Source organism: Caulobacter segnis, from assembly GCF_023935105.1.
GTDB lineage: Bacteria > Pseudomonadota > Alphaproteobacteria > Caulobacterales > Caulobacteraceae > Caulobacter > Caulobacter segnis_B.
On record NZ_CP096040.1, the window covers coordinates 779480 to 890059 of the forward strand.

The window sequence follows — 110580 nt, forward strand, 5'->3', positions numbered from 1 at the left end:
GAATGTCCACTGCTGGCGCCTATCCGAAGATGACGCGGCTGCCCACAACGGTGCGGAACACCTGATCCGGCATCTGGGCGATAGCCGGAGCGATGAAAGCCTCGCCCGTGCAGTGCCCGGGCAGGATATAGTCGGGCTTGAGGGCCTGCATCAGCGTCAGGGTCTGCAGCGCTTGCTCCCGCGTCTGGGGCGGCACCAAGTGGAAGCCGCCCATGATGGCGTGGATCTTGTCGACGCCAGAGACGGCCTGAGCGGCGCGCACGGTATTGATGATACCCCGGTGGCTGCACGAGCCAATCACGACGAGGCCCTTGCCCTTCAGGTGGAAGGCCGTGCCGAGCTCGTGGACGGCGTCATCGACGAAGAAATCGACGTCTCGCCGGTCGGCGTCCAGGTCGGCGCGGCGGCAGCCCTGGCCTGGCAGCATCGAGGTCGGCACCCTGGGCTTTTCGGGCGAGACGAACGGAATCCGGCCCGTTGTGAAGCCGATGCCGGCGACCTCGCGCGGCGCGGCGGCCACGCGCAGGTCAATCCCCGCCGCGACGAGGTCGGCCTTCTCCAGTTGTCCGAAGCTAGGGCCGTCGGGCGAGACGCCGCGCAGGCGAGCGCAGAACGCTTCTTCGCCGCCGATATAGAGCGGTGTCCCGCGCTTGACCCGGCCGACGACGGCGGCCAGGCCACCGAAGTGATCATAGTGGCCGTGGCTGAGCACCATGGCGTCGACGCTAGCCGGATCAACGCCTAGCAGCGCCATGTTCGAGGCTAGGGTTTCGGGCGTATAGCCGAAGTCGATCAGCACTCGATGGCGTGCGCCGGCGCCGGCGGCGTCCGCTAGCACCGAATAGCCCCACTCGCCGCGCAAGGTGAGGCGGTAGGACGACGCCGCGCGCTCTGGCGGCAGAATCTTCAGGCCGGGCCGCTCGACGGGCGTTGCGAAGCTGGAGACCGTGCTGTCGGCCAGCAAGGTTAGGGCCAGGCTATCGATCTCCGGCACGACGATCGTCGGCGCGGCCCAGCTTGAGAGTGGGGCGGCGACTAGGCCAGCGGCCAGGAGCATTCGACGTGTCAGCATGTTCAGCCTCCGCCGCCGAGCCTAGCCGTCCAGGCCAAACATGTCGCCATCGTTGAGCATCACTATTGGAGGCGCACGCGAAGGTCCTCAATGTCCGGCTTCTGAGGCCTCGCTAGTGTCGGTTATTGGCGCGTCTCGCTTCTTTAAGGCTGAAAGGACCCTAGGCGGCCAGCGCATCGCGGATCAGCGACTGGTGGACGCCGACACCTGCCAGGACCCCGTCGGCCGAGGCCAGCGTAGCGTTTTGCATGGGGCGTGCGGCGTCTCCGGCCGCGTAGACGTCGGGCACGGTCGTGGCTTTCCAGGCGTCGGTTCGGATGATCGGTCCCAGCGGCCCTTCGTCGAATTCACAACCGAGCATTTGGGCCAAAGGGCTGGCCATGCGCTGGGCGGGCGCGACAAAGAGGCCGTTCAGCGCGACCGTGCGTCCATCGGCCAAGGCCACGGCGTTGAGGTCGGGCGCGCTACCCAGCAGCGCGACGACGGGGGTCCGCTCGATTCTCACTCCACGTGCGTCCAGCAGCGCGCGCTGTTCATGGTCCGGTTCGAACATGCCCTGGGTGAACAGCGTCGTCGGACCCCAGTCGGGTATCATCGCGGCCTGATGCGCCGACATCGGATGTCCCGCCATTACGCCCAAAGGTCGATCGCGGTGCTCATAGCCATGGCAATAGGGACAATGCAGCACGCTGGCGCCCCAGCGTTCCTTCATTCCCTCAACTTCCGGCAAGACATCGACGATCCCGGTGGCCAGAACCAGCCGCCGAGCCTCGACAACGCGACCACCGGCCAACGCCAGTTTGAAGCCAACGTGCAGCGGCTCGACGTTCAGCGCCTCTCCGTGGACAAAATCCACCGTCGGGTAGGCGGTGACCTGACAGGTCGCCTCTCGCACGATCTGCCTGGGCGCTTTGCCGTCCTGGCCTAGGAAGCCGTGCGAGGCGTCGGCGAAGCGGTTGCGCGGCAGACCCGCGTCGACAAGGAGGATTCGGCGACGCGCGCGGGCCAGTTGCATAGCGGCGGAGAGCCCAGCAAAGCTGCCACCCACGACGATAGCGTCAAACATGGTGATGGTCCTTGGGGAGGGGGATCTTGGTGGTGTCGACGCGGCCGTACAGGTCGGCCAGCGACACCGTCGCCAACCGCTTGGTCAACAGGGCGCGCGCTTCCACGACCGCTTCGTCGAGCGCCGCGTTGACGGCCTGTTCAATCAGGCATCCTGGCGCCTCCTCGGCCTTGCCCAGAGCGATGATCGGCTCGTCCAGCGCGTCCTGAACTTCCGCAAGGCTAATCTGCGACAGCGGCCGACCCAGGCCCCAGCCGCCACCATGCCCTTTTGTCGAGGTGACGATCCCGGCCTCGCGCAGGCCCGCGAAGGTGCGCCGGATGACGACCGGATTGGTCCCAGAGAAGGCCGCCATCTCCGCAGAGGTCATCAAGGTCGGGCGCTGAGCCATGTGCAGCAACATGTGCAAGGCGACGGACAGGCGGTTATCACGTTTCATGTAATACTAATTGTTACATGAGTGACCGTGCCGCAAGGGACGCCGACGAATTTATCGGCCGGTCCGCTGGACGAGGGCGTGGCCGCCCTAGGGAATGGCCAGGCAATGGCCGATTGAGGCCGGCCGTGGAACGCGGCGAGGGAGGTGCTAAACGTCGCGTTCCTGGAGGCGCGCCAATGGCAGCGATTGGCGCGCCTCTGAAGCTGAGTACATGGGCGTCCTCGCAAGGCTGCGGCAAACCACATCGGGCTCCTTCAGCCCACGCTGTCGCCGTCGCTGGGCGCGCCAACATACGCTGCTGGCGCCTAGAGCCCGTCTTTGTTTCCCGTAGTACGACCTCGCCCCGCTAGGCCTTGCAGTAAGCAATCGAATTCTGGTTCATCGAATGCCTTCAGATCCCAATCTGTGCAGTTTAAATGATGACCGATCTCGACCGCATCGTCCGCCTCAAGACCGTGCTAGCACGCACTGGCCTTAGCCGATCGACCCTCTATCGGAAGATCAGCGAAGGCACCTTTCCTCGCCAAATCCCGATTAGCGTTCATGGCGCGGGATGGCGGGAGTCGGCGATAAATCGTTGGATCTCTGATCCCGCCAAGTTTCGCGCTGAATAGCTATATCACTTCAGCCGCGCCTTATGCCCCCGGCGTCGAGCTCCGCCGTGCGCGGCCGGCGGCGACGGCCCAGTCCTCCATAAGGCGCTTGCGTTTTTCAAATAGATCGCCGCGCCGATACGCGGCCTCGACCTTGTTTCCGATCGTGTGGGCGAGCGCCATCTCGACAATCTCGCTTCGATACTCGGTGGTCTCGGCCGCCCAATCGCGGAAGGTGCTGCGAAAGCCATGGGCAGTGAGATCCTCGCACTTCATTCGCTTCAGCACCGCCAACATCGCCATGTTGCTTAGCTTCTTTCCGAACAATGTGCCCCAGAAGAGGGGGCCTACGGGCGCTAGATCATCTGGAATGGGCTGCCTTTTGGACTCAAGAACACGCCGGACTACGGCGCAGTAGTCGGCCTTCCGCCCTTCAAGGATCTCTACCAAGGGCGCCGTGAGTGGAACGCGGTGTTCCCTTCGCCCCTTCATTCTCGCGGCAGGAACGGTCCAAACTTGGTTGGCCAGATCAATCTCGTTCCATTCGGCGCCGATGACCTCTCCGGTCCGGGCGGCGGTGAGGATTGTGAACTCCAGAGCGCGAGCTGCTGCGCCTGGTTGCTCCTTCAGGGTGGCCATGAACGCGCCTAAGTCGGCGTAGGGCAGGGCGGCGTGATGCCGTACCTTATGGACGCGAGACTTTGCCGGCAGCAGTTTCTCAAGGTGACCCTTCCAGCGTGCTGGGTTCTCACCTTCGCGCAGTCCCCTGGCGGTCGCCCAGTCGAGCACCGCCTCAACGCGCCCTCGCACCCGGCTGGCGGTCTCGGGCTTGGTGGACCAGATCGGTTCCAGGACGGCTAGGACTAGCCCGGTGTCGATGTCCGAAACGCCGCAATTCTCGAAGATCGGATCAGCGTATGTCGTCAGCGTGCTTTCCCATTGCTTGGAATGCTTTTCATTGCGCCAGCCGGCCTTGTTGGCGCGGATATAGGCTGAGGCCGCCTGTTTGAACGTGAAACCCTTGGCGGCTTCCAACGTGGTGCGTGCTCGGGCGCGTTGACGTTGCTCGATCGGGTCGATGCCGTCGAACTTCAGGCGGCGTGCATCGCGCGCCATCGCTCGTGCTTCTGAGAGGCTGATCGTGTGGGCTGGGCCTAGCCCCATCTCGCGGGCGCGCCCTTGGAGCATGTAGCGATAGACCCAGGACTTACCGCCGCCCTTCTGGACCATCAAATAGAGGCCACCGCCGTCCGGGTGCATTCCTGGTCGCGTAGTCCTCTTGACCTGTAGGGCCGTGAGCCGTTCCCAAAGTCGGGCCATTTTATCCCACACTTTGTCCCACAAATGAGACTCGGATCTTGTGGGATCGCGTCGGACGTGTCGAAACACGTCTTCGCGATTATCCCTTATAATCCGGGGATTTACCGGACGCTCTGGAGCATCTTGGGACTGAATGGGATGGGATGGTGGCGGAGAGGGTGGGATTCGAACCCACGGTGCCCTTCCAGGCACGCCGCATTTCGAGTGCGGTACATTCGACCACTCTGCCACCTCTCCAGGCCGCCGTTCCAGGAGGCTTTTGAGCCTCCCGAGGTCGAGGGCGCGATACCTAGCGGCGTCGCCGCCGGGACGCAACCCCCCCAGGGACGCTTTCTTCGCGCTTTTTTCAGCTCAGACTTTTGGTCGCAGAATCATCTGGGTGCAGCGGAAAAGCGCGATGGTCTTTCCGGTCGCCTCGTCGGTCACAACGGCGTCCCAGACCTGGGTGGTGCGGCCGCCGTGCGCCAGTTTGGCCTCGACCGCCACGCCGCCCTCGCGGACCGTGCCCAAGAAGTTCGACTTCAGTTCGATGGTGGTGAACCCGGTCCCGCCCTCGGGCAGGGAGATGACGCAGCCGTAGCCGGCGGCGGAGTCGGCCAGGGCGATGACGCTGGCCGCGTGCAGGTAGCCGTTGGGGGCCATGTGCCGCTTGTCGACGTCGAAACGTCCCCTCACCAGGCCCGGCTTGGCTTCCAGCCATTGCAGGCCGAGGAGGTCGGGCAGGGAGCCGGCTTGGCCGGCGGTCAGGGCGGCGCTGAAATCCTCGGCCACGGGTCATCTCTCCATACGTTTCGCATGCGAAATGTATGCGGCGAGCCCGTGGGGGCGCAAGTCCGTTTCCGAAAAGAACGGACTTTAGAGTTTGGTGAGGTCCACCGGCGGGAAGCGGGGGCCGCTCTCGGGCTCCGAGGGCAGCTTGCCGGCGCGGATGGCCACCCGCAGGGCGGCTCCGGCCAGCACCGGATCGGGCAGGAAGGCGTCGGCGGCGGTGCGCAGGGCGATGAAGTCCAGCCGGTCGATCTTGTCGTTCAGCTGAATATTGGCGGCCTTCTCCTCGGCGATCGTCGACTCGAAGGTCTCGGTCGCGCTGACGCCGGGCAGGACTCGGGTCCGCGGCGGCAGCTTGAGGAACTTGCGGGCGTCGTCCCAGGCCTTGCCGGCGTCGGCGCCGGGGACGTCGCAGCGGCCGGCGCCTTCGGCCGGAGCCAGCATCAGGTCGCCGGTGAACAGGGCGTCGCCCAGCTTGTAGGCCACGGCGCCGGGCAGGCGGCCGGTCAGGGCGATGGCGGTGATCTCCAGCCCGCCCATGGGCAGGGCCTCGCCGTCCTGGGCCAGCTTGTCGAAGTCCCAGCCGTCCAGGTCGACCATGGTCTCGCCCAGCTTGGGGGCCAGGCGCTTGAGGCTCTCGACGACGCCGGCGCCGATGCAGACCGACGCGCCGGTCTCGTATTTCACATGGCCGGCGGCCGACAGGTGACCGGTATGAAGGCCGGTCTCCAGGATCCAGGTCGGACCCAGGTCGCGGGCGCGGATCTCGGCGATGATCCGGTTGATGAAGCTGGTGTCCACGGTCTCGGTGGCGGGATCGAAGTCCAGGACGGGATCGACGATGGCGCAGAGATAGGTGGCGGGGTCGACGATCAGATAGGTCACCGTCCCCGTCGTGGGATGGCGGTATGCGATGATTTCCGGCTGCATCAATCTGCCTCAGACGCCCGAGGCAGGCACCATGAAGGTCAAGCCGTTAAACATCCGCGAACAGCGGCGAGACTTTCGACGAATTCGCGACGATCAGTGTCCGGCAGCGGCCGAACAGGGATGAGCGCCGTCGCGAAGCCCCTCGACCCACAGCGGCTCGACATAGCGGCCGCCGTCGCGGAAGCCCGGCGCGCAACCCTCGGGCGTGGAGTCGCCCCGGCCGCCGGCGCCGGCCATCACCGACAGGGCGACCGACTGCTGCGAGCCGCCGCGCGTCCGGCCATAACCCGGGCCGTAGCCATAGCCGTAACCGCCGTAATAGCCGCCCCCATAGTAGGGGTCGGCGTAGTAGCCGCCGCGCTTGCCGAAATCGGTCTGCGAGACGGCGACGCCCACGGTGGTGTTTTCCCCGACCGGGATCAGGGCGCTGGCATAGGCGCTGCGATAGCCGCCGGTGCCGACCGACACGCCCATCGAGCCGTGGATCTTGCGCTTGCCGTCCGCGTCCCGATCATCCAGCCGGTCGGCGGGCAGCAGGCCGCGATGGTCCTGGTCCATCGGCGGCGAAGAATAGATGAAGGAGTCGATCTGCTGCTGGGTGGTCAACGGCGGCGTGGCGGCCGTCGCCGCCGGGGCCGGCGGCGCCTGGGCGGCTAGGGCCTCGGCGCTGGGTTTGGCCTGGGCGGTGGCGATGACCTCGTCGTCGGGCGTGGCCGCGAACGCGGGGCCAGCGAGCAGGGCGGCGCCGAAAGCGATGATCGCGAGATGGGGCCGCATGGTACGCTCCACGATGACAGGCCCGGAACTCTAGAGCGCCAAGCCAGCGCAATTAGGGCGCTTTTGTTGCCGCCTGGCAAGCTTGGCCCGTTTCGAAGATATGGGCCGTGTTCAGAGGGTTTCCAGGTCCCTCTGGAGAGACGCCATGTCCGGGGGCAGGGGGGTCTCGAAACGCAGGCTTTCGCCCGTCACCGGATGGACGAAGCCCAGCACGGCCGCGTGCAGGGCCTGGCGCTGGAGGCCCGCCGCCGCGATCGCCTCGCGCACCGCCGTCGCCGGCTGGCCGGCGCCGTAGACGGGATCGCCCAGGCAAGGCGCGCCCTTGCTGGTCAGGTGGACGCGGATCTGGTGGGTGCGACCGGTCTCCAGTCGACAGGCGACCCGCGCGGCCAGCGGCTTGTCGGCAGGACCAAAGGCGGCCTCGACCCGGTAGTGGGTGATCGCCGTCCGGCCGCCCGAGCGCAGCACCGCCATCTTCTTGCGATCGCCGGGCGAGCGGCCGATCTGGGTCTCGATCGTGCCGGCGGGCGGCGAGGGCGCGCCGCGCGTCAGGGCGACGTACAGCCGGTCGATGTCGTGGGTCGAGAACAACTTGGAGAGACCCTTGTGGGCGGAGTCGCTCTTGGCCGCGACCATGACGCCCGAGGTGTCCTTGTCCAGGCGATGGACGATGCCCGGCCGGGCCACGCCGCCCACGCCCGACAGGCTGGCGCCGCAATGGTGCAGCAGGGCGTTGACCAGGGTGCCGTTCGGCGTGCCGGGGGCCGGGTGAACGGCCATGCCGGCGGCCTTGTCGACCACGATCAGGTGTTCGTCCTCGTAGAGGATGGCCAGCGGGATCGCCTGGGGCTCGGGATCGGCGGGGGCCGGCGGCGGGATCAGCAGGCTGTAGGTCCCGGCCCTGGCCTTGCGGGACGCGTCGGCGACCGGCTGGCCGTCCAGCGTCAGGCGGCCTTCGCCGATCAGGGCCTGCAGGCGGGCGCGGGACAGGTCGGGGAACAGCGGGGCCAGCACCTTGTCCAGCCGCTGGCCGGACAGGGCTTCGGGCAGGTCGGCGGTCAGGATTTCGCCTTCGCCGTCGCCCGGTTCGGCGGCGCCGGCGTCGAGGATGTCGTCATCCAGAGTTTCGTCCACGCCATCCACCGGGGTTTCATAACTCCGTCATACGCTCGTCGCGTCGCCGACATCGGCCTTGCCTAGGGCCGGGGTCGAGTTTCGTATTCGGGGGATAGTCGATGCGCGCCTTTCGCACCACCACGCTGTTGACCGCCAGCCTTCTGGCCCTGGCCGCCGCCGCGCCGGCGTTCGCGGCGGACGCGACGCCAGCGGACAACAACGAGCAGAACACCAGCCTGGGCGAGGTGGTCATCACCGCCCAGAAGCGCGCCCAGGATCCGGTCGAGGTGCCGATCGCCGTCACCGCCTATTCCGGCAAGTTCCTGGAGGCCATCGGCGTCAAGGCGTTCGACGAGCTGTCGGCCTTCACCCCCGGCTTCCTGGTGCAGAACCAGTCGAACAACAACTCCGGCTTCGTGATGCGCGGCATCACCTCCGACAGCGGCTCGGCCACCGACGAGACGCGAGTGTCGATCTATCAGGACGGCGTGCCGATCTCGCGCTCGCGCGGCTCGTATGTCGAGCTGTTCGACATGGAGCGGGTCGAGGTGGCCAAGGGGCCGCAGTCGACCCTGTTCGGGCGCGGCGCCCTGATCGGGGCGGTGAACCTGGTGCAGAACAAGGCCAACCCCGCAAGCTTCGACTGGGCGGCCAAGGCCGAGGGCGGCACGGGCGGCTATCTGGTCGGCGAGGCGATGGTCAATTTCGCGTTCGAGAACGGCAGCGCCCTGCGCATCGCCGCCCGCACGCGCCAGAACGACGGCTACGTCAAGGACGCGGCCGGCGGCGACGCCTACAACTCGACCGACACCCAGGCCGTGCGGCTGGCCTACCACCTGGAGCCGGGCAAGCTGAAGCTGGACGTGATAGGCAACTACCAGGTCGACGACACCAGCGGCACCTCGTTCAAGAGCCACACCTTCAACCCGACCAACCCGCTGACCGGCGCGGTGCTGGGCAATACCGACGTCGCCTCGGCCGCCACCCTGTCGGCGGGCGCCGGCTTCGAGGGCGGCAAGCCCCTGGGCCTGGACCGCAAGGTCTACGGTCTGACGGCCCTGGCCGAGTACGAGATCAGCGACAGCCTGACCCTGTCGTCGATCACCGCCACCCGCGCCTTCCACTCCAACGAAGTCTTCGATCCGGACGGCACGAGCCTGCCGATCCTGACCTTCGCCGAGGACGCCCAGGGCCGCCAGCAGAGCCAGGAACTGCGCCTGCGCTATGACGCCGGCGGCCGCTTCTCGGGCTTCGTCGGGGCCAACTATTTCCACGAGACCGGCTCGTGGCGCATTCCCGGCCAGTTCGACGAGCGCCTGGTCCTGGCCCTGCTGGCGGGCAACACGCCGCTGGGCATCAGCCGTCCGAACCCCCAGCCGCTGGCCGTGCTGACCAACCCGACCTACCTGGCCACGGTGCTGCAGCTGGGCTTCGGCATTCCGGCCTCGATCGCGCCGGGCATCGTCTCGAACCTGAAGCCCGTCCATCGCGAGGAATTCGCCAACTACGGCGAGAACACCGCCTACGACGTCTATGCCGACGGCACGTTCAAGCTGACGGACAAGTTCGAGGTCACGGCGGGCATCCGCTACACCAGCGAGGACCGCTGGGCCGCTTATCGCTCGACCGTGCAGAACGGGCGCTCGATCCTGGGCATCCTGCTGGCCGCCCCGACCCCGACCAACCTGTTCCTGGCCGCCCAGCCGAACGCGGTGAACAACGCGGCGCTGCCGATCGTGGGCCTGATCGCCCAGCCGACGACCAACAACGGCGACACCTTCAGCAAGTCGATCGACGACAGCGGCCTGACCTGGCGCCTGGTCGGCCGCTACGCCGCGTCGGAGAACCTGAGCCTCTACGCCTCGTACGCTCGCGGTCGCCGTCCGGACGTGATCTCGGCCAGCGCGCCGGCCACGGCCCTGGGCGAGGCCCGCTTCAACGTCGTGGCCTCCGAGACGGTCGACAGCTACGAGGCCGGCGCCAAGGGCAAGCTGCTGGACGGTCGCCTGTACCTGTCGGGCTCGGTGTTCCGCTACGACTACGACAACTTCGCCACCAGCTTCCGCCAGGGCGCGCAGGTGGTGACCCTGAACGCCGGCAAGGCCAAGGCCTACGGCTTCGAAGGCGAGGCCCGCCTGCAGGCCGGCGAGTTCTGGACCCTGTTCGGCACCTACGCCTACAACCACGCCCGGCTGGAGAGCGGCCTGCGCGCGGGCAACCACTTCCGCCTGTCGCCCGACCAGACCTTCTCGGTCGGCGCCGCGTTCAGCCGCGAGGCCCTGGGCGGCAAGCTGACCTTCACCCCGACCTATACCTGGCGCTCGAAGATGTTCTTCGACGACGACAACGATCGCTCGGACCTGCAGTCGGCGGGCCTGTTCCCCGACACCCAGGTCGACGAGTTCCAGAACGCTTATGGTCTCTTGAACGTCCGCCTGGGCTTCGGCGCGGTCGACGATCGCTGGAAGGTCGAGGCCTTCGTCGAGAACCTGGCCGACGAGAAGTACCTGAAGGACGCCGGCAACACCGGCGACAGCTTCGGCATCCCGACCTTCATCGCCGGGAAGCCGCGCTTCATGGGCGTGGGCGTCACGTTCCGCCGCTAGTCCGCGTGCGCGCCGTCATGCCGCAAGGGACGGATGACGGCGCGAACGTCCTGTTGTTTCGTGCAGCGTAACCGTATCGGGAGGGCCGTCCGTGAAGATCGATCGTCGTAAGGTTCTGGGCCTTCTGGGCCTGTCGGGCGCCGCCGCCGGCGAGGCGGTCGCCGCGCCGGTGAACGACTACAAGGGGCCGGTGGCCTTCGAGCACGGCGTGGCCAGTGGCGATCCCGCGCCGACCGCCGTCGTCTTCTGGACCCGGGTGACGCCCAAGGACGCGACGACGGGCGACGTCGTCCTGGAGCTCGAGGTCGCCGCCGATCCCGACTTCAAGACCCTCGTCACCAAGGCTAGCGGCCTGCGCGCCCGCGCCAGCCGCGACTGGACGGTCAAGCACGACCTGGACGGCGGCGCGCTGAAGCCGGGAACCGAGTACTGGTACCGCTTCAAGGCCCCCAAGCAAGAAGGCGGCGTCGTGACGTCGCCGGTCGGTCGCACGCGCACTCTGCCGACGGGCCAGATCAAGGACGTCGTGTTGGCGGTGGCGTCGTGCAGCCTCTATCCGAACGGCTACTTCAACGCCTACGACGCCATCGCCAAGCTGGATCGCGTCGACGCGGTGCTGCACCTGGGCGACTACATCTACGAGTACGGCGGCGCGCCCAAGGACTACGGCATGAACTCGCCGGTCGCGAAGTCGCGCATGCCCCAGCCGGTCCACGAGATCGTCACCCTGGCCGACTATCGCGCCCGCCACGCCCAGTACAAGACCGACCCCGCCCTGCAGGCCGCCCACGCCCGGGCGCCGTGGATCGTGGTCTGGGACGATCACGAGACCGCCAACGACAGCTGGATCGGTGGGGCCGAGAACCACGATCCCAAGACCGAAGGCGACTGGGCGACGCGCAAGGCCGCGGCGCTGAAGGCCTATTACGAGTGGATGCCGATCCGCGACGCGGCGCCCGGGACCCTGCCGGAGGCCGCCTGGCGCGGCTTCCAGTTCGGCGATGTCGCCAGCCTGCTGATGGTCGAAACCCGGCTGTCGGCCCGCACGCACCAGCTGGACTACGACGTCGACATGCCGGTGGTCGATGGCAAGCCCGACGTCGCCGCCTTCATCGCCAAGTGGAAGGACGCCACCCATCGGATGATGGGCGAGAAGCAGGAGCAGTGGCTGGCCAGCCAGGTCGGCGCCTCGACCAAGGCCGGAACGGCCTGGCAGGTGCTGGGCAACCAAGTGGTCATGGCCCGCGTCGCCCCGCCGGACCTGAAGAAGACCATGGGCGCGGACGCCTACGCGGCGATGCTGGCCAAGCTGCCGGACTACGCCCGCAAGCGCGTGGACCAGACGGTGGCCATGGCCGCTTATGACATCCCCTCGAACCTGGACGCCTGGGACGGCTATCCGGCCGACCGCCAGCGGGTCTACGACATCCTGACCGCCGCCAAGGCCCGGCCGATCGTGCTGGCCGGCGACAGCCACATGTTCTGGGCCAACGAGCTGTGGGACGACGCGGGCAAGACCCGCGTGGCGGCCGAGTTCGGCGCGACCTCGGTGACCTCGCCGGGCTATGGCGACGTTCTGCCGGGCGTGCCCCTGGGCGAGGCCTTCGCTCAGCGGAACCGGGAAGTGAAATATGCTCATCCCAGCGCCAAGGGCTACCTGCTGTTGACCCTGGAGCATGGCAAGGCGACTGGCGAGCTGATCGCCGTGTCGACGATCTTCGAGCCCCAGTACGAGACCAGCGTGCTGAAGCGCTTCGTGGTCACGCCGGCCAGCGGCGGCGGCGTCGAGGCGCTGAAGGAGGCGTAGCATCTTCTCTCTCCTCCCCCCTCGGGGGAGGTGGCCCGGAGGGCCGGAGGGGGCAGCACGGCCGATGCCGAGTAGGCCCCCTCAGTCGCTCCGCGACAGCTCCCCAGAGGGGGAGCAGAGTTTCGAACTACCGCCGCTCCAGCGCCAGGCGCAGGCCGAACGCCACGAACACGCAGCCGGTCACCCGGTCCAGCCATTGGACCACGATCGGCACGCGCAGCAGGCCGGCGATCGGCACCGTGGCGGCGATTAGGGCGGCGAACCACAGCAGGCCCAGCACTACGTGGATGCCCGCCAGCAGCAGGCCGAACCGCGCCGGATCCACCCCGGCCGGGATGAACTGGGGCAGGAACGAGACGTAGAAGATCCCGACCTTGGGATTGAGCAGATTGGTCAAGAGGCCCCGGCGCAGGGCCGCGACCGGGCCGGCGTCGACAGGTTTCATCTCGCCCGGCTCGAACTGGTCGCGGGGCTTGAGGATCATCTTGATCCCGGTCCAGGTCAGGAATAGAGCGCCCATCCATTTCAGGACGGTGAAGGCCATTTCCGAGGCGGTCAGCAGCGCGCCGACCCCGAACGCCGCCGCCGCGCCCCAGATGAAGCAGCCCAGGCCGATGCCGATCGCCGCCCCGGTGGCCCGTCGGGGTCCCTCGGCGGCGGCGGTGCGGATCACCAGCGCCGTGTCCAGGCCCGGCGTCAGGGTCAGCAGACCGGCGGCCAGGGTGAAGGCGATCAGGGCTTCAGGCGTGGTCATGGCCATCCTTCTCCCTTGGGGGGGGCTCCCGTTCGATCAGCTTCCCGTCTTCCCAGACGCGATAGAAGCATGAGCGGAACCCGACGTGGCAGGCGCCGCCGTCGCCGCGCGGGCGCACCTTGATCAGCACCGCGTCCTGGTCGCAGTCGACCCGCAGCTCGACCACGTCCTGCAGCTGGCCGCTGGTCTCGCCCTTCTTCCACAGTTCGCCCCGCGAGCGGCTGAAGTAGTGGGCGATACCGGTCTCGACCGTCAGCTTCAGGGCCTGGTCGTTCATCCAGGCCAGCATCAGGATCTCGCCGGTGTCGGCGTGCTGGGCCACCGCCACGACCAGGCCGTCGGCGTTGAAGCGGGGCGCGAGGGCCGAGCCGCGCTCCAGGTCGTGCTTGCTGTGGGCTTCGGGGAACAGGTCGGTGCTCATGGCGCCACATATGGCGCAGGCCTGGAGCCTGCGCTAGCTTCCGCCTCGCTTGCGAGGGGCGAGATGAATCTCAAGGACCGTATCAAGGCCGCCGTCGCGGCGCTGGACGACAGGGCCAGGCCTTGGGCGCGGCGCTCGCGCTGGAACGGCTATGCCTACGAGTTCCTGCTGTTCGGGCTGAAGCAGGCCTGGGCCTGCCTGTTCGGCGGCCTGATGCTGGCCCTGTTGGTCGGCACGCATCTGTTCTGGCCGTCGAACGCGCCGCTGGCGCGGTACGACTTCCTGGTCATCGCCTCGGTCGCCATCCAGGCCATGTTGCTGGCCCTGAAGCTGGAGCGCTGGGACGAGGCGCTGGTCATCTTCATGTTCCATGTCGTCGGCACGATCATGGAGCTGTTCAAGACCGCCCACGGCTCGTGGATCTATCCCGAACCCAGCATCTTACGGATCGGCGGCGTGCCGCTGTTCACCGGCTTCATGTACGCCTGCGTCGGCAGCTACATCGCCCGCATCTGGCGGCTGTTCGACATCACCTTCGAGCGCTATCCGCCGTTCTGGAGCACCCACATCCTGGCGGTGCTGATCTACGCCAACTTCTTCACCCACCACTATATGATCGACCTGCGGGTGGGGCTGTTCGCCCTGTCGGTGGTCCTGTTCGGCCGGACCTGGTTCGTGTTCACGCCCGGCCAGAGCCCGCGCCGCATGCCGATGCTGATGGGCGCGGTCCTGGTGTCGCTGTTCATCTGGTTCGCCGAGAACCTTGGCACCTTCGCCGGGGCCTGGATCTATCCCAGCCAGGCCAAGGGGTGGCACATGGTGCCGTTCGAGAAGATGGGCGCCTGGTACCTGCTCATGCTGATCAGCTTCGTGCTGGTGACGCTGGTCCACCGCCCGGTCGACGCGTGCGTGGCCAAGATCCGCGAAGCGATCAAGGCGGCGGCTTAGGCTTTAGAAACTGCCCCATTGGGGGAGCTGTCGCGGAGCGACTGAGGGGGCATCGCCGGCTGATGCCGCGCTGCCCCCTCCGGCCCTCTGGGCCACCTCCCCCGAAGGGGAGGAGAAATCCTGATCTACTTCTTCACCAGGTCCATGAACCGCTGCTGCAGGACCTTGTCGGTCTTGAACACGCCGCGGAACTGGGTGGTGATCGTCGAGACGTCGTGGTGGCGCACACCGCGGGTCGACATGCACTGGTGTTCGGCGTCGATCAGCACGGCGACGCCGGCGGCGCTGAGATGGTCCTCGATGGCGTCGGCGATCTGCATGGTCATGGTCTCCTGGGTCTGGAGACGCTTGGCGAAGATCTCGACCAGGCGGGCCAGCTTGGAGAGCCCGACGACCTTGCCGGTCGGCATGTAGGCCACCCAGGCCTTGCCCAGGAACGGGGCCATGTGGTGTTCGCAGTGGCTCTGCACGTCGATGCCGCGCAGCATGACCATGTCGTCATAGCCCTGCACGTCCTCGAAGGTGCGCGACAGCTCCTTGGCCGGATCGCCGTGATAGCCGGCGAACCATTCGCCATAGGCCTCGACGACGCGCTCGGGCGTGTCCAGCAGGCCTTCGCGGTCCGGATTGTCGCCGGCCCAGGCCAGCAGGGTGCGGACGGCGGCCATGGCCTCGTCCTTGGTGGGGCGCTGGGCGGGTTCAAGATCAAGACCGTTGTCATCGACACCGATCAGGGTTCGCTCGCGGGTCAGTGCGTCCATGTCTTGAGGGGGTCTTTCCACGGGCTGAGTTGCGCCAGGACGCCGGTCGTCCTGGAATGACGCGTGCCACCCGTTTCACCGAATACGGTCGAAGCGTCGCGACGGACGTATCGTTGGGCGTGGCCCTCACCGTATCTGAAGGATATATGGGGCCGGCTCCGTTCCGGGGCAACACCTCCTTTACGTCAGGCTGCCGCGACTCAATGACCCTGAAGATCCACGACACCATGGCGCGCGAGAAGCGCGACTTCGTTCCCGCCGATCCCAAGCGGGTGACGATGTATGTCTGCGGTCCGACGGTCTACAATTACGCCCACATCGGCAATTTCCGGCCCGTGGTGGCCTTCGACGTGCTGTATCGCGTGCTGCGCCACCTCTATGGCGAAGAGGCGGTGGTCTATGCGCGCAACGTCACGGACGTCGACGACAAGATCAACAAGAAGGCCGCCGACGAAGGCGTCGAGATCAAGGTCATCACCGACCGCTACCTGGCCGCCTACCACCAGGACGCCGACGCCCTGGGCGCGTTGCGACCGAACCTGGAGCCCAAGGCCACCGACCATATCGGCGCCATCGTCGAGATGATCGGCAAGCTGGTCGACAATGGCTCGGCCTACGCCGCCGAGGGCCACGTGCTGTTCGACACCCAGAGCTTCGCCGACTACGGCCAGCTCTCTGGACGTCCTTTGGACGAGATGATCGCCGGTGCCCGCGTCGAGGTCGCGCCCTACAAGCGCCACCCGGCCGACTTCGTGCTGTGGAAGCCGTCCAAGGCGAACGAGCCCGAGTGGGACAGCCCCTGGGGCGCGGGCCGTCCGGGCTGGCACATCGAGTGCTCGGCCATGATCGACAAGTCGCTGGGCACGACGATCGACATCCACGCCGGCGGCATCGACCTGACCTTCCCGCACCACGAGAACGAGGTGGCCCAGAGCCGCTGCGCGCATGATCACGCGCCGCTCGCCAACTACTGGATGCACAACGGCTTCCTCGACATGAGCGGGGAGAAGATGTCCAAGAGCCTGGGCAATGTGATCATCCCGCACGAGCTGCTGAAGACGACGCCGGGCGAGGTGATCCGCTGGGCGCTGCTGTCGGCTCACTACCGCCAGCCGCTGGACTGGACGCCTGAGCTGATCGAACAGTCGAAGAAGTCACTGGACCGCCTGTACGGCGCCCTGCGTCGGGCCAAGGACGTCGCCCCCGACCAGGCCATGGAGACCCCGGCCGACACCCTCGCTGCTCTGCTGGACGACCTCAACACCCCGCTGGCCGCCTCGACCCTGTTCGAGGTGTCGAGCCTGATCGAGAAGGCGGTGACGGCCGGCGACACCGTCGCCATCGCCGCCAACAAGGCCCGCCTGTTGGAGGCCGGCGCCCTGCTGGGCTTCCTGCAGGCCGATCCGGACAGCTGGTTCGAGGGCGACGCCTCCGACGAGCTGAAGGCCCAGGTCGAGGACCTGCTGGCCCGACGTGTCGCCGCGCGCGCCGCCAAAGACTGGACCGCCGCCGACGCCATCCGCGCCGAGCTCGACGCTCTGGGCGTGGTGGTCATGGACGGTCCCGCCGGCGCGACCTGGCGGATGAAGGACTGAGGTCGCGAACGATGAAGCGTGCTGTCGAACACCGCATCGGGGTCCAGGCCCCCGCCGAGATCGTCTGGGAGGTCGTTTCCGAGTTCGAGACCTGGCATCACTGGAACCCGCTGTACCGCAAGGCCGAGGGCCAGATGAAGATCGGCACGGCCCTGACGCTGGAGCAGCACCTGCCCGGCCAGCCAGCCACGGTCATCGCCCCGATCGTCCAGGACTGGGTGCCGTACGAACAGTTGCACTGGCGCTCCACGCGCCTGGGCGGGTTCGTCACCGCCATCCGCTATCTCGAGATCGAGGACATGGGGCCCAGCAACTCGACGTTCTCGAACGGCGAGCTGTTCATGGGCCTCTTGCTGCGCTTCGTCAGTCGTGACGAGCGCCGCGCGCTGAAGGCCGCCTTCACCCAGATGGGCGAGGCCGTCCGCGATCGCGCCGAGGCCATCTGGTCCGAGCGGTCCGGGAACACCATCTAAGGCGCGCCCTATCTTAAGGCTTGGGATGATCGACGACCTCTACAGCGCCAAGATCCTGACGCTCGTGGCCAACATGCCGCGCAGCGGTCGGCTGGCCGCGCCGCACGCCAGCGCCGAGAAGACGGCCAAGCTGTGTGGCAGCCGGATCGTCGTCGACGTGACGCTACAGGACGGCAAGGTGGCCGACTTCGCCCAGGAGGTTTCGGCCTGCGCCCTGGGCCAGGCGGCCGCCGCGATCCTGGGCGCCAACGTGGTCGGCGCGGAACTTTCCGACATCGAGTTGGCGCGGGACTCTCTGCGCGCTATGCTGAAAGCGAACGGTTCGCCTCCCGCGGGCCGGTTTGCGGAGCTCGCCGTGCTGGAGCCGGTCAAGGACTATCCCGCCCGTCACGCCTCGACGCTGCTGGCGTTCGAGGCGACGGTCGAGGCTGTCCGGAAGGCCACAGGCGTCGGTGAAACGCGAACTAGCACCGCCGGCGCGGCTTGATCCCCTCGAATTGGGGGTTAGTACTTTACTGGACTAACAGTCGCGCGCCGGCATGACCCTCTACGAACGCACCGTCGACCTGGGCCTGCGAGCCTACAAGTTGACGCTATCGCCTCTCATCGGGCGGCAGTGCCGTTTCGCGCCGAGTTGTTCGGAGTACGCGGCGGCCGCCCTCAAGGATCATGGCCCGCTCAAGGGTTCCTGGTTGGCGTTGCGACGGATCTGCCGCTGCAATCCGTTGGGTGGTTCGGGGTATGATCCCCCGCCGCCGGGACGTCAGCCACGCAAGTGGATATGTGAAGAATGATCGATCTGGTTTTCCCCGACGGCTCCTCCCGTCAGTACCCCGATGGTTCGACGGGGCGTGACGTCGCCGCAGCCATCTCCAAGTCGCTGGAAAAGAAGGCGCTGCTGATCAAGCTGGACGGCCAGGTGCTGGACCTGGATCGCCCGCTGACGCCCGACCTGCTGGGCGGCGAGCGCAAGTTCGAGATCCTGACGCGCGAGGCGCCCGAGGCCCTCGACACCATCCGCCACGACACGGCCCACGTGCTGGCCGAAGCGGTGCAGGAGCTGTTCCCCGGCACCCAGGTGACGATCGGCCCGAACGTCGAGGACGGCTTCTACTACGACTTCGCCCGCGAAGAACCGTTCAGCCTGGACGATCTGGAAACGATCGAGAAGCGCATGAAGGAGATCGTCGATCGCGACGAGAAGATTACGCGCGAGGTCTGGGACCGCGACGAGGCGATCAAGCACTTCGACGGCATCGGCGAGCAGTACAAGGCCCAGATCATCCGTGACCTGCCGGGCACGGACACGATCACGGTCTATCGCCAGGGGAACTGGGAGGACCTGTGCCGGGGTCCCCACCTGCCGTCGACGAAGCACGTCGGCAAGGCGTTCAAGCTGACCAAGCTGGCCGGTGCCTACTGGCGCGGCGACCAGAACAACGCCCAGCTGCAGCGCATCTACGGCACGGCCTGGGCCTCGGAAGCCGACCTGGACGCGTACCTGAAACGCATCGAGGAAGCCGAGAAGCGCGATCACCGCAAGCTGGGCAAGACGATGGACCTCTTCCACATCCAGGAAGAGGGCAAGGGCATGGTGTTCTGGCACGCCAAGGGCTGGGCCCTGTACCGCGTGCTCGAGGACTACATGCGTCGTCGCCTGGATGCGGCCGGCTACAAGGAAGTGAAGACGCCCCAGATCCTCGACAAGAGCCTGTGGGAGAAGTCGGGCCACGCCGAGAAGTTCGGCCACGCCATGTTCATGTGCGAGAGCGCCGAGGGCGAAGTCCTGGCGGTCAAGCCGATGAACTGCCCCGGCCACATCCAGATCTTCAACGTCGGCCAGAAGAGCTATCGCGAGCTGCCGCTGCGGATGGCCGAGTTTGGCGCCTGCCACCGCTACGAGCCGTCGGGCGCCATGCATGGCATCATGCGGGTGCGCGCCTTCACGCAGGACGATGCGCACATCTTCTGCCGCGAAGAGCAGGTCACGGAGGAAAGCGCCCGGTTCATCGAACTGTTGCGCTCGGTCTATAGCGATCTGGGCATGACGCTGGCCGATACCAAGTTCTCGACGCGTCCTGAACTGCGCGCCGGCACGGATGAGGTCTGGGACAAGGCCGAGGCCGCCTTGTCAGAGGCCGCCGAAGCCGCGGGCGAGACCTTGGTGCTTCAGCCAGGTGAAGGCGCCTTCTACGGCCCGAAGCTAGAGTTCTCGCTGAAAGACGCCATTGGTCGAGTTTGGCAGTGTGGCACGCTGCAACTTGATTTCGTTTTGCCGGAACGATTGGACGCTGAGTACGTTTCGGAGGATGGTTCGAAGAAGCGTCCGGTGATGCTTCACCGAGCGATCTTGGGGTCTTTCGAGCGTTTCATCGGCATCCTTCTGGAAAACTTCGCTGGTGCCCTGCCCGTGTGGCTGGCGCCGACGCAGGTGGTCGTGGCCACGATCACATCCGACGCCGACGCATACGCCCTTGAGGTCGTCGAGAAATTGACGAAGCTGGGGATGCGCGCGGAAGTGGATCTGCGTAATGAGAAGATCAACTACAAGATTCGCGAGCACAGCCTCGCCAAGGTGCCCGTGATCGCCGTGGTCGGACGCAAGGAAGCCGAGACGGGGCAGCTGGCCCTGCGTCGCCTCGGCGGCGAAGGCCAGAGCATACTGTCGCTGGATGAAGCGCTCCGCGTGCTGAAGTCCGACGCCACCCCGCCCGACATCAAGCGCGCCCAGGGCGTCGCCCAGCCCATCGTCGGAGAGGCCGCGACCGCCTGATGAACAGTATCCTTCCGTCCGCTTCGACCCTGGCCGTGGGCGCCCGTCCGGCTCGTCCGAACGTGTCCGTGGTGATGGTCGTCTATCGGACGGGGGAGGCGCTGGCCGAGAGTATCCGTCACGTGCTGGCCGAGCCGCTTGTCGACGAGTTCGTCATTATCGACAACGGCTCGTCCTCGCGCGACGAGGACATGCTGCGCTCGCTGGCCCTGACCGAGCCGCGCGTCGTGCTCAAGCAGGGCCACGGCAACATCGGCTTCGCGCGCGGCGCCAACCTGGGCGCCAGCACGGCGGGCGGCGAATACATCGTCTTCCTCAATCCCGACGCCAATCTGCGGCCTGGCTGCGTGGCGGCGCTGGTCACGGCCTTCAAGGGCCAGCCGACGCCGACCGTGGTGGGCGCGCGGGTGCTGAACATCGACGGCACCGAACAGCGCGGCGGCCGCCGGGGCGAGGTCACGCCGATGAGCACGGTGCTGACCTTCGGCCAGTTCACCCGCCGCCATCCGCAACTGGCCGGTTTCGAGATCCATCGCGAGAACGAGCCGCTGCCGCGCGGTCCGGCGCCGATGCCGACCATCTCCGGCGCCTGCTTCGCCATGCGCCGCCGCGACTTCGAGGCCCTGAGCGGCTTCGACGAGGGCTATTTCCTGCACGTCGAGGACATCGACCTGTGCTGGCGGGCCCGCCGGGCCGGCGGCCAGGTGCTGTTCCAGCCCGAGGCCGAGGTCGTCCACCTGGGCCACACCAGCCAGGAGCATCCGCTGAAGGTCGAGTTCCACAAGGGCGTGGGCCTGAGCCGCTACTTCATCAAGCGCGCCGACAGCCTGCAACTGTTCGCGGCTGCCGTGGCGCTGGCCCCGGCCATCATGCTGATGTCGATCTTCCGCCCGCTGCTGTGGAAGATGACGGGGCGACCGATCTAGGAGGGCAGGGGCGGTACGTTGTTTTGCAACGCCGCCTTCGGTATAGGGGACCATGGTTCGCCTACCGCCGTTCTTCGCGCTCCGCGCCCTGGAGGCGGCCGCCCGACACCGCAGCTACACCCGCGCCGGCGAAGAACTTTCCGTCACGCACGGGGCGATCAGCCAGCAGATCCGCCGGCTTGAAGGCGAACTCGGCGCGCGCCTGTTCGAGCGTCGCGGAGGGCAGATGGCCCCCACGCCCGAGGCGCTGCGCCTGGCCCAGGCGATCGGCCGTCACGTCGACGGTCTGACCGCGGCGATCACCGCGTTCGCCGCCGCCGCCGAGCGTGACCCGCTCGTCGTCAGTATCGACAGCCAGTTCGCCAGTCGTTGGCTGCCCCTGCGTTTGCCCGCGCTGCTGGCGGACCCTGCGGGCGCCAATCTGGCTCTGCGCGTCGACGACCAGGTGGCCGATTTCGTGACCGACGGCGTCGACGTCGGCATTCGCTATGGCAAGGGCGACTGGCCGGGCGTCGAGCAACGCCTGTTGTTCATGGAGACGTTGGCCCCGGTCTGCAGTCCGGCCTTTCTGTCGCGCCATCGCATCGACGTCGCCGCCGACCTGCTGGCCGCGCCTCTGATCCATCACCCCCATCGGCCGTGGTCTCTGTGGTTTTCCCGCTTCGACCTGCCGACCCCGCCGCCGTCCGGCATGGTGTTCGACGATTCGCTGATGCTGCTCGACGCGGCGGCGTCGGGTCTGGGCGTCGCACTGGCCCGCGACACGGTCGTGGCTCCGGACCTGGCGTCGGGGCGGCTGGTTCGTCCGTTGGACGATGTGGCGCCCTCAGAGTGCGGCTTCTGGGTCGTCTGGCGTCGCGAAACACGCAAGTCGCGTCGGATCGAGGCTCTGGCCGACTGGCTGGCGCTTCAGGCCGCTCAGGGCGCGCGCCCCTTCGACGGACCTCGGACGACCCGGCGGGACGTCGCGCCGTCCACGGTGTCGGCGTCCGCTGGACACGGCTGACCGGGATCTCCTGCCTGGCGCCGCCCGCTCTCCATTGTTAGGGCGGCTCACAGTCGGTGAGAAAATCTATCGTTCGAACTCAACCGTAAGATCGCCTATCCAGATCGCTGTCGTTCATGGAAATTGTGCAGCGTTTACAGATGCTTGAAGACCAGCTTGCGCCCCGTACGCCGGGGTTTCGGGGCCATCCCGCGCGATCCGGTCCAGGCTTGGCCGAATAGCCAGCCCACGGGGAGAGCGTCGTGGTCCCGCGAGGGCGCGCCTTCCTTCCCGCCTTTTTCCATTCAATCCAGCCGTCGCTTTGACGGCGATGCAAAGCCAATCTGGAGGGCTTCAGGTGCGTCGATATGTGGTCAAATCCGAGAAACCGAATCTTTCCGTGTCGTGGAGAGGCATCGGCGCGATCATCGCCCTTGCGACGATCGCCGGTTTTTTTCTCTGGGTGCTCTTGGATGGAGCAAGCTCCCGAGCGTTGGCGGCGACGTCGACAAAGCCATCAGGCAACTCCCTCGCTGTGGCGGTTCGCGAAACCAACGCTCGATTTAAGGATGTCTCGGTCGCCGTCGCGGAAGGCTATTCGCCCATTCCCTGCACCAGTGGCGTCGATGGCGGCGCGATGGGGGTCCACTACGTCAACGCCAAGTATCTCGAGGACGAAGCCCCCGATATCGGTCGCCCTCAAGCGGTGATGTACGAACCGACTGCGAGCGGGAAGATGGAGCTGGTGGCGGTCGAGTACATCAGCTTCAAGGGACCCGCGTCGCTGAAGGGCCAGCTGTTCAGCTTCACCGGGGCGCCGAACCGCTACGGCCTGAAGCCGTTCTACGAGCTACATGTCTGGGCGTGGCGGCCCAACCCGAAGGGGGTCTTCGCCGACATGAACCCCAATGTGACGTGCGAACACGCGCACATGCACTAGCGAGTCTTGGCCCGGGGTGTTCGCTGCGCGGCGAGCACCTTTGGGTCGAATGCCTGCGCTTCACATCGGCCCGATGGTCTCGAACCGCATCCCGCCCGGTCCCTCGATCGAGGTCGGGGCCTTCAAGCTCTTCGCCGGCAGCATCGCCCGATAGCGCTCATAGACCGCCATGCCCTTGCTTGGCCTCGCGGTCAGGCACAGGTCGTATTCGCCTTCCTTGCCCCACGGCTTGCGTTCGGCGTTCGCCACATCGCGGTCGGCCTTCACGGTGGTCGCCACCTTGTCCGACAGCGCCCGGTCGATCCCTGCGCCGTAGCTCGCGAACTTGAGGGTCACGTCGCAGTGAGCCTCGCCGCCTGAAGTGTCCGCCAGCGGGGCCGTCGCGCAGGCGGCCAGGGCTATCGGCAGGAGCAGGGCGGCCCAATTAGGCGCGCGCGAGCGGATCATGCGGGGAAGTCTCCGGCGCGGGCCAGGGACGAGGCGGGGGCCTTGCCCAGGCGGTCGCTGATCTCGCGGCCGATCGCGATCAGCACGCCCAGGTCGTAACCCGTCTCGAAGCCGGCCCGTTCCAGCATGTAGACCAAGTCCTCGGTGCCGATATTGCCCGTGGCGTTCGGCGCGAACGGGCAGCCGCCCAGGCCGCCGACCGAGGCGTCCAGCACGTCGACGCCCGCCTGGACGCTGGCATAGGCGTTGGCCAGGCCGGTGTTGCGGGTGTCGTGGAAGTGCATGCGCAGGCGCGTGTCGGGCGCGGCGGCGCGCACGGCCTCGATGCGCCGGGTCACGACCCAGGGATCGGCGACGCCGATGGTGTCGGCGATGGCGATCTCGGGGATCCCGAGGGCGGCGGCCTCGCGGGCGATGGCCACGACCTGGTCCTCCGACACCTCGCCGTCGAACGGACAGCCGAAGGCGACCGAGATGGTGGCGGTGATCGGCGGCCCGCCGTCGATGCTCTGGCGCTCGGCGATGGCGGCCAGCGTATCGAGCTGCTGGCTGACCGTCGCGCCCTGGTTGGCGACGCCGAAGCCGTCCGAGGCGCAGACCACGACATTGGCCTCGTCGCAGCCGGTCGAGACGCAGCGCTCCCAGCCGCGCATGTTGAGGACGAGGCCGATGCGCGAATGGACGCGGTCCGGGGACAGGGCGTCCATGATCTCCTCCGCGCCCGCCATCTGCGGCACGCGGTTGGGATTGACGAACGAGACCACCTCGGTCCGCCTGGCGCCGGCGGCTTCCAGCTTGCGGATCAGATCGAGCTTCTCGTCGACCGACAGGATGGCCTTCTCGTTCTGCAGACCGTCGCGCGGCCCGACCTCGACGATCTGGATGAAGCGGCTCATCGCACGGCCTCCTCGCCCGCGGCGTCCTCGGGCGGCTCGACCTGAGGCTCCCCTCGATAGATGGTCAGCTTCTCCTGATCGCCGTCGGAATAGTTCAGGCCCTGGATCGTGGCGACTGGGCGAGGCGTCAGGCCCAGCTCGGCCATGGCGTCGCGGAAGGGCTTTTCCTCGCGGCCCTCGACCACGGCCGGGCGGCCTTCGGACACGGCGTCGGCCGCGCCGACGCCGGTGGTCAGCTCCGTGGCCGTGCCCAGCTGGAAGATCAGGCTGGGCTCGGAATAGCCGGTCAGGGCCACCGGTCCGGCCGCGCCCGAGCGCGGCGACAGCCTGGCGGTGTCGAGGGCGTCGGCGACGTCCTTGGAGAGGAACAGCGGCTCCAGGCGCGGGATCAGGCCGGCGGTCAGGGCAATGTGGGCCGCGACGCCCAGCGCGCCGGCCGTGACCAGGGCCCGCGCGGAATGGTGGCGCAGCAACAGGATCGCGCCGGCGATCCCGGCGGCCAGGGCCAGCAGGGCGGCCAGCGCGGCCCACGCCAGATCGTTGCGGGTCCCGAATTCCTTCTGGCCGTAGACGGCGACGGCGGCCAGCAGCGCGCCCATCAGCACCGACAGGGCGGCCCCGATCCAGCGCGGCCACCGGCCCAGCGGCTCGCGCACGGCCGCGGCCATCAGCATGGCCAGGGCGCCGTAGGCCGGCAGTTCGTAGTGCACCAGCTTGGTCGGCAGGATCTCGAACATCAGCCAGGTCGGGATCAGCCAGCACAGGGCGAAGCGCACGCCCGGTTCCTTGCGCCGGGTCCAGCCCAAGACGAGGCCCGCGGGCAGCAGCAGGGTGGCCGGGAACGACAGCAGCGGGGCCAGCAGGGTGTGGTAGCCGAACGGTCCCGAATGGCCCTCCTGACCGCCCGCCATCTTGGGGGCCAGGTCGCCGCCGATCGCGGTGCCCCAGAACGCGCCGTCGGTGGCCACGGTGATCATCATCGCCCACGGCAGGGTGATGGCCGCGAACAGGATCAGCCCCCAGGTCCAGCCCAGGTCCTTCATCCAACCGGCCTTGCGGTCCCAGATCGCCAGGGCGGCCAGGGCCAGGAACGCGACCAGCAGGCCGACCGGCCCCTTGATCAGCGCCGCGACAGACAAGCCCGCCCAGAAGGCCAGTTTGGCCCACTTGCCGGCTTTCTCGCCGTTCAGGTGGGCGGCGTAGATCCGTGCGAGAGCGGCCATGGCCAGGGTGGTCGAGCCGCACAGGGCCGCGTCGGTCTTGGCGATGAAGGCTTCCGACGACAGCAGGAAGGTCGCGCCCAGGATCGAGCCGGCCAGCAGGCCCGTGCGCGGATCGAACAGCGCCGCCGCGCCCCAGGCGCAGGCCGCCGCCGCCAGCATCGCCCCCAGCAGCGAGGGGATGCGATAGGCCCAGATCCGCCGGTCCTCGGCGTCCGAGAGCGCCTTGACGCTCATCGCCTGCAGCCAGTGGATGCCGACGGGCTTCTTGAAGCGCGGCTGGTCCTGGAACTTGATGACGACGTAGTCGCCGGTCTCCAGCATCTGCGACGTGGCCTGGGCGAAGCGCGACTCGTCGCGGTCCAGCGGCGGCATGGCGAACAGGCCGGGCAGGCCCGCGATCAGGGCCACCAAAGCGGCGAACAGGGGGCCGCGCCAACCGCGGCTCCAGTCATCCAGGCGAGATTCAAGCGTCATGGGCTCTGCTTTAGCACGATCCTTTCGTGTGGAAATTTTTCCGCTATTAGAGGGCGATGAGCTCTACGCCCGAATTCTCTGTTGTCGTTCCCGTCTTCGACGAGGGCGAGGCCGCGCCGAAGCTGGCCCGCGAGATCGCGACCGCCTTCGCAGGCGAAAACTACGAGATGCTCTTCGTCGACGACGCCAGCCGCGACGACACCAAGGCCCGCCTGATCGCCCTGAAGGCCGAGATCCCGCAACTGCGCGTGCTGGGGCACCACAAGAACTCGGGCCAGAGCCGCGCGGTGCGCAGCGGCATCCTGGCCGCGCGCGGGCCGATCATCGTCACCCTGGACGGCGACGGCCAGAACGACCCGGCCGACGCGCCGCGCCTGGCCAAGGCCCTGCGGGCCGGTCCCGCGACCCTGGCGCTGGTCGGCGGCGAGCGCGTCAAGCGCCAGGATTCCAGCGCCAAGCGCTTCGCGTCCAAGTTCGGCAACGGCGTCCGCAAGCGGCTCCTGAAGGACACGGCCAACGACACCGGCTGCGGTCTCAAGGCCTTTCGCCGCGAGGCCTTCCTGCGCCTGCCATACTTCGATCACATCCACCGCTACATCCCGGCGCTGATGCTGCGCGAGGGCTTTGACGTGGCCTTCCAGCCGGTGAACCACCGTCACCGCGAGACGGGCGTGTCGAAGTACACGAACCTCGGCCGCCTCAAGGCCTCGATCTCGGACCTGCTGGGCGTGATGTGGCTGCAGTCGCGGGCCCGCGACCCACAGGGTGTCGACGAGGCCTGACGCCTTGGGCCTAAAGTTTCGAGCCTGTTGATCCTGATCGGATGTTATCTGAAATGGACAGGTTCAAAGGGGGAAGCTCGATGTTCGCCGCGGTTCCGCTGCTGGCCTTGCCGGTGCTCATCTACAACCTGATCGCCCTGACCCTGGTGGGTGGCTTCAAGGCCGCCGACGCCAGCGTCCGCATGACCGACACCCTGTTCACGATCCAGATGGCCTCGCGCGCCGGATGGGCGGTCAGCCTGGGCGACCTGCTGCTGGCGGCCTCCCTGGTCGTGCTGTTCGTCGAGCTTCTGAAGTCGACCACCAGCCGCCGGATCGCCATCATCAACCACTCGCTATCGATGGTGCTGTTCATCCTGTGCCTGGTCGAGTTCCTGCTCTTCCCGGCCTTCGCGACCTCGACCTTCTTCCTGGTCGCCCTGATGGTGCTGCTGGACGTGCTGGCCGGCTTCATCGTCACGATCGTCGCCGCCCGCCGGGATGTCGACTTCGGGGAGTAGGGGGCGGCTCCAGGCGTTCGCCTCAGGCGATCCTCAGGCCCATCACCGACAGCCCGCGCTCGATCGGCGAGCCCAGGACATTGGGCGAGCCGTGGTCGCCGTGCCACCAGGTCTCGTAGCCCAGCGACTTCAACAGCTCCAGCGACGCCTGGCCGCGCTCGTCGTTCTGGCATTCCATGTAGATCAGCGGGCGGTGGGTCTTGATGGTCTCGGTCGCGCCGCGCAGGACGTCGATCTCCATGCCCTCGACGTCGATCTTGATCAGATGGCAGGCGGGCAGTTTCAGGCTGTCGAGGGTGATCATCTCGACCTCCTCGCCGTCGTCGTCGTCCAGGTAGGTCAGGGTCTGGGCGCGCTCGCGGTCGGGCGCCAGGGTCATCATGCCGAAGTTGCTGGGTGTCTCGTAGCTGACGCCCGGCAGCCGCAGGCTGCCCCTCTCGGCCCCGACCAGCTTCTGGTGGCAGTAGGCGTTGGTCCAGCTGTTCATCGCCACGGTGGCCACCATGGCCTGGAACATGATCCGCTGTGGCTCGAAGGCGTGGACCCGGCCTGTCGGGCCGACGAAATTGCAGAAGGCCAGGGTGTGCGAGCCCATGTTGGCGCCGACGTCCAGCACCGTTTGGCCGGTCCCGACCAGCCGTCCCAGCAGGTCGGTCTCCTCGGGCGACCAGGCGCCGTTCTCGCGGATCCCGGCCGAGACGTAGAGGTCGTTGCTGTTCAGCAGCATCGGGCCGAAGCGCGAGGCCAGAGTCTCGTTGAACATCACCCGAGGCGGCGGGGCCTCCGGCGGCGGGGGCTCGGCCTCGAGGGGCGCGAGGGCCAGGTCGGCCGCCTCCAGCATGCGGACGTTCGGGCTCGCCACTCGGGCTCGCCACAGGGCGACGCCGGCGGCCATCGGGGCCTGACGCCACAGCGAGGGCAGGGCCGCCAGCCGGATGTCGCCCAGGAAGGCGTCGGCCGCCTCGCCGGGCCGCGCACCGATCAGGTCCTGGCCGATCTGGTTCCACAGCAGGCCATCGCGGACCACGAGGGACACGCCTTGCTCGGCGTCGGGCAGCAGAGTCGCGGGATCGGCCGAGAACACGGTGCGCGGATGCGCCAGCACCACGTCCCCGCCCACCGCGCCGGCGAACGCGGCCAGCGTCCGCAGCCGGATCACGCCGAAGCGTTCGTCCAGGCTGGCGATCGGATCGGTCAGCAGGGTTTCGGTCGAGACGCCGGTCCGCTGGGGGCGGGCGTCCGCCCACGCCGCCACGACCTCGGCGGTGGCGGGCGAGGCGTTGCACAGGTGCAGATGGACGTTCCAATCGGGCGCGACGGCGTCCAGCGACGCCGCCAGCCGCAGGGCCGCCTGGGCCTCGCGATCGCCGAGGGCGACGCTGAGCACGGTCCGGTCGGCCTTGCGGGCGACGATGTCGAACGCCTCCGGCGCGGCGAGTCGGGGGTCCGGGGCCAGGTCGGGCCATTCGACGGGACGGCCCAACCGTTCGAGCGCGGCGGCCAGGCACAGCTCGGCCTCGCCCGCCGGCGAGGCTTCGCGCGCGATCGCCTCGCGGCAGGCCTCCACGCAGCCTTCGTAGTTGCCTCGCTCCAGCCGGACGATGGCGACGGCCAGCCACGAGGCGCCGTGCCAGGCGTCCCGGATCAGGCCGCCCAGGAAGCAGTTTTCGGCGGCCTCAAGGTCGCGGCTGAACCGCAGGACCATGACGCCGCAGTTGTAGTGATGCTCGGCGATGTCGGGCCACCCGTCGCGAGCAGCCTTCAAGGCCTCGAAGGCCGCCGGCACATCGCCTAGCATGGCCGAGGACAGACCGATGTTGGACAGGGTCAGTCCATGATCCTTGTCGGTTCCGAAGACCCGGCGCGTGGCGGCGGCGATGTCGCCCATGCGTCGAAAGCGCTGGAAGCGGAAGTCGCGCGAGGCCTGCATCAGGCACTCGGTATGGACCGGATCCAGTGACGCTCCGATCTGGAACGGCGCCAGCTGGACCCAGTCCAGCCTCGACCGAAGGTAGGCCACATCCACGCCGATACGCTCAGAATCGATCATGAGTTGATATTCTAAGGGAGATCGGTCGTCGCGCCAGGGTTCCGGCCAACTCAAATCCGGTCCGGGAAACCGTCCGTCTGCCGCAGGGCCTCGCCCAGGGCCATGGCCGCCGTTGTCGCCAGGTTCATCGAGCGGGCGTCCGGCATGATCGGGATGACGATCCTGCCTTGAGCCACCGCGTGGACCTCGTCGGGCGCCCCTCGGCTCTCGTTGCCGAACAGCAGCGTATCTCCGGGCTCGAACGAAAAACGATGCAAGGCGGTCGCGCCTTTCGTCGTGAACAGCAGCAGGCGCCCCTCGGCGCGTTCCGGCGCCTTAAGGAAAGCCTCCCAACCGTCGTGGCGCTTCAGCCGCGCCAGGGGACCGTAGTCTAGGGCGGCGCGCTTCAAGCTTTTGTCGTCCAAGGGAAAACTGCACGGCTCGATGACGTCCAGCCCGACGTCGAAACAGGCCGAAAGCCGGATGGCGGCCCCGACGTTCTGGGGAATACCCGGTTGAAAAAGTGCGATGCGCATAATAAGCGAACCAACCACAAGGCTAGCAGGGGCTTTGCCGCGAATCGAAAGGACTTGCGGACTTCGTCCGCGCGTCCGATAGGACGATCCGACCGCTGCCTTGTGGCGGAGATCCGTTTGCGGGTCGAGCAAGATATGGCGTCGAAAGGCGCTTCTCCAAGCCCGCCGCTCCCGCGGCAGGCGGAATAAAGGGGTGACTAGGTGGCCGACACCGCCGTGGGCGCAACGACCGAGCCGGAACACGGGAGCGATCCTTCCCGGCGCGACTTCATTCACATCGCCGCGATCGCGGCCGCCGCCGGCGGCGCCGCGACCCTGGTGTGGCCGTTCATCGACCAGATGAACCCGTCCGCCGATACGCGGGCCCTGGCCTCGACCGAGTTCGACCTGACCAAGGTCGCCGAGGGCCAGCAAGTCACGATCAAGTGGCGCGGCAAGCCCCTGTTCGTGCGCAACCGCACCAAGGCCGAGATCGCCAAGGCCGTGGCCGATGACGGCGCGCAGATGAAGGATCCGGCGACGGACGCCTCGCGCGTGAAGCCCGGCAAGGCCAACTGGCTGATCGTCGGTGGCAACTGCACCCACCTGGGCTGCGTGCCGACCTTCGGCGGCGGTGAGTACGGCGGCTGGTTCTGCCCGTGCCACGGCTCGGTCTACGACACCTCGGGACGTATCCGTAAGGGCCCCGCGCCCCTGAACCTGGTGGTTCCGGACTACGCCTTCCTCACCGACACCAAGGTCAAGATCGGCTAAGCGAGATGAGCGGACATTCGACCTATCAACCGAAGACCGGTATCGAGCGCTGGCTCGACGCCCGTCTGCCGATCGTGCGCCTGGGCTATGACTCGTTCGTCGACTATCCCACGCCGCGTAACCTGAACTACTGGTGGACCTTCGGCGGCATCCTGTCGCTGTGTCTGGCCTCGCAGTTGATCACCGGCATCATCCTGGTGATGCACTACAATCCGAGCGCGCAGGGCGCCTTCGCCAGCGTCGAGCACATCATGCGCGACGTGAACTATGGCTGGCTGATCCGCTACATGCACGCCAACGGCGCGTCGATGTTCTTCATCGCCGTCTACATCCACATGCTGCGCGGCCTGTACTACGGCTCGTACAAGGCGCCCCGTGAGGTGCTGTGGCTGCTGGGCTGCGTGATCTACCTGCTGATGATGGCCACCGCCTTCATGGGCTACGTCCTGCCCTGGGGCCAGATGTCGTTCCACGGCGCCGTCGTCATCACCAACCTGTTCGGCGCGCTGCCGCTGGTCGGCGAGAGCATCACCACCTGGCTGTGGGGCGGCTTCGCGGTCGACAACCCGACCCTGAACCGCTTCTTCTCGCTGCACTACCTGCTGCCCTTCATGATCGCGGGCGTCGTGATCCTGCACATCTGGGCCCTGCACGTGGTCGGCCAGAACAACCCGACCGGCGTCGACCCCAAGTCGAAGGCCGACACCGTTCCCTTCACCCCGTACGCGACGGTGAAGGACGGCTTCGCGATGAGCGTCTTCCTGATCCTCTTCGCGTTCTTCGTCTTCTACATGCCGAACGCCCTGGGCCATGCCGACAACTACATCGAGGCCAACCCGCTGGTGACGCCGTCGCACATCGTTCCGGAATGGTACTTCCTGCCGTTCTACGCGATCCTGCGCGCCGTGCCGGACAAGCTGATGGGCGTGCTGGCCATGTTCGGCGCCATCGCCTGCTTGTTCGCCCTGCCGTGGCTGGACACCTCGAAGGTGCGCTCGATGCGCTACCGCCCGACCGCGAAGATCTACTTCGTGTTCTTCCTGGTGGCCTCCATCATCCTGGGCTTCTGCGGCGCCAAGCTGCCTGACGATCCGGTGATCCCGCACCTGACCACGTTCCAGCTGATGGGCTCGGACCTGAACAGCTTCGTGTGGCTGTCGCGCGTCGCCTCGCTCTACTACTTCGCTTTCTTCCTGGTCGTGCTGCCGGTCCTGGGTCTGGTCGAAAAGACCCTGCCCGTGCCGGACTCGATCGCCTCGCCGGCCCTGTCGGCCGACGCCAAGAAGGGTTGATCCCGATGCTCCGCAAACTCTCGGTTATCGCGGCGGCGGCGGGTCTCCTGGTCGTCGGCGCCGCCGGCCCGGCTCTCGCCAATGGCGGGGCCCTGCCGGCCAAGGAAGTGCACTGGTCGTTCGACGGCCCGTTCGGCAAGTTCGATCAGGCCCAGCTGCAACGCGGCTTCAAGGTCTATCGCGAGGTCTGCTCGGCGTGCCACTCGCTGAAGCTGGTGTCGTTCCGCAACCTCGGCGACAAGGGCGGCCCGTTCTACAGCGAGAAGTACAAGAACTCGAACGACAACCCGTGGGTCAAGGCGATCGCCAAGGACTACGAGGTCGCCGACATCGACAGCGAGACCGGTGACGCCATCAAGCGTCCGGCCACCAGCGCCGACCACTTCCCGTCGCCCTTCGCCAACGAAGCCGCGGCCCGCGCCAGCAACGGCGGCGCCCTGCCGCCGGACATGTCGCTGCTGGCCAAGGCCCGCGAAGAAGGTCCGAACCACATCTACTCGGTGGTGACCGGCTACGTCGAGCCGCCGAAGGGCCTGACGGTCCCGACCGGCGGTCACTACAACCCGTACTTCCCGGGCGACCTGACCTCGGCCTGGCATGGCGACCACAAGCACGTCCCGGCGGGCGGCTTCATCGCCATGGCCCCGCCGCTGAAGGCCGATCTGGTGACCTTCGACGACGGCACCAAGTCGACCCTCGACCAGCAGGCCAAGGACGTCTCGGCCTTCCTGATGTGGGCCGCCGAGCCCAAGCTGGAAGAGCGCAAGCAGACCGGCTTCGCCGTGCTGATCTACCTGCTGCTGCTCTCGGGTCTGCTGTACGCCAGCTACAAGACCGTGTGGCGCAACGAGTCGCACTAAGCGCCGCTGACGCAAGACTGAATGTCGAAGGGCCCGGTGGGAACACCGGGCCCTTCTTCTTTGCGCCTACAGGTCCAGTCGCCACAGGATCAGCGGGCCGTCCTCGCTGTCGACACGTTCGCCCACGGCCTGGAAGCCGTTGCGGGCCAGCACCGTCTGGGAGGCGGGGTTGTCGACCGAGGTCTCGGCGGTCAAGGCCCGCACCCGCTCGTCCGCCACAGCCCAGGCGGCCAGGTCGCGAACGGCGCGGGTCGCCGCGCCCCGGCCCTGGCGCGTGGGCGCGACGCCATAGCCGATCCGCAGGGAGCGGTCGGCGGCGTCCAGAAGCTGGGTCGGCGAGATCAGGCCGACGATCTCGTCGTCCTCGATGATCATCCAGGCGGCGGGGCTGAAGATCGGCCGGATGCGGTCGGCCAGTTCGGACAGCATGGCCAGCACCTCCGGCGGAGCCAGGGGGCTGTCGCACAGGCGATAGGGCGCGGGGGCCTCGCCGCGCAGCAGGGCGGCGAAGTCCAGGGTCTTGGCTTCGATAAGCATGTCTAGTCTCGGCTTTGGGAAGCGCGCTGGGATCAGCGCGAAGGGCCGAGCGGCGGCGTCAGGCGCGTAGGCTCGCGTCGCCGCGACGGCGGCTGGTGGCGATGGCGACGACGATCAAAGGCGCTCTCCTGCGTCCGAGCGTCCAGCCTTAGAGGGGCGGGCGCTCGAGGGCAAGCTCAGGGCGCGATCGCCAGGGTGCGGGCGTCGGCGGCCAGGCGGAGGCGATGGCGGGCCCACAGGCCCGTGCCCAGCGCGCCCGTGACGCCCTCAGGCAGGTCGTCGGTCAGGTTGGCGGGGACGTTCTCGGCCAGGACGCCGCCGAGCGACAGCGCCCGCAGCTTCGCCGGGGCCTTGTGGCGGGCGGTCATGTCCAGCTTCCCTGTCGCCGCCGCGCCGCGCGTCGACAGTCGCATCATCGCCAGTGAGGCCGTGTCGATCGCGAAGGCCCCGCGCAGGGCCGTGGGGCCGTCGCTGACGCCCGCGGTAATGGTCGGAAGGCCCTCGACCACCGCGACCGGGAAAACCACCTGCTGGCGGGCGCGCCAGGGCTGGTCGATGCGCAGGCGGCAGGCGGCGAAGTCGATCTCGACGCTGTGGCCGGCCAGGACGTCCATGCCGATGACGCCGGCGATCGGGGTGACGAAGCCCGCGCCCCGCGCGTCCAGGTCGGCGACCTTCACCGACACGGCCTGCGCCTTCAGGCCCGCGACCTCCACCCGCAACGGCAGCTCCGGCTCCAGAATGCCTTCCATCTGGGCCTTGGTCTCGTGCAGCAGGGTGCGCGGCGCCGACAGGTCGATGACGTAGTCGCCGGCCATGTCGCCGATCACCGCCGGGGCCACGACGGCCCCGTTCTCGAACCAGCACGCCGTCTCGCCCGCCCGCGCGGCGCCGGCGAGCGACAGGGACAGGATCAGGGCGGCGACGCGACGACGCATGCCCGACAGCCTAGCTCAGCCATCGCCCCTGCGCGATGGGCTCGATGGCTCAGCCTGGCTGCTTGCGATCCGCAAGCTTGCACGGCGCGCCGGCCTGGGCCGCCTCGGCGCAGCTCATGGCGCTGAGCGTCGCGGCCGAGCCGGGCGAGGGGTTGTCGACGATGAAGCCCTTGCCGTTCTTGCAGCGCAGTTCGTAGCGCACGATCGGCGGCGTGCCGCCCGCGCCCAGATAGGCGCCGTCGGCCACCTCGCAGTCTGGCGCGATCTTGTGCGCGATCGGCGTCAGGCCGAGAGCCGGCTGGAAGTTGCCATTCATCAGGCAGTAGAGGCCGCGTGGCCAAGCCTTGCCAGCGGCGGCGGCCGAGTCCTGCACGGCCAGGCAGTCCAGGGTCTGGGTCTCGCCGCCGGGCTTGCGATTGATGATCCAGCCCATCGCATCGCGGCAGACCAACTCATAGCTGGGCACCCGGGACGGCTGGTCGGACAACTCCGCGGCGTCGACGACATCGCAGGGGATCTTCAGCTCGGCGGCCAGCTCGCGGGCCAGCTTCACCTGCATCGGATTGCCCGACTCGCGCGGCTTGATGCGGGGCCCCGACTTCTGGACCTTGAAGAGGTCGACGTCCTTCATGAACTGCCGCGTCGGCGGCGGCGGCGGAATGTAGCCCGACTGGGCGAAGGCCGGGGCGTCGCCCAGCGCCAGCATGGCGACGAGGCCGAAAATGATCCTGCGCATGAGCCTGCTCCCCCTCGATGCTTAAGGTTGAGCAGATTGATCCTGTCGCCGCGTCGGGTCAACCACAGCGCGTCGTCAGGCTTCCGCCTTGCTCCCGCCCGAGCGCTGGAACAGCTGCAGGGTGCGCAGCAGGGCCAGACGGGCGCTGTCCGGATGATGGCCGCTGGGCGCGACGAACGCGTGGCCGGCGTCGTACGGATAGATCGGCAGGTCCGGATGGGCGTCGCGGATCGCCTCGACATCGGTCATCGGGATCAGGCTGTCGGTCTTACCGAAGTGCAGGATGGTCGGGACCTTGGGCGTTTCGTCGCGATAGGCGACGATGTCGCCGCCGTAGAAGGCCGACACGGCCGCCAGCCCCTCGCATCGGCACGCGGCCAGCCAGGCCGTGGTCCCGCCGTAGCAGAAGCCCATGGCGAACACCGGCCCGTCCAGGGCGTCGATCGCCGCCTGGACGCGGGGCAGGGTCGAGACGCCCCAGCCGGTCGCTTGGCCCATGGCCATGCGAGCGTCGAGGATGGCCGGCGTGGTGTCCTCGATCGGGAAGTCGGCGTCGGCCGCGTCCATCAGGCTGGGGGCGATGACCTCGTAGCCCTGCTCGGCCAGGCTGTCGCTGAGCTGGCGGATATGCGGGGTGACGCCCCAGATGGCGTGCAGCATGACGATGCCGCCGCGCCGGGCTTCCTGGGGTGGAGCCTGGTAGGCCGCGAACGGCGCGCCGTCGCGCGTGGCCAGGGCGATGCGTTGGCCCATCAGTGGGCGACCCCTTCCCCAGTAGCATGCTCGGCGAAGAACGCCACGGTGCGCTGGCGGGCCAGTTCGGCGTCGGCCAGGTCGCTGTCCGGGCGGCCGTCGTTGTTGAAGCCGTGGCCGCTGGCTTCGTAGACGTGGATCGGAACCTCGGGGTGCGCGGCCCAGATGGCGGCCTTGACCTCCTCGGCCGGGATGTGCGGATCCTTGGCGCCTAGATGGACGATCACCGGCGCCTTGAGGTCGAACTTCGCCATGCCGGCGACCTGGCCGCCATAGTAGCTGGAGGCGGCCGCCAGCCCCTCCAGCCGCGCGGCCGCCAGCCAGGCCATGGTGCCGCCGTAGCAGTAGCCGACGATGAACACCGGCCCGCGATCCTTCAGGAAATCGATGCAGGCCTGGATGTCGCCCATGGCGTTGTCGGGGCCGTTGGCTACCGCCAGCTCGCGACCGCGCGCGAAGCCAGCCTCGTCGTGCAAGGCCGTGAAGCCTTTCTCGCCGCGATCGAACATCGACGGGGCCACGACCTCGAAACCGCGCGCCGCCCAGCGGGCGACATCCTCTTGAACGTACCTGTCGAGGCCGAAGATCTCCTGGATGACGATCACGCCCCCCTTCCGCGCGCCTTCCGGCTGGGCGTGCAGGGCGGTGAACGCGAAACCGTCGTGGGTGGCGGTCAGGGTGATCATCTCGGACATGGCGTACTCCCCAAAGCGAAGCGGCCGGGGCGTTTCCGCTCCGGCCGCTGATGTTCTGAACGCTTAGACGTTGAAGCGGAAGTGCATCACGTCGCCGTCCTTGACGACGTATTCCTTGCCCTCGGCCCGCATCTTGCCGGCTTCCTTGGCGCCGGCCTCGCCGCCCAGCTTGACGAAGTCGTCGAAGGCGATCGTCTCGGCGCGGATGTAGCCCTTCTCGAAGTCGGTGTGGATGACGCCGGCCGCTTGCGGGCCGGTGTCGCCGACATGGATGGTCCAGGCGCGGGCTTCCTTGGGGCCGACCGTGAAGTAGGTCTGCAGGCCCAGCAGGTTGTAGGCCTCGCGGATCAGGCGGTTCAAGCCGGGCTCGGCCAGACCCAGGGTCTCGAGGAACTCGGTGCGCTCCTCGGCGTCCAGCAGGGCGATCTCGCTCTCGATCTGGGCCGAGATGACCACGGCCTTGGCGTTGTCGCGGGCGGCGCGCTCGGCGACCAGATCGCTGTACTTGTTGCCCTTGTCGGCGCTGCCTTCCTCGACGTTGCAGACATAGAGGGCCGGCAGCGAGGTCAGCAGCTGCAGCATGTGCCAGGCTTTCTCGTCGTCCTTGTCCACGGTCGCGGCGCGGGCCGGGCGGCCCTCGCGCAGCTGGGCCAGGGCCAGGTTGATCAGGCGCAGGGTGTTGGCCGCGTCCTTGTCGCCGCCCGACTTGGCCTTCTTCTCGATGGCCGGCAGGCGCTTTTCCAGGCTCTCCAGGTCGGCCAGCATCAGCTCCATCTCGATGATCTCGAGATCGCTGAGCGGGTCGATACGGCCCTCGACGTGGGTGATGTCGTCGTCCTCGAAGCAGCGCGCCACGAAGGCGATGGCGTCGCAGTCGCGGATGTTGGCCAGGAACTGGTTGCCCAGGCCTTCGCCCTTGGAGGCGCCGCGCACCAGGCCGGCGATATCGACGAAGGTGATCCGGGCCGGGATGATTTCCTTGGAGCCGGCGATCTTGGCCAAGGCGTCCAGGCGCGGCTCGGGCACGGCCACGTCGCCGGTGTTGGGCTCGATGGTGCAGAACGGATAGTTGGCCGCCTGGGCCGCCGCCGTCTGGGTCAGGGCGTTGAACAGGGTGGACTTGCCGACGTTGGGCAGGCCGACGATGGCGACTTTTAGGGCCATGGAACTCTCGTGAATTTCGTTGGCGCGCGCTTAGCACGTATGGTCGCGAAAGGCGACCGCGCCCCGTCGTTCGAGGAGGGCTAGCCCAGAGACGCGCGGACCACGCGGGTAACCGACTCGCCGTGCAAGGCGCATGAGAGCTTGGCGTCGATGCAGTGGATCATCGCTCGAAACGCCTTGTGGCTGGGCGTGCGGGCGGGCAGCGTCAGTGTGGCCTCCGCGGTGCCCTTGATCGCGCCGGCCGTGATGCGAAGCTGGCCGTGCGTGGCGTTGGCCTCGGCGACGCCATGCGCGGTCACCGCGTCGACCGGTCCGCTCATCACGATGCGGGCAGGAATGCGTGTCTCGCTGGCGCTGCAGGCCGTCGCGAGAAGGGCGACGCCGATCAGAGCCACTTTCCGAAAGCCGATCATGTCATCCCTACCCCTATAGCCGTCCCTAAGGTGTTGCGCCCATAGCGACCTGTAAAGCCTATTTTCAATCGGAAGTAGATCTATTCCGCAGAGCCCTTGCGCGAACTGCAACCTGATCAGATATCAATGCGCGAAAGGAGCTTCCCCATGAGCGTTCGACCCGTCCTGAAGATCGTGAAGGGCCTGCCCGCCTCGGACGGCGATGGCGTGCGTCTGACCCGGATGCTGGGCACGCCGGAAGCCCAGATGTTCGACCCGTTCCTGATGCTGGACTGCTTCGACAACGACCAGGCGTCGGACTACATGGGCGGCTTCCCCGACCATCCGCATCGCGGCTTCGAGACCGTGACCTACATGCTGGAAGGCCGGATGCGTCACAAGGACAATACCGGCCGTGAAGGCGTGATCGGGCCGGGCGGCATCCAGTGGATGCGGGCCGGCAAGGGCATCGTCCACTCCGAGATGCCCGAGCAGTCGGAAGGCCGCATGCGCGGCTTCCAGCTGTGGGTGAACCTGCCGGCCAAGCTGAAGATGAGCGCGCCCGGCTATTCGGAGTTCGAGAGCGACGCGATCCCGGTCGAGGCCCGCGACAGCGGCGTGTCGGTCAAGGTGATCTCGGGCGTCACGGACGGCGGGACCGCCGGTCCGATCGGCGGAGGCGCGGTCGACGCGCTCTATTTCGATGTGGTGCTGCCGGCCGGGACCGTGTTCGAGGAGCCGGTCGGCGACGACCGCAACGCCATGCTGGCCGTCTACGAGGGCCAAGTCCGGGTGGCCCACGACACCGTGGACGCGCTGTCGGGCGTGTTCCTGGGAAGCGGCGACACCGTCCGGGTCGAGGCCGTCACCGACGCTCGCGCCCTGCTGCTGGCCGGCCGTCCGATCGGCGAGCCGGTGTTCTGGCACGGCCCGTTCGTGATGACTTCGCGCGAGGAGATCGTCCAGGCGTTCGAGGACTTCCGGTCGGGGCGGTTCTGAAGCTCAATCGATGATTATGTTCACGGGCGATTAAACCTGGAATGGTTCTAAGGGCGAAGGTACCGGAGTTACCGCCCTTGACCCCTATCACCTTCACGAACGCGATCGAACGAACGGCCCAGCGCCGCCGCCATCTTCTGCTTGGCAACGGCTTCAGCATCTCCGCATGGTCGGATTTCCGATACGATGCCTTGCAAGGCAAGATCGTCGGCGAATCCGATCGCATCGATGCGCTCTTCGACTCATTCCAGACAGCGGATTTCGAGCGCGTGGCGCGAGCCCTGCGCGAGGCGCAGCGGGTGCTCGAGGTTCATGAGGGCGCCGAGGCTCTCATCAAGATCATCGAGAACGACCACCACGATCTGAGGCGTCTGCTGGTGTCGGCGATCGCGGGGACCCATCCGGCCGCGCCGAGCGAGCTGGGCGATCTATTCGACTGTTGCGCCAGCTTTCTGGGCCACTTCGTCGGCAAGGCGCGGGGCAAGGCCCTGTTGGGCAACGTGTTCAGCACCAACTACGACCTTCTGCTCTATTGGGCGCTGATGCGTGGAAAAGACGTCCTTGAGGCCAATGACGGCTTCCTTGGAGGCCGTCCCCTGACCTGGGCGCCCGGGCGGGAGCAACGGATCTTCTATCTGCACGGTGCGCTGCATCTCTTCGAGGCCGAAGGCGTCACCCAGAAGCTGGCTGTTCCCGACCGTCTGATCGACGCGATCGGCGGCCGGATCGAGAAGCAGGACGTGCCGCTGTTCATCTCGGAGGGCTCGTCCCATGAGAAGCGGGTGCGCATCGAGGAGAGCCGCTACCTGAAGGCCGCGTCCGACTGCCTGGGTGAGGCATGCGACGATCCCGAGGCGAGTCTCTTCATCTTCGGGCACTCGCTGCGGGCGGAGGACGCGCACATTTTCGAGAGGATACCCGACGGACGTGTGTCCGAGGTCTTCATCTCGGTGCGCGACGTTGACCGATCGGAAGCCAAGGCCGAGATCCGAAAGGCCGCCGAGCTGTGGGTCGCCAAGCGCGCGGAGCGCGGCGGTCCACCGCTGGAGGTCTTCAGCTACAATCCCGCCGAAGCCGCGCCCTGGGGGTGACCGTCCACGAACGCCGCCACGCGGTCGGCGAAGGCCTTCGGCTTCTCCAGGTACATGAAGTGTCCAAGCGCCGGGACGGTCTCCAACTGGGCGCCGGGGACGGCGTCCGCCACGGCCTTGGCCTGGGTCTTCACGTCGCCGATGTCGAGCGCGCCGACCAGAACCAGGGTGGGCGCGCGGATCTCGCCGAGATGATCCTTGGCGTCGGGCCCGGCGCGCTCCAGCTTGCGCCCGGCGCCGCTCAGGTTCTGCGGGTTGGCCTTCAGCAGCGCCACCACCCGAGCGCGCTCGGCGTCGGCCGTGGGGCTCAGGATGTAGGGGTCCTTCACCGCGCCCTCGAGATCGCCCAGCTTGATCAGGGCGACCAGCTTCAGCGATCGCGCGATGAAGCCGGCCGAGGGCGAGAAGCCGCTGACCCACGGCCCGGCCAGCACCAGGCCGTCGACGGCTTCGGGATGGGCCAGGGCGAAGTCGACGGCGATCCCGCTCCCCGCCGAAGAGCCGACCAGGGTGGCGCGGGTGACCCCCGCCGCCTTCATCACCGCCGCCAGGTCGTCGACCGAGGCGAAGGGCGCGGTGGCCGCCGGCGTCGCGCCGTAGCCGCGCCGATCGTAGCGCACGACCTTGAAGCGCTGGCACAGCAGCGGCCAGACGTCGTCATACGCCGCCGCGTGCAGGATGCCGTCGTGCAGCAGCACGATCGTCCTGTCGCCGGCGCCGCAGGTCTCGTAAGCGATCTTGCCGCCCTCGGCTTCGGCGAAGGTGGTCCGGGCGTGGGCCAGGCCGGCCCAGAACAGCAGGCAGCCGGTCGCGATCGCCCGGACGGGCGTTGAAAGTCTCATGGCTTGGTCTCCGGAAAAGGCGCCGTCAGCCGGCGCGTTTGACGTCTTGATCGGCCGCGTCGGGCGGTTGCTCGGGCTGGTATTCCAGGATGTCGCCCGGCTGGCAGTCCAGGAAGTCGCAGATGGCTTCCAGGGTCTCGAACTTCACGCCCTTCACCTTGCCGGACTTCAGCAGGGACAGATTGGCGTCGGTGATGCCGATGGCGCGGGCCAGCACGTTGGAGCGCACCTTGCGCCGGGCCAGCATCACGTCCAGGCGCAGGACGATCGGCATCAGACGAAGGCCTCCCGGTCCTCTTCGATCTCGCGGCCGACCTGCATGACCTGGCCGATCACGAAGACCAGCAGCCCCAGCACGAAGGCCTGAAGGCTGGCCATGTGGGCCCAGTTCCTGTCGATCTCGTAGCCGGTGGCCGACAGCGCCAGGTGGCACAGCAGCGGCGAGAGCGCATAGGCGCACAGCCAGCCGCCGACCCGCCCGAAGCGGCGGGCGGCCTCGGCCGAGAACACCTCACCCCGGGCATAGCCTCGAAACAGGGACCGCAGGCTCCAGAACATTATCAGGATAGGCGTGGCCCGTACGATGCCGACCAACACATAGACCAGGCGATGGACCAGGGGCAGCGCGCCGAACGCCACCGTATTGGCCGGAGCCTCGCCGATGTAGCAGTTGTCCGGTCCGATCCTGACCAGCTCGCCCTTGTAGAACAGCATGACCCCGATCGCCGTGACCAGCAGCGCGGCGGCCAAGGCGAACAGGCCGGTGAACAGCCAGACGGCAGCCCGGCTGCCCAGGCGCACGCGGCGCTGGGCCAGGCTTTCGGCGGGCGGCGTGGCCGGCGCGCGAAACAGCGGCTTCAGATGCAGGACAGTAGCCATGACGTCCCTCCTGACGTCACGGTCTTACAGAAAAAAGTTTCTGTCAAACGATATGATCAGGTGAGAGCGGCCGCCGCGAAGTCACGCCAGGCCTTGGCCTCCTTGCGGAAGTGGGCGTGGGTCTTGTCCAGCCGCTTGTCGATCTCGACAAGTTTGGCGCGGGCCTCGTCCTTGCGGCCGGTGCGGGCCAGGAAGACCGTGTAGCGGGCGATGCCCTCGAAGCCCGGATAGTTGTCGGCGGCCCAGGACAGGGCGGTGTCGGCCTGGGTCTCGCGGCCCAGGGCGTGGTAGACGCGGCCCAGGGCCAGCATGGTGTGCGGGGTGCGGCCGGCGTTGGGCTGCTCGCCCAGCTTTTCCAGCAGCGGCAGGGCCTCGGCCGGGCGGTTCAGCTCGATCAGGGCGTTGGCGCGGCCCAGCAGCAACTGGGCGTCGTCGGCGTACATGCCCGTCAGGCTGTCGGCGTAGAGCTTCTCGGCCTCGGCGTGCTTGCCCAGCTCGGTGGCGGCCACGGCCAGGCGGACGCGGTTGGCGACGGTCGGAGCGTCGTCGACGGCCTTGGCGGCCTCGCGATATTCGCGCTGCGGGTCGATGGCCTTGCGCGCGGCCTGGCCCATCTTCTGGGCGGTGCGGCCGCCCATCAGCTCTGGCAGGAGCACGGCGACCAGGTAGACGATTCCGCCCAGCGGCTGGAACACCAGGATGATCCACAGCCAGTACATCTCACGGTGCGTCCGCACCACGTGGACGCACAGCGCGATCGAGAACAGCAGCGAAAGGCCCAGCAGGGGCAGGGGAAGCGAGAACAGGGCTGACATGCCTGGACCTCTACCGAATTTAGATCCGTCGCTCTAGGCCGGCTTGCGCGGATCGGCCTTGGGCGCGGGGGCCAGGCGCATGACCTCGGCCTGGAAGCGCTCGTCGTCGCCGGCGGCGGCAAAGGGCAGGGCGTCGGCGATGGCGTCCAGCATCGGGTCCAGCCACTGGTGCTCGACCTTGTGGAAGTCGCCCAGCACGTAGTGCATGACCGCGTCCTTGTGGCCCGGATGGCCCACGCCGATGCGGCCCCGGCGGAAGGCGTCGCCGACCTGGCTGGTCACCGAGCGGATACCGTTGTTGCCGGCGGCGCCGCCGCCGATCTTCATGCGGAAGCGGCCGGGGGCCATGTCGATCTCGTCGTGGAAGACGATGACGTCGGCGGGGGTCAGCTTGAAGAACTTCATGGCCTCGCCCACGGCGCGGCCGCTTTCGTTGTAGTAGGTCTTGGGCTTGAACAGCAGCAGCTTGACCGGCCCGTCGGCCGTATTGACCTGGCCCTCGCAGGCCAGGCCCTGGAAGCGGGCGCGCCACGGGGCCGTGCCCCACTTCCGGGCGATGGCGTCGACGGCCATGAAGCCGACGTTGTGGCGGTTCTTCTCGTACTTGGGCTCGGGATTGCCCAGGCCGGCGAGGATCAGCATGGCGGCGTCTCGGGGATCTCAAACGAAAACGGGCGGACCCGAAGGCCCGCCCGTCTCTTAAATCGGTTCGGTCAAACGACCGACAGGCGATTAGGCTTCGGTGGTGGTGTCGCCGGCGTCCGATTGGGCGGCCGACGAGGCCTTCAGGGTCGCGATCACGAAGTCGCGGTCCATGGCCGGCTTCACGCCTTCCGGCAGCTTCACTTCCGAGATGCGGATGGTGTCGCCGATGTCGTGGTTGGCCAGGTCGATGACCAGCTCTTCCGGGATCTTGTCGGCCGGGCAGGCCAGTTCGACGGTGTGACGGATCACTTCCAGCGAGCCGCCCTTCTTCATGCCGACCGAGATGTCCTGGTTCTTGAAGTGAACCGGCACTTCGATCTTGATCAGCTGGTGCTCGTCGACGCGGTACAGGTCGAAGTGGACCGGCTCGTCGGTGACGGGGTGGAACTGGACGGACTTGGCGATGACCGATTGCTTTTCGTCGCCGTGTTGCAGGGTCACCAGGTGGCCCAGCAGCTTGCCGGTGTACAGCGACTTGCGGAATTCGTTGGCGCGCACGGCGATGTTCACCGGGGCCTTGCCGCCGCCGTACAGGGTGCCCGGGACCTTGCCTTCGCGACGGACGGCGCGGGCCGCGCCGGTGCCGGCGCCTTCACGGACTTCAACGTTCAGAATGATCTCGGCCATAGTGTTGTCTTTCTAGAGAGCCGGATGCTCTCTTCTGTGACCCAGGCGCCTATGGCTGTATTGCCACGCTCGCCCGGTCGTTTTGGGGTCGCGCTACATACACAAAAGGGCCGGGCGACGCAACGCCCGGCCCCTTCGCGACGATTTCGCGGGAAATCAGCTCTTCTTGGCCGCCGGCTTCCTGGCCTTGGCCTTGGCCTTTGCCTTGGCCGAGTTCGAGCCGGCGCCCTTCACGGCGATCGACTCCTTGACCGGCAGCATGCGCGGCGGCTCGGGCGGCAGGCTGGCGCCGGCGCCCTTGACCACGCAGGCCCCGGTGTCGATCAGGATGTGCTGGCCTAGGCAGAAGATGTCCTCGTAGTGCGGCTTGGACACGGCCAGGCACTGGTAGAGGTTCAGCTTGGCCATGTTCAGGCAGTTGGCCGTGGCCCAGTCGCCGCTCAGGGCGTCGATTGAGGTCAGGTTGTTGTCGCCGGCCGCGCCCAGGGCGGCCAGGGCCGCCACGGCCAGGCCGCGGATCACGATCGGCTGATAGGGGGCGGTCGCCGCGCGTGGGGTCAGGCCCAGCGGCTGGCCGCCGGTCGAGGCCTGCTGCAGCACGGCCACGTCGGCGCTCTCGGCCAGGGCCGGGGTGGCCGACAGGGTCTTGGCCGAGGCCAGGCGACCGTCGCGGTCGAGCACGGAGGCCTTGGACCAGGACGACTTCTGGACGTCGTAGGCGGCCTGCTTCACAGCCTTGCCGGCCATGTAGACCTTCAGGCCGTCGCCGCCGATCTGGTCGATGATCAGGCCCGCGGCGCTGTCGCTGCCCTTGAACACGGCCGCGTAGGACGGGTTGGAGAAGATGTTGGCGATCATCTCCTGGCGCTGGGTCGGGTTGGCGGCCACTTCGCGCACCGAGCCGACGAAGGTGGGGTCCTGCAGGGCCAGGACGGCGGCATAGGCCACCGCGCCGTTCATGAACGACTTGGTCTCATAGGCCGCGCCGACCTTCAGCGAGGCCTGGATCTGGTCGCCGTTCTGGAAGTCGGGCGACACCGCGCCAGCGCGGGCCATGTAGCCGCGGAAGGCGCTGGCGCGCTCGACCAGGCTGGCCGACAGGGTGATCGGCGGCGTCGGGGGCGGGGCCTGGACGACGGGCGGCGGCGGCGGTGGCGGGGAGCTACAGGCCGCGACCAGCGCGGCCAGCGCCACGGCGGTCGTCGTCAGGACGACCCGCGTACGCGAAAAGGAACGCATTTTCGAAAACTTCCCCATCAGTCTTGGCCCGGAAGGTCCTGGGCGGCGCACGTAGCAGCCCGGGTCGGCGACATTGTGACTGTCGCCCCGTTAACCAGACTTTTACAAGCGGAGCCATGGCGTTGGGTGTTTCGCGGCGACCGCCGATTAACCACGAGAACGCGCCCGGCAGGTCAGTCGAACAGTTTCGACACCGACTCTTCGTTGGCGATCCGGCGGATGGCCTCGCCGATCAGCGGGGCGCACGAGACGTAGCGGATCTTGGGACAGGCCTTGGCCGGGTCCGAGGCCTCGATCGAGTCGGTGACCACCAGTTCGGTCAGGACCGAGTTGGCGACCCGGTCGGCCGCCGCGCCCGACAGCACGCCGTGGGTGATGTAGGCGCTGACCGACTTGGCGCCGTGGCTCATCAGGGCCTGGGCGGCATTGCACAGGGTGCCGGCCGAGTCGGCGATGTCGTCGAACAGGATGCAGCGGCGATCCTTGACGTCGCCGATGATGTTCATGACTTCCGACTGGCCCGGGCCCGAGCGGCGCTTGTCGACGATCGCCAGGTCGGCGTCGTTCAGGCGCTTGGCCAGGGCGCGGGCGCGCACCACGCCGCCGACGTCGGGCGAGACGACCATCAGGTCATCGCCCATCGGGTAGTGCTTGCGGATGTCCTCGGCCATCAGGCGGGAGGGCAGCAGGTTGTCGGTCGGGATGTCGAAGAAGCCTTGGATCTGGCCGGCGTGCAGGTCCATCGTCAGGACGCGGTCGGCGCCCGAGCGGGTGATCAGGTTGGCGACCAGCTTGGCCGAGATCGGCGTGCGGCCGCCCGTCTTGCGGTCTTGGCGGGCGTAGCCGAAGTAGGGGAGCACGGCGGTGATCCGCTTGCCCGACGCGCGCTTCAGGGCGTCGATGCAGATCAGCAGCTCCATCAGGTTGTCGTTGGCCGGATAGCTGGTCGACTGGATGACGAAGACGTCCTCGCCCCGCACGTTCTCGTCGATGGTGACGAACACCTCGAGGTCGGCGAACCGGCGCACCTGGGCGCGGGTCAGCGGCATGTCGAGATATTCCGCGATCGCCTGGGACAGCGGGCGGTTGGAGTTGCCGGACAGCAGCTTCATGGGGATATCTCGGAGTGGGGTCGGCCGTTGGGGCGCCTTCTAGCAGTGATCCGCCGTCGAGCAAGTGTTAACGGCCAGACTTTTTCGCTTCCGTACCCTGAGGATCGCCGGCGTGTTCCGGAAGCCTCACGCTTCCAGGCTGATCGCCGACAGCAGGCGGCCATAGTCGCCCTCGCCGTTCAGGAAGGCGCGGCGGTTGGAGAAGAACCATTCCTCTTCCGCCCGCGTGTCGCGGCCGACCCATTCGCGGCGCTCGACGCCGGCGGTCTCCAGGCGGTCCAGCACGAACGACGGCAGGTCGAAGAACCGCTTGCCCTCGCTCGCGCCCGGCTTGAAGAACCGGCCCGAGCCGGGGCAGTCGGCCTCGAACCGGTGCAGGAACTCCAGACCTACCTCGTACGATTTCGGGCCGATGCAGGGGCCGACGACGCCGGTGATGCGGTCGGGGCGGGCGCCCATCTCCACCATGCAGTCGACGGTGGCCTGGACGATCCCGTCCAGCGCTCCGCGCCAACCGGCGTGGGCGGCGGCCGCGACGCGAGCCTCGGGATCGACCAGCAGCACCGGGGCGCAGTCGGCGGCCAGGGCCCCGCAGATCACCCCGGGGGTCTTGGTCACCACCGCGTCGCCCTCGGGACGAACGTCGCCCCACTGGCCATCGGCCTTGATCGCGATGGTCGAGTGGATCTGGTAGCAGGTGTTCAGGTCTTCAGGATCGCCGCCGAACCAGCGCGCGGCGCGGGCCCGGTTCTCGATGACGTCGGCCGGGTCGTCCTTGCTGCCCCGCCCCACGTTCAGGCTGTCGTAGATCCCGGTCGAGACCCCGCCCTGGCGCGTGAAGAAGGCGTGCTTCACCCCGGGCAGGCTGGACAGCAGCGGCGACTGGAGGGTCGGCAGGTCGGGCGTCTTGGTCATGTCGCGTCCTCGAAGAGGGGGGGCGAAAGGTCGGGCGCGCACAGGCACGCGACCTTGAACAGAGCGCCCATCTGCGCCTTGCCGACCAGACGATCAAGCTGTCTCGCCAGCTGGTCGGCGCGATCGGGCCGGGCCTCAGCCAACGCCTGGGCGCGCGCCTCGATCCCCAGGGCCAGCAGGAACTCGGCCTGGGTGAGGATCGGCCCCGCCTTGGCGCCGGTCTCGCGGGCCGCGGCGACCACGGCCGGGAAGTCGACCCACACGGTCAGGTCGGCCAGGCCGGCGGTCTTCAGCGGGTCGACTTTCCGGTGGTTCTGGATGGCCTGCAGCGTGTCGCCGGCCTCGGGCTGGGCCCGGCCGTAGTCGATCAGCAGCGCCGCGCCGCCGTCCGTGACCAGGCGGTGCGCGATGTCGGAGGCCAGGGCCGCCTGGGCGGGGGAGGATTCCCAGATGCTCCCTTCCCCCTCGATGGGGGAAGGGTTGGGGATGGGGGTGACTTCGGTGGCGGCGGCTTGGCGACGGCGCGCTTCATCGAATGCCGCGATCACCCCCACCCCTACCCCTCCCCCATCAAGGGGGAGGGAGATTTTCCCGAGCGACTTCAGCCCGAACGCCAGCTCGCCGTCGTCGGAGAGCCCGATCACCCGCTCGGCCCAGCCGGTCTCGGTCCGCACGAACTGGCGGGCGGGCAGGCAGTCGAGGAGTTCGTTGGCGACCAGGATCATCGGCGCGCCGCCGGGGACCCCGTCCAGGCGGGAGGCCCAGTGAGGCATGTCACCCAGCTTCGCCGCCTGTTTCGCGCGCAGCGGCCGTGACACCTCGACCAGCCAGACCTCGGCGGCGGCCAGGAACGCCGGTTCCAGACGCCCGGCGCGCAACAGGTCGCTCATCAGCGTGCCGTCGCCCGGCCCCATTTCGACCAGGCGGAACGGCGCAGGCCGGCCCATCCGGGTCCAGGTCTCGAGCATCCACAGGCCGATCAGCTCGCCGAACATCTGGCTGACCAGCGGGGCGGTGATGAAGTCGCCGCCGTCGCCGCCAAGGCCTCCCAACGCGGGGCGCGTGGCGTAGTAGCCGTCGCGCGGGTCGTGCAGGCAGCGGGTGAAGAACTCGGGAACGCCGATCGGTCCGTCCTGGGCGATCTGCGCCTTCAGGCGATCAAGCAGGCTCATGACCCTCGTCGCCGCCCTTCGTTTCTTGTGGCGGCTTAACCGGTTCCTTCAGCGCCTTCCACAGCAGCCAGCCGCCGACCAGGATCATCGGCGTCGACAGCAGCATGCCCATGGTCAGGCCCAGCGGGAAGTCGGGCATGCCGATGTCGGGATTGCGCACGTTCTCCAGCGACAGGCGGAAGACGCCGTACGAGATCAGGAACATCGCCACGATCGCCCCGCGCCGTTGCAGCCACTTCAGGCGATAGACGCAGAGGGCCAGGATTAGGAACAGCAGCAGGCCTTCCAGTCCCGCCTCGTACAGCTGGCTGGGATGGCGCGGCAGCGAACCGGCCGGACAGATATGCTGCGGATGGCTGGCCTTGATCGTCTCGTTGCAGAAGACGATGCCCCACGGCCCGTCGGTCGGTCGGCCCCACAGCTCGCCATTGATGAAGTTGGCGATGCGGCCGAAGAACAGGCCGATCGGGGCGACGGGCGCGATCAGGTCGCCCAGCTTCAGGATGTCAATCTTCTGCTGGCGGGCGAACAGCGCGATCGCCGCGCAGACCCCCAGGAAGCCGCCGTGGAACGACATGCCGCCTTCCCAGATCTTGAAGATGTCCAGCGGATGCGCCAGCAGCCAGGTCCGCTGCTCCGAATTCAGCAGCATGTAGAAGAGGATGTAGCCGATCCGGCCGCCCAGGATGATGCCCAGGGTGATCCACAGCACCAGGTCGTCGATCTGCAGCGGCGTGGCCGTGGGCGTGCGGCCGCCCCACAGGCTGGGGGTCCGCGTCATGCGGACGGCGAAGCGCCAGCCCAGCAGGATGCCCGCCACATAGGCCAGGGCGTACCAGCGCAGGGCCAGCGGACCCCATTGCAGGGCCCAGGGGCCGATGTGAACGACAGGATCGATATCTGGAAAGATCACGCCGGACAGCTCCGTTCGGGACAGATCGTCGCACCTGTATAGGCTTCGGGCTTCGCTTTCATCCCCCGTTTCCCATATAAGAGGCGCGATCCACTGTTGGGTCCCCCGGAACCGCGATGCACAGCCAGAACCCCTTCCTCGACGAATTCGCCAAGCTGACCCAGGCGGCCATGGGCATCGCCCAGACGGCCGGCGAGGAGGCGAAGACGGCGATGCGGGCCCAGGCCGACCGCCTGGCGGCCGAGTTCGACCTGATCCGTCGCGACGATTTCGAGGCTCTGAAAGCCGAGGTCGCCGCCCTGCGCGAAGAGGTCGCGGCGCTGAAGGCCGCCCCCAAGGAAACCAAGAAAGCGCCGTCCAAAAAGGCCGCGCCTTCGGCCGAATAGGCGAATCGCCGCTCGCTCGCGGCGTGAAGCGGGTTGAGACGAAAGCAACGAAGCAGATTAGTGTCCCCTGGTACGTGAGCGATTCAGAGCGGGGGTAACCCTCGCCGTCGCGGGCGGGGACGTAGGTTTTTCATGGATACCCAACCGGAAGACGACGACGTCCTGATGGCTCTCGACCCCCTCGAGGTGGTCGAGCATGTGCTGTCGGCCGAAAACCTGACCTTCGATCGCACCGAAGACGGCGACCTGGCCTTCGCCCTCAAGGGCGACTGGAAGGACTATGAGCTGTGGTTCGCCTGGCGGCCCGAGGCCGACTGCCTGCAGCTGTGCCTGTCGCTGGACCTGCGCGCCCCGAAGAGCAAACGCGCCAACGCCTACGAGCTGCTGGCCCTGATCAACCAGCGCGTCTGGCTGGGCCACTTCGAGGTCTGGACCGAGGACGGCGAGGTCGTGTTCCGCCACGCCCTGGCCCTGCCGGCCGGCGAGCGCCCGACCATGGCCCAGGCGGCGTCGATGATCGACGCGGCAGTGGAGGCGGCCGATCGCTTCTTCCCGGCCTTCGAATTCCTGCTCCAGGGCGCCAAGACCCCGGACCAGGCCATGGCCGCCTGCATGTTCGAGACCGTGGGCCAGGCCTGATCGCCTGCTTGGCCCTTGGCCAAGGCTTCCCGGGGGCTTAAGGCCACGGCGATAGTTCGTCGGAGCAGCCTCATGACCCCCATCCTCCTCCTCGGCGCCGGACGCATGGGCGGGGCCCTGGCCCAAGGCTGGCGCGAGGCCGGCGCTTTCTCGGCCGCCGACCTGATCATCCGTGATCCGAACGTCGATCCCGCCGCCTTCGAAGGTGCGAGGGTCAACCCACCGTTGGAGGCCATGGGCGCGGCCAAGACCGTGCTGCTGGCCGTCAAGCCGCAGATCTGGCGCGAGGCGGTCCGGGACGTGGTCCCGCACCTGGCGCCCGACGCCGTCATCGTCTCGATCGCCGCCGGCGTCCGCGCGGCCGACATCGCCGAAGTCTTCGGCGGTCGCCGCGTGGCGCGGGTCATGCCGACCACCGCCGTCGCGATCGGCCTGGGCGCGGCCTCGATCCACGCCGATGACGAAGACGCCCGCGCCGTGGCTCGCGCCCTGTTCGCGCCGGTCGCTACCGTGGTCGACCTGCCCAGCGAAGACCTGATGCACGCGGCCACCGCCGTGTCGGGCTCGGCCCCGGCCTATCTCTACGCCTTCGTCGAGGCGCTCGAGGCCGCTGGCGCCGCCCAGGGCCTGGACGCCGCCGACAGCGCCAGGTTGGCCCGCGCCACGATCATCGGCGCGGCGGCGCTGATGGCGCGGGGCGGCGAGGAACCGGCCGAACTGCGCAAGCAGGTGACCTCGCCGGGCGGCACGACGGCGGCGGCCCTTACCGTGCTGATGGGCGAGGGCGGCTTCGGAGACTTGCTGCCCAAAGCGCTCGAGGCCTGCGTGACGCGGTCGAAGGAATTGGGGGGCTGATACTTGCCCCCTCCGCGCTGCGCGCTCCTCCCCCGGAGGGGGAAGAAGGTCGCCTTCCGCCCCCGCTGGGGGCGGACGACCTGCGGAGCAGGTCAGGTGGGGGCTTGCTGAGCCAGCCGTCCTGACCCCATCTCTCCGGTCATGACCGCCGAAGACATCCTCGACCGCGCCGCCGATGCCGCCCTGGCCCTCGCCGCTGACAAGCCTTGGCGCAACGTCTCGCTGCGCGACATCGCGGTGAAGGCCGAGGTTCCGTTCGCCGAGCTCTATGCCGAGGCCGATAGCAAGGCCGCCGTGCTCGCCCATCTCTCGGCGCGCTTCGACCGCGCCGCGCTCTCCGTCGACTATCCGGAGAACTCCGAACCGCACGACCGCCTGTTCGACGCCGCCATGGCCCGTCTGGAGGCCATGGAGCCCCACCGCGCCGCCCTGCTGGCCATCGCCAAGTCGGAAGGTCCGCTGGCTTCGGCGTCGCGCTTTCCGCGCATCGCCCGCGCCATCCTGGAGGCCGCCGGCGTCCCCGCCACCCCGCCGCGTCTCTTGGCCATGACCGCCGTCTGGGCCCGCGTCGTCCAGGTCTGGCGCGACGACGAGGGCGCGCTGAACCGCACCATGGCCGAGCTGGACAAGCGCCTGAAGCAGATGGCCGAGCGGCTCGGCAGGATCGGGGCGGGGTTTTGAAATCCTCCCCCTAGCGGGGGAGGTGGTCGCGAAGCGACCGGAGGGGGAAGTGCTGCCTAGCCTGCCTCTTCCCCCTCCGTCGTCTCTTCGAGCCGACACCTCCCCCGTTTGGAGGAGGATTTTTGGGCGCTACCCCGGCAATCTCATCAGGGCCCTAAGCCCCCCCATCGCCGAGCGCGACAGCACCAGGTCGCCGCCCAGGCCGCGCGCCATGTCCCGCGCGATGGCCAGGCCCAAGCCCACGCCCTTCTCGTTCTGGTTCCGGCTTTCGTCCAGGCGCGAGAACGGCTTGAAGGCTTCCTCGTAGCGGTCCTCGGGGATGCCGGGCCCATCGTCGTCGACGGCGATCTCGACGCCGCCGGTCTGGCGCGCGGTGGCGGTGACCTTGACCCGGTCGGCGTGGGCGACGCCATTGTCCACCAGGTTGGCCAGGGCCCGGCGGAAGGCGAGAGGGCGTAACCGCGCCTCCAGACCTTGGGTGATCTCGGTCTCGATCGCCGCCCCGCCGCGCTCGGCGTCGGCGACCACGCCCTGGACCAGCTCCGTCAGATCGACCACCCGCGCATCCTCGCCGCCTTCCCCGCGGGCGAAGGCCAGGTACTCGTCGATCATGTGCTCCATTTCGGAGAGATCGCCCTTCATCGCCTCCAGCTGCTCGCTGGGCTCGGACATGGCCATTTCCAGCTTCAGCCGGGTCAGCGGCGTGCGCAGGTCGTGGCTGACGCTGGCCAGGAGGGCGGTGCGCTGCTCGATGTGGCGAACGATGCGGGCCTTCATGGCGATGAAGGCGTAGGCGGCCTTGCGCACCTCGCGCGCGCCGTGCGGCTTGAAGTCGGGATCCTCGCCCCGGCCGAACGCGTCGGCGGCGTCGGCCAGGCGCTCGATGGCCCGCACCTGGTTGCGGATGAACAGGATGGCGATCGCCGTCAGCAGCATGGTCGCCACCACCATCCACAGGATGAAGATGTGGCCCTGGGTGGCGTAGGCCCGGTCGCGCAGGGCGTAGATCTGCAGCACCCCGCCTTCGACCTGCACGCGGATGTCGATGTAGGCGGTGTAGCGGGTGGTGTCGAACCAGAACGGGTTGTCGAGCCGGTCTTCCAGGGCCTTCTGCAGCGAGCGGTCCAGGGCCGCGAACAGCGAGGGACGGTGGCCGGTCGGCAGCTTGCGGCCCTTCTGGAAGGCGATCGACAGGGACATCGAGTCCTCGGCCCGCTGCGCCAGCTTGGCGACGGCGGCGGGGCTGGGATCGTCCTCGTAGGACTGCACCGCCCAGGCGATGTCGCCGGCCAGGCCTTCCGACAGCTTGCTGGTCACCGACTGCCAATGGGCGTCGAAGAACGCCCAGGTCACGGCGATCTGCATGATCGCCACCGGCAGGATGATGATCAGCAGGCTGCGGCCGAACAGGGTGGTGGGCAGCAGGCGCTTGAGCGGCCGGGGAATGTTGAAGCGAGCGCTGAGAGGCATCAATCCGGCGCCAGCCGATACCCCACGCCCCGCACCGTCTGCAGATAGCGCGGGTTCTTCGGGTCCGGCTCGATCTTGCGGCGCAGCCGGGTGACCTGGACGTCGACGGCGCGGCCGGTGGCGTCGGCGGTGTCGCGGGCCAGTTCCAGGCGGTCGACCGGATCGTGGGCCGAGCGGGCCAGGCGACGCATCAGCGTGACCTCGGCCTCGGTCAGGCGGACCACCTCGCCGTCGCAGGTCAGCTCGCCGCGCTCGGGCTCGAACGTGCAGCGACCCAGGCTCAGCGCGGCGGTGCGGGTCCCGACGGGGCGGGCGGTCGAGCGGCGCAGGATGGCCTCGATGCGCAGCAGCAGTTCCTGCGGCTCGAACGGCTTGCCCAGATAGTCGTCGACGCCGTTGGACAGGCCCTCGATGCGGTCGGCGGTCTGGTCGCGGGCGGTCAGCATCAGGATCGGCGTGCGGCCCGTCTCGCCACCCTTGCTCCGCAGGCGCTTGGTGAAGGCGTAGCCGTCCTCGCCCGGCATCATCACGTCCAGCACCATCAGGTCGAAGTCCAGGGCCTCGAACAGGTGATCGGCCCTGGCCGCGTCGGCGGCGGCCGTGACGCGGAAGCCGGCCCGGCTGAGGAATTCCTTGATCAGCTTGCGCAGGCGGTCGTCGTCGTCGACCACCAGGATGTGGCGCTCGCGGCGCTCGTCGGGGGTCATGTCGGCATCCGGCGAGCGGGACCGACGCCTTGCCGTGAACCGGCCAGAGCGGCCAGGATCCGACGGGTGCCGGCCACGCCGTCGAGTCCGCCGGTGCGATAGGCCCGCGCCAGCAGCGCGCGCAGGCGCTCGGCCGTGCGCTGCTCGAAGGCCACGCCCTCGGGGGTCAGGGTCGCCGGGCGGCGGCGGCCGTCGAGGTCGCCCGAGCCGCGCTCGACCAGGCCGGCCTTCTGCAGGTCGGCCAGGGTGCGGCTGGCGGCCTGCTTGGACAGGCTGGTCAGCTTCGAAAGATCCTGCACCCCGATGCCCGGCCGGCGACGCAGCAGGAAGGCCGCGCGCCAATGCGAGCGGCCCAGTCCCAGGGTCTCGCTCTCCAGCGCCGCGTCGACGGCGGCCCACAGCGCGGCCTCGGCCAGCAGGATCAGCTCCAGCCCGCCGTCCAGTTCCTCCTCGCGGAGGATCAGACGGGGATCGTCCGAACCGGGCTGCAGCGGGGCTATCATCAGGCGGAGTCCATTTTATTTGACGCGTTCGCCCTCGGGGCGTCTAAGGGCCGGGTTTTCCATAAGGAGGTCTCGGGCCGATGTCTCTGGTTCCCTTCGACGATCGTGATGGTTGGATCTGGCTGGACGGCCAGTTCGTTCCCTGGCGCGAAGCGAAGGTGCACGTTCTGACGCACGGCCTCCATTACGCCTCGTCCGTCTTCGAGGGCGAGCGGATGTACGGCGGCGAAATCTTCAAGCTGACCGAGCATACCGAACGCCTGTTCAAGTCCGCGGAAATCCTCGATTTCAAGATCCCCTACACGGTGGCCGAGATCGACGAGGCCTGCAAGGCGACGGCGGCCAAGAATAATCTCCAGGATTGCTATGTCCGCCCTATCGCCTGGCGCGGCAGCGAGATGATCGGCGTTTCGGCTCAACAGACCAAGATCCACGTGGCCATCGCCGTCTGGGAATGGCCCAGCTATTTCGACCCGGCGACCAAGGCCAAGGGCATCCGCCTGACCTGGGCCAAGTACAACCGCCCGGACCCGAAGACGGCCCCGACCGCGGCCAAGGCCGCCGGCCTCTACATGATCTGCACCATCTCCAAGCACGCCGCCGAGAAGGATGGCTACGCCGACGCGATGATGCTCGACTATCGCGGCTATGTGGCGGAAGCCACGGGCGCGAATGTGTTTTTCGTCAAGGACGGCGCGCTGCACACGCCCAAGCCCGACTGCTTCCTGGATGGCATCACCCGCCGCACGGTGATCGACCTGGCCAAGCAGAAGGGCGTCGAGGTGATCGAGCGCCACATCCAGAAGGAAGAGCTCTCGGGCTTCACCGAGTGCTTCATCGTCGGCACCGCCGCCGAGGTCACGCCGGTCTCGGAGATTGGTGAGTTCAAGTTCACGCCGGGCAAGCTGTCGCTGGACCTGATGGACACCTACGCGGCCCTGGTCCGCAACGCGGCGCTGACGCCGGCCTAAGCTGGACTGTCGCTAGAAAACATGACGCCGCCCGGACCGCTCCGGGCGGCGTTCTTGTTCCTGCTCCCCTCACGGGAGGGGGAGTCGACAGCGGCCCAACTTCGCCCTAAGTTCAGCTCGATGACCCTCGCCGCCAGCCAACAGCTGTTTTGGTACTTTAGCTATCCGACGCCTCTGGCGCCGGGAGGGTTTCGTTCGGCCTGACATCAGGGCCACAAAGAACACCTTCACCAGCCGCCAGGGGTTCCCCGGGCGGCTTTTTTGATGGCCGCCGGATCCCTCCCGATTTTCCGGAGTACGCCATGCCTTCCTCGACCGCCGCCCATCTCGTCTCGCTGCCGGTTCCCACCGACGACCTGCGGATCCAGAAGCTCCAGACCCTCAGCCCGCCCGCCCAGGTGATCGGCGAAGCCCCGGCCAGCTCGTCGGTGGCCGAGGTCGTCGGCGACGCCCGCCAGGCGGTGCACGAGATCCTGCACGGGCGGGACGACCGCCTGGTGGTGGTGATCGGGCCGTGCTCGATCCACGACTCCAAGGCCGCCCTCGACTACGCACAGCGCCTCGCGGCCGAGCGCGCGCGTCACGCCGGCGAGCTGGAAGTGATCATGCGGGTCTATTTCGAAAAGCCGCGCACGACGGTGGGCTGGAAGGGGCTGATCAACGACCCGGGGCTGGACGGCGGCTTTCACATCAACGAGGGCCTGCGCCTGGCGCGCCGGGTGCTGCTGGACGTCAGCGCCCAGGGCCTTCCGACCGCCTGCGAGTTCCTGGACGTCACCACGCCGCAGTACATCGCCGACCTGGTGGCCTGGGGCGCGATCGGGGCCCGCACGACCGAGAGCCAGATCCACCGCGAGATGGCCTCGGGCCTGTCGTGCCCGGTCGGCTTCAAGAACGGCACCAACGGCGACGTCAAGGTCGCGGTCGACGCGGTGATGGCCGCCAGTCAGCCGCACCATTTCCTGGCCGTGACCAAGGAGGGCCGCGCCGCCATCGCCACGACCACCGGCAACGGCGACTGCCACCTGGTGCTGCGCGGCGGCAAGACGCCCAACTACGACGCCGCCAGCGTCGCGGCGGCCGCCCAGGTGCTGGCCAAGGCGGGCCTGCCCGAGCGGATCATGGTCGACGTCAGCCACGCCAACAGCGGCAAGAACCACGAGAACCAGCCGGTCGTGGTGGCCGACGTCTGCGCCCAGGTGGCGAGCGGCGCCACGCCGATCATGGGCGTGATGATCGAGAGCAACCTGGTCGCTGGCCGCCAGGACATCGTCCCGGGCCAGCCCCTGACCTACGGCCAGTCGGTCACCGACGCCTGCGTCGATTGGGACACGTCCGTGCGGATGTTGGACGATCTGGCGGCGGCGGTGAAAGCCGGGCGCGTGGCGCGGAGGGGCTAAGGCGCCTTCGGGGTGGCGGCCATGGCCGCCGCCACTTCGGCCCGGGCCATCTCGATGTCGCGCCGGAAAGCTTCTGAGGCGTGTTCGGCGGCGTAGATGACCATGCCTGACTGCAGGCCGGCTTCCGTGGCGCTGACGGTGTGGCTGCCGCAGATCCAGCGGCTCTCGGCGTATTCGCGGCCGCGGGCATAGAGCGCGTCGGCGCGCGAGGGGACGACCTCGGCCAGGATCATGGCGACCTGCTCGCCGAAGGCCGAGTGACCCGACGGATAGTCGGGATTGGCGGCCAGATCGGGGCGCTTGGGCTCGCAGACCGGCGCCGAGTCCTTGCCGATATAGGGGCGCTTGGTCCCCCAGTGGTCCTTGGCCACGCCGACCACCGAACGGTCGTCGCCGGCGCGTTCCAGCAGGGCGTTCAGGATTGGCGCGGACTGTGGCGTCAGGCGGACGCCCAGCGCGCCTTCGAAGTGATGGAAGGCCGTGCCCTTGACGTCGTCTGTGGCCAGCGTCCAGCGGGGCGTGTCCTTGAGGGCGCGGCTCTGGTCGAAGATCGTCGCGTCCGCGATGGCGCGCGGCGAGCCGGGCGCGGGCGGCGGGGCCAGGATCTTCGTCAGGTCCGGACGGGCGGTGGGCTGCAGGTAGCCGCGCGTCGGGACGCCGGGCAGGGCCTCGATCGCCAGGCCGTCGCAAGCCTTCTCGGCGCGGACGGGATTGCAGACGGCGACATCGCCGCCGGTCAGCCGCACGCTATAGCCGCCGGGGAAGCGCGGATCGGCCCAGATATAGTCGGTCGAGACGTACTGCGCGCCGCTGGTCAGGGCCGCCGTGCGCTGGCGGACGTCGTTGGCGCGCGCGGCCCAGGTGTCGGCGTCGGCGCGGGTGCGGACCATGAAGCCGGCCCTCACGGCGGCGGCGATGCGGTCCTTCTGAGCGATCGGATCGTTCAGGGTCAGGTAGGCGGCGGCCGGCGAGGCCTCGTCGGTGTTGACGAACATCGCCCGGCCTTCCAGCGAGGCGCGCTTGCCGCGATAGATCGCGACCTTCTCGGGGTTTTCGTCGAGGGCGAAGAACACCTTGCCGCGCGACGCGCCCAGCTTGGGCCAGCCGCCCGAGAGGACAGCTTCGCGCAGCGTCTTGGCCTTGCCCTGCACCTGGTCGGGCGTGATCAGTCGATCCTCGCCGAACACCGAGCGGATCTCGGCGTCCAGGGCGTCGAACAGCGGCTCGGTGAAGGCCAGCGGAACCACGCCGCCGGGCAGGGTGGCCGCGCCGTCCTTGGCGTTGATCAGGATCATGATCGGAACGTGGTCGCGGTGCGCGTCCGACCAGGTCCGGATCGTCCGCAGGCAGCTGACGAAGGTGATGCACGAGACCCGGAAGTCGATGTCGGTCATGTGCATGGTCTTGAAGCCGGGCTTGGCCAGGGCGGCGGCCATCTCGGGCGGCAGGGCGGTTCCGTGGCCGAACACCGTCAGGGGCTTGGCGTAGCGGCCGCCTTGCGGATCGGCGACGATATCGATCTCCAGCTGGCGAGCGCCGGCGTCCAGCTGCTCGACCAGCGGGCGGTGACCGTAGTCGACCCCCAGGGCCGGCTTGCCGCGCGAGGCGACCATGGCCGCCATCTCGTCGGCGGGGATCGCCTGCTTGTAGGAATTGTGCGTGCCCACCGCCATCAGGTCGGTCATCCGCAGCGCATCCATCCGTTCACGGACGCAATGCGCGCTTTCGTCGGCGGCGGGGCAGGGGGCGGCGGCGATCGCGAGGGCGGCGAACAGACTCAGCATGGGGGTCTCCGGAACACAGCGTCGCAGTATCGCCGCCACGTGACGGTTTGACGTCGCTTCCCCTGCGTCGGGTAACCCTGTCACCAAGCTTTAACGGAACCGAGACGGCGCGGTCATCGACCGGCCCTAACGCCGCCACAAACGCCGGCGCCCGCAAGGGGTCTCCCATCACCGGCGCAGTACCAAGGGGGTATTATGTCTCGGACCAAGATCGCGCTCCTCGCGGGCGCGGCGAACCTCGTCATGGCCGTGCTCGCGCCGGCCGCTCACGCCCGTGTCGAAGACTCCGCGGTCGCGGCCGCCGAACCGGCGGATGCCGTCGACGCTGTCGTGGTAACCGGTTTCCGCAAGTCGCTGGGCGTGGCCCGCGAAACCAAGAAGTCCAGCGCCATCGTCTCGGACGTGATCGTCGCCGAGGACATGGCCAAGTTCCCCGACCTGAACCTGGCCGAGTCGCTGCAGCGCCTGCCGGGCGTGGCCATCAACCGCGAAGGCGGCGAGGGTCGTCGTGTCAGCTTGCGCGGCCTGGGCCCCGACTTCACCCGCGTCCAGCTGAACGGCATGGAAGTGCTAGGCAATGTCGACTCGCCGATGGACAGCCGCGGCCAGACCTCGCGCGACCGGGCGTTCGACTTCAACATTTTCGCCTCGGAGCTGTTCTCGAAGATCGACGTGCGCAAGTCGTTCTCGGCCGAGCAGGACGAGGGCGGCATGGCCGGCACGGTCGGCCTCTACACCGCCAAGCCGTTCGACTATTCCGGGACCAAGGCGGCCCTGTCGCTGCAAGGCGGCACCAACAGCGCCACCAAGGACACCCAGCCGCGCGGCGCGGCCATGATCAGCAAGAACTGGGACGACAAGTTCGGCGTCCTGGTTTCGGTCGCCTATTCCAAGCGCAAGACCGGGGAGCAGGGGTACAACACCTACGGCGCGGGCACCCAGAAGGCCCTGCCGGCCAACGTCGTCAAGCTCAGCCCCAGCGACGCGGCCAAGGCCGTCAACGGCGAGTTGATCTTCCAGCGCGGCAACCGCTTGTCGGTCTGGGATTCGAACCAGGAGCGCCTGGGCCTGACCACCGCCCTGCAATGGCGTCCAGTCGAGAACCTGACCCTGACGCTCGACGCCCTGCACGGCAAGTTCACCAACGATCGCTCGGAACTGCACCTGGCCACCCGCGCCACGGTCGGCTCGACGATCCTGGGCGCGGCCACGCCGCACTCGGGCAATCTGGTCAGCCCGCCGCCGGTGCTCAACGCGATCGAGTACGACCAGTACAATTCGATCGTCTACGCCGACGTCGACAACACCGTCTTCGCCACCGAGACCCGTCGCCAGCAGACCAAGAACACCTTCGACCAGCTGGTGCTGACCGGCGAGTGGAAGGTGAGCGACAAGCTGACGATCGACGGCCACATCGGCCGCGAAAAGTCCGACTACGACATTCCGATCTCGGACAAGTTCTATACCGAGGCGTTCGGCGGCCTGATCACCGACTATCGCGGCGACACCGGCAAGAACACCTACAAGTGGGACACCACCGACCCGAACAACTACCGGGCCCACGAGATCGACTTCTCGGCCACCTACCAGAGCACCGAGCTGAAGAACGCCGAACTGAACGGCGCCTGGGCCTTCAACGACGACCTGACCCTGAAGGGCGGCGTCTCGTATCGCGGCTTCGAGAACTCGGGCTTCACCCAGGCCAATGACGACGTGAACAAGACGGCCTGGGAGAAGGGCACGCTGGACGACCGTCTCGACGGGATCACCAAGGTGTTCAGCCAGCACCACGACCAGTCGTGGATCATCGTCGACTGGGACAAGGCGCTGTCGAAGTACGGCGTGACCCGCACGCTGCTCGCGCCCAAGGGCATCTACGCGGTCAAGGAGGACACCAACGCCGGCTATGTGCAGCTGGACTGGAAGACCGAATTCCTGGGCCGTCCCCTGCGCGGCAACACGGGCCTGCGCGCCTATGAGACCGAGCTGACGTCCACGGGCGTCATGTCGGTCAAGGGCGTCAACACCCCGACCGAGGCCAAGAAGAAGTACTCGGGCGTCCTGCCGGCGCTGAACGCGGTGCTGGAGGTCTCCGACCAGTTCCAGGTCCGCGTGGCCGCCGCCCGCAACATCAACCGTCCGGCCCTGGGCGCCTACGCCATGAACGGTTCGATCAGCGTCGACGGCTCGACCGTGACGGTGTCGACCGGCAACCCGAACCTCGATCCCTACACCTCGGACGAGTTCGACATCGCCGCCGAATGGTACTTCGGCAGCGTCGGCATGTTGACCGCCGGCGTGTTCCACAAGAACATCGACGGCCTGGTCTCCAGCCAGACGACGACCAACGTCACCTACGCCAGCACGGGCCTGGCCGAAGGCCTCTATCCGGGCGTGACCGGCTCGACGATCGTCGCGTCCTACACCCGCCAGGTGAACAATACCTCGGCCAAGCTGACCGGCCTGGAGCTCTCCGCCCAGAGCGACTTCTTCTTCCTGCCGGGCGCGCTGAAGAACCTGGGCGCGGTGGCCAACCTGACCCTGATCGACTCCTCGACGATCAACCTGGTCAACGGCAAGCCGCAGAAGACCGACATCTTCGGCCTGTCGGACGTCAACGCCAACGCCACCTTGTACTACGAGACCGCCAAGTATGGCGGCCGGGTCTCGGCCAACTACCGCTCGGACTACCTGATCGACAGCGGGGCGTTCAATGCCACGACCTATGTGGACGCGGCGGCCTTCTACCAGCTGACCCCGCGCATCCGCCTGTCGCTGGACGCCATCAACCTGACCAACGAGCGCGAGGAGCAGGTCAACAGCTTCAACAACGGCTTCGGCCAGACCGGCGCCAAGCGGCTGTGGAACTACACCACCAGCGGCCGCACGGTGTTCGTGGGGGCCAATATCCAGTTCTAAGGCGAACTGTAGCTTGAGACGACGAAGCCGCCCGGGGGTTACCTGGGCGGCTTTTTCGTGGAGTTCAGGTCCCGGCGATGCGCCGGGCGCCGCCCTACGGCCTTACCGCGCTCTTGAACGGCTGCCTTTCTCCCCCCACTACAGCACTCCTGAATTAGAGTGACCTGAAAGGACGACGACATGGCTTTGCTCGAAGCGCTCAAGGCTGACCAACTCGCGGCGCGCAAGTCGAACGACCGTCTGAAGGCCGACCTGCTCACCACGCTGATCGGCGAAGCCACGCAGATCACGACCGAGGAATTCAAGCGCGGCGTCACGGAAGTCACCGACGAAAAGGTCGTCGCGACCGTCGCGAAGTTCTCGAAGAACACCAAGCTGACGCTGGAAAACCTGGCGAGTGAGCGGACGCGTCTGATCGAAGCCGGCGGCGATGCGTCCAAGGTGGACGAGCGGACCAAGGCGGCCGAAACCGAACTGGCGATCCTGTCCGCCTATGGCCCCAAGCAGATGACGGAAGCAGAATTGCGCGCGGCCATCGACGATTTCCGGGCCAAGAACCCCGGCGCCAATGTCGGGATGATCATGGCCCACCTGAAGACCAGCTTCGGCGGCCAGTATGACGGCAAGACGGCCAGCGCTTTGGCCAAGGGCTGAATGAACAGCGCCGTCGCCGCCGTCGGGCGCTGAGCCGTTCCGACGCAAGCAAAAGCCGTCCGGGATCGCTCCCGGACGGCTTCCTTGTTTCTGGAAAGGAGAGGCGGTCTACGCCGCCTCCGCCTCCTCGTTCGCCGGGACCTGGCGGATCAGGTAGTCGAAGGCCGACAGCGAGGCTTTCGCGCCTTCGCCCATGGCGATGATGATCTGCTTGTAGGGCGTCACCGTCGCGTCGCCGGCGGCGAAGACGCCCGGCAGCGAGGTCTCGCCGCGATAGTCGACCTCGATCTCGCCGCGCGGGGTCAGGGCGACGCCGCTGTCCTTCAGCCATTCGGTGTTGGGCACCAGGCCGATCTGGACGAAGACGCCTTCCAGGTCCACACGGTGGACGCTGTCGTGGTTGCGGTCCTTGTAAGACAAGCCCGAGACCTTGCCGTTCTCGCCGTGGATCTCGGTGGTCATGGCCGAGGTGACGATCTTGACGTTCGGCAGGCTGGCCAGCTTGCGTTGCAGGACGGCGTCGGCGCGCAGCTGGCTGTCGAACTCGATCAGCGTCACGTGCGCCACGATGCCGGCCAGGTCGATGGCCGCCTCGACGCCGCTGTTGCCGCCGCCGATCACCGCCACGCGTTTGCCCTTGAACAGCGGGCCGTCGCAGTGCGGGCAATAGGCCACGCCCTTGTTGCGGTATTCGGCCTCGCCAGGGACGTTGACGTTCCGCCAGCGGGCGCCGGTCGACAGGATGACCGTGCGGGCCTTCAGGGACGCGCCGTTCTCCAGCTTGACCTCGTGCAGGCCGCCCGGCGTCTTGGCCGGAACCAGGCCGACCGCCTTCTGCAGGTTCATCACGTCGACTTCATACTCTTTGACGTGCTGTTCCAGGGCCGAGGCCAGCTTGGGGCCTTCGGTATGCGGCACCGAGATGAAGTTCTCGATGGCCATGGTGTCCAGCACCTGGCCGCCGAAGCGCTCGGCCGCGACACCTGTCCGAATGCCCTTGCGGGCGGCGTAGATCGCCGCGGCCGCGCCGGCCGGGCCGCCGCCGATGACCAGCACCTCGAAGGCGTCCTTGGTCTTGATCTTCTCGGCGGCGCGGTCGGCGGCGCCGGTGTCCAGCTTGGCCAGGATCTGCTCGACGTCCATGCGGCCCTGGCCGAACGGCTGGCCGTTCAGCAGGATGGTCGGCACGGCCATGACCTCGCGGGCCTCGACCTCGGCCTTGAACAGGGCGCCGTCGATGGCGACGTGGCTGATGCGTGGGTTCAGGGCGCTCATGGTGTTCAGCGCCTGCACCACGTCGGGGCAGTTCTGGCAGGACTGCGAGAAATAGGTCTCGAAGCGGTAGTCGCCGTCCAGGCCCTTGATGCGCTCGATGACCTCGGCGTCCAGGCGCGGCGGGTGGCCGCCGACGTGCAGCAGGGCCAGCACCAGCGATGTGAATTCGTGACCCAGCGGCAGGCCGGCGAAGCGCACGTCGGCGTCACCCGCGGCGCGGGTGATGGCGAACGAAGGCTTGCGGTCGTTGTCGCCGGCCAGGTTCAGGCTGACCTTGTCCGAGGTCGAGACGACGTCTTCCAGCAACGCGCGCATCTCGGCCGAGCCGGCGCTGTCGTCGAGGGAGGCGACCAGTTCGATCGGCTGGCGCAGGTTCTGCAGGTAGGTGGTCAACTGGGTCTTCAGACCGGCGTCCAGCATGAGGCGCGCTCCCAAAAAAGCTGAGGGGGAGAGAAGGTCGGCGTTCGATTTTCGGGGGAGGATCGAACGCGGCGAACGATCAGAGGGTTGCGCGGCCGCCCGTCACGCGGGCGGCCTGCGCGGGGAGTTCAAGTCTTAGATCTTGCCGACCAGGTCGAGCGACGGGGCCAGGGTCTTTTCACCCTCTTCCCACTTCGCCGGGCAGACTTCGCCGGGGTGCGAGGCCACGTACTGGGCGGCCTTGATCTTGCGGAGCAGTTCGATGGCGTTGCGGCCGATGCCCTCGGCGGTGACTTCCATGAACTGGATCACGCCTTGCGGGTCGACCAGGAAGGTGCCGCGGTCGGCCAGGCCGACGCCCGGACGCATGATCTCGAAGTTGTTGGTCACCTGGCCCGACGGATCGCCCAGCATGGTGTACTTGATCTTGCCGATGGCCGGCGAGCTGTCGTGCCAGGCCTTGTGCGAGAAGTGCGTGTCGGTCGACACCGAATAGATCTCGACGCCCAGGCGGGTGAAGACGTCGTAGTTGTCGGCCAGGTCTTCCAGCTCCGTCGGGCAGACGAAGGTGAAGTCGGCGGGATAGAAGAAGAAGACCGACCACTTGCCCTTCACGTCGGCTTCCGTGACCGTGATGAACTTGCCGTCCTTGAAGGCTTGGGCGGTGAAGGGTTTGATCTCGGTGTTGACCAGCGACATGAAGCGCTCCGTTTGAAAAGGATGAGCCCTTCTACGGACCAGTCCGCGATCAATCAAATTGATAAATCTTGTTGTCGGAATAGAGGGGATCTATTTGTGCGGGCGGACGCACGGAGATGCCGATCCCTTGCGCCACAAGGGATGGCAGGGCGGCGATGATGGACGCCTCCGTCCACGATCGCCGCCGCAACTGGCCGCGGGGTGATGCGAGCGACAAGGGCGGTCGAGAAGCGTGGTCCAGTTCCCCGGCGGGCCCCTGACCCGCCACCACGTTCCCGATGTCGCCAGGATCACCCCCAAGATGATCCGACCCGTCGCGCCGGCCTCACGTCCCCCCAGACGTCACCCCCAAGGTTGCCCAAGAGGGGCGTCCCCGCCGCCAGGTCGCGCAGGTCAGCGCAGCGCCACGTCCGCGTCGAGCCGTCTCAACCGGCGGGGGAAGCGCGCGGCGCGGCTGACGTCAGCGTGGGCGCCTGAGAGGCTTGGCGCCTCTAAATCAACCAGGCGAGCGGGCGCGGATAGGCCTCGCCACGGACCAGATAGGTGATGCCCATCACGCAGCGGACGACGAACCACAGGCTGACGGCGCCGATGATCGCGCCGCCGGCGATCATCATCGGGATGCCGATCAGCAGCAGGCTCAGCGGGATGCCGAACGCCAGCAGCAGGGCGCCGATCAGGAACCAGGCGATCGACAGCCAGAAGGTGCGGATGGCGAAGGTGTAGTGGCTCTCGTTGATCGGCCCGGCCGTGTCACGGTTCACATAGGCCACGATCAGGCCGATGATGAAGGTCAGGCCATTGGTGAAGCCCAGCAGATAGAGGCCGTAGACGACGGCTGGCAGGACCTTGTCCTCTTCGTTGCGGGTGTCGATGAGGGGCGCGTCGGTCATGTCACATCATCCAGGCTTTGGGAGTGGGATAGGGCTGGCCCTTGAGCAGGGTCGACAGGCCCACGACGCCGCGCACCATCAGCCATAGGCCCAGGGCGACGAACAGCAGCAGGCCCACGGCCAGCATCGACAGCAGGCCCGCGACGATCGAGAAGCCCAGGGCCAGCCAGACGGTGCGGATCTGGAACTGGTAGTGGCTGGCCAGCCATTCGGGCGCGTCCTTGCGGCTGACATAGGCCAGGATCACCGCGATCAGGCAGGTGACGCCGCCGGTCGCCACGCCGGCGATCAGCAGGGCGTAGATCACGATCGGCAGGGTCTTGTCGTCCTGCAGCCGAGGCGGGACGGCGGGATCGGGGGCGGGGTCTGACAAGCGTGAGCCTTGGGAAAACGTCGTTGCCCGATCGTCGCGCGGTTGGCGGCGCGATGCAAATGAAGGTGCGGTAACCCCAGATCCTCCCCCTAGCGGGGGGAGGATTTCGGATCTCACGGCAACAGGTCCGTCGGCGGGTCGTGCGGGTCGAAGGTCGCGCCGTGGTTCAGCCAGGGTAGGGCGGCCGCCAGCAGGATCAGGACGAAGGCCATCCGCGCGGCCATCTCGACGCCGACGGCGGCCATGCCGGCGGTCAGGGAGAAGACCAGCATCGCCGCCGCGCCCAGCGCCAGCAGGCCCATGATCCAGGTCAGGGCCTGGCGGGTCTGCAGCCGGGCGACGCCGAAGCGGGCGCGGGGCGAAAGATCGGCGCCGACGGCGGCGAGGGCGCGGGCCAGGGTTGAGAAGCCGGCCAGCCGGTCCTCGAACCGGCCGGGGGCCAGATAGCTTTGCGAGACGATGACCAGCCGACGCTTGCCGAAGGTGACCAGCAGGCTGCGCCGGCCGCTCTTGCGGTCGATCGCCAGGCGATAGCGGGTCAGGCCGGACAACGGGAAGCGACGGACCGCCTTGCCGCGCGTCTCCACCAGCGTCCCGGCCTCCAGCGTCCAGACCGTCTCGGGCTGGAAGAGGGCCAGGCGGGCGCGGTGGGTGATCTCCATGCTCGCTAGGCGCGGACGGCGGTGATCTCGACGCCGGCGGCGGCCGCGTGTGGCGCCAGGGCCAGGGTTTTTCGACCCGCACCCGGGCGCGGGTCACGCGAGGATCGAAGAAGCAGGCCTGGGCCAGGCGCTCGGCGAAGGTCTCGACCAGGTCGATGTGGCCCTCGGCGGCGATGGCGCGGGCGGCCTCGCCGACCATCTCGTAGTTGACGGTGTCGCCCAGGCGCTCGCAGTGGCTGGCGGCCACGTCCAGCTCGACATCGACGACCAGCGGCTGCATGCGACCGTGCTCATGGTCGTAGACGCCGATCTGGGCGTCGACCTTCAGGCCACGGACGAAGACCTTGGTCACGATCACGCGGGCCAGGTCTTGAGCCGGAGCGGCGTCGGGAAGCGGAGCTGCGGCCAAGGGCGGCCTCTCTAGTTACGGAGCGACGATGTCCGGCGTCTGCCAGCCCAGATGCTGGCCGCCGTCCACGGCGATCATCTGGCCCGTGACCGACGGCGCGTCAATGAGATAGCGCAGGGCGGCGGCGACCTCGTCGGGCGTTGCGGCGCGTTGCAGCGGCGTGCCGGCGGCCTCGGCCTCGAACTCGCCAGGGGCCTGGTGCGTCGAGGGCAGGGTCGGGCCGGGGCCGATGGCGTTGACGCGGATGCGCGGCGCCAGGGCCTGGGCCAGCGTCCGGGTCGCCCACCACAGGCCCGCCTTGGCCAGGGAATAGCTGAAGAACTGCGGGTTCGGGCGCAGCACCCGCTGGTCGACGATATTGACCACCAGGCCCGGGGCGCCCTCGGGCAGCGCCGCGGCGAAAGCCTCGGCCAGCACGATCGGGGCGCGCAGATTGGTTTCGAGGTGCAGGTCCCAGGTCGCGCGCGACAGGCCGCCGACGCGATCGTCCTCGAAGGCCGAGGCGCTGTTGACCAGCAGGGTGACGGGGCCGATCTGGCGGGCTGCCTGATCGATCAGGCAGCGCGTGGCGGCTTCGTCGGAGAGGTCCGCCTGGACCAGGACCGCGCGGCGGCCCAGGGCCCGCACGGCCTGCGCCGTCCCCTCGGCCTCGTCGGCTGAGGCGCGATGGTGGACGGCGACGTCATAGCCGGCGCGGGCGGCCTCCAAGGCCAGGGCCTGGCCAATCCGGCGACCCGCGCCGGTGACCAGGGCCGCGCCGCGCGCCGTCCGGGTCATTAGTCGATGCGGCCGAACTCGACGGCGTTCAGGACGCAGATGACGCCGAGGAAGAGGGCGATGACACCGATCGCGAGCATGGCGCGGCTCCGGACAGAGGAAACAGTGTTGCGGCTTTAGCGGCGCTGGCGAGCGACCGCAAGCGGTGGGGCCGCAAACCTCGCCCTTCGACAAGCTCAGGGTGAGGTTTTCGACTGAACCGGCGCCCACATTCGTCCTCACCCTGAGCCTGTCGAAGGGCGAGGGCGTCCCCTCGGCTTGGCGGGCGAGATCGCCTACAACGCCTTCATGCTCTGGCGACGTCGCATCGAACCGTTCACCCGGCCCTTGGTCTACGCCTTCTTCCGTTTCACGCGGGGGCTGACCCTGGGCGTGCGGGCGGTGGTCACCGACGAGGCCGGCAAGGTCCTCTTGATCCAGCACACCTACATCAAGGGCTGGTACCTGCCCGGCGGCGGGGTCGAGCGCGGCGAGACGGCCGAGACCGCCGTCGTGCGCGAACTGGCCGAGGAGGCCGGCGTGCGGGCCCTGTCGCGTCCGGTCCTGGTTTCGGCCCACAGCAACGAGGTGCTGCATCCGGGCGACCATGTGCTGGTCTACCGCGTCGAGGCCTGGGAGCCCTGTCCCTCGGACGCGGCCGGCGAGATCCACGCGGTGGGGTGGTTCGATCCGCACGACCTGCCGGAGGAAACGACGAAGGCCACCCGGCGGCGGATCGCCGAAGCGCTGCACGGGGCGGACAGCGACCCGATGTGGTGAGGGATTTACCCTTCCCACCTGAACGCTGATCACATTAAATGCCTGTTTGAAACCGCCCCTCAGAGCGGCCCCCACCATCCAAGGGCAGGAGAACGGCATGCGCGAGTACACCAAGTTCTACATCGACGGCGCCTGGGTCGATCCGGTCACGCCCAAGCCGCTGGACGTCATCAACCCCGCCACCGAGGAGGTCGCCGGCGTGATCTCGCTGGGCTCGGCCGCCGACGTCGACAAGGCTGTCCGCGCCGCCCGCAAGGCGTTCGAGACCTTCTCCCAGACCAGCCGCGAGGAGCGCATCGACATCCTCGAGCGCATCATCGCCGAGTACCAGAAGCGCTTCGAGGACATGGCCAAGGCCATCACCGAGGAGATGGGCGCCCCCGCCTGGCTGGCCCAGCGCGCCCAGGCCGCCATGGGCATCGCCCACGTCCAGACCGCCGCCGCCGTGCTCAAGGACTACAGGTTCGAGGAAGACCGGGGCACGACCCGGATCGTCAAGGAGCCGATCGGCGTCTGCGCCTTCATCACGCCGTGGAACTGGCCGGTGAACCAGATCGCCTGCAAGGTCGGCCCGGCCATCGCCACCGGCTGCACCATGGTGCTCAAACCCTCCGAGATCGCGCCGTTCAGCGGCTATGTCTGGACCGAGATCCTGCACGCGGCCGGCGTCCCGGCCGGGGTGTTCAACCTGGTCAATGGCGACGGCCCCACGGTCGGCGCGGCGCTCTCCAGCCATCCGGAAGTGGACATGGTCTCGTTCACCGGCTCGACCCGGGCCGGCATCGAGGTGGCCAAGAACGCCGCTCCGACCGTCAAGCGCGTGCACCAGGAGCTGGGCGGCAAGAGCCCCAACATCATCCTCGACGACGCCGACTTCGCCCGCGCGGTGGGGGGCGGCGTGGCCTCGGTGATGATGAACTCGGGCCAGTCGTGCAACGCCCCGACCCGCATGCTGGTCCCGGGCCAGCGCATGGACGAGGTGATCGCCATCGCCAAGGCCGCCGCCGAGAGCCACACGGTCGGCGACCCGAACGGCAACCACAAGATGGGCCCGGTGGTCAGCGAGACCCAATGGAACAAGATCCAGGGCCTGATCCAGAAGGGCATCGACGAGGGCGCCACCCTGGTCACCGGCGGCGTCGGCCGGCCCGAGGGCCTGGACAAGGGCTACTACGTCAAGCCGACCATCTTCGCTAACGTCACCAACGAGATGACCATCGCCAAGGAGGAGATCTTCGGCCCGGTGGTCTCGATCCTGGGCTACGACACGGTCGAGGAAGCCGTCACCGTCGGCAACGACACCGAATACGGCCTGGCGGCCTATGTCTCGGGCGGCGACCAGGACAACGTCCGCAAGGTGGCCTCGAAGCTCCGCGCCGGCCAGGTCAACCTGAACGGCGCCAGCCCCGACCTGATGGCCCCGTTCGGCGGCTACAAGATGAGCGGCAACGGCCGCGAGTGGGGCGACCACGCGTTTGGCGAGTTCCTGGAGACGAAGGCGATCCTGGGGTACTCGGCGAAGGTGGCGGCTGAGTAGGGGGGCGGCTTTCGCTGACTTAGACGGAGAGGGCGGGGCCGGGAGCTCCGCCCTTTTGCTTAACGTGCGCAAGGGTGTCAGTATGGGCATGTTGAGGGAGCTATGAAGCGATCGAGCATAATCGTAGCTAGCGCGCTTGCCTTTGCATGGTCTTCTGCAATGGCTGACGATGGTCCGAATTCGTCCCCGAGTATTGATCTTCTTCTGCGGTGCGACGGAACTGGGACGCGTGTGGTGGCTGATACAACCACATTGAGCGCGTCGAACAATGCGGGCGGAACGGCATCCGCTGACGCCACAACCTACCGAAAAGAGCGGTTTGACGAGCGACTGCTTCTAGACCTTAGAGCGGATGGCGGTCGCGTTAGGGTGCCCAGATCCTTAGTGCCTCCGATCAATACCGGCGGCAAAGATGGTTGGTGGGTCCTGTCGGACATCAATGTCTCAGACGATACGATCACTGCTAGATTTCGGCTCAATCCGGTAAATCGGGCTACGGTGCGTATCGACCGCAGCACTGGCGATATAGATATCGGTGGGTTGGGGATGGCCTTTCGAGGTACGTGCGAGCGGCAGGATAGAAGCGAAAAGCGCTTCTAGGTTTGAAGTGCGACCGCCCAGGTCGGCGCTAACCTTACATCTCTCGAAGGCAGCAGCGTGCCGGACTGACCAGGTCAGTCAAGGACCGCCTCCGGCGGCCGCGCCGCGGCGACGCGGAGCGTCGTCCCCCGGGTCTGGCTTCGCCAGCCCGAGGGCATGCCTTGAGTGACCTGACAGCCCGGCGATCGTCTCGCCGTGAGATGTAAGGCGGGCTCCTTCTCCGGGGAGAAGGTCTTTCCGACACCCTCTCCCATGGGGAGAGGGCGGGGCCCGCCGCCGGAGGCGGTGGGGGGGGAAGGGGTTCCAGAGGCGGCCGTGCGAGGCGCGGTCATTCCCCACTTCGACCCGACAGGGCGCGCCCCTTACCCTCCCGCGCTGGGCGCGGGTCCCTCCCTCTCCCTATGGGAGAGGGTTTCAGGTACGCTCCCCTCATGACTACCGCCCCGCCCCCAGAAGCGCCACTTGGCGAGACCCCCATCCAGCGCGCCCTGCGCCTCAAGCAGGCGGCGCTCGACGCGCGCCCCAGGCCGCCACGCGGGGGCAAGTTTCAGCGACAGCAGGCCGCCCGCGCCGCGACGGGCGCCTCCAAACCCTGGATGAGCAAGTAATGGCCGGACTCAAGGACAAGCGCGGCTTCATCGACAAGGACCGTCTGGACCTCACCGAGCGCCAGGCCGTCGAATACTGGATGAAGCGCTGGGGCGTGACCCGCGATCAACTGACCGCCGCCCACCGCAAGGTCGGCCGGATGACCAAGGACATCGCCGCCGAGCTCGGCAAGAAGCGCTGAGGCGCGGCGACGCCGCAAGCCCCCACCTGACCGCTTCGCGGTCGTCCGCCCCCGGAGGGGGCGGAAGGTTCGCGCTATCCTTCTTCCCCCTCCGGGGGAGGAGCGCGTAGCGCGGAGGGGGCGAGTAGGGGATTGTCCTTCCGCTCTTGCCAGCCCACCGTCTGCCGCGAGTGACTCGTGGAGCGGTTGATGAGCGCGGACTGGAGCGGCGGCTACGCGGTCGAGACCGGCTACACCTACCACACCTATGCCGAACTCAATCCGGTCCGCGCCGCCCTGCCGCTGCTGCTGAAGGGGCTGCGGGCGCCGCGGATCCAGACGGCGTGCGAGCTGGGCTTTGGCCAGGGCTGCTCGGCGGCGGTCCACGCGGCGACCCAGCCCGACATGGACTGGTGGGGCTGCGACTTCGCCCCGGCCCAGGCCGTCTTCGCCCGTGACCTGGTCGAGGCCAGCGGCGCGCGGGCGACGTTCACCGATGACGCCTTCGCCGAGTTCGCCGCCCGGCCCGATCTGCCGGACTTCGACTTCATCGCCCTGCACGGCATCTGGAGCTGGATCAGCGACGCGGTCCGGGCCGAGGTCGTGGCTTTCCTGCGCAAGAAGCTGAAGCCGGGCGGCGTCGTCTACCTCTCGTACAACACCCAGCCCGGCTGGGCCGTGGCCGCGCCGCTGCGCCACCTGATGAAGCGCCATGTCGACACCCTGGGCGCGCCGGGGCTGGGCGACGCGGCCAATCTGGATCCGGCGCTGTCGACGCTGCAGCGGTTCTTCGCCCTGGACCCGATCTATTCGCGCCTGAACCCGGCCGTGACCGAGCGGCTGCAGGGGATCGTGCGCCAGGACCGGACCTATCTGGTCCACGAATACATGAACGACCACTGGACCCCGATGTGGTTCGCCGAGGTCGAGCGCCTGCTGGGCCCGGCCAAGCTGTCGTTCGCGACCTCGGCCTGGATGGCCGACCACCTGGAGGGGCTAAACGTGTCGGGCGACATGGCCGCGTTCCTGCGCGAGCTGCCCGATCCGTCGTTGCGCGAGACCTTCCGCGACGTGGCCGTGCAGGCCCAGTTCCGGCGCGACTACTGGCTGCGCGGGGCGCGGACGCTGGGCGCCGCCGAGCAGGGCCGGGCGCTGCGCGAGGTCCGGGTCGTGCTGACCAAGCCGCTCGCCCAGCGGCCCGACAAGGCCAACGGGGTCTTCGCCGAGACCGGACTGAGAAGCGCGCTGTACGACGCGATCTACGACGTGATGGGCGATTACCAGCCCCGGACGATCGGCGCGCTGGAGGCGGCCCTGCCCGCCGGCGTGGCCTTTTCGGACCTGACCATGGGGCTGGTGGCGCTGATGAGCCAGGGCGCCCTGGCCCCGGCCCAGGCGGCCGACGCGGCGGATCGCGCGACGGGGACCGCCCGGGCGCTGAACCGGACGCTGGCCCAGCGGGCGGCGGACTCCGAGGATCTGGGCTTCCTGGCCGCGCCGGCCACCGGCGGAACGATCAGCGCCTCGCGCTTCCAGCAGCTGTTCTGGCTGTCGCTGCAGGACGGCGGCGAGGGGCCGGCCGACTGGGCGCGGTTCGCCGCCGACGTGCTGGCGCGCCAGGGCCAGACCCTGGTGGCCGCCGGCGCGGCGGTGGCCCCCGACGCGGCCCTGGCGATGCTGGAGGCCCAGGCGAGCGCCTTCGCCCAGACCGAGCTGCCCCACTGGCGCGGCCTGGGGATCGCGTAGCCCCCAATCCTCCCCCTAGCGGGGGAGGTGTCGGCTCGAAGAGACGACGGAGGGGGAAGAGGCAGGCTCGGCAGCACTTCCCTCTCCGGCCTTCGGCCACCTCCCCCGCTGGGGGAGGATTGGTCATCCCGCCCAGCCTTCCCCAAAGGGCAGCCTTGCCGCGTCCGCGCTTTCCGCTACCGTCACTTCCAACAGAACAATGATAACCTGAGGGAGTGAGACCATGACGCCGCCAGACGGCGCGTCGCCCTCGCGCGACGTATCCAGCGTTCCGTTCAAGCCCCTGGCCATGAAGGGCCCCGACGTCAGCGTCGAGCGGCGGGCCGACGGCTCGATCGTCATCACCTCGAACCACGCGCCGGGCGAGGGGCCGGTCTCGATCGCCGCCCTCCTGGCCCGCAAGGCCGCCGAGCATCCGGATCGGCCCTACATCAAGCAACGCGCGCCGAACCATGGCCCCTGGCGCGGCGTCACCTATGGCCAGGCGCTGCGGGCGGTCGAGGGGGTCGCCCAATGGCTGCTGGACCAGGGTCTGACCGCCGACGACAGTGTCATGATCCTGTCGGGCAACTCAATCGAGCACGCCCTGATGACCCTGGGCGCCTATACCGCCGGCGTCCCGGCCGCGCCGATCAGCCCGGCCTACAGCCTGATCTCGACCGACCATGCCAAGCTGAAGCACTGCTTCGACAAGGTCGCTCCGCGCGTCGTCTTCGCCCAGAGCGGGCCACTGTTCGGCAAGGCGCTGGAGACCCTGAAGGCCCTCGATCCGACCATCGCGGTGATCACGGCGGATGGGGCCGAAGGGACCATCGCCTTCGCCGAGGTGGCGGCGACCGAGCCAACGGCGGTGGTGGCGTCCTCGCGAGACGGCCTGGGCCCGGCGACGGTGGCCAAGTACCTGTTCACCTCGGGTTCGACCGGCCTGCCCAAGGCCGTGCCCCAGACCCACGGCATGATGGCCGGCGTGATCGCGGGCCAGGAGGGCATCCGCACCGACGCGCTCGATCCCGATGAGGTCCCCCAGAGCCTGGAGTGGATGCCCTGGAGCCATATCTCGGCCGGCAATATCGGCTTCAACGGCGTGCTGTGGGCCGGCGGCACCCTGCATATCGACGAGGGCAAGCCGCTGCCGGGCCTGTTCGAGACGACGATCAAGAACCTGTACGAGGTCTCGCCGATCGTGTTCGGCTCGGCCCCGATCGCGTTCTCGATGCTGGCCGAGGCGATGGAGAACGATCCGGCCCTGCGGCGCTCGTTCTTCAAGAACCTGCGCTACATGGGCTATGGCGGCGCGACCCTCAGCAACGACGTCTATGACCGCATCCAGGCGCTGGCGGTGGCCGAGACGGGCCAGCGTATCCCGCTGACGACAATGTACGGCGCGACCGAGACGCAGGGCATCACCGTCACCCACTGGATCACCGAGCGGGTCGGGCTGGTCGGCCTGCCCCTGCCGGGCATCCAGCTGAAGCTAGCCCCCAGCGGTTCGAAGTTCGAGGTCCGGGTGAAGGGCCCCACCGTGGCGGCCGGCTATCACAAGGATCCCGAGAAAACCTTGGCCGCCTTCGACGAGGAGGGCTTCTATCGCCTGGGCGACGCGGCGCGGTTCGTCGATCCGGACGACCCGGCCAAGGGGCTGGTGTTCGACGGCCGGGTGACCGAGGACTTCAAGCTGGACAGCGGCACCTGGGTCAGCGTCGGCGTGCTGCGCCCCGACATCGTCGCCGCCTGCAGCCCCTACGTCCACGACGCGGTGATCACCGGCCAGGACAAGCCGTTCGTCGGCGCGATGCTGTGGCCCTCGCCGGCCGGGCTGTCGGCGCTGGTCGCCGATCCGGGGCCGGGCACGCCGCTGGAGAAGCTGGTGGCGATCCTGCGCGAGCGCTTCTCGGCCTTCAACGCCGCGGCTGGCGGCTCGTCGCGCCGGGTGGGCCGCTTCACCATCCTGACCGAACCGCCCTCGATCGACGCGGGCGAGATCACCGACAAGGGCTACGTCAACCAGCGCGCGACGCTGGAGCGGCGGGCGGACCGGGTCGAGGCGTTGTACGCTCGGGAGGCGGGGGAAGGGGTGTTTTCGGTCTAACCCCAAACGCCGTCTTCCCGGCGAAAGCCGGGATCCAGATGGAAAAGCGCTGGGGGGTCTATGAGCGCCGCGCGCTTCCCATCAGCCCAAGCGTCTCGAGATCTGGGCCCCCGGCTTTCGCCGGGGAAACGGGTCGTTGCAACTCACCATCCGATCCCACCGCGCACCAGTACGGCCGTCTTGTCCGACTGGCCGAAGGCCATGAGGTCCGCCGGCTTGGCCGGCGGGGCCTTGGCCAGCACCGGCCAGCCCTCGTGATACTCCAGCGCCGCGACCTCGACCTTGCCGGTCCCCGAGGTCGTGAAGCTGAGGGTCACGCCGTTCGGGTCGGGGGCGTGATAGGTCAGGCTGGACCATTGGCCGGCCTCGGTGTTCAGCGTGATCGGCCGGCCGTTCAGGCGCGGCGAGCTGAGCGGGGCGGTGGGGCGCAGGCGCAGGGTGACGGTCTCGGCCCCGGGCGCGGGGATCAGGCGGACCAGCAGGCGGTCCTCGGCGCGGTCGACGGTCAGCTGCGGCGCGGGGACCGGAACGGCGCGGGTCTCGGACATCCACACTGGCTTGCGCCAGAACGGCGCCAGGGTCTGTGGCTTGGGATCCGAGCCGCCGTCGTCGGGCAGGGTCGCCTTGGTCCAGGCGTCGAGCTGGGCCTGGTCGGCGACGCGCCAGGCCTGGCCGGTCGAGAGGTCGGCGACATGGATGGCCTGGGTGATGGCCGGGCGGCCGGGCTCGCCGCCCGGGCGCCCGGCGTTGGCGATCAGGGCGATCCCGCCCACGGCGAGCAGGGCGGCGGCGCGCCAGGCCCAGCGGGTGACAGCGAAGTCGTGGGCCAGGGGCGACAGGGCCGGGGCGGCCAGCATGGCGAACAGGGCCAGGATCGCCGGCTCGGTCAGGCCGATCCCGGCGAAGGTCCAGGCGCCCCAGGCGCTCAGCTGGGCGGTCGACAGCACGGCCAGGAGGCCGATGGCGAAGGTCAGGGCCAGCGCCACCCGCTTGTCCCGCGTGCCGCCGACACCGATGACCAGGGCCGCGCCGACGGCGGCGACCAGCAGCGGCCAGGTCAGCATCACCGTCGCGCCGGGAGCCAGGACCTGGGCGGTCGTCGACAGGATCAGCAGCACGATCATCCCGCCGATCCAGGCGCCCAGCACGCCGGTGCGGAAGCCCAGGGCCAGGGCGGCCAGCACACAGGCGGCGACGCCCAGGCCCAGGCCGATCGGATCGAAGCCGCCGGCCAGGCTGCACGCGCCGCCCAGGGCCAGCAGGACGACGCAGGGGATGACCCGGTCCGCGCCGCGCGCCTGGGCCGTGGCCACGCCCAGCCCGACGGCGACGGCGATCAGGCCCGCGCCCCACAGCAGGTGGTTGAAGCGGACCAGCAGGCCGTAATAGCGCTGGACGTCCTGGATCATCAGGGCGCGCCCGGCCAGGTGCAGGACCAGGGCGGCGCTGGTGGCGATCAGCAGCAGGCCCGCCACGCCTCGGCCGATCTCCCAGCCGCTGGCCGCGCCGGCCGCCAGGGTGCGCCAGGCCGTGAAGCCGATCAGCAGGGCGGCCAAGCCCAACAGGATCCAGCCGACCAGCGGCGGGTAGCTGACCAGGGCCAGGCTCAGCACGTCCGAATAGATGGCGTTCTGGGTCCGGGCCGGCAGGGCCTGGGCGTCGGCCAGGGCGCGGACGGTCGGCAGGGCCTGGTCGCCGATGTGCTGCAGGCTGCCCTTCTCCAGGTGCTCGGGCCGGGCCAGGGGCGTGTGATAGCCCAGTTGGTCGTCGATGAAGGCCAGGTTCAGCCCGGGCAGGCCCCGCTTCACCGCGTGGGTGAAGTCGGTGTCGTTGGGCATCTTCTCATAGACCGTCGAGGCCATCGAATTGGCCGACGGACCTTTGGCGGCGCGGGCGAAGACGCCGATCAGGGCGCCGTTGCCGGGGCCGGTCTGGAACATGGCCGCGCGGCCGGCGTCGCCGCGGGCCTCCAGGTTCACGACCAGGCCGACCCGCTCCAGCATCGGGTCGCGATTGAAGAAGGCGTCGGCGCCCAGCAGGCCCGGCTCCTCGGCGTCGGTGAACAGGAAGATGACGTCGCGGGCGTGCGGCCCGTCCGCCTTCAGGGCGCGGGCCATCTCGAGGGCGGCGGCCACGCCCGTGGAGTCGTCGGCCGCGCCGGGCGAGTTGGGGACCGAGTCGTAGTGGCTCATCACCAGGATGGCCGGCAGCGCGCGATCCCGCCCGGGCAGCACGCCGACGATGTTCTGCACCGCCGCCACGCCCAGGGCCCGCCCGTCGTCGGAATAGGGCCGGAAGCCCTCGCCGGGCCGCACCGAGACCTCCAGCCCCAAGGCGTTGATCCGGGCCAGCAGGTGGTCGCGGACCCGGACGATCTCGGCCGAGCCGGTCGGGTGGGGAGCCTTGGCGATGACGGCGACGTCGGTCATGGCGCGGTCGGCCGAGAAGGCCGTGGCCGGCGCGCTGGCGGGAACCGGGGCGGGCGGCCGCTGGCTCCAGGCGCCCAGCGCCAGGCCCAGGATCAGGCAGATCCAGAAACCGAGGAAGCGGATCGTCTTCATCGGGCGTGCCTCCGGCGCGATAGCGAATCCCCTGGGCCAGGGTGAGGTGATGCGCGCCGATCGCAAACCCCTGCTGTGGCCCTTTGAAGCGCTTCGTCCACGGAAAAGGGCGACCCGGTCGCCCGGATCGCCCTTCCCTTCTTCCGAAAGCCGGCGACGGCTCGAGAGCGTCGCCGGTTTCCCCCTCCCGTCAGAACTTGGAGCGCAGGGTCACGCCGTAGGTGCGGGGCGCACCCAGGAACGCGTCGTAGGTGACGGTGTCCAGGGCCGCGTTGTAGGTCGATTGAGTCGCCGACAAGCCCGAGGAGCCTTGCAGCGGACCGTTGAAGGCGACCTGCATGTATTTCTCGTTCAGCAGGTTCTGCGCCCACAGCTCGACGGTCCAGTGATCGTCGGCCGAGCCGAGGCCCACGCGGCCGTTGACGACGGTGTAGGCCTTCTGGACCTTCGGCGGGAACAGGTCCGAGCCGGTGTTGTACGACGACGAGTACTTCGCCCCGATGTTGAAGCGGGCCTTCAGGTTGTCGCCCATGGGCGTCTCGTAGGTCAGCGAGCCCGAGGCCGAATACTTGGGCGCCAGCGACAACCGGCTGCCCGGCAGCAGCGCCAAGGCGTTGCCCGGATCGTTCGGGATCGGCTGATTGCCGTACTTGGTGTCGGCATAGGTGAAGCCGCTCTGGACCATCAGGCCCTTGATCGGCGTGAACCACAGGAAGTCGGCGTCGACGCCCTTGGACTTCACTTCCGGGATCGAGCGGACCACGAACGAGGTGCCCAGGAACGTGTTCAGCTGGAAGTCGGTGAACTTCTGATAGAAGGCGCTGATGTTCAGCAGCACCGTGCGGTGGAACAGGGTGTTCTTGAGGCCGACCTCGTAGCTGTCGACGAACTCGGCCGGGAACGAGGTGTCGTAGATCGGCGTGACGCCCGCGCCGCCCGAGGGCAGGCCGTTGGAAGACTGGGTGCGGTCGAGGTTGAAGCCGCCGCCCTTGTAGCCACGCGCGAACGACGCGTAGCTGAACACTTCCGGCGAGAAGCGGTAGGAGGCCTTGACCGTACCGCTCCACTCCTTGTCCGTCCGCGATTGCTTGGTGCCGCGCCCGTTGAACAGCGCGTTGGCCCAGGGCAGGCACAGGTTGCCGATGACGGTCGGGGTCGCCGCCGCGCCGACGATGCTGGCGATTCGAGCCTGGCCGGCGGCCGACAGGGCCGTGCCGCAGCCGACTCCGCCGTCGGTGTTGGTCTGATAGGTGTCGAGTGTCTTCTCTTCGGAGGTGTAGCGCAGGCCGGCCGTGATCTCGAACGCGTCCGTCACGTGCCAGGTGTCGTTGGTGAACAGGGCCACCGTGGTGGCGCGCTGGTCATAGCGGTCGCGCAAGCCCTGCCCCCCGGCGAACGAGGTGTTGGGCGCGCGGTTCAGCAGCAGGGCGATGAAGTTGGCGACGCCGGCCGGGTTGGCGGCGGAGCGCGACAGCAGTCGGCCTAGATACTGCTCGTAGTCGTTGCCGTAGTAGAAGTTGGCGCGGTTGGTCAGGCGTTCGTCGGCCAGGAAGGCGCCGACCAGCCAGTCGAACTTTTCGCTCCGGCCCGCCAGGCGCAGTTCCTGGGTATAGGTCATGAACTCCGAATAGTTCGTGCCGTCCTTGTTGCGATAGGTGATGTCGGCCGTCGAGAAGTCGGCGTCCTGGCCGTTGTCGGTGCGCCAGTTGCGGATGGCCGAGATGCTGGTCAGGGTGCCGAACGGCAGGTCGATGTCGCCCTGCAGCGAGACGCCCTTGTCCTCGATCTTGGCCGGCGCGCCGCGGTTGGAGTAAGCCACGCGTTTGAACGGATCTGCGGTGGGCGCCAGGGCCACCGTCTGGCCCGAGACCAGGGCCAGGAGGCCGGCGGTCGGGCCGGTGCGGATCTGCACCGCGCCGCAGCAGTTCTCGTCGCGGCGGCTGTAGTCGGCGATCACGCGGAACGTCGCCTTGTCGTCGGGAACGAACAGCAGCTGTCCGCGGACGGTGTAGAAGTTCTGGTCGGCGTCCTGGTCGCGGTCGGACGGACCCTTGCCGGTCACTACGTCGTTGTAGCCGTCGCGCTTGCGGGCGGCGACATAGAGACGGCCGGCCAGCTTGTCCTCGTACAGGGGGCCGGTGACCGACGCGGCCGCGCCCTTGGCGCCGTAGTTGCCGAAGGTCAGCTCGCCGTTGGCGCCGAAGCCGAATTCGGGCTCCTTGGTGACGACGTTGATGACGCCGGCCGAGGTGTTCTTGCCGAACAGGGTGCCTTGCGGACCCTTCAGCACCTCGATGCGCTCCATCTCGCCCAGGTCGCCGAAGCCGACGCCGTTGCGGGGACGATAGACGCCGTCGATCACGACGCCGACCGAGCTTTCCAGGCCCGGGTTGTCGCCGACGGTGCCGACGCCACGCACGCGGGCGGTGGTCGAGGCTTCCGACGAGGTCGAGGTGACCGTCAGGCCGGGGGTCAGGATCGTCAGATCCTTGATGTCCTTGACGCCGGTGTCCTGCAGCAGCTTGGCGCCGACGGCGGTGACCACCACCGGCACGTCCTGCAGGTTCTGTTCCCGCTTCTGGGCGGTGACGATGATGCTGTCGATGGTTTGGGAGTCGGCTTCCTGAGCCTGCGCGACGCTGGTGGCGCCAAGACCGGCGAGGACAACAGCGGACGCAGTGCCGCAAAGCACCTGGGTGAAGCGCATTTCCTACCTCGGTTCGTTGGCCGAGAACGCTTGCCCGCCCCCGGCTTGTTTTTCGTTGCTCCGCCCGAACGATTGTTCGAATGGATAGCCAAGGGTTAGGCGCCGCTCCCCGTCTCGGCAAGCGAAATCCCTTGTCGTGAAAAGGTTCTGGGAATTTCTGTTGCCGGGAAGCGACAGCGTTCGCGGGCCGTCATCGAAATTCGAAAAGGGCTTGCGCGGACGGCGGGCGGCTCTCATCTGGCGAGCATGAGCCTCTCGCCCGCCTATCACCCCGATCCGCGCTTCCAGGCCCTGGGCCGTGACTTCGCCGATCCGGTCGAGCCGGCGGACTTTCCCGAGACGATCCTCCGGTTCCGGAACGATCGCGCGGCGGCGACCGTGGGGCTGGAGGGGCTGAGCGACGCCGACTGGATCGGTCATTTCGGCCGTTTCGCGCCGCTGCCCGACAATCAGTCGATCCCGCTGGCCATGCGCTACCACGGCCACCAGTTCCGCGTTTACAACCCCGACCTAGGCGACGGGCGCGGCTTCCTGTTCGCCCAGCTGCGCGAACAGGGAACCGGCCGCCTGCTGGACCTGGCCACCAAGGGCTCGGGCCAGACCCCCTGGTCGCGGGCGGGCGACGGTCGCCTGACCCTGAAGGGCGGGGTGCGCGAGATCCTGGCGGCGTCGATGCTGGAGGCCTTGGGCGTTCCGACCTCGCGCGCCTTCTCGCTGGTCGAGACCGGCGAGGCCCTGACGCGGGGCGACGAGCCCAGCCCGACCCGCTCGGCGGTGCTGACCCGGCTGTCGCACAGCCACATCCGCTTCGGGACCTTCCAGCGTCTGGCCTATTTCGACCAGCGCGACCTGATCACCCAGCTGGTCGACCACGTGGTCGAGACCTACTACCCGCATCTGGCCGACGTCGCCGACCGGCCGGCGGCGCTGCTGCAGGCGACGATCGCCGCCAGCGCCAGGCTGTTGGCGCGCTGGATGGCGGCCGGCTTCGTGCATGGCGTGCTCAACACCGACAACATGGTCGTGACCGGCGAGAGCTTCGACTACGGACCCTGGCGCTTCCTGCCGCGCAACGACCCGAACTTCGTCGCCGCCTATTTCGACCACCAGGGGCTCTACAGCTTTGGCCGCCAGCCCGAGACGGTGTTCTGGAACCTGCAGCAGCTGGCCGCGTGCCTGACCCTGGTCACCGACCAAGCCGGGCTGCTGGCGGCGCTGAACGGCTTTTCCGACGCCTACCGCCTAGCCCTGCGCGGCGCGATCCTCGACCGCCTGGCGGTCAGGAGCCGGGGGGCGAGGCCGACATCGAGCTGGTCAACGCCGCCTTCCGCGCCCTGGCCGAGGGCGGCGACGCCTTGCGTTGGGAGCCGTTCTTCTTCGACTGGTTCGGGGGCGAGGCTTCGGAAGCGCGGGCGCTGGCCGGGCCGCGCGCCGGCCTCTACGGGACCGAGACGTTCCTGGATTTCCGCCGTCGGCTGGCCGCGTTCGAGCCGGATCGTCCCGAGCGCCTGGCCGATCCGGTCTTCCAGCGCCCCGAGCCCGAGGAGCTGATCGTCGACGAAGTCGAGGCCCTGTGGGCGCCGATCGCCGAGCGTGACGACTGGGTGCCGCTGTACGCCAAGCTGGACCGGATCGAGGCGGCGCGCGTCGCCTATGGGCTATCGTGGGATGGCGCCAAAAACGCCGCACCCTGAATTTTTTCGTTCGCGCGCGGAACAACCGTCAAGGTTCCGTCTTACAATCGCGGCACAGTGCCCTCGACGAACGCCGCGTGGAGATTCCCGATGCGCATTTTCCAACCCATCATGCTGGTCTGCGCCGTGGCCATGTCCTTCGTGGGCGCGCTCGGTGTGCCTGGCTTCGCGCGGGCCGTCGGCGAGTGGATGCGCGACCGTCCCGAACTGGCCTAGCTAGGCGCTGAGCGCGGTCGGCTCGGCCGGTGCGTCGCCCATCAGGTCGGCGCGCGACCGGATCGGGAAGATCGCCAGGAACTGTTCCAGGAACAGCCAGGTGGCGTGGTCGTGATCCAGGTGATGGGTCAGGAGCCCGATAGGCTGATTCCATTGGCCGGCCAGGCGACGCTGCTTCAACAGCCGCCGCATCCGCGACAGGAACTTCCACGTCCCCCGGAACCGGGCGCCGTCCTTCCAGCGCAGGACGTCCAGATGCGCATCCAGACGCGCCACGCCGCCGGTCACGCCGGCGTTCTGGTCGAAGCCCGAGACCGCGCTCAGGGGAGAGTCGGGCAGGGCCTCCAGCAGCTGCGGCCGCAGATTGTTCCATGGGGGCACGAACAGGCTCGGGGCCACGCCGGCGCGGTGGAAGGCCATGACCGTGGCGCGCAGCTGCGAGCGGACCCACTCGACCTCGTCGCCCTCGACGATCTCGCCGAAGCCACGACCTTCGGGCTGGCGGTTGACGTGCCTGAAGCCATGGACGGCGATCTCGACGCCGGGTTCGGTCTCGACCCGCCGAACCAGGTCGGTCAGGTGCGGGCCGGCGATCGCGGCCAGGGTCAGCGGCGCCTCGCGCCGGCGGGCCAGGCTCAGCAGCTGCTCCAGCGGGCCGGTCGGGCCGCGCGCGTCGTCGTCGCGCCACCACAGCACCGGCGCATGGCCGGCCTTGGCCCACAGCCGAAGCTCCGGGCCGAGCGCCAGGCGGAAGGCGAGGGGCAGGCGGGCCGGCATCGCGCGCCTACTGGACGGCCTTGGCCCGCAGCGGCAGCGGGGCCGGCGTGGCGATCGGGCGTTCCGTCCCGAGCGCGCGGGCGCGACCACGCAGGATCTCGCGCGCCCTCAGGTTCGACAGGATCGGATACAGGGCGGCCATCAGCGAGATCAGGAAACCCAGCTCGCCTTCCTTGTAGCCTTTGCGCGAGACATAGCACTTGAAGAACCTGCGCACGCCGCGGAAGGCGTCGTCGGCGACGCCCTTGATCTTGCCGCTGTCGGCCAGGTCCTGCGCGCGCAGGGCGGTGTAGCGGCCCAGGCGCGCGAACATGTCGGCGATGTCCTCGTCGACCATGTGCTGGATCGGCTGGGTCAGGCGGCCGCCGAACCGGCCTTCCAGCTTGGCGCCTGGATGGACCCGCTCGGCCTTCCACGACTTGTGGCCGTGACGGAACAGGCGCGCGACCGACGAGGTGCCGAACGAGCCGCCCCAGCCGTGGCGGACCAGCTGGTCGCCGACATAGTTGTCGACCGGGATCTGGTACCAGTCGGCGGCGTCCTCGCGCGCGATGGTCTCGCGGACTTCCTGGGCGAAGGCCGGGGTCACGCCCTCGTCGGCGTCTAGCTCCAGGATCCAGTCGCCGGTGCAGCGGGCGATGCCGGCGTGCTTGCGCGGGCCTTCGATCGGGAAGATGCCGGACACCACGGTGGCGCCGCACTGGCGGGCGATGGCCTCGGTGCCGTCGCTGCAGCGGTCGGCGACCACGACGATCTCGTCGCAGAAGCTCAGGGCCGCCAGGCAGGCGGGTAGGCGCTGCTCTTCGTTGTGCGCGCAGATCAGGGCCGAAAGCTTGGCCATCAGAAATTTCCTCGATCGAACGGCCACGCCCCCGCAGCCGTCTCGATGAGAAGACGTCGCCGTTCGGGGGCTCCCCCAGTCCCCGAGGTAAGAAATGTGTAAGCTTTGCAACAAATGCGCGGCGCGGGCTGGCTCTGGCTGGCGAGGGCCGGACTAGAAGTTGGCCGACAGGGCCAGGCTCCAGGTGCGCGGGCGCTGTGGGGTCACCTGGCGGACCTGACCGAAGCTGAAGGGGTTGCCGTAGGCGAAGGTGTCGCTGGAGCTGTTCCAGGGATTGCTGACGAACAGCGCCGCGCGCCAGCGGTCGGTCATCAGCTGGGCCGACAGCTTGCCAGTATAGTAGCCGCCCATCGACGGCGAATAGCGCGGGTCGAAGGTCAGGCGCGATTCGCCGATGTAGCCGGTCTCGGCGGTCAGCATCATCGTGGCCCTGGCGGTGATCGGGCGCTGGTAGGTGACCAGGCTGCCGAACGAGACATCCGGCACACCGGGCAGGCTGGCGCTGTCGGTGATGCCGTAGCCGGGCGCGATGCGAGTCAGCTTGGGCTCGTTGAACAGGGCGTTGCCCGAAACCGTCAGGTGTGCGGTCGCCTTCCAAGCCGCCTCGACCTCCAGGCCCCGGTTGCGGCCGTTGCCGATGTTGGCGGTGTAGGACAGACCCGAGCCGAAGTACTGGTCGGTCTGGATGTTGCGCCAGTCGTCGTAGAACAGCGCCGCCCGTAGGTTCACCCGGCCCCGGAACGGATTGAGCGTCGCGCCGATCTCGTAGTTGCGCAGGTGGTCGGGGCGGAAGGTCCGCCGGGCCTCGTTGGGCGTGACCAGGCCGCCGGAATTGAAGCCGCCGGCGCGGTAGCCCTCGGAGGTCAGGGCGTAGATCAGCCCGCCGCCGGCCAGGTCGCGCTGCACCGAGAACTTGGGCGAGAAGCCGCTAAACCCCGCCTCGCGGTCCATGTCGCGCGAGACACCGGGCGCGGGCGCGGTGACGTAGGAGCGGGTGTGGACCGTGGTCTTGAACGCCCGCCCGCCCAGGGCGACCTTCCAGCCGGCGCCCAGGTCGTAGGTCGCCTCGCCGTACAGGGCGTATTCGTTCAGCCGGTCCTTGCGGTCCTCGTCGTAAAAGCTGCGGGTGACATTGCCCGAGCGGGCCCGCAGTTCCGCGTCGCTCTCCTCGATGCTGGTGGCCAGGAAGCCGCCGATCATCCAGCGCAGGCGACCCAGTTCCGGACCGGTGTAGAGGACGTCCTCGACGGCCATGCGGACCTTGGCGGACTCGTCGTAGAGGCCCAGCTCCTGGGCCGTGTCGGAGAACTCGGTCAGGGCCAGGGTGGCGTCGTAGCGGCTGGCGTAGTCGTGGGTGACATAGCCGGTCACCGACTCGAAGTGGCCCCAGTCGCCCGAGCCGCTGATCTTCAGCGAGGTTTCGCCCAGCTTGTTGCGGTGGGTCTCGCGCACCTGGTTGGCGCGGCGGGGGCCGCCGGGAGCCAGGGTGACGTACTGGGTGTCCTTCGACGAGGTGTTCTGGCCGGCGACGCCCAGCTTGACCTGCCAGTCGCCAAGGTCCAGCCGCCACGCCACGCGGCCGCCCCGGCGCGTGGTCTTGTCGACGTTGGACAGGCGCAGATTGACGTCGTCGAGATAGCCGCCGTCGACATCGTAATAGGCCGCCACGCGCGCCGCCGAGTTCGGGCCCGTGGGCGCGTTGATCATGCCCTCGACGCGATAGCTGTCCGAGCCGGACTCGGTCTTGGCGATGGTCGAGCCGATGGAGCCCGAATAGGTCCCCAGCTCCGGCTGGCGGGTGACGATGCGGTAGATGCCCGACAGCGAGCCGCCGCCGTACAGCGCCCCCTGCGGACCGCGCAGCACCTCGACGCGGTCGACGTCGATCAGGCGCAGGTCCGGGTCCGGAGCGTTGTAGTTGACCGGCACGTCGTCGAGATAGGTGCCGACCGTCGACTGCGTCCGGCCGGTGAAGGTGCCGTCCGACAGGCCGCGCAGCAGGATCTTGTTACGCGCCGCGCCCAGGTTGGTGGTGATGAAGCCGGCGGTCTGGCGGGCGACCGATCCGGTCTCGCCGACGCCAGTGTCCTGCAGCTGCGGCGAGCCGATGACGCTGACGCCGCCCGGCAGGGTTCCCAGGCGCGGCGGTCGCTTGCCGGCGTTGATGATCAGCGGGGCGAGGGGGCGATGGGCTCGCTGGCGACGGGCGCGCGCGCGGCGGCGACGACGCGCGGCGGAGCGGCGGGCCGGCTGGGCGACAGGCGGACCGTCTGGGCGTCGACGAGGGTGTAGACGCAGCCCTTGCCCGCCGTGGCCCGGTCCAGCGCCTGGCGCAGGTCGAAGGTCCCGACCAGGGGAACGCCCGCGCCCTTGCAGGCCTCGACGCCGCCGATCGTGACGCTCATGCGGACGCCCAGCTCGATCAGGGTTTCGGAGATGGTGGGCTTGCGGATGTCCAGGCGCGCGCGAGTCGGCGCGGCGGCGACGTCTTGCGCGCTGGCGCCCAGGCCCAGGATGCTGGCGGCGACAAGAAGCGAGGCCCGTCTCAGGATCGGGCCCGTAGGCAGGCGTCAATTCGGCGCGGAAGCGTTTCCGCGCAGGACGATCGAATCATGGGTTGGCGTCGCCGAAAGCGGCATCAGGCTGGTCAGGCGGCGGACCATCGCATCCTGCCCATCCACGATCAATACGCCGGAGAACTTGAGATTGGCGGTGTCTTCGCCTTCCAGGCGAAGCGGCCGGTCGAAATAGTGGTTCATGTCGCTGACGATGCGGCCCAGCGGCTGGTCGCGATAGATCAACCGGCCCGAGCGCCAGCCCACCTGGTCCTCGGCCGCCACGACGCGGACGACGACGCCCGAGGCGCCTTCCGAATGCTCCAGCATCTGGCCCGGGCGCAGGCGCACCGGCGAATCCTCGCCGTCGGTCGAGACCTCGACCAGGCCGCGCAGGACGGTGACGTTGAGCTGGCCATCGCGGCGGCGAACGTCGAACTTGGTGCCGACCACGCGAACGGTTTCGTCGCCGGCGGTGATCAGGAATGGCCGGGATGGGTCGTGCGCCACGTCGAACAGCGCCTGGCCGTCGTGCACGGTGACCCGGCGGGCGTCCTTCTCGAGGCGCACCGACAGGTGCGAGTCGGTGTTCAGGTCGATGCGGCTGCCGTCGGCCAGCTGGATGGCTTGGTTTTCACCCTTGGCGGTGGTGTACAGCGTGTCGGGCTGGGGCAGCAGTTCGCCCCACGGCGCGACGACGATGGCGACGGCCGCCGCGGCGGCGGCCACGCCCAGACCGCCCAGCCAACGCCAGTCGATCGTGAACGTCCGCTTCGCCGCGACGCGCCTGGGTTCAACCAATGCCCCCCGCACGGCCGGACCCCGCTGGAAGATCTCCTCGTCGACGGCCTGGATGGCGTCATACGCCTCCTGCGCGCCGGGCTCGCTCAGCCAAGCGTCGAACGCCAGCCAGTCGGTCTCATCGACCTCCGGCCGCTGCAGTCGGGTCAGCCAGTCGGCCGCCTCTTGCAGATGTTGCGCTGACCGGCTCATCCGGCGTTGCTCCGACGAGGATCCATCATCCCCCTGAACGTAGACGTCGCCCTGACGCACCGTCCCCCATGTGCAACTGCATAAATCACCGCAGGCGCCTCGTCAGGGTCTTTAAGGCCGAGCTGATGTGTTTTTCGACGGTGCTGACGCTGATGCCCATGCGCCGGGCTGTCTCGACGTGGCTGTGGCCGTCCAGCTTGTGCAGCTGAAAGGCCTGGCGCGTCTTCTCGGGCAGGTCCTCGACGGCCTCGACCAGGGCCTTCAGGCGCTGGCGTCCGGCGAGGACCTCGTCGGCGGGCGGTTCGTCGGTGACGTCCTGGCCGGCCACGACGGTCGTGTTGATGTCGCGCCAGTCGGTGTCGCGCGCGCCGGCCCGCTTCAGGCTGCGCAGGCGGTCCAGCATCAGGTTCGATCCGATCCGATGCAGCAGGGCCGAGGGGTTGTCGACGGCGCCCAGCGAATCCATGCCGCTGATGCGAATATAAAGGTCTTGCACGAGATCCTCGGCTTCGGCGCGGGAGCCCAGGCGCGCGGCGAAGAAGCGCACCAGATTGGCGCGCTTTTCCTCGTACAGGCCCAGTAGAGCGGCCTTGTCCGAGTCCGCTACGCTCAAAAGATCACCCGCATCCGCCAGTCGCCACCCCTTGCAAGGCGCAGCACTATCCATCTTTTTCCGGGAAAGACGATCGTTTGTTCGGTCGCCTATTCCCGTGCCCGGCAGGCAGATATCGCCCCCTCGCGACTTGGAAAAGGCGCCCTGAAGTCCGAATAGCGGCGTTTTCGCTGCTTTGGCCCGGCATTCTTCATTTCAGCGCGCTTGGATGACGGCGCGATGACCTGGATTATGTGGCGAAATGTCGCGGAGGGCCGCGGGCGGGCGGCGCCGTCATTTTCGCCGGCTCGCTCCGGATCAGCCTTCCAGCCGCGCCACGCTCGCGGGCGTTTCCGCGGGCTCGGGCTCGCAGGTCTCCAGCCGGTATCCGAAGCCGTAGACCGTGCTCAGGCGGAATCCGTTACTGGGACGCAGGCCCAGCTTGGCGCGAAGGCGCGACACGTGGGCGTCCAGGGTGCGGGTCTCGAGATCGGGCCGTAGTCCCCAGATCCGGCGCAGCAGATATTCGCGCGACAGCGGATGGGACAGGTTGTTGAACAACATCGACGCCAGTTGGAATTCCTTGGGCGTCAGGGTCTCGACATGATCACCCCAGCTGACGGTCTGGGCCCCCCGGTCCAGTCGGTACGGGCCGTGCTGCTCGATCTGCGGCTGGACAGGCGCGCGCTCGTCGCTGGGCGGGACGGCGTTCATGGGATCACCCCAACTGGCGCCCAGCTCCTCATCCGCATCCCGCCTCGTCCCCGCGCGCTCGATGCGACATCCTTACAAGGCCTTAGGGGGGCGTCGAGTTGATCTAAGTCGGATTTGCGACAATCGAACCCAGAGTGGGGGCGAGATCGCCCGTCGGCCGGACATCCACGCCGGACAGGCCCAGCCAGGACGCCATCAGGGACAGCTCCTCCGCCAGTCGGACGGGAGTCTCGGCGTTGGCGTCCGGTTCGGCGTGCGCGGCCAGCACCAGCAGTCGGCCCGCCTTGCGATCGGCCTTCAGGTCCACGCGGGCCGTGATCGCCTCGTTCTGCAGGAAGGGCAGGACATAATAGCCATGGGTGCGCTTGTGGGCGGGAGTGTAGATCTCCAGCCGCACGCGGACGCCGAACATCCGCTCGGTCCGCTCGCGGAACCAGATTAGGTTGTCGAACGGCGAGAGCAGGGCGCGGGCCTTGATCGATCGCGGCCGGCGCGCCTCGGGCCACAGATAGGCCGGCTGGTCCCAGCCCGTCACCGCCACCTGCTCCAGGGTTCCGTCGGCGACCAGCGCGGCCACGCCTTCGCGGGCGTCTGTCACGCCCAGGCGGAAATAGTCGCGCAGGTCGCGCTCGGTCGCCACGCCCATGGCGCGGGCCGAGATCCTCAACAGGGCGCGGCAAGCCTCGGCTCGGTCGGGCGTGGGCGTCTCGACGATCGCCTTGGGCAGCACCCGTTCGGGCAGGCCATAGACCCGTTCGAAACTGCCGCGCCGCGTGACGGTGGTCAGGCGGCCCGTCCAGAACAGGCACTCCATGGCGTGCTTGCCTTGGCTCCAGCCCCACCAGCCGCCTTCGCCCTTGGCGCCCAGCCCCAGATCCGAGGCCGCCAGCGGGCCGCGCTCGGCCACGGCCGCCAGGGCCTTGTCGATGAAGTCGGCGTGGTTGCGCAGGAAGGCCGAGACGTTCTTCCACACGCCGACGCCGTCCAGGGCGTCCTGCATCCGCCAGCGCAGCAGGGGATGGGTGGCCAGCGGCGTCAGCGAGGCCTCGTGCGCCCAATACTCGGCCAGGGCTGGCTTCCGCCCCCAGGCCAGGTCCTCCAGCACGGCCCGGTCATAGGCGCCCAGGCGAGAGAAGAACGGCAGGTAATGCGAGCGGGAGACGACATTGACCGAGTCGATCTGGACGACGCCCAGGCTCTCGATCGTCGATAGCAGGTGGCGGCGGCCGGGCGCGTCCGGGCGCGGGCGTCCAAAGCCCTGCGCCGCCAGCGCGATGCGCCGCGCTTCCTTCGCGGAGAGGGTCTGGACCATGGCGGCAGTTGAGCTTGCGTCGGGGCGGGGCGCAAGGCAGTGAGACCGCTATCAGACAGGAGCCACCGCATGACCGCCACCGAAAAGGGCCAGGCCCGCCTGGTGCTCGCCCCCGAGGTCGGCGGCGCGATCGCCGCCTTCACCCTGGCGGGCCGCGACGTGCTGCGGCCGATGGCGGACGGGGCGAGCGACGCCCTGCTGACGGCCAGCTTCCCGCTGATCCCGTTCTGCAACCGCATCCCGAACGGCCGCTTCGTGTTCGAGGGGCGCGAGGTCGTGCTGCCCCCGAACCTGGCCGGCCATCCGCACACCCTGCACGGCCAGGGTTGGCGCGCGGCCTGGACCGTGGAGAAGGCCGAGGCCGCCGAGGCGGTGCTGTCCTATGCGCACGCGCCGGACGCCTGGCCGTGGGCCTATCGCGCCGAGCAGCGGTTCACGCTCACCGAGACCGGCTTTCGCGCTGAACTGACCGTGACCAACACCGGTGAGGCCGCCATGCCGGCCGGCCTGGGCTTTCACCCCTATTTCCCGCGTCGCGAGGGCGAGACCCTGACGGCGGCCAATGACGGGGTCTGGCTGATCGACACCGACGCCCTGCCGACGATCCATCATCCGGGCCCTTGGGAAGCCGACTGGGCCGCCGGCGCGCCGGTCGAGGGCCATGGCTTGATCGACCATTGTTACACCGGCTGGAACCAGCGGGCCGTGCTGCGTGCGCCGGGCCAGCCGGACACGGTCGTCACCGCCTCGGCCGATTGCCGCTGGCTGCACGTCTATGTCCCGCCGGGCGAGGCCTATTACTGCGTCGAACCCTGCGCCAGCCGCCCCAACCCGTTCGGGGAGGGGGAGACGGGCATGGTGACGCTGCGGCCGGGCGAGAGCCGGAGCATCTGGATGGAAGTTCGTTCCTGAGCCCTTCTTCCCTTGGAAGAAGGTGGCGCTACGGCGTGATTCCCGCCTGGGCCTTCAGCCGTGCGACCATGTCGCTGGACAGATAGCCGTCGGCCGGCAGTTGCTGGCTTTGCTGCCAGGCGCGCAGGGCCTTGCGGGTGCCCGCGCCGACAACGCCGTCGGCCGGACCCGGGTTGAAGCCGACGCGGGCCAGGGCGATCTGGGCCGCCATGCGGTCGGCCATGTTCAGCGGCGTCTCGACGGGCCAGGGCGTGACCAGCGGCCCGCCGCCGGCGAAGCGGTCGGCCAGCAGGCCGATGCCCAGGGCGTAGGACGTCGAGTTGTTGTAGGTGCGGATCGCGAAGTGGTTGGGCAGGGCCAGGAAGGCCGGACCGGCCGCGCCCGCCGGCAGCAGCAGCATGGCGGGCGAGGCGGCGTCCTGGGCGGTCCAGGGCAGGCCGTCGGCGCGCTTGACGCCCTTGGCTTCCCACCAGGCGGGAAGCTGCTTCTCGACCTCGGTAACCGAATAGTCGAAGCCGGCCGGCAGGATCACTTCCTTGGCCCAGCCCACGCCCGGCTTCCAGCCGCCCTTGGCCAGCAGATTGGCGGCCGAGGCCAGGGAATCGGCGTCCGAGCCCCAGATGTCGCGCCGGCCGTCGCCGTCGAAGTCGACGGCGGTGGCGCGGTAGCTGGAGGGCAGGAACTGGGTCTGGCCCATGGCTCCCGCCCACGAGCCCTTCAGCTGCTCGCGGGTGTCCTCGCCCGACTCGATGATCTTCAGGGCGGCGATCAGCTCGCCCTCGGCCCAGGCGCGACGGCGGCCGTCATAGGCCAGGCTGGCCATCGAGCGGACGACGTCGAAATCACCCTGCAGCTTGCCGAAGGCCGATTCCATGGCCCAGACGGCCAGCAGGATGTCGCGCGGCACGCCGTAGCGGGCCTCGATCGCGGGCAAGAAGGTCAGTTGCTCGCGCTTGGCGCGGCCGATGGCGACGCGGTCGTCGCTGATCACCCCGGCGATATAGGCGCCGACCGGCTTGGAGAATTCCGGCTGGCGGCTGTCCAGACTGATGACCTTGGGATTGGGCGTGACGCCCGACAGCTCGCGATCGAACACCTGCGGAGACACGCCGGCGGCCAGGGCGCGGCCGCGGAAGTCGGCCAGCCAGGCGTCGAACGCCTGCTCTTCGGCCGAAACGGGCGGCGCCGGCACCATGACCGGCGGGGGCGGCGGCTGAGGCGCGGGGTGGTGGGAAGGCGTGGGCCCCGTCAGGGGACCTTGCGGGGTGGTGTCCGCGCAGCCGGCGAGAAGAAGAACGAGAAAAACGCGACGATCCATAGCCATGTCGGGAAGGCTAGCGGCGTTCGAGGAAAACCTTCAATCACAAGCGCGCCAGTGCGGTGAAGTTTGCCCGACCCCGCCCCGACCCGCGAAGTCACGGCTTTCGGTCGTCGAAGGCCCATGGAACGCATTGACTCATGGGCCTGTCCTGCTTATACGCACCGCCTCCGAAACACCCGGATGTTCCGGCCGTCATCTTGTGCGCGCCCGAACCTCTCCGCTGAGTACAGACAGAGACGGTCATGAAGGTTCGCAGCTCGCTGAAGTCGCTGAAGGGTCGCCACCGCGACTGCAAGATGGTGCGCCGCAAGGGCGTCATCTACATCATCAACAAGACTGACCCGCGCTTCAAAGCCAAGCAAGGCTGATGACGGCTGCTGGCGCTCCCAGGGCCGTTCTCTGGGACGTCGGCAATGTCATCGTGCGCTGGGATCCCCGCGCACTGTACGCGAAGATCTTCAAGGAGCCGGCCGATATCGACCGGTTCCTTTCGCATGTCTGCACCCTTGATTGGCATGTCGAACATGACAAGGGCGTCGGCTTCGCCGAGAACGCCGCGCCGCTGATCGCGCGTTTCCCCGATCACGCGGACCAGATCCGCGCCTGGGACGAGCGGTTCGACGAGATGCTGTCGGGCCCGATCCCCGAGACCGTCGCGGTGATCGACGCCCTGGCGGCCCGCGATACGCCGCAGTTCGCGCTGACGAACATGCCCCAGAGCAAGTGGCCGGCCGTCCAGGCGATCTCGCCGGCCCATTTCGGCCTCTTCCGCGACGCCATCGTCTCGGGCGACGAGAAGGTCATCAAGCCGGGCCGCCGCATCTATGAGATCGTGCTGGAGCGCACCGGCCTGCAGGCGTCCGACCTACTGTTCATCGACGACAGCGCCGCCAATATCCAGGCGGCCATGGACATCGGCTTCCATACCCACCACTTCACGGATCCGGCGCACCTGCGCGCCGCTGTCGAGCGGCACGGCCTGCTCTAGATCCGGGAGTTTCCCATGAACGTCGGTTTCGTCGGCCTGGGCGCCATGGGCGCGGCCATGGTGCGCAATCTGCTGGCCAAGGGCGTTTCGGTGACGGTGTGGAACCGCTCGCGCGCCATCGTCGACGAACTGGCCGCTGAGGGCGCGCGCGCCGCCGCCACCGTTGACGAGGCCTTCGCCGCCGACATCGTGCTGACCATGCTGGCCCACGACAAGGCCATGCGCGAGGTGCTGGTCGACAGCGGCGTTCTGGCCCGGGCGGGGAAGGGCGTGGTCCACGTCAATCACGCCACCATCTCGACCGACCTCGCCGCCGAGCTGGCTGTCCTGCACGCCGAACTGGGCCTGGGCTATGTCGCCGCCCCGGTGTTCGGCCGCCCGCCCGTGGCCCAGGCCGGTGGCTTGAACGTTCTGGCCGCCGGCGCGCCCGAGGCGGTCGCCAAGGCCCAGCCGGTGCTCGAGATGCTGGCCGCCAAGGTCTGGCCGCTGGGCGAGGATCCCGTCCGCGCCAACGCCCTGAAGCTGGCCGGCAACTTCATGATCGTCTCGGCCATCGAGAGCATGGGCGAGGCCGTGGCCCTGGGCGAAGCCTATGGCGTGGCCGCGCCCGACCTCCTGGACATGCTGTCCAGCACCCTGTTCGCCGCGCCGATCTACAAGATCTACGGCGGCATGATCGCCGAGCGCCGCTACAGCCCGCCCGGCTTCGCCGCCGAGCTGGGCCTGAAGGACGTGCGCCTGGTTCTGGACGCGGCCGAGGCCAAGGGTCTGTCCATGCCGCTGGCGGATCTGGCCGAGGCCAGCCTGGAATCGCTGCTGGCCGGCGACGAGAAGGACCTCGATCTGGCTGCCTTGGCCGAGATCGCGAGAGGACGTGTGGAAGGTCGCTGAATCCCGCTTCCCAGGGGCGCGGCTTCGAACTAGGTTCCGCGCCCCAATTCCAGCCCGCGAGACTGCCCATGGCCGACGACGCCATTCCCCATGCCGACGTTCTGAACAGCACCGCTCAAGGCCAGCTGAAGTCGATCGTCGACCGCGTCGAGCGGCTCGAGGTCGAGAAGGCCGAGATCATGGAGCAGATCAAGGAAGTCTATAACGAGGCCAAGGGTAACGGCTTCGACGTCAAGGTGCTGAAGAAGGTGGTTCGCCTGCGCAAGCAGGACCGCGCCAAGCGCCAGGAAGAGGACGCGATCCTCGACCTGTACCTCTCGGCCATCGGCGAGATCTAAGGCCTTCGTTTTTGGGATGCGCTGGCGCGCACGGTCGGGGCATAGTTCTCCGCGATGCGCGCCAAGCCGCCCGATCCTAAAGAACAGGCCAAGAAGGCCGCGCTGAACGCCCTCAAGCGGGCCCGGCGCGCGGCCGAGAAGTCGGGCGTCGAACTCTCCGAATGGGAGGGCGAGTTCCTGACCAGCGTCGCCCAGCGCGTCGAGACCTACGGCCGGGCCTTCGCCGATCCCGAGAAGGGCGCGCGGGGCCAGGCCCTGTCGGGCAACCAGGCCATCAAGCTGAAAGAGATCGCCCGCAAGGCGAAAGGCGAACCCAAGCCCATGAAGCGCGGCAAGGGCTTCCAGCGCCGTGGGGCCCCTTCGGCCGAGGCGCGGGACGACGACGAGGACTGATTTCCGCTACGTCACGCGAAAAAATGACAACCACAGCCTGAGTTTGTCCAACACGCTTACCAAAAACTGTCGTTCGGCCGGGGTCGTTAAGCTCCTGGTAACGCTATGTCCGGAAAATGTGAACGATTGTAAAGAGTTAACGACGTTCCTGTGGGGTTCTGGGTCGCGGCTGCTCACGGCGACCCTCCAGTCTCGATGCGCGCGGGCGAAAGTCCGGATCGGCCGCCGAGCGAACTCCATGGCCCTGCGGATTTAGGGAACATGGCGACGACCTATCAATATCTGCTGCGCCGCAAGACGGAGCTGGAAACGCGCATGATCGAGGCGCAGCGGCGGGCCCAGGCCCCGTTCGAGAGCGAGCTGCGCGCGATCGTCCTGGCGCTGGACGCGCTGAAGCAGGCCGGCATGGCCGAGCGGCTGTCGGGCGGGGGCGAGCAGCCGTCCTTCGCGCCGGCCCAGCCGCCGGCGCCGTCGGCTCCGACGCCCAGCAAGCGCGGCCGCCGCGGGCGCACTACGCGCGACATGATCCTGATGGCCCTGGCCCAGGCGCCGGGTCTCAACGAGGCCGAGATCGCGCGCCAGCTGGATCACCGCTGGAGCCGTCCGGTGACCCCGGTCCAGGTCGGTCGCGAACTGGAGCAGCTGGAAACCGAAGGCCTGGCCAAGCGGTCGGGGCCGGGCTGGATCCGCCTGGAGAAGCCGGTCGAGGAGACCGAGGAACTGCCCAGCCTGAGCGTGGCGGTTCCCGGGTACTAGTCCCGAATAGCTGAATCAGCGCCTAGGCGCGCGCCGTCGGCTTGGTCGACGGCGTCGGGCGGGCCGTGGGCTTCAGCAGCGCCTTGAGGCGCAGTTCGCGCGAGATCGGCCGGAAGATCATCAGGGCCATCAGCCGGCTTCCTTCATGTCGACTTCGATGCCCTGCTCGCGAACCTTGCGATAGAGGGTCGAGCGACCGATCCCCAAGCGTCGGGCGACTTCGCTCATGTGGCCGGCATAGACGTCGATCGCGTGCTGGATCAGGTCGCGCTCGATGTCCTCCAGCGTCCGCAGGTGGCCGCGATCGTCGAGGATCCGCACCGGAGCCTCGGCCGCCGGGGCGGCCATGGCGGCGTGGGCGGCCTGCAGCATGGCGGCCGGCGGCGGGGTGGGCGCGGTGGTCACCGCCTCGATCGGCGCGGCCAGGCCCGAAATGGCCGGGAAGTCGTAGGGCTGCAGGTACGGGGCGTCGGCCAGGACGATGGCGCGATAGACCGTGTTCTCCAGCTGGCGGACATTCCCCGGCCAGTCGAAGGCGGTCAGCAGCCGCAGGGTCTCGGGCGCGGCGCCGATGACGCGCTTGCCTTCCTCGACGTTGAAGCGGCGGATGAACGCCTCGACCAGGGCCGGAATGTCCTCGCGACGCTCGCGCAGGGACGGCGCCTCCAGCGGGAAGACGTTCAAGCGGTAATAGAGGTCCTCGCGGAACAGGCCGGCCGAGACCGCCTGCTGCAGGTCGCGATTGGTGGCCGAGACGATGCGGACGTCGACCTTCAGCGAACGCTTGGAGCCGATCGGGTCGATCTCGCCCTCCTGCAGCGCGCGCAGCAGCTTGACCTGCACGTCCAGCGGCAGCTCGCCGACCTCGTCCAGGAACAGGGTGCCGCCGTCGGCTTCCTTGAACTTGCCCAGGTGCTTGTCGCTGGCGCCGGTGAACGAGCCCTTCTCGTGGCCGAACAGGATCGACTCCACGAGGTTCTCGGGGATGGCGCCGCAGTTGACGGCCACGAACGGCTTGCCGGCGCGGTCGGACGAGCCGTGCACCGCGCGGGCGATCAGCTCCTTGCCGACGCCGCTCTCGCCGGTGATCAGCACGGGAATGGCGCTCTTGGCCGCCCGCTCGCCCATGCGCTTGACCATGGTCATGACCGGCGAGTCGCCGATCAGGTCCGCGAAGGAGGTCTTGCCGCCGGCGCGCTTGGTCAGGCGCTCGACCTCGCCCTTCAGGTCGCCCATCGACAGGGCGTTGCGGATCGAGACGGTGATGCGTTCCGGGCTGGCCGGCTTGATGAAGAAGTCACTGGCCCCGGCCTGCATGGCCTTGACCACGGTGTCGACGCCGCCGCTGGCGGTCAGCACGATGACGGGCTGATTGAAGCCGCGCGCGCGGATTTCCTTGAGGGTGTCCTGGCCGCCCAGGCCGGGCATGACCAGGTCGAGCAGGATCACGTCGGCGGGGGCGCCAGACGTCAGGTGCGCGATCGCCGCGTCGCCGCCCTCGGCGTGCGAGACCGCGAAACCGTCGCGCTCGAGCACGGCCTGGATCAGCCGACGTTGTGTCGGGTCGTCGTCGACGACAAGGACCGTTTTGGTCATTGGGCACGTCCATCATCACCGGCCATGCCCACATGGAGCAGGGCTCTTGTTGACCCATAGTGGTACAGCAGGGGGGTAAACACCGGCTTTCGGAGACGTGTCTCGAACCTTAAGGTTTAGGCTTAACAAGCTCTTACGGGGAGGTGGCCATGGTCGACGCGAAGGAGATGGAGACGCTGGCCCTGGCGCTGCCCGAGGTGACGGGCGGGGTCGGCGAAAACGGGCAGCTCGGTTTCGCGGTTGGCGGCAAGGGGCTGGCCTGGGCCTATCTGGCCCGCTCCGCGCCCAAGGCCAGGCGCGAGCTGGTCCCCGGCGTCATCGCCGTCCGTTGCGCGATGGAGACCAAGGAACTGCTGCTGGAGGCCGCGCCCGACCGCTTCTTCACCGACGACCACTATCGAAGCTATCCGGCGGTGCTGGTCCGGCTGTCCGAGATCGAGGCCGATGAACTCGCCGGGTTGTTGAAGCAGGCCTGGAAGATCGTCGCCCCCAAGCCGATCCAGAAGCGGCATCCCGGCGTTTGACGCATTGCGCCATGTGGGCGCCGAGGCCTATCTGCTAGCCCATGAACGCCCCTTTCAAGCCCGACGCCCCGCCCGAATGGAACCTGGCCGACCTGTATGTCGGTCGCGACGACCCCCGCATCGAGACCGACCTCGCCGCCGCCAAGGCCGCCAATGACGAGCTGGCCTCGCTGGAGGGAATGTTTCTTGAGGCCCGCCAGGAGCCGGCGCGCCTGGGCGTGCTGCTGGATCGCGGGATCGGCCTGTACGAGCAAGCCACCAACGGCCTGTGGGGCGTGGGCGCCTATGCGGGCCTGGCCGCCGCGGTCGCCCGCGACGACCCGGCCTGGGCCAAGTTCGAGGCCGACCTTCGCGCCCGCTCGTCGCAGATCGCCGCCGAGAGCCTGTTCTTCACGCTGGAGCTGAACCAGCTGGAGGACGCCGAGATCGCCAAGGCGCTCAAGGCCCATCCCGAGGCCGCCCGCTGGGCGCCGTGGCTGCGCCGCGTGCGCCTGTCGCGGCCGCACGAGCTGTCGCCGGAGCTGGAACGCTTCATCGTCGACAAGGCCCCGGCCGTCGCCAACTGGGTGCGGCTGTATGATGAGACGCTGGCCAAGCTGACGGCCCAGGTGGCGGGCAAGGCCGGTGACGAGACCCTGACCTTGCCCGAGGCGCTGAACCGCCTGTCCGACCCCAGCGTCGCGCGCCGCAAGGCCGCCGCCGACGGCCTGGCCCGGGCGCTGGAGGAGCGCGCCTCGACCCAGGCCCTGGTGCTCAACACCCTGGCCTTCGAGAAGCAGGTCGAGGATCGCTGGCGCCGCTACGACCATCCCGCCCAGTCGCGCCACCTGGCCAACGAGGTCGACGCCGACGCGGTCGACGCCCTGGAGCAGGCGGTGGTCGAGGCGTATCCGCGCCTGTCGCACCGCTACTACGCGCTGAAGGCCAAGGTCATGGGCGTCGACAGCCTGGACTACTGGGACCGCAACGCCCCCCTCGATGCGGCTGCGCCGCGCGCCTACGCCTGGGACGAAGCCAAGGGCATGGTGCTGGAGAGTTTCCAGGACCTGGCGCCCAAGTTCGCCGACGCCGCCCGGGTGTTCTTCGACCGCCCGTGGATCGACGCCCGCCCGCGTCCGGGCAAGCAGTCGGGCGCTTTCGCCCATCCGGTCACGGCCGACCGCCATCCGTTCGTGTTCCTGAACTATATGGGCGAGCGGCGCGACGTGCTGACCCTGGCCCACGAACTGGGCCACGCCGTCCACCAGACCCTGTGCCAGCCGCTGGGCACCCTGCTGGCCGACACGCCCCTGACCCTGGCCGAGACGGCCTCGATCTTCGGCGAGGGCCTGGTGTTCGATCGCCTGCTGGCCGAGGCCACGCCCGAGGACCGCAAGAAGCTGCTGGCCGGCAAGATCGAGGACGGCCTCAACACCGTGGTCCGCCAGATCGCCTTCCACCGCTTCGAGCGGCGCTTCCACGAGGCGCGGCTGGAGGGCGAGCTGTCGTCCGACCAGATCGGCGGCCTGTGGCTGGAGGTGATGGGCGAGAGCCTGGGCCCGGCCGTGAAGCTGAACCCCGGCTACGAGCACTACTGGGCCTATGTCAGCCACTTCTGCCACGCGCCGTTCTACGTCTACGCCTACGCGTTCGGAGACCTGCTGGTGCGCGGCCTGATGGAGAAGCGCCGCGAGGATCCGGCCGCCTTCGCCCCGCTGTACGAGGACCTGCTGGCGGCGGGCGGCACCCGCACCTATGTCGAGGCCCTCAAGCCTTTCGGCCTGAACCCGAGGGACAAGGCGTTCTGGGCCGCCGGCTGCGCGCAGCTGGAACGGCTGGTGGACGAGTTCGAGGCGCTGGTGTGATCGATGCGATCCAAATCCTCCCCCTAGCGGGGGAGGTGGCCCGGAGGGCCGGAGGGGGAAGTCCGCTGACCTTGCCACTTCCCCCTCCGTCGTCTCTGCGAGCCGACACCTCCCCCGCTGGGGGGAGGATTTAGATGCCTGACGACCGCAACGACCCCGAACGCGACCGCCTCTCCGGTCGCCTCTCGCGCTTCGCCAAGGTGGGCGCTGGCCTTTCAGGCGCGGCCGTCAGCTATGGCGCCAATCGCGTCTTCGCCGGCGACGACGCCAACGCCCGCAACGCCAAGGCGCTGAAGGCGGCGCTGGGTGGGCTGAAGGGACCGCTGATGAAGGCGGCCCAGATGTTCGCCACGGTGCCGGACCTTCTGCCGCCCGAATTCGCCAAGGAATTCACCGAGCTGCAGACCAACGCGCCCGCCATGGGCTGGCCCTTCGTGCGTCGGCGCATGGCCGCCGAGCTGGGGCCGGACTGGCAATCCAAGTTCGCCAGCTTCGAGCACGAGGCCGCCGCGGCCGCCTCGCTGGGCCAGGTGCACCGCGCCACGACCCATGACGGCCGGTCGCTGGCCGTGAAGCTGCAATATCCCGACATGCAGAGCGCGGTCGAAAGCGACCTTGGCCAGCTGCGCGCCCTGATCGGGATTTTCAAGCGGATGGATGGCTCGATCGACCCGTCCGAGATGATCGTCGAGATCGGCGACCGCCTGCGCGAGGAGCTGGACTACGGCCGCGAGGCCCAGCTGATGCGGGTCTACGCCAACTTCTTCGCCGGCCGCGAGGACATCCGCACGCCGACGCCGGTCCCCGAGCTGTCCACGGGCCGCCTGCTGTCGATGACCTGGCTGGATGGGCAGGGCCTCTTGGCCTTCAAGAGCGCGCCGCAAGCGGTCCGTGACCGCATCGCCGCCCTGCTGTTCGAGGCCTGGTGGAGCCCGATGACCCATCTGGGGATCATCCACGGCGACCCGCACCTGGGGAACTACAGCTTCGCCGGTGAGGGCGCGGCGCACCTGAACCTGTTGGACTTCGGCTGTATCCGCGTGTTTCCGCCCAAGTTCGTGGCCGGGGTGGTGCGGCTCTACCGCGCCCTGTCGAACGACGACCGCGCCGAGCAGATGGAATCCTATCGCACCTGGGGCTTCACGGGCCTGACCGACGAACTGGTCGACACCCTGAACGTCTGGGCCCGCTTCATCTACGGCCCGCTGCTGGACGACCGGGTGCGCACCGTGGCCGACGACGTCCCGCCCGGCGAGTACGGCCGCCGCGAGGCCTTCAAGGTGCGCCAGGCTCTGAAGGCGGTGGGCGGCATCACCATCCCGCGCGAGTTCGTGTTCATGGACCGCGCCGCCATCGGCCTGGGCGCAGCCTTTCTGCACCTGGGGGCCAGCCACAACTGGCGGGCGCTGTTCGAGGCCTCGTTGGAGGGGTTCTCGGAGGCGGCGGTGGCCGAGCGGCAGCGGGCGGCGCTGGCGGCGGTGGGGCTCTAGTCCTCGTACTCCGCCAGCAACCCTTCCAGCCGCCGCTGTTCGGGCTTCATCACCCAGAAATAGCGCCCCAGGTTCCAGCCGACGCTGGCGATCAGCGCGACGCCGAACACGAACAGCATCTGCCAGGTGTCGCGCTCGGTGGCCTTGCCGACGTCGTTCAACTGGGTGACGCCGACGAACATCGGCGCCAGGAAGACCGGCAGCATCATCGCGAAAATCCTCATATTGGTCCGCGCCCGGCGGTTGGCGGCCAGCATCGCCGCGAGCGTGTCACGCATGGACGCGGCGCCGGCGTGGCGCCGGTGGCGCAGCAGGATCCCGGTGATCAGCACTGCCGCCAGCACCAGCCAGCAGACGCCGAGCATCGCCAGCGCTCCCCATTCCCGGCCCGGATCCATCCGACCCGAGGCGACCGCCCGGAAGGCGATGGCCGTGAAGATGGTCATGGCGGTGGCGGGGATGGCGAACAGCAGGACCTCGCCCCGGCGGCGGGCCTTCAGGCTCTTCATGACTTCCTCCATCAGATAGGCCTGGGCGCGGTCGTCCGGCGTGTTGGCCGGCGAGCGCCAGGCGGCTTGCAGGTGCTCAAACTCCATCGTCGGCCTCCTCCACGAGGCTGGAGACGCGCTGGCGGATCCGGGTCAGCCGCGCCCCGACATTGGTTTCGGAAAGGCCGTGCAGGCGGGCGATCTCGGCGTACGGGACGCCGTCCAGCGACAGCAGGATCAGCGACCGCTCGACCGGGGGCAGCTGGCGGATGGCCGCGTAGAGACGCTCCAGCAGCGCTCCTTGCGGGTCGCTCCCGGCGTCCCGGACCACCAGCTCGGCCTCGACCGCCACGCCGCGCAGCCGCCGCCGGCTCTCGCCGCGCCGCCAGGTGAGGGCGGCGTTGTGGGCCACGCGGTGTGCGTAGGTTCCCGCCGCGCTCTCGTCTCGGAACCTGGGCCATGCTCTCCACAGGGCCAGGGTCAGCTCCTGCAGCAGGTCGTGCTGGTCGGCCGGATCGGCGAAGGCGCGGGCCGTCCGGTGCAGCATCGGCAGATGCGGCGCCAGCCAGTCGGCGAAGTCGCCGTGCCGCCCTTTGTCGATGTCTTGAGCCCGGCCCATCCGCGTCCCCGTTTCGAAGAGGTTAGACACCGGCCGGGCCCGGGTCCTTACGGAAGGCTTCCACTTTATTCAAACGCTCGTTAGCCTGACCGTATGTCCGACGACCTGACAGACGCCCAGACCGCCGCCATACCCGAGGGGTTTTCCCAGCTGAACTGGTCGCGCGGCTTCGGTCGCCAGATCGGCCCTCTTTTCGAACAGCGCGAGGGCCCTGGCGAGGCGCGCCTGGCCTTCCGGGTCGAGGAGCATCACACCAACGGCCTGGGCAACTGCCACGGCGGCATGCTGATGAGCTTCGCCGACATGGCCTGGGGGCGGATCATCTCGCTGCAGAAGTCCTACAGCTGGGTCACGGTGCGGTTGATGTGCGACTTCCTGTCGGGCGCCAAGCTGGGCGACTGGGTCGAGGGCGAGGGCGAGCTGATCGGCGAGGAGGACCTGCTGTTCACCGTGCGCGGCCGCATCTGGGCCGGCGACCGCACCCTGATCACCGGCACCGGGGTCTTCAAGGCGCTCAGCCCCCGCAAGCCGCGCCCCGGCGAGCTGGCCTACAAGGAGGTCGCCGGTGGCTGACGATCAGGCGCCCGCGGCCCCCTTGGCCGCCTCGCTGCTCGCGCCGTTCCAGGGCGAGCCCCCGCCCGCGCCGGCCTGGTTCGACGCGGCCATCGCCCAGGCGCCCGAGCGCGCGATGATCCCGGTCGAGGGCGCGAACATCGAGCTCTTGACCTGGGGCGAGATCGGCAAGCCGGGCCTGCTGATCCTGCACGGCAACGGCGCCCACGCCGACTGGTGGAGCTTCATCGCGCCCTACTTCGCGAAGGACTGGCGGGTGGCGGCGATCTCGTGGTCGGGCATGGGCGACAGCGACTGGCGGGACGCCTACAGCGCCGAGCTGTTCGCCGCCGAGATCTTCGCCGCCGTCGAGGTCGCGGGTCTCGAGGCGGGCGGGGTCAAGCCGATCGTGGTCGGCCACTCGTTCGGCGGCTTTCCCACCCTGTACTGCGCCGCGCGCCATCCCGAGCGCCTGCGCGGGGCGATCATGGTCGACAGCAGCATCCAGCCGCCGGAGAAGCGCTGGAAGGGGCCGCCGCCGCGCTCGGGCCAGGGCGCGCGGGTCTATCCGACGCTGGAGGAGGCCCTGACCCGCTTCCGTCTTGCCCCACCGCAGCCGTGCGAGAACCTGTACATCGCCGACTTCATCGCGAGGCGGTCGCTGAAGGCCGTCGAGGGCGGCTGGACCTGGAAGTTCGATCCGGACCTCTGGCACAATTTCCGCATGCCGGACCTGGGGCGACTGCTGCCGGAGATCGCCTGTCCGGCCGCGCTGATGTGGGGCGAGCGGTCGAACCTTATGCACGCCGAGACCTTGGACTATATGATCGAGCAGATGCCCAAGGACGTGCTGCTCTTGCCCATTCCCGACGCCGACCACCACGTGATGATCGACCAGCCCCTGGCCTTCGTGGCCGGGCTTCGCGGACTGCTGGCGGCCTGGGCCTGACGGCCATGGCCGGACCGGTTCTCGTCTACACGCCCGATCGCGGGATCGGGGACCTGATGTGGCACCTGCCGACCATCCGGGCGATCGCGGCGACCACGCCGGAGGGCCAGGTCGTGCTGGTGGCGCGGCCCGCCAGCCGGGCGTCCGAGGTGCTGGCCGTCGAGCCGACGGTCGCGCGGGTGCTGCACGCGCCGAACTACAAGGGCAAGCTCAAGGGCGTGCGCGAGGTCATCGATTTCTACCGCATCTGCCGGGCCGAGACGCCGCGCGCGGTGTGGATCCTGGAGAAGATCGACCGCCCCGCCATCGCCGCCTTTCTGGCCGGCGTGCCCGAGCGCCGGGGTTTCGGCCTTGGGCATGGGCAGGAGACGTTCCTGACCACCGGACCGTACCTGCCGAAGGCCATGCGGCCCGCCCATCGGATCGACAAGTTGGAGGCCTTCGAGAAGGGCCACGGCTTGGTGGTGACCAGCCGCGAGCCGCAGCTGAAGCTGGATCCCAAGGCGATCGCGGCCGTGAAGGCGCGCTATGCCGACAGGCCCGGCCCGTGGCTCAGCCTGGGGATCGGGGCCAGCGAGCCGGCCCGCACCTGGCCGGCCGAGCGCTTCGCCGAAACGGCCCGGCGGCTTTCGGACCTGTTCGGCGCGGTGTTCTGGGTCGGCGGACCGAACGAGGCGGAAAGCGCCCGCGCCGCGATCGGCGACCTGCCGAACAATGTCGTGGCCTGCGACCTGCCCCTGGACCGGTCGGCGGCGCTGATCGCGCTGTCCGCCGGCTTCCTGGGCAACGACTCCGGCGCGCTGAACGTGGCCGCCGCCGTTGGCACGCCATGCGTGGGCCTTATGGGCACCGCGCCGGTGCCGGCCTATTCGCGCTGGCTCTCGCGCCTGGACGGCGGGGAAGGTCGAATCGCGGACATCATGGTCGACCAGGCCGTCGAAGCCGTGCGCACGCGCTACGAGTCGGAGCGCTGGGACAATTCGCACGCTTGAGCCTTAGCGCCCCGCGTTGTATCGGGCGGGCTCGGTAATTCCGTTTTCTTTTAAGGACGACACATGGCCGGCGATTATCACCGCGGTGAAATGGACATCCACGAGCAAGCTGCCACCTATGCCGCCTTCGGCAAGATGACCAAGTGGGGCTCGCTGGCCATCGCGGTCCTGCTGCTGTTCATCACCCTGCTGTTCTGCACGCCGGCCGGCTTCATTGGTAGCGCTATCGCCGCCGTCGTGCTGCTGGCCCTGGGCATCGTGGCGCTCAAGGAAAAGCCCGTTCCGGCCCACTGACACCGGTAGACATCGGCATATTTTTTCCCTCACCTGCACGTCATGCCTCGACAAGAGGCAAGACTATCCCCTACAGAGCGCCCCATGCTGGTGAGCAAACAGCGCTCTGGGGAGGGGTATGCCGATGGCCGTTATCGCCGTCACGAAAGAGACCCGCGCGAACGAAACGCGGGTCGCGGCCACGCCTGAAACCGTCAAGAAGCTCGGCGCGGCCGGCTTCTCGGTGGTGGTGCAGGCGGGGGCGGGGACGGCCGCGTCCTATCCCGACGCCGACTACGAGGCGGCCGGCGCCACGATCGCCAAGACCGCCAAGGACGCCCTGAAGGACGCCGACGTCTTGTTCAAGGTGCGCGCGCCCGAGGCCGCCGAGATCGGCGCGCTGAAGAAGGGCGCGATCGTCGCGGCGGCGCTCAATCCCTATCAGGACAAGGAGACGCTTGACGCCCTGGCCAAGGCCGGCGCGACGGCGATCGCCATGGAGTTCATCCCGCGCATCACCCGCGCCCAGGTGATGGACATGCTGTCCTCGCAAGCCAACCTGGCCGGCTATCGCGCCGTGATCGAGGGCGCCGAGGCCTACGGCAAGGCCCTGCCGATGATGATGACCGCCGCCGGCACCGTCGCCGCTGCCAAGGTGTTCATCATGGGCGTGGGCGTCGCCGGCCTGCAGGCCATCGCCACGGCCCGCCGCCTGGGCGCGGTGGTCACCGCCACCGACGTGCGTCCGGCCACCAAGGAACAGGTCGAGAGCCTGGGCGCCAAGTTCCTGGCCGTCGAGGACGAAGAGTTCAAGAACGCCCAGACCGCCGGCGGCTACGCCAAGGAGATGTCCAAGGAATACCAGGCCAAGCAGGCCGAACTGGTTTCCTCGCACATCGCCAAGCAGGACATCGTCATCACCACGGCCCTGATCCCCGGCCGCCCCGCGCCCAAGCTGGTCAGCGCCGCCCAAGTCGCCTCGATGCGTCCGGGCTCGATCCTGGTCGACCTGGCCATCGAGCAGGGCGGCAATGTCGAAGGCGCCAAGCTGAACGAGACCGTGGTCACCGCCAACGGCGCCAAGATCCTCGGCCACGCCAACCTGCCGGGCCGCATCGCCGCCGACGCCAGCGCGCTCTATTCGCGCAACCTGATGGCGCTGGCGACCCTGTTCACCACGAAGGAGGGCGCCTTCGCCCCCAACTTCGAGGACGAGATCCTGCAGGCCGCCGTCGTCACCCGTGACGGCGCGATCGTGCATCCGAACCTGAAGACCGCCTAACTCCAGCATCGAAAGGGAGGCTCCCATGGAAGCCGTCGACCCCACCGTGTTCCGTCTGGCGATCTTCGTGCTCGCCATCTTCGTCGGCTACTATGTCGTCTGGAGCGTGACGCCCGCGCTGCACACGCCGCTGATGGCCGTGACCAACGCCATTTCCTCCGTGATCATCGTCGGCGCCCTGCTCGCGGCCGCCGCCCACGGCGCCTCGGGCGAAGCCGTCGCCGGCTCGACCTGGATCTCCAAGGGGGCCGGCGCGATCGCCGCGGCCTTCGCGGCGGTCAACATCTTCGGGGGCTTCCTTGTCACCCAGCGCATGCTGGCGATGTACAAGAAGAAGTCGAAGTAAGCGGCGCCCCCAATTTCGCAACGCGAAATTGGATCAAGCAAAGGATCAGGCCTTCAAAGAAGGCCTGTGGGGGAAATCACACCATGAACGCCAATCTCGCCGCCATCCTCTACATCGTCTCGGGGGTGCTGTTCATCCTCGCGCTGCGGGGTCTTTCCAGTCCCGTGACCAGCCAGACGGGCAACCGTAACGGCATGATCGGCATGGCCATCGCCGTCGGCACCACCCTGGCCACCCTGTGGAGCCAGGGCGCGCTGGACGTCGTGACCCTGGGCCTGATCCTGGGCGGCGTCGCCGTCGGGGGCGCGGTCGGGGCGATCATCGCCCGCAAGGTCGCCATGACCTCGATGCCGCAACTGGTCGCCGCCTTCCACTCGCTGGTCGGCATGGCCGCCTGCCTGGTGGCCGTGGCCGCCATCTACACGCCCGCCGCCTACGGCATCGTCGGCGAGAATGGCCATATCCATCTCAACAGCCTGATCGAGCTGTCGCTGGGCCTGGCCATCGGCGCCATCACCTTCACCGGCTCGGTCATCGCCTTCGCCAAGCTGAACGGCAACATGGGCGGCGCGCCGATCCTGCTGCCGGCCCGCCACCTGCTGAACATCCTGATCGCGGCCGCCATCGTGGCCCTGGTCGTGGTGCTGGTGATCTCGGGCGGCGCGGCCATCTGGGCCTTCTGGGGCATCTTCGCCCTCAGCCTGCTGATCGGCGTCACCCTGATCATCCCGATCGGCGGCGCGGACATGCCCGTCGTGGTGTCGATGCTGAACAGCTATTCCGGCTGGGCGGCGGCGGCCCTGGGCTTCACGCTGGAAAACACCACCCTGATCATCACCGGCGCCCTGGTCGGCTCGTCGGGCGCGATCCTGTCCTACATCATGTGCAAGGGCATGAACCGCTCGTTCGTCTCGGTGATCCTGGGCGGCTTCGGCGCCGACGCCGCGGCGGCCGGCACCGGCGGCAAGGTCGAGACCCGTCCCGTCAAGCAGGGCAGCGCCGACGACGCGGCCTTCATCATGAAGAACGCCAGCAAGGTGATCATCGTCCCGGGCTACGGCATGGCCGTCTCCCAGGCCCAGCACGCCCTGCGCGAAATGGCCGACAAGCTGAAGGAAGAGGGCGTCGAGGTGAAGTACGCCATCCACCCCGTCGCCGGCCGGATGCCGGGTCACATGAACGTGCTGCTGGCCGAGGCCAACGTCCCCTATGACGAGGTCTTCGAGCTGGAGGACATCAACAGCGAGTTCTCGACGGCCGACGTGGCCTTCGTGATCGGCGCCAACGACGTCACCAACCCGGCCGCCAAGACCGACCCGACCAGCGCCATCTTCGGCATGCCGATCCTGGACGTCGAAAAGGCCCGCACGGTTCTGTTCGTCAAGCGCGGCATGTCCTCGGGCTATGCCGGCGTCGAGAACGAGCTGTTCTTCCGCGACAACACGATGATGCTGTTCGGCGACGCCAAGAAGATGGTCGAAGGCATCGTGAAAAGCCTGTAGCGGCGGACTTCATGGAAACGACGAAGGCCCCGGCGGAGACGCCGGGGCCTTTTTCGTTGAGCGCGCCTTTAGTGCCGTGCGGCGGTCGGCGACAATCCTCTCCCTAGCGGGGGAGGTGGTCCGAAGGACCGGAGGCGGAAGTGCTCGATGCCTTGCCCCTTCCCCTCCGTCGTCTCTTCGAGCCGACACCTCCCCCGCTAGGGGGAGGATTTTCGCCGGCGCCCATCGCGGATATCGCGCGCCCCAAAAACAAAGGCCCCAGGGTGTCCTGGGGCCTCTGTCGCGGGGTTTGGGGAGGTGGGGTTTCGATCGCTCACCGGGCGGCCATTTCGGTCGCTTCGCTGTGGGCCGCCATGGCCAGGGCTTGGTGCTGGGCGGTCGGCAGCTGGCGGTCGACCTCGCGGCGGACGGCGTTGACGCAATCGCGCATGGTCGTGCGCAGGTCGCCGGCGTCCAGGGTCGTGCGGCAGAAAGCGTTCGCGGCGGTCTCGATGCGGGCCTTGAAGATCTTGGCGTGGCCGGGATTGGCCAGGTTCAGATCGCCGTAGGCGACGCGGACGCTGTGCTCGCCTTCGGCGGCGTTGGCGGCTTGGGTCAGGCCCAGGACCGGAACGGCGGCCAGGCTCAGGCTGGCGACGGTAGTCAGGCTCATGATGAACTTGCGCATTTGAAGTATCCCTCTGGTTTGGCGCCGCTCCGTGCGCCGATGAATACTGTGTATTGGCAAGAGTTCTCCCAGTCCCGTTACGTCTCCTTCATGACGTGTAATTAAAGAAATGACGCGCGCTTCATGATGTGAACATCTCGTAATTTATGAAGTCACCGTGACATGCTGGCCAAGCTGAACCGCGAAGTAAATGAATGGTTAAGCTGCGCCCTGTTTTCGCCCCACGCGACCGTCATAGACCGCCGTCCTTCACCAAGCCGAAAGGTCAAGTGTGAGAACAGAGCCGCCCGCGCGCGGTCTCACGACTGACCGAACGTCGAAGAGGTAGCGGTTTGATTTCCAAGACCCTGGCGCTTCCGCCTCAGCACCTGCGTATCGCCTTCTTCTCCATGCTGGGGGTCGCGGCCGTGGCCGGAACGCTCAACGGCGCCGTCGCCCTGGGCGGATGGGCGGCCCGGACCGCGCCCGTCGCCGAGCCGGCTCCGGTCGTTGTTCCGATCCAGCCGAAGGCCGAAGAGGCAGAGCCCGCGCCGCCGCCCGCCTTCCAGTTCGACGCGCCGCTGCCGGGACGGGTTGTCAACTCGCCGTTCGGCCTGCGCCAGCTACCTTGGGAGGAGAACGGCCGTCTGCACGAAGGCGTCGACATCGCCGCCCCCAGCGGCGCGCTGGTCAAGGCCGCCGCCGACGGCGTGGTCAAGGCCACCGGGACCAGCCCGACCTACGGCCGCTATGTCCAGGTCATGCACAAGGGCGGCCTGACGACCCTCTACGCCCACCTGGCCAAGCCGGCCAAGGGCGTCAAGCGCGGGACCTACCTGCATCGCGGCGACACGGTCGCCTTCGTCGGCAATTCGGGCCGCTCGACCGGCTCGCACCTGCACTTCGAGATCCGCAAGGGCGACAAGGCCCTGAACCCGACCTTCTTCCTGGGCCGCAGCTTCGCCGAGGCCTCGGATTTGCCGCTGAAGGCCGCCGGCCGCGTCTCGCGCAAGGTCCACCTGGCCACGGTGTCCAAGTGGCCGGACGGCGTGAAGAAGGGGAGCGCGACCTCGGGCCGCGTCCAGATGGCCCGCCTGAAGAACGGCCGCGTCCGCGCCAGCATCCCCGTCGCCTCCACGCCGGTGGCCACGGTTCCGGCGCCGGCCGCGCAACCGGTGGCCGCCGCCAACGGTTTGGCGACTTAAAAGTCCGTCCTCGTCGTGATGCGCCTCGACGCGTCACAAAGCCTCACTACATTGAACGCCATGATCCAGCTTATCGGTCGCGGCGTCGCGGGCTTGGCCCTGCTTCTGGTTTCCTACATCGCCGTCGGCGGGCTGATGAGCGCCACAGGGGCGCCCAAGCCCCGGGGCCAGATGGTCGAGATCGAGCCGGGGCGGAAGCTGCGGCTAGTCTGCGAAGGGCCCCGCAGCGACCGGCCGGTGATCTGGCTGGAAGCCGGCGCCTTCGGCCTCGCCGCCGACTGGGGCGGAACCCAGGAAGCCCTGACCGCCGCCGGCTGGCGCTCGTGCGCCTATGATCGGGCCGGCATG

110 protein-coding genes, 1 tRNA gene and 7 pseudogenes (1 of these 118 running past the window's edge) are annotated in these 110580 nt (G+C 68.4%); 56 read left to right on the forward strand and 62 right to left on the reverse strand.

Annotation, left to right across the window (positions count from 1 at the left end; translation table 11 throughout):
* Positions 1-19 precede the first annotated feature (19 nt).
* The 3 genes from MZV50_RS03815 to MZV50_RS03825 all read right to left on the reverse strand — a co-directional run bounded on the left by MZV50_RS03815 (position 20) and on the right by MZV50_RS03825 (position 2577).
* Positions 20-1072, reverse strand: a complete 1053-nt coding sequence (locus tag MZV50_RS03815) for an MBL fold metallo-hydrolase (protein WP_252633094.1) — start codon at positions 1070-1072, stop codon at positions 20-22.
* A gap of 160 nt (positions 1073-1232) precedes the next feature.
* On the reverse strand, positions 1233-2138 hold the full coding sequence (locus tag MZV50_RS03820; RefSeq protein WP_252633095.1) for an NAD(P)/FAD-dependent oxidoreductase: 906 nt from the start codon (positions 2136-2138) through the stop codon (positions 1233-1235).
* Positions 2131-2577 (reverse strand): RrF2 family transcriptional regulator, encoded by a 447-nt coding sequence (locus MZV50_RS03825; RefSeq protein ID WP_252633096.1) that lies wholly within the window; start codon positions 2575-2577, stop codon positions 2131-2133. The genes MZV50_RS03820 and MZV50_RS03825 overlap by 8 nt, the downstream gene beginning before the upstream one ends.
* A 419-nt stretch (positions 2578-2996) precedes the next feature.
* Between MZV50_RS03825 and MZV50_RS03830 the strand changes: the two genes are divergently transcribed.
* On the forward strand, positions 2997-3191 hold the full coding sequence (locus MZV50_RS03830; RefSeq protein ID WP_252633097.1) for a helix-turn-helix transcriptional regulator: 195 nt from the start codon (positions 2997-2999) through the stop codon (positions 3189-3191).
* Between the two features lie 21 nt (positions 3192-3212).
* Here the strand turns inward: MZV50_RS03830 and MZV50_RS03835 are convergent, their stop codons facing one another.
* From MZV50_RS03835 to MZV50_RS03860, 6 genes are all read right to left on the reverse strand, one after another.
* On the reverse strand, positions 3213-4490 hold the full coding sequence (locus tag MZV50_RS03835) for a tyrosine-type recombinase/integrase (protein ID WP_289781922.1): 1278 nt from the start codon (positions 4488-4490) through the stop codon (positions 3213-3215).
* Positions 4491-4637: 147 nt separating this feature from the next.
* Positions 4638-4727 (reverse strand) — tRNA-Ser (locus MZV50_RS03840).
* A gap of 114 nt (positions 4728-4841) precedes the next feature.
* Positions 4842-5261, reverse strand: coding sequence for a PaaI family thioesterase (locus MZV50_RS03845; protein ID WP_252633099.1), 420 nt, complete (start codon positions 5259-5261; stop codon positions 4842-4844).
* Between the two features lie 84 nt (positions 5262-5345).
* A complete protein-coding gene (locus tag MZV50_RS03850) occupies positions 5346-6191 on the reverse strand; it encodes an MBL fold metallo-hydrolase (protein WP_252633100.1) in 846 nt (281 codons plus the stop codon).
* 90 nt (positions 6192-6281) lie between these two features.
* Positions 6282-6965: a hypothetical protein gene (locus tag MZV50_RS03855; RefSeq protein ID WP_252633101.1), complete on the reverse strand. Its 684-nt coding sequence runs from the start codon at positions 6963-6965 to the stop codon at positions 6282-6284.
* A 111-nt stretch (positions 6966-7076) separates the two neighbouring features.
* Positions 7077-8108: an RluA family pseudouridine synthase gene (locus MZV50_RS03860; RefSeq protein WP_252633102.1), complete on the reverse strand. Its 1032-nt coding sequence runs from the start codon at positions 8106-8108 to the stop codon at positions 7077-7079.
* Between the two features lie 92 nt (positions 8109-8200).
* Between MZV50_RS03860 and MZV50_RS03865 the strand changes: the two genes are divergently transcribed.
* Positions 8201-10687 (forward strand): TonB-dependent receptor, encoded by a 2487-nt coding sequence (locus tag MZV50_RS03865; protein WP_252633103.1) that lies wholly within the window; start codon positions 8201-8203, stop codon positions 10685-10687.
* A 91-nt stretch (positions 10688-10778) separates the two neighbouring features.
* Entirely contained in the window at positions 10779-12494 is a 1716-nt protein-coding gene (locus tag MZV50_RS03870) for an alkaline phosphatase D family protein (protein ID WP_252633104.1), read from the forward strand.
* A 127-nt stretch (positions 12495-12621) separates the two neighbouring features.
* On the opposite strand, the gene MZV50_RS03875 is transcribed toward MZV50_RS03870, so the two are convergent.
* A complete protein-coding gene (locus MZV50_RS03875; protein ID WP_252633105.1) occupies positions 12622-13248 on the reverse strand; it encodes a LysE family translocator in 627 nt (208 codons plus the stop codon).
* Positions 13235-13669, reverse strand: coding sequence for a phosphoribosyl-AMP cyclohydrolase (hisI, locus tag MZV50_RS03880; protein WP_252633106.1), 435 nt, complete (start codon positions 13667-13669; stop codon positions 13235-13237). Before hisI ends, MZV50_RS03875 begins: the two co-directional genes overlap by 14 nt.
* A gap of 63 nt (positions 13670-13732) precedes the next feature.
* On the opposite strand from hisI, the gene MZV50_RS03885 reads away from it, so the two are divergent.
* Entirely contained in the window at positions 13733-14617 is an 885-nt protein-coding gene (locus tag MZV50_RS03885; RefSeq protein WP_252633107.1) for a DUF817 domain-containing protein, read from the forward strand.
* A 125-nt stretch (positions 14618-14742) separates the two neighbouring features.
* On the opposite strand, the gene folE is transcribed toward MZV50_RS03885, so the two are convergent.
* Entirely contained in the window at positions 14743-15378 is a 636-nt protein-coding gene (gene folE / locus MZV50_RS03890; RefSeq protein WP_252633108.1) for a GTP cyclohydrolase I FolE, read from the reverse strand.
* Between the two features lie 203 nt (positions 15379-15581).
* Between folE and cysS the strand changes: the two genes are divergently transcribed.
* From cysS to MZV50_RS03930, 8 genes are all read left to right on the forward strand, one after another.
* Positions 15582-16973, forward strand: a complete 1392-nt coding sequence (cysS, locus tag MZV50_RS03895; protein WP_252633109.1) for a cysteine--tRNA ligase — start codon at positions 15582-15584, stop codon at positions 16971-16973.
* An 11-nt stretch (positions 16974-16984) separates the two neighbouring features.
* Positions 16985-17446: an SRPBCC domain-containing protein gene (locus MZV50_RS03900; RefSeq protein WP_252633110.1), complete on the forward strand. Its 462-nt coding sequence runs from the start codon at positions 16985-16987 to the stop codon at positions 17444-17446.
* A gap of 25 nt (positions 17447-17471) precedes the next feature.
* On the forward strand, positions 17472-17933 hold the full coding sequence (locus tag MZV50_RS03905; protein ID WP_252633112.1) for an iron-sulfur cluster assembly scaffold protein: 462 nt from the start codon (positions 17472-17474) through the stop codon (positions 17931-17933).
* Positions 17934-17985: 52 nt separating this feature from the next.
* Entirely contained in the window at positions 17986-18240 is a 255-nt protein-coding gene (yidD, locus tag MZV50_RS03910) for a membrane protein insertion efficiency factor YidD (RefSeq protein WP_223392956.1), read from the forward strand.
* Positions 18237-20219 carry a threonine--tRNA ligase gene (gene thrS / locus MZV50_RS03915; protein ID WP_252633113.1) on the forward strand — a complete coding sequence of 661 codons (1983 nt, stop codon included), beginning with the start codon at positions 18237-18239 and terminating at the stop codon, positions 20217-20219. Before yidD ends, thrS begins: the two co-directional genes overlap by 4 nt.
* Positions 20219-21145: a glycosyltransferase family 2 protein gene (locus MZV50_RS03920; protein WP_252633114.1), complete on the forward strand. Its 927-nt coding sequence runs from the start codon at positions 20219-20221 to the stop codon at positions 21143-21145. The genes thrS and MZV50_RS03920 overlap by 1 nt, the downstream gene beginning before the upstream one ends.
* A 52-nt stretch (positions 21146-21197) precedes the next feature.
* On the forward strand, positions 21198-22151 hold the full coding sequence (locus MZV50_RS03925; protein WP_252633115.1) for a LysR substrate-binding domain-containing protein: 954 nt from the start codon (positions 21198-21200) through the stop codon (positions 22149-22151).
* 337 nt (positions 22152-22488) lie between these two features.
* The gene (locus MZV50_RS03930; RefSeq protein ID WP_252633116.1) at positions 22489-23070 is read left to right on the forward strand and encodes a hypothetical protein; all 582 of its coding nucleotides are present in this window, start codon (positions 22489-22491) and stop codon (positions 23068-23070) included.
* A 60-nt stretch (positions 23071-23130) separates the two neighbouring features.
* Here MZV50_RS03930 and MZV50_RS03935 read toward each other — a convergent pair whose 3' ends face one another.
* Genes MZV50_RS03935 through MZV50_RS03945 form a run of 3 tightly spaced genes read right to left on the reverse strand, consistent with a single transcriptional unit; the run spans position 23131 to position 26110 of the window.
* Positions 23131-23517 (reverse strand): hypothetical protein, encoded by a 387-nt coding sequence (locus MZV50_RS03935; RefSeq protein WP_252633117.1) that lies wholly within the window; start codon positions 23515-23517, stop codon positions 23131-23133.
* Positions 23514-24413, reverse strand: coding sequence for a hydroxymethylglutaryl-CoA lyase (locus tag MZV50_RS03940; RefSeq protein ID WP_252633118.1), 900 nt, complete (start codon positions 24411-24413; stop codon positions 23514-23516). Before MZV50_RS03940 ends, MZV50_RS03935 begins: the two co-directional genes overlap by 4 nt.
* A complete protein-coding gene (locus MZV50_RS03945) occupies positions 24410-26110 on the reverse strand; it encodes an ArnT family glycosyltransferase (RefSeq protein ID WP_252633119.1) in 1701 nt (566 codons plus the stop codon). Before MZV50_RS03945 ends, MZV50_RS03940 begins: the two co-directional genes overlap by 4 nt.
* Positions 26111-26166: 56 nt before the next feature.
* Here MZV50_RS03945 and MZV50_RS03950 point away from each other — a divergent pair, with 56 nt between their 5' ends.
* Complete coding sequence (locus MZV50_RS03950) at positions 26167-26892, forward strand: glycosyltransferase family 2 protein (protein WP_252633120.1); 726 nt, start codon at positions 26167-26169, stop codon at positions 26890-26892.
* An 80-nt stretch (positions 26893-26972) separates the two neighbouring features.
* Positions 26973-27392: a hypothetical protein gene (locus tag MZV50_RS03955; protein ID WP_252633121.1), complete on the forward strand. Its 420-nt coding sequence runs from the start codon at positions 26973-26975 to the stop codon at positions 27390-27392.
* 22 nt (positions 27393-27414) lie between these two features.
* On the opposite strand, the gene MZV50_RS03960 is transcribed toward MZV50_RS03955, so the two are convergent.
* Both MZV50_RS03960 and MZV50_RS03965 read right to left on the reverse strand, forming a co-directional pair.
* Entirely contained in the window at positions 27415-29442 is a 2028-nt protein-coding gene (locus MZV50_RS03960) for an FkbM family methyltransferase (RefSeq protein ID WP_252633122.1), read from the reverse strand.
* 50 nt (positions 29443-29492) lie between these two features.
* On the reverse strand, positions 29493-29957 hold the full coding sequence (locus MZV50_RS03965) for a tRNA (cytidine(34)-2'-O)-methyltransferase (RefSeq protein ID WP_252635171.1): 465 nt from the start codon (positions 29955-29957) through the stop codon (positions 29493-29495).
* Positions 29958-30158: 201 nt separating this feature from the next.
* On the opposite strand from MZV50_RS03965, the gene petA reads away from it, so the two are divergent.
* The 3 genes from petA to MZV50_RS03980 are packed head-to-tail and all read left to right on the forward strand — an operon-like array spanning position 30159 to position 32862.
* On the forward strand, positions 30159-30710 hold the full coding sequence (gene petA / locus MZV50_RS03970) for a ubiquinol-cytochrome c reductase iron-sulfur subunit (protein ID WP_252633123.1): 552 nt from the start codon (positions 30159-30161) through the stop codon (positions 30708-30710).
* A 5-nt stretch (positions 30711-30715) separates the two neighbouring features.
* Positions 30716-32002, forward strand: a complete 1287-nt coding sequence (locus MZV50_RS03975; protein WP_252633124.1) for a cytochrome b — start codon at positions 30716-30718, stop codon at positions 32000-32002.
* A gap of 5 nt (positions 32003-32007) precedes the next feature.
* The gene (locus tag MZV50_RS03980; protein ID WP_252633125.1) at positions 32008-32862 is read left to right on the forward strand and encodes a cytochrome c1; all 855 of its coding nucleotides are present in this window, start codon (positions 32008-32010) and stop codon (positions 32860-32862) included.
* 66 nt (positions 32863-32928) lie between these two features.
* On the opposite strand, the gene MZV50_RS03985 is transcribed toward MZV50_RS03980, so the two are convergent.
* From MZV50_RS03985 to MZV50_RS04015, 7 genes are all read right to left on the reverse strand, one after another.
* Positions 32929-33399, reverse strand: a complete 471-nt coding sequence (locus MZV50_RS03985) for a GNAT family N-acetyltransferase (protein ID WP_252633126.1) — start codon at positions 33397-33399, stop codon at positions 32929-32931.
* Positions 33400-33575: 176 nt separating this feature from the next.
* A complete protein-coding gene (locus MZV50_RS03990) occupies positions 33576-34337 on the reverse strand; it encodes a hypothetical protein (protein WP_252633127.1) in 762 nt (253 codons plus the stop codon).
* 49 nt (positions 34338-34386) lie between these two features.
* Positions 34387-35073, reverse strand: coding sequence for a hypothetical protein (locus MZV50_RS03995; protein WP_252633128.1), 687 nt, complete (start codon positions 35071-35073; stop codon positions 34387-34389).
* 75 nt (positions 35074-35148) lie between these two features.
* Positions 35149-35826: a dienelactone hydrolase family protein gene (locus tag MZV50_RS04000; RefSeq protein ID WP_252633129.1), complete on the reverse strand. Its 678-nt coding sequence runs from the start codon at positions 35824-35826 to the stop codon at positions 35149-35151.
* On the reverse strand, positions 35826-36521 hold the full coding sequence (locus MZV50_RS04005) for a dienelactone hydrolase family protein (protein ID WP_252633130.1): 696 nt from the start codon (positions 36519-36521) through the stop codon (positions 35826-35828). Before MZV50_RS04005 ends, MZV50_RS04000 begins: the two co-directional genes overlap by 1 nt.
* 63 nt (positions 36522-36584) lie before the next feature.
* The gene (ychF, locus tag MZV50_RS04010; RefSeq protein WP_252633131.1) at positions 36585-37685 is read right to left on the reverse strand and encodes a redox-regulated ATPase YchF; all 1101 of its coding nucleotides are present in this window, start codon (positions 37683-37685) and stop codon (positions 36585-36587) included.
* A gap of 80 nt (positions 37686-37765) precedes the next feature.
* Positions 37766-38098 (reverse strand): hypothetical protein, encoded by a 333-nt coding sequence (locus MZV50_RS04015; protein ID WP_252633132.1) that lies wholly within the window; start codon positions 38096-38098, stop codon positions 37766-37768.
* Positions 38099-38245: 147 nt separating this feature from the next.
* On the opposite strand from MZV50_RS04015, the gene MZV50_RS04020 reads away from it, so the two are divergent.
* Positions 38246-39076, forward strand: a complete 831-nt coding sequence (locus MZV50_RS04020) for a pirin family protein (protein ID WP_252633133.1) — start codon at positions 38246-38248, stop codon at positions 39074-39076.
* Positions 39077-39153: 77 nt separating this feature from the next.
* Complete coding sequence (locus tag MZV50_RS04025) at positions 39154-40167, forward strand: DUF4917 family protein (RefSeq protein WP_252633134.1); 1014 nt, start codon at positions 39154-39156, stop codon at positions 40165-40167.
* On the opposite strand, the gene MZV50_RS04030 is transcribed toward MZV50_RS04025, so the two are convergent.
* The 11 genes from MZV50_RS04030 to lgt form a co-directional block, all read right to left on the reverse strand.
* Positions 40134-41009, reverse strand: a complete 876-nt coding sequence (locus tag MZV50_RS04030; RefSeq protein ID WP_252633135.1) for an alpha/beta fold hydrolase — start codon at positions 41007-41009, stop codon at positions 40134-40136. The two genes, MZV50_RS04025 and MZV50_RS04030, sit on opposite strands and share 34 nt — an antisense overlap.
* Before the next feature lie 25 nt (positions 41010-41034).
* On the reverse strand, positions 41035-41283 hold the full coding sequence (locus tag MZV50_RS04035) for a helix-turn-helix domain-containing protein (protein ID WP_252633136.1): 249 nt from the start codon (positions 41281-41283) through the stop codon (positions 41035-41037).
* The gene (locus MZV50_RS04040; RefSeq protein ID WP_252633137.1) at positions 41283-41888 is read right to left on the reverse strand and encodes a DUF2975 domain-containing protein; all 606 of its coding nucleotides are present in this window, start codon (positions 41886-41888) and stop codon (positions 41283-41285) included. Before MZV50_RS04040 ends, MZV50_RS04035 begins: the two co-directional genes overlap by 1 nt.
* A gap of 56 nt (positions 41889-41944) precedes the next feature.
* Positions 41945-42694, reverse strand: a complete 750-nt coding sequence (locus tag MZV50_RS04045) for a hypothetical protein (RefSeq protein WP_252635172.1) — start codon at positions 42692-42694, stop codon at positions 41945-41947.
* A gap of 42 nt (positions 42695-42736) precedes the next feature.
* Positions 42737-43345 carry an aminoacyl-tRNA hydrolase gene (gene pth / locus MZV50_RS04050; protein WP_252633138.1) on the reverse strand — a complete coding sequence of 203 codons (609 nt, stop codon included), beginning with the start codon at positions 43343-43345 and terminating at the stop codon, positions 42737-42739.
* 90 nt (positions 43346-43435) lie between these two features.
* Complete coding sequence (locus MZV50_RS04055; RefSeq protein WP_252633139.1) at positions 43436-44035, reverse strand: 50S ribosomal protein L25/general stress protein Ctc; 600 nt, start codon at positions 44033-44035, stop codon at positions 43436-43438.
* Between the two features lie 156 nt (positions 44036-44191).
* Positions 44192-45274 (reverse strand): hypothetical protein, encoded by a 1083-nt coding sequence (locus tag MZV50_RS04060; RefSeq protein ID WP_252633140.1) that lies wholly within the window; start codon positions 45272-45274, stop codon positions 44192-44194.
* A 173-nt stretch (positions 45275-45447) separates the two neighbouring features.
* Entirely contained in the window at positions 45448-46386 is a 939-nt protein-coding gene (locus MZV50_RS04065; RefSeq protein ID WP_252633141.1) for a ribose-phosphate pyrophosphokinase, read from the reverse strand.
* A gap of 126 nt (positions 46387-46512) precedes the next feature.
* A complete protein-coding gene (gene pgeF / locus MZV50_RS04070) occupies positions 46513-47301 on the reverse strand; it encodes a peptidoglycan editing factor PgeF (RefSeq protein ID WP_252633142.1) in 789 nt (262 codons plus the stop codon).
* Positions 47298-48473 (reverse strand): class I SAM-dependent methyltransferase, encoded by a 1176-nt coding sequence (locus MZV50_RS04075; protein WP_252633143.1) that lies wholly within the window; start codon positions 48471-48473, stop codon positions 47298-47300. Before MZV50_RS04075 ends, pgeF begins: the two co-directional genes overlap by 4 nt.
* On the reverse strand, positions 48460-49386 hold the full coding sequence (gene lgt, locus MZV50_RS04080) for a prolipoprotein diacylglyceryl transferase (RefSeq protein WP_252633144.1): 927 nt from the start codon (positions 49384-49386) through the stop codon (positions 48460-48462). Before lgt ends, MZV50_RS04075 begins: the two co-directional genes overlap by 14 nt.
* A 116-nt stretch (positions 49387-49502) precedes the next feature.
* Here lgt and MZV50_RS04085 point away from each other — a divergent pair, with 116 nt between their 5' ends.
* The 3 genes from MZV50_RS04085 to proC all read left to right on the forward strand — a co-directional run bounded on the left by MZV50_RS04085 (position 49503) and on the right by proC (position 51266).
* Positions 49503-49772 carry an accessory factor UbiK family protein gene (locus MZV50_RS04085; protein WP_252633145.1) on the forward strand — a complete coding sequence of 90 codons (270 nt, stop codon included), beginning with the start codon at positions 49503-49505 and terminating at the stop codon, positions 49770-49772.
* A gap of 132 nt (positions 49773-49904) precedes the next feature.
* Complete coding sequence (locus MZV50_RS04090; RefSeq protein ID WP_223392991.1) at positions 49905-50411, forward strand: YbjN domain-containing protein; 507 nt, start codon at positions 49905-49907, stop codon at positions 50409-50411.
* 72 nt (positions 50412-50483) lie between these two features.
* Positions 50484-51266 (forward strand): pyrroline-5-carboxylate reductase, encoded by a 783-nt coding sequence (gene proC, locus MZV50_RS04095; RefSeq protein ID WP_252633146.1) that lies wholly within the window; start codon positions 50484-50486, stop codon positions 51264-51266.
* 6 nt (positions 51267-51272) lie between these two features.
* Here the strand turns inward: proC and MZV50_RS26660 are convergent.
* A pseudogene (locus MZV50_RS26660) lies at positions 51273-51358 on the reverse strand (hypothetical protein); the annotation flags it as partial.
* Positions 51359-51407: 49 nt separating this feature from the next.
* Here MZV50_RS26660 and MZV50_RS04100 point away from each other — a divergent pair.
* The gene (locus MZV50_RS04100; protein WP_252633147.1) at positions 51408-51947 is read left to right on the forward strand and encodes a TetR family transcriptional regulator; all 540 of its coding nucleotides are present in this window, start codon (positions 51408-51410) and stop codon (positions 51945-51947) included.
* A 129-nt stretch (positions 51948-52076) separates the two neighbouring features.
* On the opposite strand, the gene MZV50_RS04105 is transcribed toward MZV50_RS04100, so the two are convergent.
* From MZV50_RS04105 to MZV50_RS04115, 3 genes are read right to left on the reverse strand one after another with little or no spacing between them, the layout of a single operon-like run.
* Entirely contained in the window at positions 52077-53417 is a 1341-nt protein-coding gene (locus MZV50_RS04105) for an ATP-binding protein (protein WP_252633148.1), read from the reverse strand.
* Positions 53417-54124 carry a response regulator gene (locus tag MZV50_RS04110; protein WP_252633149.1) on the reverse strand — a complete coding sequence of 236 codons (708 nt, stop codon included), beginning with the start codon at positions 54122-54124 and terminating at the stop codon, positions 53417-53419. Before MZV50_RS04110 ends, MZV50_RS04105 begins: the two co-directional genes overlap by 1 nt.
* Positions 54121-54627 (reverse strand): MarR family winged helix-turn-helix transcriptional regulator, encoded by a 507-nt coding sequence (locus MZV50_RS04115; protein ID WP_252633150.1) that lies wholly within the window; start codon positions 54625-54627, stop codon positions 54121-54123. The genes MZV50_RS04110 and MZV50_RS04115 overlap by 4 nt, the downstream gene beginning before the upstream one ends.
* Positions 54628-54707: 80 nt before the next feature.
* Here MZV50_RS04115 and MZV50_RS04120 point away from each other — a divergent pair, with 80 nt between their 5' ends.
* The 3 genes from MZV50_RS04120 (at position 54708) to MZV50_RS04130 (ending at position 56998) form a co-directional block, all read left to right on the forward strand.
* Positions 54708-55598 (forward strand): branched-chain amino acid aminotransferase, encoded by an 891-nt coding sequence (locus tag MZV50_RS04120; protein ID WP_252633151.1) that lies wholly within the window; start codon positions 54708-54710, stop codon positions 55596-55598.
* Positions 55599-55718: 120 nt separating this feature from the next.
* Complete coding sequence (locus tag MZV50_RS04125) at positions 55719-55802, forward strand: hypothetical protein (RefSeq protein ID WP_125156646.1); 84 nt, start codon at positions 55719-55721, stop codon at positions 55800-55802.
* Between the two features lie 98 nt (positions 55803-55900).
* A complete protein-coding gene (locus MZV50_RS04130) occupies positions 55901-56998 on the forward strand; it encodes a 3-deoxy-7-phosphoheptulonate synthase (RefSeq protein WP_252633152.1) in 1098 nt (365 codons plus the stop codon).
* Between the two features lie 668 nt (positions 56999-57666).
* Here MZV50_RS04130 and MZV50_RS04140 read toward each other — a convergent pair.
* Positions 57667-58782: pseudogene (locus MZV50_RS04140) on the reverse strand (phosphatidylinositol-specific phospholipase C1-like protein); the annotation flags it as partial.
* A 77-nt stretch (positions 58783-58859) separates the two neighbouring features.
* Here MZV50_RS04140 and MZV50_RS04145 point away from each other — a divergent pair.
* Positions 58860-61701, forward strand: a pseudogene (locus MZV50_RS04145) (TonB-dependent receptor).
* A gap of 180 nt (positions 61702-61881) precedes the next feature.
* A complete protein-coding gene (locus MZV50_RS04150) occupies positions 61882-62355 on the forward strand; it encodes a GatB/YqeY domain-containing protein (RefSeq protein WP_252633153.1) in 474 nt (157 codons plus the stop codon).
* A gap of 108 nt (positions 62356-62463) precedes the next feature.
* On the opposite strand, the gene ahpF is transcribed toward MZV50_RS04150, so the two are convergent.
* The 7 genes and pseudogenes from ahpF to MZV50_RS04185 all read right to left on the reverse strand — a co-directional run bounded on the left by ahpF (position 62464) and on the right by MZV50_RS04185 (position 67863).
* Positions 62464-64050, reverse strand: a complete 1587-nt coding sequence (ahpF, locus tag MZV50_RS04155; RefSeq protein WP_252633154.1) for an alkyl hydroperoxide reductase subunit F — start codon at positions 64048-64050, stop codon at positions 62464-62466.
* A 135-nt stretch (positions 64051-64185) separates the two neighbouring features.
* Entirely contained in the window at positions 64186-64749 is a 564-nt protein-coding gene (gene ahpC, locus MZV50_RS04160; RefSeq protein WP_223393000.1) for an alkyl hydroperoxide reductase subunit C, read from the reverse strand.
* Positions 64750-65240: 491 nt separating this feature from the next.
* On the reverse strand, positions 65241-65642 hold the full coding sequence (locus tag MZV50_RS04165) for a DUF4870 family protein (protein ID WP_252633155.1): 402 nt from the start codon (positions 65640-65642) through the stop codon (positions 65241-65243).
* A 1-nt stretch (position 65643) separates the two neighbouring features.
* Positions 65644-66015, reverse strand: coding sequence for a DUF4870 family protein (locus MZV50_RS04170; protein ID WP_252633156.1), 372 nt, complete (start codon positions 66013-66015; stop codon positions 65644-65646).
* A gap of 113 nt (positions 66016-66128) precedes the next feature.
* Positions 66129-66677, reverse strand: a complete 549-nt coding sequence (locus tag MZV50_RS04175) for a hypothetical protein (protein WP_252633157.1) — start codon at positions 66675-66677, stop codon at positions 66129-66131.
* Between the two features lie 5 nt (positions 66678-66682).
* Positions 66683-67086 (reverse strand): annotated as a pseudogene (gene folB, locus MZV50_RS04180) (dihydroneopterin aldolase).
* Positions 67087-67101: 15 nt separating this feature from the next.
* The gene (locus MZV50_RS04185; RefSeq protein WP_252633158.1) at positions 67102-67863 is read right to left on the reverse strand and encodes an SDR family oxidoreductase; all 762 of its coding nucleotides are present in this window, start codon (positions 67861-67863) and stop codon (positions 67102-67104) included.
* A 288-nt stretch (positions 67864-68151) separates the two neighbouring features.
* Here MZV50_RS04185 and MZV50_RS04195 point away from each other — a divergent pair, with 288 nt between their 5' ends.
* From MZV50_RS04195 to MZV50_RS04230, 7 genes and pseudogenes are all read left to right on the forward strand, one after another.
* Positions 68152-68622 (forward strand): NUDIX domain-containing protein, encoded by a 471-nt coding sequence (locus tag MZV50_RS04195; RefSeq protein WP_252635174.1) that lies wholly within the window; start codon positions 68152-68154, stop codon positions 68620-68622.
* A 97-nt stretch (positions 68623-68719) separates the two neighbouring features.
* Positions 68720-70159, forward strand: coding sequence for an aldehyde dehydrogenase family protein (locus MZV50_RS04200; protein ID WP_252633159.1), 1440 nt, complete (start codon positions 68720-68722; stop codon positions 70157-70159).
* Positions 70160-71190: 1031 nt separating this feature from the next.
* Positions 71191-71367 carry a hypothetical protein gene (locus MZV50_RS04205; protein ID WP_252633160.1) on the forward strand — a complete coding sequence of 59 codons (177 nt, stop codon included), beginning with the start codon at positions 71191-71193 and terminating at the stop codon, positions 71365-71367.
* Positions 71367-71549, forward strand: coding sequence for a DUF3606 domain-containing protein (locus tag MZV50_RS04210; protein ID WP_252633161.1), 183 nt, complete (start codon positions 71367-71369; stop codon positions 71547-71549). The genes MZV50_RS04205 and MZV50_RS04210 overlap by 1 nt, the downstream gene beginning before the upstream one ends.
* Positions 71550-71592: 43 nt before the next feature.
* Positions 71593-71670 (forward strand): annotated as a pseudogene (locus MZV50_RS04215) (hypothetical protein); the annotation flags it as partial.
* Between the two features lie 68 nt (positions 71671-71738).
* Positions 71739-73274: a class I SAM-dependent methyltransferase gene (locus MZV50_RS04220; protein WP_252633162.1), complete on the forward strand. Its 1536-nt coding sequence runs from the start codon at positions 71739-71741 to the stop codon at positions 73272-73274.
* Positions 73275-73497: 223 nt separating this feature from the next.
* The gene (locus MZV50_RS04230) at positions 73498-75363 is read left to right on the forward strand and encodes an AMP-binding protein (protein ID WP_252633163.1); all 1866 of its coding nucleotides are present in this window, start codon (positions 73498-73500) and stop codon (positions 75361-75363) included.
* A gap of 143 nt (positions 75364-75506) precedes the next feature.
* On the opposite strand, the gene MZV50_RS04235 is transcribed toward MZV50_RS04230, so the two are convergent.
* Positions 75507-77924, reverse strand: coding sequence for a M28 family metallopeptidase (locus MZV50_RS04235; RefSeq protein ID WP_252633164.1), 2418 nt, complete (start codon positions 77922-77924; stop codon positions 75507-75509).
* A 190-nt stretch (positions 77925-78114) separates the two neighbouring features.
* The gene (locus MZV50_RS04240) at positions 78115-80631 is read right to left on the reverse strand and encodes a TonB-dependent receptor (protein ID WP_252633165.1); all 2517 of its coding nucleotides are present in this window, start codon (positions 80629-80631) and stop codon (positions 78115-78117) included.
* A 246-nt stretch (positions 80632-80877) separates the two neighbouring features.
* Here MZV50_RS04240 and MZV50_RS04245 point away from each other — a divergent pair.
* Positions 80878-82325 (forward strand): annotated as a pseudogene (locus MZV50_RS04245) (protein adenylyltransferase SelO).
* A gap of 90 nt (positions 82326-82415) precedes the next feature.
* Entirely contained in the window at positions 82416-82541 is a 126-nt protein-coding gene (locus MZV50_RS04250; RefSeq protein WP_223393019.1) for a hypothetical protein, read from the forward strand.
* On the opposite strand, the gene MZV50_RS04255 is transcribed toward MZV50_RS04250, so the two are convergent.
* The 8 genes and pseudogenes from MZV50_RS04255 to MZV50_RS04290 form a co-directional block, all read right to left on the reverse strand.
* A complete protein-coding gene (locus tag MZV50_RS04255) occupies positions 82542-83318 on the reverse strand; it encodes a polysaccharide deacetylase family protein (RefSeq protein WP_252633166.1) in 777 nt (258 codons plus the stop codon).
* Positions 83319-83325: 7 nt separating this feature from the next.
* A complete protein-coding gene (locus tag MZV50_RS04260; RefSeq protein WP_252633167.1) occupies positions 83326-84159 on the reverse strand; it encodes a glycosyltransferase family 2 protein in 834 nt (277 codons plus the stop codon).
* 153 nt (positions 84160-84312) lie between these two features.
* Positions 84313-86331 (reverse strand): TonB-dependent receptor, encoded by a 2019-nt coding sequence (locus tag MZV50_RS04265; RefSeq protein WP_252635176.1) that lies wholly within the window; start codon positions 86329-86331, stop codon positions 84313-84315.
* Entirely contained in the window at positions 86328-86564 is a 237-nt protein-coding gene (locus MZV50_RS04270) for an STN domain-containing protein (protein ID WP_252635331.1), read from the reverse strand. The genes MZV50_RS04265 and MZV50_RS04270 overlap by 4 nt, the downstream gene beginning before the upstream one ends.
* 165 nt (positions 86565-86729) lie before the next feature.
* Positions 86730-87707: a FecR family protein gene (locus tag MZV50_RS04275; RefSeq protein ID WP_252633168.1), complete on the reverse strand. Its 978-nt coding sequence runs from the start codon at positions 87705-87707 to the stop codon at positions 86730-86732.
* A gap of 85 nt (positions 87708-87792) precedes the next feature.
* A complete protein-coding gene (locus tag MZV50_RS04280; protein WP_252633169.1) occupies positions 87793-88320 on the reverse strand; it encodes an RNA polymerase sigma factor in 528 nt (175 codons plus the stop codon).
* Positions 88321-88617: 297 nt separating this feature from the next.
* Positions 88618-88980 (reverse strand): annotated as a pseudogene (locus tag MZV50_RS04285) (winged helix-turn-helix domain-containing protein); the annotation flags it as partial.
* A 136-nt stretch (positions 88981-89116) separates the two neighbouring features.
* The gene (locus MZV50_RS04290) at positions 89117-90325 is read right to left on the reverse strand and encodes a winged helix-turn-helix domain-containing protein (protein WP_252633170.1); all 1209 of its coding nucleotides are present in this window, start codon (positions 90323-90325) and stop codon (positions 89117-89119) included.
* 69 nt (positions 90326-90394) lie between these two features.
* Here MZV50_RS04290 and MZV50_RS04295 point away from each other — a divergent pair, with 69 nt between their 5' ends.
* Positions 90395-91237, forward strand: coding sequence for an aldose 1-epimerase (locus MZV50_RS04295; RefSeq protein ID WP_252633171.1), 843 nt, complete (start codon positions 90395-90397; stop codon positions 91235-91237).
* Positions 91238-91265: 28 nt separating this feature from the next.
* On the opposite strand, the gene MZV50_RS04300 is transcribed toward MZV50_RS04295, so the two are convergent.
* Complete coding sequence (locus MZV50_RS04300) at positions 91266-92561, reverse strand: lytic murein transglycosylase (RefSeq protein WP_252633172.1); 1296 nt, start codon at positions 92559-92561, stop codon at positions 91266-91268.
* Positions 92562-92800: 239 nt separating this feature from the next.
* Between MZV50_RS04300 and ykgO the strand changes: the two genes are divergently transcribed.
* The 6 genes from ykgO (at position 92801) to MZV50_RS04330 (ending at position 95924) form a co-directional block, all read left to right on the forward strand.
* A complete protein-coding gene (ykgO, locus tag MZV50_RS04305) occupies positions 92801-92926 on the forward strand; it encodes a type B 50S ribosomal protein L36 (RefSeq protein ID WP_004616427.1) in 126 nt (41 codons plus the stop codon).
* Positions 92926-93546, forward strand: coding sequence for an HAD family hydrolase (locus MZV50_RS04310; protein ID WP_252633173.1), 621 nt, complete (start codon positions 92926-92928; stop codon positions 93544-93546). The genes ykgO and MZV50_RS04310 overlap by 1 nt, the downstream gene beginning before the upstream one ends.
* Positions 93547-93561: 15 nt before the next feature.
* Positions 93562-94437: an NAD(P)-dependent oxidoreductase gene (locus MZV50_RS04315; protein WP_252633174.1), complete on the forward strand. Its 876-nt coding sequence runs from the start codon at positions 93562-93564 to the stop codon at positions 94435-94437.
* Positions 94438-94505: 68 nt separating this feature from the next.
* Positions 94506-94775 (forward strand): DUF2312 domain-containing protein, encoded by a 270-nt coding sequence (locus MZV50_RS04320; RefSeq protein ID WP_223393029.1) that lies wholly within the window; start codon positions 94506-94508, stop codon positions 94773-94775.
* Between the two features lie 54 nt (positions 94776-94829).
* Positions 94830-95168: a hypothetical protein gene (locus MZV50_RS04325; protein ID WP_252633175.1), complete on the forward strand. Its 339-nt coding sequence runs from the start codon at positions 94830-94832 to the stop codon at positions 95166-95168.
* A 261-nt stretch (positions 95169-95429) separates the two neighbouring features.
* Positions 95430-95924 (forward strand): hypothetical protein, encoded by a 495-nt coding sequence (locus MZV50_RS04330; RefSeq protein ID WP_252633176.1) that lies wholly within the window; start codon positions 95430-95432, stop codon positions 95922-95924.
* A gap of 129 nt (positions 95925-96053) precedes the next feature.
* On the opposite strand, the gene MZV50_RS04335 is transcribed toward MZV50_RS04330, so the two are convergent.
* Positions 96054-97520 (reverse strand): sigma-54-dependent transcriptional regulator, encoded by a 1467-nt coding sequence (locus tag MZV50_RS04335; protein WP_252633177.1) that lies wholly within the window; start codon positions 97518-97520, stop codon positions 96054-96056.
* Between the two features lie 149 nt (positions 97521-97669).
* On the opposite strand from MZV50_RS04335, the gene MZV50_RS04340 reads away from it, so the two are divergent.
* From MZV50_RS04340 to MZV50_RS04350, 3 genes are all read left to right on the forward strand, one after another.
* Positions 97670-98044 carry an MmcQ/YjbR family DNA-binding protein gene (locus MZV50_RS04340; protein ID WP_252633178.1) on the forward strand — a complete coding sequence of 125 codons (375 nt, stop codon included), beginning with the start codon at positions 97670-97672 and terminating at the stop codon, positions 98042-98044.
* A gap of 41 nt (positions 98045-98085) precedes the next feature.
* Complete coding sequence (locus MZV50_RS04345; RefSeq protein WP_252633179.1) at positions 98086-99888, forward strand: M3 family oligoendopeptidase; 1803 nt, start codon at positions 98086-98088, stop codon at positions 99886-99888.
* A gap of 134 nt (positions 99889-100022) precedes the next feature.
* Positions 100023-101378 carry an ABC1 kinase family protein gene (locus tag MZV50_RS04350; RefSeq protein ID WP_252633180.1) on the forward strand — a complete coding sequence of 452 codons (1356 nt, stop codon included), beginning with the start codon at positions 100023-100025 and terminating at the stop codon, positions 101376-101378.
* Here MZV50_RS04350 and MZV50_RS04355 read toward each other — a convergent pair.
* Together MZV50_RS04355 and MZV50_RS04360 are read right to left on the reverse strand one after the other, a co-directional pair.
* Positions 101375-101974 (reverse strand): hypothetical protein, encoded by a 600-nt coding sequence (locus MZV50_RS04355; protein WP_252633181.1) that lies wholly within the window; start codon positions 101972-101974, stop codon positions 101375-101377. The two genes, MZV50_RS04350 and MZV50_RS04355, sit on opposite strands and share 4 nt — an antisense overlap.
* Positions 101964-102485 carry an RNA polymerase sigma factor gene (locus MZV50_RS04360; RefSeq protein WP_252633182.1) on the reverse strand — a complete coding sequence of 174 codons (522 nt, stop codon included), beginning with the start codon at positions 102483-102485 and terminating at the stop codon, positions 101964-101966. Before MZV50_RS04360 ends, MZV50_RS04355 begins: the two co-directional genes overlap by 11 nt.
* 93 nt (positions 102486-102578) lie before the next feature.
* On the opposite strand from MZV50_RS04360, the gene MZV50_RS04365 reads away from it, so the two are divergent.
* The 7 genes from MZV50_RS04365 to MZV50_RS04395 all read left to right on the forward strand — a co-directional run bounded on the left by MZV50_RS04365 (position 102579) and on the right by MZV50_RS04395 (position 108381).
* Positions 102579-103058, forward strand: a complete 480-nt coding sequence (locus MZV50_RS04365; RefSeq protein WP_252633183.1) for a PaaI family thioesterase — start codon at positions 102579-102581, stop codon at positions 103056-103058.
* Complete coding sequence (locus MZV50_RS04370) at positions 103051-103986, forward strand: alpha/beta fold hydrolase (protein WP_252633184.1); 936 nt, start codon at positions 103051-103053, stop codon at positions 103984-103986. Before MZV50_RS04365 ends, MZV50_RS04370 begins: the two co-directional genes overlap by 8 nt.
* A 5-nt stretch (positions 103987-103991) precedes the next feature.
* On the forward strand, positions 103992-104978 hold the full coding sequence (locus tag MZV50_RS04375) for a glycosyltransferase family 9 protein (protein ID WP_252633185.1): 987 nt from the start codon (positions 103992-103994) through the stop codon (positions 104976-104978).
* 63 nt (positions 104979-105041) lie between these two features.
* Positions 105042-105272, forward strand: a complete 231-nt coding sequence (locus tag MZV50_RS04380; RefSeq protein ID WP_252633186.1) for an aa3-type cytochrome c oxidase subunit IV — start codon at positions 105042-105044, stop codon at positions 105270-105272.
* A gap of 118 nt (positions 105273-105390) precedes the next feature.
* Entirely contained in the window at positions 105391-106533 is a 1143-nt protein-coding gene (locus MZV50_RS04385; protein WP_252633187.1) for a Re/Si-specific NAD(P)(+) transhydrogenase subunit alpha, read from the forward strand.
* A 25-nt stretch (positions 106534-106558) separates the two neighbouring features.
* Positions 106559-106879, forward strand: coding sequence for a proton-translocating transhydrogenase family protein (locus tag MZV50_RS04390; RefSeq protein WP_252633188.1), 321 nt, complete (start codon positions 106559-106561; stop codon positions 106877-106879).
* A gap of 83 nt (positions 106880-106962) precedes the next feature.
* The gene (locus tag MZV50_RS04395) at positions 106963-108381 is read left to right on the forward strand and encodes an NAD(P)(+) transhydrogenase (Re/Si-specific) subunit beta (RefSeq protein WP_252633189.1); all 1419 of its coding nucleotides are present in this window, start codon (positions 106963-106965) and stop codon (positions 108379-108381) included.
* A gap of 313 nt (positions 108382-108694) precedes the next feature.
* Here MZV50_RS04395 and MZV50_RS04400 read toward each other — a convergent pair whose 3' ends face one another.
* The gene (locus tag MZV50_RS04400; RefSeq protein ID WP_252633190.1) at positions 108695-109048 is read right to left on the reverse strand and encodes a UrcA family protein; all 354 of its coding nucleotides are present in this window, start codon (positions 109046-109048) and stop codon (positions 108695-108697) included.
* A 332-nt stretch (positions 109049-109380) separates the two neighbouring features.
* Here MZV50_RS04400 and MZV50_RS04405 point away from each other — a divergent pair, with 332 nt between their 5' ends.
* Both MZV50_RS04405 and MZV50_RS04410 read left to right on the forward strand, forming a co-directional pair.
* On the forward strand, positions 109381-110232 hold the full coding sequence (locus MZV50_RS04405) for a M23 family metallopeptidase (protein WP_252633191.1): 852 nt from the start codon (positions 109381-109383) through the stop codon (positions 110230-110232).
* A 60-nt stretch (positions 110233-110292) separates the two neighbouring features.
* On the forward strand, positions 110293-110580 hold the beginning of the coding sequence (locus MZV50_RS04410) for an alpha/beta fold hydrolase (protein WP_252633192.1). 669 nt of this gene lie beyond the right edge of the window; 288 of the gene's 957 nt are visible here — the first part of the coding sequence; its start codon is at positions 110293-110295; its stop codon lies off the right edge, out of view.

Bases quoted from the DNA above. Each gene is read 5' to 3' on its own strand.
- MZV50_RS03815 (WP_252633094.1), bottom strand. From the start codon at position 1,072: ATGCTGACACGTCGAATGCTCCTGGCCGCTGGCCTAGTCGCCGCCCCA.
- MZV50_RS03820 (WP_252633095.1), bottom strand. From the start codon at position 2,138: ATGTTTGACGCTATCGTCGTGGGTGGCAGCTTTGCTGGGCTCTCCGCC.
- MZV50_RS03825 (WP_252633096.1), bottom strand. From the start codon at position 2,577: ATGAAACGTGATAACCGCCTGTCCGTCGCCTTGCACATGTTGCTGCAC.
- MZV50_RS03830 (WP_252633097.1), top strand. From the start codon at position 2,997: ATGACCGATCTCGACCGCATCGTCCGCCTCAAGACCGTGCTAGCACGC.
- MZV50_RS03835 (WP_289781922.1), bottom strand. From the start codon at position 4,490: ATGGCCCGACTTTGGGAACGGCTCACGGCCCTACAGGTCAAGAGGACT.
- MZV50_RS03855 (WP_252633101.1), bottom strand. From the start codon at position 6,965: ATGCGGCCCCATCTCGCGATCATCGCTTTCGGCGCCGCCCTGCTCGCT.
- MZV50_RS03865 (WP_252633103.1), top strand. From the start codon at position 8,201: ATGCGCGCCTTTCGCACCACCACGCTGTTGACCGCCAGCCTTCTGGCC.
- MZV50_RS03875 (WP_252633105.1), bottom strand. From the start codon at position 13,248: ATGACCACGCCTGAAGCCCTGATCGCCTTCACCCTGGCCGCCGGTCTG.
- hisI (WP_252633106.1), bottom strand. From the start codon at position 13,669: ATGAGCACCGACCTGTTCCCCGAAGCCCACAGCAAGCACGACCTGGAG.
- MZV50_RS03885 (WP_252633107.1), top strand. From the start codon at position 13,733: ATGAATCTCAAGGACCGTATCAAGGCCGCCGTCGCGGCGCTGGACGAC.
- folE (WP_252633108.1), bottom strand. From the start codon at position 15,378: ATGGACGCACTGACCCGCGAGCGAACCCTGATCGGTGTCGATGACAAC.
- cysS (WP_252633109.1), top strand. From the start codon at position 15,582: ATGACCCTGAAGATCCACGACACCATGGCGCGCGAGAAGCGCGACTTC.
- MZV50_RS03900 (WP_252633110.1), top strand. From the start codon at position 16,985: ATGAAGCGTGCTGTCGAACACCGCATCGGGGTCCAGGCCCCCGCCGAG.
- MZV50_RS03905 (WP_252633112.1), top strand. From the start codon at position 17,472: ATGATCGACGACCTCTACAGCGCCAAGATCCTGACGCTCGTGGCCAAC.
- yidD (WP_223392956.1), top strand. From the start codon at position 17,986: ATGACCCTCTACGAACGCACCGTCGACCTGGGCCTGCGAGCCTACAAG.
- thrS (WP_252633113.1), top strand. From the start codon at position 18,237: ATGATCGATCTGGTTTTCCCCGACGGCTCCTCCCGTCAGTACCCCGAT.
- MZV50_RS03920 (WP_252633114.1), top strand. From the start codon at position 20,219: ATGAACAGTATCCTTCCGTCCGCTTCGACCCTGGCCGTGGGCGCCCGT.
- MZV50_RS03925 (WP_252633115.1), top strand. From the start codon at position 21,198: ATGGTTCGCCTACCGCCGTTCTTCGCGCTCCGCGCCCTGGAGGCGGCC.
- MZV50_RS03935 (WP_252633117.1), bottom strand. From the start codon at position 23,517: ATGATCCGCTCGCGCGCGCCTAATTGGGCCGCCCTGCTCCTGCCGATA.
- MZV50_RS03940 (WP_252633118.1), bottom strand. From the start codon at position 24,413: ATGAGCCGCTTCATCCAGATCGTCGAGGTCGGGCCGCGCGACGGTCTG.
- MZV50_RS03945 (WP_252633119.1), bottom strand. From the start codon at position 26,110: ATGACGCTTGAATCTCGCCTGGATGACTGGAGCCGCGGTTGGCGCGGC.
- MZV50_RS03950 (WP_252633120.1), top strand. From the start codon at position 26,167: ATGAGCTCTACGCCCGAATTCTCTGTTGTCGTTCCCGTCTTCGACGAG.
- MZV50_RS03955 (WP_252633121.1), top strand. From the start codon at position 26,973: ATGTTCGCCGCGGTTCCGCTGCTGGCCTTGCCGGTGCTCATCTACAAC.
- MZV50_RS03960 (WP_252633122.1), bottom strand. From the start codon at position 29,442: ATGATCGATTCTGAGCGTATCGGCGTGGATGTGGCCTACCTTCGGTCG.
- MZV50_RS03965 (WP_252635171.1), bottom strand. From the start codon at position 29,957: ATGCGCATCGCACTTTTTCAACCGGGTATTCCCCAGAACGTCGGGGCC.
- MZV50_RS03975 (WP_252633124.1), top strand. From the start codon at position 30,716: ATGAGCGGACATTCGACCTATCAACCGAAGACCGGTATCGAGCGCTGG.
- MZV50_RS03980 (WP_252633125.1), top strand. From the start codon at position 32,008: ATGCTCCGCAAACTCTCGGTTATCGCGGCGGCGGCGGGTCTCCTGGTC.
- MZV50_RS03985 (WP_252633126.1), bottom strand. From the start codon at position 33,399: ATGCTTATCGAAGCCAAGACCCTGGACTTCGCCGCCCTGCTGCGCGGC.
- MZV50_RS03990 (WP_252633127.1), bottom strand. From the start codon at position 34,337: ATGCGTCGTCGCGTCGCCGCCCTGATCCTGTCCCTGTCGCTCGCCGGC.
- MZV50_RS03995 (WP_252633128.1), bottom strand. From the start codon at position 35,073: ATGCGCAGGATCATTTTCGGCCTCGTCGCCATGCTGGCGCTGGGCGAC.
- MZV50_RS04000 (WP_252633129.1), bottom strand. From the start codon at position 35,826: ATGGGCCAACGCATCGCCCTGGCCACGCGCGACGGCGCGCCGTTCGCG.
- MZV50_RS04005 (WP_252633130.1), bottom strand. From the start codon at position 36,521: ATGTCCGAGATGATCACCCTGACCGCCACCCACGACGGTTTCGCGTTC.
- ychF (WP_252633131.1), bottom strand. From the start codon at position 37,685: ATGGCCCTAAAAGTCGCCATCGTCGGCCTGCCCAACGTCGGCAAGTCC.
- MZV50_RS04015 (WP_252633132.1), bottom strand. From the start codon at position 38,098: ATGATCGGCTTTCGGAAAGTGGCTCTGATCGGCGTCGCCCTTCTCGCG.
- MZV50_RS04020 (WP_252633133.1), top strand. From the start codon at position 38,246: ATGAGCGTTCGACCCGTCCTGAAGATCGTGAAGGGCCTGCCCGCCTCG.
- MZV50_RS04030 (WP_252633135.1), bottom strand. From the start codon at position 41,009: ATGAGACTTTCAACGCCCGTCCGGGCGATCGCGACCGGCTGCCTGCTG.
- MZV50_RS04035 (WP_252633136.1), bottom strand. From the start codon at position 41,283: ATGCCGATCGTCCTGCGCCTGGACGTGATGCTGGCCCGGCGCAAGGTG.
- MZV50_RS04040 (WP_252633137.1), bottom strand. From the start codon at position 41,888: ATGGCTACTGTCCTGCATCTGAAGCCGCTGTTTCGCGCGCCGGCCACG.
- pth (WP_252633138.1), bottom strand. From the start codon at position 43,345: ATGCTGATCCTCGCCGGCCTGGGCAATCCCGAGCCCAAGTACGAGAAG.
- MZV50_RS04055 (WP_252633139.1), bottom strand. From the start codon at position 44,035: ATGGCCGAGATCATTCTGAACGTTGAAGTCCGTGAAGGCGCCGGCACC.
- MZV50_RS04060 (WP_252633140.1), bottom strand. From the start codon at position 45,274: ATGCGTTCCTTTTCGCGTACGCGGGTCGTCCTGACGACGACCGCCGTG.
- MZV50_RS04065 (WP_252633141.1), bottom strand. From the start codon at position 46,386: ATGAAGCTGCTGTCCGGCAACTCCAACCGCCCGCTGTCCCAGGCGATC.
- pgeF (WP_252633142.1), bottom strand. From the start codon at position 47,301: ATGACCAAGACGCCCGACCTGCCGACCCTCCAGTCGCCGCTGCTGTCC.
- MZV50_RS04075 (WP_252633143.1), bottom strand. From the start codon at position 48,473: ATGAGCCTGCTTGATCGCCTGAAGGCGCAGATCGCCCAGGACGGACCG.
- MZV50_RS04085 (WP_252633145.1), top strand. From the start codon at position 49,503: ATGCACAGCCAGAACCCCTTCCTCGACGAATTCGCCAAGCTGACCCAG.
- MZV50_RS04090 (WP_223392991.1), top strand. From the start codon at position 49,905: ATGGATACCCAACCGGAAGACGACGACGTCCTGATGGCTCTCGACCCC.
- proC (WP_252633146.1), top strand. From the start codon at position 50,484: ATGACCCCCATCCTCCTCCTCGGCGCCGGACGCATGGGCGGGGCCCTG.
- MZV50_RS04100 (WP_252633147.1), top strand. From the start codon at position 51,408: ATGACCGCCGAAGACATCCTCGACCGCGCCGCCGATGCCGCCCTGGCC.
- MZV50_RS04105 (WP_252633148.1), bottom strand. From the start codon at position 53,417: ATGCCTCTCAGCGCTCGCTTCAACATTCCCCGGCCGCTCAAGCGCCTG.
- MZV50_RS04110 (WP_252633149.1), bottom strand. From the start codon at position 54,124: ATGACCCCCGACGAGCGCCGCGAGCGCCACATCCTGGTGGTCGACGAC.
- MZV50_RS04115 (WP_252633150.1), bottom strand. From the start codon at position 54,627: ATGATAGCCCCGCTGCAGCCCGGTTCGGACGATCCCCGTCTGATCCTC.
- MZV50_RS04120 (WP_252633151.1), top strand. From the start codon at position 54,708: ATGTCTCTGGTTCCCTTCGACGATCGTGATGGTTGGATCTGGCTGGAC.
- MZV50_RS04125 (WP_125156646.1), top strand. From the start codon at position 55,719: ATGACCCTCGCCGCCAGCCAACAGCTGTTTTGGTACTTTAGCTATCCG.
- MZV50_RS04130 (WP_252633152.1), top strand. From the start codon at position 55,901: ATGCCTTCCTCGACCGCCGCCCATCTCGTCTCGCTGCCGGTTCCCACC.
- MZV50_RS04150 (WP_252633153.1), top strand. From the start codon at position 61,882: ATGGCTTTGCTCGAAGCGCTCAAGGCTGACCAACTCGCGGCGCGCAAG.
- ahpF (WP_252633154.1), bottom strand. From the start codon at position 64,050: ATGCTGGACGCCGGTCTGAAGACCCAGTTGACCACCTACCTGCAGAAC.
- ahpC (WP_223393000.1), bottom strand. From the start codon at position 64,749: ATGTCGCTGGTCAACACCGAGATCAAACCCTTCACCGCCCAAGCCTTC.
- MZV50_RS04165 (WP_252633155.1), bottom strand. From the start codon at position 65,642: ATGACCGACGCGCCCCTCATCGACACCCGCAACGAAGAGGACAAGGTC.
- MZV50_RS04175 (WP_252633157.1), bottom strand. From the start codon at position 66,677: ATGGAGATCACCCACCGCGCCCGCCTGGCCCTCTTCCAGCCCGAGACG.
- MZV50_RS04185 (WP_252633158.1), bottom strand. From the start codon at position 67,863: ATGACCCGGACGGCGCGCGGCGCGGCCCTGGTCACCGGCGCGGGTCGC.
- MZV50_RS04195 (WP_252635174.1), top strand. From the start codon at position 68,152: ATGCTCTGGCGACGTCGCATCGAACCGTTCACCCGGCCCTTGGTCTAC.
- MZV50_RS04200 (WP_252633159.1), top strand. From the start codon at position 68,720: ATGCGCGAGTACACCAAGTTCTACATCGACGGCGCCTGGGTCGATCCG.
- MZV50_RS04205 (WP_252633160.1), top strand. From the start codon at position 71,191: ATGACTACCGCCCCGCCCCCAGAAGCGCCACTTGGCGAGACCCCCATC.
- MZV50_RS04210 (WP_252633161.1), top strand. From the start codon at position 71,367: ATGGCCGGACTCAAGGACAAGCGCGGCTTCATCGACAAGGACCGTCTG.
- MZV50_RS04220 (WP_252633162.1), top strand. From the start codon at position 71,739: ATGAGCGCGGACTGGAGCGGCGGCTACGCGGTCGAGACCGGCTACACC.
- MZV50_RS04230 (WP_252633163.1), top strand. From the start codon at position 73,498: ATGACGCCGCCAGACGGCGCGTCGCCCTCGCGCGACGTATCCAGCGTT.
- MZV50_RS04235 (WP_252633164.1), bottom strand. From the start codon at position 77,924: ATGAAGACGATCCGCTTCCTCGGTTTCTGGATCTGCCTGATCCTGGGC.
- MZV50_RS04240 (WP_252633165.1), bottom strand. From the start codon at position 80,631: ATGCGCTTCACCCAGGTGCTTTGCGGCACTGCGTCCGCTGTTGTCCTC.
- MZV50_RS04250 (WP_223393019.1), top strand. From the start codon at position 82,416: ATGCGCATTTTCCAACCCATCATGCTGGTCTGCGCCGTGGCCATGTCC.
- MZV50_RS04255 (WP_252633166.1), bottom strand. From the start codon at position 83,318: ATGCCGGCCCGCCTGCCCCTCGCCTTCCGCCTGGCGCTCGGCCCGGAG.
- MZV50_RS04260 (WP_252633167.1), bottom strand. From the start codon at position 84,159: ATGGCCAAGCTTTCGGCCCTGATCTGCGCGCACAACGAAGAGCAGCGC.
- MZV50_RS04270 (WP_252635331.1), bottom strand. From the start codon at position 86,564: ATGAGCGTCACGATCGGCGGCGTCGAGGCCTGCAAGGGCGCGGGCGTT.
- MZV50_RS04275 (WP_252633168.1), bottom strand. From the start codon at position 87,707: ATGAGCCGGTCAGCGCAACATCTGCAAGAGGCGGCCGACTGGCTGACC.
- MZV50_RS04290 (WP_252633170.1), bottom strand. From the start codon at position 90,325: ATGGTCCAGACCCTCTCCGCGAAGGAAGCGCGGCGCATCGCGCTGGCG.
- MZV50_RS04295 (WP_252633171.1), top strand. From the start codon at position 90,395: ATGACCGCCACCGAAAAGGGCCAGGCCCGCCTGGTGCTCGCCCCCGAG.
- MZV50_RS04300 (WP_252633172.1), bottom strand. From the start codon at position 92,561: ATGGCTATGGATCGTCGCGTTTTTCTCGTTCTTCTTCTCGCCGGCTGC.
- ykgO (WP_004616427.1), top strand. From the start codon at position 92,801: ATGAAGGTTCGCAGCTCGCTGAAGTCGCTGAAGGGTCGCCACCGCGAC.
- MZV50_RS04310 (WP_252633173.1), top strand. From the start codon at position 92,926: ATGACGGCTGCTGGCGCTCCCAGGGCCGTTCTCTGGGACGTCGGCAAT.
- MZV50_RS04315 (WP_252633174.1), top strand. From the start codon at position 93,562: ATGAACGTCGGTTTCGTCGGCCTGGGCGCCATGGGCGCGGCCATGGTG.
- MZV50_RS04320 (WP_223393029.1), top strand. From the start codon at position 94,506: ATGGCCGACGACGCCATTCCCCATGCCGACGTTCTGAACAGCACCGCT.
- MZV50_RS04325 (WP_252633175.1), top strand. From the start codon at position 94,830: ATGCGCGCCAAGCCGCCCGATCCTAAAGAACAGGCCAAGAAGGCCGCG.
- MZV50_RS04330 (WP_252633176.1), top strand. From the start codon at position 95,430: ATGGCGACGACCTATCAATATCTGCTGCGCCGCAAGACGGAGCTGGAA.
- MZV50_RS04335 (WP_252633177.1), bottom strand. From the start codon at position 97,520: ATGACCAAAACGGTCCTTGTCGTCGACGACGACCCGACACAACGTCGG.
- MZV50_RS04340 (WP_252633178.1), top strand. From the start codon at position 97,670: ATGGTCGACGCGAAGGAGATGGAGACGCTGGCCCTGGCGCTGCCCGAG.
- MZV50_RS04345 (WP_252633179.1), top strand. From the start codon at position 98,086: ATGAACGCCCCTTTCAAGCCCGACGCCCCGCCCGAATGGAACCTGGCC.
- MZV50_RS04350 (WP_252633180.1), top strand. From the start codon at position 100,023: ATGCCTGACGACCGCAACGACCCCGAACGCGACCGCCTCTCCGGTCGC.
- MZV50_RS04355 (WP_252633181.1), bottom strand. From the start codon at position 101,974: ATGGAGTTTGAGCACCTGCAAGCCGCCTGGCGCTCGCCGGCCAACACG.
- MZV50_RS04360 (WP_252633182.1), bottom strand. From the start codon at position 102,485: ATGGGCCGGGCTCAAGACATCGACAAAGGGCGGCACGGCGACTTCGCC.
- MZV50_RS04365 (WP_252633183.1), top strand. From the start codon at position 102,579: ATGTCCGACGACCTGACAGACGCCCAGACCGCCGCCATACCCGAGGGG.
- MZV50_RS04375 (WP_252633185.1), top strand. From the start codon at position 103,992: ATGGCCGGACCGGTTCTCGTCTACACGCCCGATCGCGGGATCGGGGAC.
- MZV50_RS04380 (WP_252633186.1), top strand. From the start codon at position 105,042: ATGGCCGGCGATTATCACCGCGGTGAAATGGACATCCACGAGCAAGCT.
- MZV50_RS04385 (WP_252633187.1), top strand. From the start codon at position 105,391: ATGCCGATGGCCGTTATCGCCGTCACGAAAGAGACCCGCGCGAACGAA.
- MZV50_RS04390 (WP_252633188.1), top strand. From the start codon at position 106,559: ATGGAAGCCGTCGACCCCACCGTGTTCCGTCTGGCGATCTTCGTGCTC.
- MZV50_RS04395 (WP_252633189.1), top strand. From the start codon at position 106,963: ATGAACGCCAATCTCGCCGCCATCCTCTACATCGTCTCGGGGGTGCTG.
- MZV50_RS04400 (WP_252633190.1), bottom strand. From the start codon at position 109,048: ATGCGCAAGTTCATCATGAGCCTGACTACCGTCGCCAGCCTGAGCCTG.